Raw genomic sequence first — 115343 nt, forward strand, 5'->3', positions numbered from 1 at the left:
CTTTCTCCCTGTCTTATTGGTATTGAGGCCTGTGGCTCTTCCCATTACTGGGCCCGCGAGCTCACCCGCATGGGCCATACCGTGCGTATTATTCCGCCGAAACTCGTCAAACCTTATCTCAAAGGCAACAAAAACGACGCCAATGATGCAGCAGCCATCTGCGAGGCCATCAGCAGGCCTGGTATGCGTTTTGTCGCTCTCAAATCGGAAGCTCAGCAGACGCTGCAGGCAGAGCACCGGGTCCGGGCCAGGATCATCCGCGAGCGGACGGCACTGTGCAATGAAATCCGGGGGCTGTTGAGTGAATTTGGTCTGGTGCTGCCAGTGGGGATAAATCACGTGCGTAAAGCCCTGCCGGAAATCCTGTCGCAGCAGGAGCAGTGGAATGACCGCTTCATCCGTCTGTTGTGCGAGCTGTCGGAGGAAATGCAGATGCTGGATGAGCGCATATCGCGTCATGACCGGCGCCTTCAGCAGGCGGCACGGGACGATATCCGCATAAAACGGCTGATGGAAATAGAGGGTTTTGGCCCGATAGTGGCGAGTGCTCTGGTGGCTGCCGTGGGCGATGCGAAGCAATTTAAAAGCGGTCGGGAAATGTCAGCCTTTATTGGACTGGTTCCGCGACAGCATTCAAGCGGCGGAAAAGAGCGGCTGGGCCATATCAGCAAACGGGGTGACAGTTACCTGAGAACGCTGATAATCCATGGTGCCCGTGCAGTCCTGAGGTTCAGCGCCGGAAAAACAGACAGACGCAGCCTCTGGCTACAGTCGGTGGCAGAAAGACGTAATAACAATATCGCCGTGGTGGCGCTGGCAAATAAAAACATCCGGATAGCGTGGGCAATATTAAGCCGCAGTGAAGAATATAGAGGGGTGGAGAATGCGGCGTAAGCAGCACTGACGTCCCTGTAAGTAAACGAGCAACAAACCTGCCGTAAGCGTGCAAAGTTATAAAGAACTGATGCGTAACAGGTAAGACCGACATCTGGCAAATCCGACCTTATCCATGGCTCCCTGCAAAGCAAAGCCGGCAGGCCGAAAGGAAACAGATGTGCAGATAACATCATGACCGGGTACGACGGTACCGTAAGAGAGGCCGGATATACGAATGCAACTTACTCCCGTCACACAGATGAAAAATAACTTGCACAACGGGAGGTGTCCATATACGGATAAGGCGTTTACGCCGCATCCGGCATATTTTAAGGCTGTGTTTTCCCCGGCATTCGCGGGTCATCTTTATACTCGGCGGTGGCAATCCACGCCGCGCAAAACAGCGTCAGACGAGCGAAGAAGTAGAAAAATGCCATCAGCCCCAGCACGGAACCAAATGCTGCGCCAGATGGGGATTTCATCAACGACGGCAGGGTATACGTCATCACAATTTTAATCACTTCAAAACCAATCGCTGCGAGGAACGTCCCGCGAATCAGCGCCTTTCTACGCGGACGGTGGCGCGGCAGGCGCCAGAAGATCCAGAAGAAAAGCAGATAGTTGGCAAAGATAGAAATCGCCAGACCAATCAACCGCCACGTCGGTTTCAGCCACTCAATGCTATTAAGGTGCAGCGCGCTAATAATCATTTGTTGCGCAGAACCGGCAACGGAAGTGATTGAGAGCGTCACAATCAGCGCAATCAACAAACCAATCAGCGAAATAAAGTCACGCAGATATTTTACCCAGAACTTCTCCTGATCTTGCGGCGAACGTTCCCAGACATCGCGCGATTGGGCGCGAATTGCTTCACGTAAATTCCCCATCCAGTTGATGCCGGAGTATAGCGCCACGGCTAACCCAACAAGTCCTACGGTAGTACGCTGCTGAACGGCAGTGTTGATGGTGTTTTTCAACGTGGCGGCAAGCGTCGGATCGCTGATGTTTTGCAGAATCTTGTCGAAGATATCCTGCAACAGCATCGGATGCGAAGCCAGCACAAAACCCCCTGCGGCAAATGACACCATTAAAATCGGGATCATCGACAAAAACGAGAAATAGGTGATGGCCGCACCAAACTGATTACCAAGCCGATCGTTAAAGCGTTCTGTCGCGCGAATAAGGTGCGCGATGATCGGTTGGCGTTGGATTTTTTCGGCGGTGGTGGTGACGGTTTCCAATGCCTGACTGACTTTGCCGCCTTTATCGCTATTATCCAGATGCTTAATTGGCTCGTGTTCCAGATCCTGGGTGGGACGTTTAATCTCGTTTTCCTGCGTCATCCGCTCTTTAGTCCTTCTGTCGTTGTCTTTCTTAAAAAGTATAGTCGGTCAGTCCAGGTACTCTTTCATCACGCCAGCCAGCCACTGCATAAACAGGTTTACACGGCGGGAAAGCTCCCGACGCTGTGGGTAAACCAGAGAAATGGAGCGTGGTTCGGCGCGGTAGTTGGGTAACACTTCGATAAGCTGTCTGGCGCGTAGGGCTTCGCGTACGGTGACGCGGGGGATCTGAATAATCCCCAGTCCCGCCAGACCGGCGGCAAGATAGTTTTCTCTACTGTTTACCGTCAACATGCCGCCGGACTTAAACCACTGGACGCCATTAACACTGGCAACCTCAAAACCCAACGGATGCGCGCCCAGATGTGGCGTGTAATGCACTACCGCGTGCGAAGTCAGGTCGTCGGGACTTTGCGGATAACCAAAGCGCGTCAGATAGTGCGGACTGGCGCAGTTGACCATCGTCAGTTTGCCGAGGGGACGGGTGATGAGTCCATCGTCGGGCAACGTTCCCGTGCGTACTACGCAATCAAAGCCATCATGAAGAATATCTACCGGACGGTCATTGCTGCTTAATTCCAGTTCAATTCCCGGATATTGATGGAGAAATTCGGGCAGGCGCGGCAGTAGCAGGGTTTTTGCTATCCCGGACGGGATATCGATGCGTAATTTACCGCTGATGCTGGTGGCCTCCTGCTGAAATAAACCGTCCAGTTCGTTGAGATTACTCAACACATCTTTTGCCCGTTGGTAATAGGTCATGCCATCAGGCGTGAGTTTGACCCGTCGCGTGGTGCGCTGGAGAAGCTGGGTGCCAAGTTGATGTTCCAGTGCCTGTATCTGGCGCGAAACACTTCCCTTTGGCAAAGCAAAGAAATCCGCCGCGCGGGAAAAACTCTCCAGCTCTGCGACTTTGATGAACAACTGCATTGCGTGAATTTTATCCATTTCTTTGACCGATTGTTGTTCACAGCGAAACAGTAACGCGTATATCGCATTGTTTATTGTTTTTTCTAACATCTAATGCATGGTTTCACAACGATGCAACGTTGAAAGTGAGGTGATTTTAGAGAATAAAAGGCGGATTCGCGTCTCTGAATAGAGAAATAACCAACAGAAAGCCAAAATTTTGATTCGTTTTATAAAATGCTCACACACGACATTGTGTATTTGTGCGTAATCCAGTCACTTTCTTAAACTGTGGATGCTATTAAAGCGTGCGCTGAATTGGCCTGGTTAACCGGAACGTGGCGCGAAAATATAAGGAATTCCTTAAGATTTTTTTAAATAGTGCCCTCGACATGTAATTTCAGGCGTTTAGCTGTAACTATTTATATCGGTAACTATTTTCTATCTTTCATCTCTGTAGAATGGCCTCTGCCAAATGGCGAATTCTTATTTTGTCTCTCGGGTAATACCCTTCCACTACTTAAGCCTTTTTAACGTATTCAGGTGGAGATTCAGTAATGCAAATAATCATGTTTGACAGGCAGTCAATATTTATTCATGGAATGAAAGTCAGTTTACAGCAACGTATTCCAGGAGTAGGTATTCAGGGCGTCGGTCAGGCAGACGAGTTATGGCAAAAGCTGGAAAGCTACCCTGAAGCCTTAGTTATGCTCGATGGCGATCAGGATGGTGAGTTTTGCTACTGGTTACTGCAAAAAACCGTGGTGCAATTTCCTGAGGTTAAGGTGTTAATCACGGCTTCGGATTGCAACAAACGATGGTTGCAGGAGGTTATTCATTTCAATGTGATGGCGATTGTACCGCGTGATTCTTCGATCGATACGTTCGTGTTGGCGGTCAATAGTGCGGCGATGGGAATGATGTTTCTGCCCGGTGACTGGCGAACCACGCCGGAAAAGGATACGAAAGATCTCAAATCGTTAAGCGCCCGCCAGCGGGAAATTTTAACCATGCTGGCGGCGGGCGAATCGAATAAAGAGATTGGTCGGGCATTAAATATCAGCACCGGAACGGTAAAAGCGCACCTGGAATCGCTCTATCGCCGTCTGGAAGTGAAAAACCGTACCCAGGCAGCGATGATGTTAAATATCTCCTCCTGAAGAGGATAATTTTACAGCTAGCAGGAAGTTAGCGGTTGGCTGTAAAAATATTATGGTTCGCCGTATAGACCAATTAAACGGCGTACCACACCGTTGGTCCAGCCAAACCCATCCTGCAACGGATATTCGCCCCCGCCGCCCTCGCGGGGGACACCATCGGCAATATGGTATTTCTCGATCAGTTTGTGCTGTTCCAGGTAGAACTGATTCACCGTCTTCAGCCAGCTACGCGCGATCTCATCCCCCAGATAGTCATCACCGTACATTTTAAATCCCTGAATCGCCATCCATTGTAATGGCGCCCAGCCGTTGGGTTTATCCCACTGTTCACCGGTTTCATACTCACTTGCCAGAATCCCGCCCGGCGTCAGTAACCGGCTGCGCACGGCATTTGCCAGACGGTCGGCCTGTTCATGGCTCGCCATGCCCACATATAACGGCACAATGGCAGCAGCGGAAAAGAGAGCCTGTTGTTCACGCCGCCAGTCGTAATCGCGGTAGAGACCATTTTCATCATCCCAGAGATAATGGTTTACCGCATCGCGGCGGGCATTGGCTTTCTGGCGGAACAGAGTTTCCGTTTCCTTGTCGCCTTTCAGCGCCGAGATGTTGGCGATGGCGCTCTCCAGTTTAAACAGGAAAGCATTCAGATCGATGGGGATGAACTGAGTGGTCCGAATACTCGCCAGGCGACCGGCGTCGCGTAGCCAGCGGGAGGAGTAATCCCAGCCAGAAGCTGCGCCCGCGCGTAAATCGCGGTACACCTCGTTCGGCGGACGACCAGAGTGCTTCGCGGTTTCCACATCCTCCAGCCAGGATTCGTCACGCGGCGTGTCGCGGTCGTCCCAGTAGCGGTTAAGCAGCGAACCATCCGGCATCCGCACTACATGGCGATAGGCCTGATTAGGGATCAGCGATTCTGCTCCGTCCATCCAGAAGGCATATTCCATTTTCAGATGGTCGAGATAGCGGCGCGCTCCGCGTACACCATCTTCTTCAAACAACTCCACCATCAGCGCAAAAACCGGTGGCTGCGAGCGGCTCAAATAGTAGGTGCGGTTGCCGTTGGGGATGTGCCCGTAGTTTTCGATCATCCAGGCGAAGTTATCGGCCATGCATTTCAGCAAATCTTCACGCCCGCTTTCCGCCAGACCCAGCATGGTGAAATAGGAATCCCAATAGTAGGTTTCGCTAAAACGACCGCCAGGGACAATATACGACTGCGGCAGCGCCAGCAGAGAAGACCACGGAATGTGATCCTGCGGCTCGCGGGTTAATACCGGCCATAGCTGGTCGATATGCTCTTTCAGGGAGTTTTGCGGGTCTGATACATACTCGCTGGAGTAGACTTCCGGTAACCAGAAGTGATTTTCAACAAACTTGCGCAAATCGAAATCACGATGACGGCGCACTTTACGATAGCGGATTAAGATATCCAGCGGGTCCATTTTGGGGGCGCAGTCAGGAAACGTTTTACTATCGGGGAAAATTTTTGCCGACTGGACATGTTCGAAAAGTTCGAGATAGCGGTCAGCAGGTGTTAGCGCGTCAGAGGCTGGCAGCCCTTCAATCATTTCGGGTTCTGGCTCTGCCTCGAGCATCTCATCCAGTTTTAATTCATACGGATCCAGTTCATAACAGAGATCGACCTCGACCATCAGTTCGTCTGGATTAGGGTTTTGAATTTTCTGATTGAGCATAAGGATCCGACCTCCGAAATTCGTCTCTAATTATCGGGCTTTCCTTTAAGCGTAGTCATTCGCTCCGGTCGATGGGCGACAAAGCGTGCGGTGGATCACGTTTATTAATGGGGCAAAAAATATAACGCACTAATATCAATGGAATTTATAAAAATAAGAATTCCATGTTGTTTTTCATTTTCGGAACATTCAATCATGGTCTCCCCGTAATCATGATATGCCATTCCTGATCTGAGTAATAGGTATAGGCTATTTTATTGATAGTTTATATTCATGTAATTGATTGATTCCTATCAAAAAGCTAATTCCCCTGTTTTTTATGATGGTTTAGTCTCGCAGAGACGTTTGCAGCATTCTGGAAAATTTTCTGGGTCACAATAACTCACTACCGTGAGGGAAGAATAATGAAAATGGTCTCACGTATTACCGCGATCGGCCTGGCCGGCGTCGCGATTTGCTATTTAGGATTATCTGGTTATGTGTGGTACCACGATAATAAACGCAGTAAACAGGCTGATGTTCAGGCATCTGCTGTCAGTGAAAATAATAAGGTTTTAGGTTTTCTCCGCGAAAAAGGATGCGACTATTGCCATACGCCTTCCGCAGAATTACCCGCCTATTATTATATTCCTGGCGCGAAACAGTTGATGGATTACGACATTAGGCTCGGATATAAATCTTTTAACCTCGAGGCAGTGCGTGCGGCTCTGCTGGCAGATAAACCCGTTTCGCAAAGCGATCTGAACAAGATTGAATGGGTGATGCAGTATGAAACTATGCCGCCAACGCGTTATACCGCACTGCACTGGGCGGGTAAGGTGAGTGATGAAGAGCGGGCGGAAATACTCGCCTGGATTGCAAAACAGCGCGCGGAATATTACGCCAGCAATGACACCGCGCCGGAGCACCGTAATGAACCGGTGCAGCCCATCCCGCAAAAACTGCCTACCGATGCGCAAAAAGTGGCGTTGGGGTTTGCCCTGTATCACGATCCCCGTTTATCGGCTGATAGCACCATTTCTTGTGCTCATTGTCATGCGCTGAATGCGGGAGGTGTTGATGGCAGAAAAACGTCGATTGGCGTCGGTGGTGCGGTCGGGCCGATTAATGCGCCGACGGTGTTTAACTCGGTGTTTAATGTTGAGCAATTCTGGGATGGTCGTGCGGCAACATTGCAGGATCAGGCGGGTGGGCCGCCGCTGAATCCGATTGAAATGGCGTCCAAATCCTGGGACGAAATCATTGCGAAGTTGGAAAAGGATCCTGTGCTGAAAGCGCAGTTCCTCAAAGTTTATCCGCAAGGTTTCAGTGGTGAAAATATTACTGACGCAATTGCTGAATTTGAGAAAACATTAATTACGCCGGATTCACCGTTTGATAAATGGTTGCGTGGTGATGAAAATGCGCTGACTGCGCAGCAGAAAAAAGGTTATCAATTATTTAAAGATAATAAATGTGCAACGTGTCATGGCGGTATTATTCTCGGTGGACGTTCTTTCGAACCGCTGGGTCTGAAAAAAGACTTTAACTTTGGTGAAATTACGGCGGCGGATATTGGGCGTATGAATGTTACTAAAGAAGAACGCGATAAACTGCGTCAGAAAGTACCCGGTTTACGTAACGTTGCGCTAACGGCGCCGTACTTCCATCGCGGCGATGTGCCGACGCTGGACGGGGCGGTGAAACTGATGCTGCGCTACCAGGTAGGTAAAGAGCTGCCGCAGGAGGATGTGGATGATATCGTGGCTTTCCTGCACAGCCTGAACGGAGTTTACACACCGTATATGCAGGATAAACAATAATTAATTCGATCGCCCGACCAGCAATGCTCGGGCGATTTTTATTACGATAATAAAGTCTGTTTTTTATATTATCATGTTAAATGTTTATATTATAAAAAGTCGTTTTTCTGTTTAGGATTTTGTTATTTAAATTACACCCGCAACGCCTTGCGTCCATTCCAGATAAATCCTACTTTTTTATTGCCTTCAAATAAATTTAAGGAGTTCGAAATGGACCAGAAGCTGTTAACGGATTTCCGCTCAGAACTACTCGACTCGCGTTTTGGCGCAAAGGCAATTTCAACTATCGCGGAATCTAAACGTTTTCCGCTGCACGAAATGCGCGATGACATCGCATTCCAGATTATCAATGATGAATTATTTCTCGACGGTAACGCCCGTCAGAACCTGGCGACTTTCTGCCAGACCTGGGACGACGAAAATGTTCATAAGCTGATGGATCTGTCGATCAACAAAAACTGGATCGATAAAGAAGAATATCCGCAGTCCGCAGCTATCGACCTGCGTTGTGTAAATATGGTTGCCGATCTGTGGCACGCGCCTGCGCCGAAAAACGGTCAGGCCGTTGGCACCAACACCATTGGTTCTTCCGAGGCCTGTATGCTCGGCGGGATGGCAATGAAATGGCGTTGGCGCAAACGTATGGAAGCCGCAGGTAAACCGACCGATAAACCCAACCTCGTGTGCGGGCCGGTGCAAATCTGCTGGCATAAATTTGCCCGCTACTGGGATGTGGAACTGCGCGAGATCCCTATGCGCCCCGGTCAGTTGTTCATGGACCCGAAACGCATGATTGAAGCCTGCGACGAAAACACCATCGGCGTGGTGCCGACTTTCGGTGTGACCTACACCGGTAACTATGAGTTCCCGCAACCGCTGCACGATGCGCTGGATAAATTCCAGGCCGACACCGGTATCGACATCGACATGCACATCGACGCCGCCAGCGGTGGCTTCCTGGCGCCGTTCGTGGCTCCTGATATTGTCTGGGACTTCCGCCTGCCGCGCGTGAAATCGATCAGTGCTTCAGGTCATAAATTTGGTCTGGCTCCGCTCGGCTGCGGCTGGGTTATCTGGCGTGATGAAGAAGCACTGCCGAAAGAACTGGTGTTCAACGTTGACTATCTCGGCGGTCAAATCGGGACTTTCGCCATCAACTTCTCTCGCCCCGCCGGTCAGGTAATTGCGCAATACTATGAATTCCTGCGCCTTGGTCGCGAGGGCTACACCAAAGTACAGAACGCCTCTTACCAGGTCGCCACTTACCTGGCGGATGAAATCGCTAAACTGGGACCGTATGAATTCATCTGCACCGGTCGCCCGGACGAAGGTATTCCGGCGGTTTGTTTCAAACTGAAAGACGGCGAAGATCCGGGATACACCCTGTATGACCTCTCTGAACGTCTGCGCCTGCGCGGCTGGCAGGTTCCGGCCTTCACCCTCGGCGGTGAAGCCACCGACATTGTGGTGATGCGTATTATGTGCCGCCGTGGCTTCGAAATGGACTTCGCTGAACTGTTGCTGGAAGACTACAAAGCCTCCCTGAAATATCTCAGCGATCACCCGAAATTGCAGGGTATTGCTCATCAAAATAGCTTTAAACATACCTGATAACAGGATGCTATAAGGGACCTCAGCCCCGGCTGGCAAGCCGGGGCTGAGAGTTCGGTCAGAATATAACCCGGAAATATTGGTTTATATTCATATTGTTATTAAGTTGTATAAAGTATGAATGTTTATAAATTATAATGGTATAAGTGAAATATCACCTTAAGGTATTATTCGCCTGGTATTCATTATCTTGCATTTTTATCTATGCATTTTTGTATTATAAATACCATAATACTGCGCAATTTATTCCACTCATTATCCTTTTTCTTACCGCTTCGTTTAAATTTATACGCCAGTAAATTTGACTTAGATATAATGCGTGCTACATTAATAAACAGTAATATGTTTATGTTATATTAAGTCAACTATGCAATCACAACATGGCACTTGTCTCATTGCGTACGCAACACATAAATATATTCTCACCGTGGCTAATGGTGAATATCGCTATTTGAATGGCGGTGATTTGGTCTGCGCGGATGCAAGTCAGGTTTTAGTTTCTAACTCCTTAGAAAATTTAGTATTTGTCACGAAGGAAACGCTTTCATTATTTCTCCAGATGCTCAAGGAGGAGGCATTAATTTTCCATGCTCATAAAAAAGCACCTTCGTTAATTATTCACCACTGCGCCAAAGAAATTCCAGTTTTTCAGGAAGTTGCACAACTCTCGCAGCAACATAATCTCCGCTATGGTGAGGTATTGCGCAAAAGAGCATTAATATTTGCATTATTGTCAGTTTTTCTTGAGGATGAGCAGTTTATACCGCTACTTGTGAACATATTACATCCCAATATGCGCACGCGAGTTTGTACAGTTATCAACAATAATATCGCTCATCAATGGACATTATCACAGATCGCCAACGAGTTACTGATGAGTCAGAGTCTGTTAAAGAAAAAATTGCGTGAAGAAGATACGTCTTATTCACAACTGCTCACCGAATGTAGAATGCAGCGTGCATTACAACTTGTTGTAATGCCTGGTATTCCAATAAAACGTGTAGCAATGTCCTGTGGCTATAACAGCATGTCATATTTTATTTACGTTTTTCGAAATTATTATGGGATGACACCCACAGAGTATCAGGAACAAATAGCACAAGGAAGGTTCAATGGCGACTCAATGACAAGGCTTGTTACAGAGGAAAATTTTATAGTTCGGCTGTAAGAATAAGATTACAAAGTCTGCCCGAACATAAAAAAAACCCGGCATAGGGGACCGGGAAGAGGATAGTCTGCCGTCTCCAGACTAATAAACCGTTATAACACTCCCTGTTGGCACGGGAAACTTTTGTGCTCTCAGTAAGTTAAATATAACGTTTGCTGGAGATAAGATCAGCCAAATTTTTATAAACATAGGCTATACGATTTTTAAAAATATAATTTTATTGTATTTACTTACTTCCAATTAACTGTTATGCAAATTTGCGTAATAGGTAAATTATGATCCTACTAAATATGGCAGTTTTAGCCCTGAGGAACAGTCAGGCATCATTTCATCAGTATACTGAAATTGAAATAATCGCAGTAATGGAATATAAGGGATAGTCATGGCTCATGTTTGCTCGGTGATCCTCGCCTGCCGTTCGTTCGATATTTATCATGAACAGCAAAAAATATCGTTGAACAAAGAGAGTATTCTACTACTCGAGAAAAATTTGGCAGACGATTTTTCGTTTTGTTCACATGATACGCGACGTCTGGATATCGATGAGCTGACGGTTTGTCATTACTTACAAAATATTCGTCAGGCACCACATAATTTGGGGCTACATAACAAAAATCGTTTATTAATTAACCCAGAGCCGCCCATGCCTCTGGTGATAGCGATTTTTGATAGTTTTGCTAAATCCGCTGTAAATTCTCCGATATTGAGCAATATGCTCTATCTTTCCTGCTTATCAATGTTTTCTCATAAGAAAGAGCTTATACCCTTACTTTTTAACAGTATCAGCACTGTCTCGGGGAAAGTTGAACGTATTATTAGCTTTGATATAGCCAGGCGTTGGTATCTGCGTGATATCGCAGAAACAATGTATACCAGTGAGAGCTTAATCAAAAAAAAGTTGCAGGAAGAAAATACTTGCTTCAGTAAAATATTACTCGCCTCGAGGATGTCGATGGCCAGAAGACTACTTGAGTTACGGCAAGTTCCTCTACATACCATTGCTGAAAAATGTGGGTATAGCAGTACGTCGTACTTTATAAATACATTTCGACAATATTATGGCATCACACCACATCAGTTTGCACAGCATTCGCCGGGAACCTTCTCCTGATTTTGGGTATTGGTCAGGATCTCACACTCGCTGCATGTAAAACTCTTTCCTGATTATCTCTGCCGGAACCAACGGCAAGTTCTCTTTGGCAGTTCGCAAACGGGTATTAGTATTTTCAGGAGGAAAAGACACAGCATGTTTGGGATTATTAAGCTAACAATTCATATAATTACGGGAATGCTGGTCTGTATTGTGCTGTTCAAATTGATGACCAATGGCTGGAGTGGTTTCTACTTTCACTGCTGTTTGTTAAGTCTGGTATTCCTCACGATTAGCTGGTTGTTGAGTAGTGAGTGGTTGCGAGGAAAGAGTAAGGCCGAACGCTCATGTTCAACCTTACTCTCATTCATACGTTACGCTTTTTTAAAGCGGGCAAAGAGATGTTCCACAACGACGAAAAAGACGGGAACGAAGTAAATTGCCAGCACAGTTGCTGCAAACATCCCCCCCATAACGCCTGTACCTACCGCGTTTTGTGCGCCGGAACCTGCGCCATGACTGATAACCAGCGGCAGCACGCCAAGAATAAAGGCCAGAGAGGTCATGAGGATTGGGCGTAAACGCATCCGCGCCGCTTCGATAATCGCTTCTACCGGCGTCTTCCCTTCTTTCTGCATCATCTCAACCGCAAATTCGACGATCAGGATGGCGTTCTTGGCGGAAAGCCCGATGGTGGTCAGCAACCCGACCTGGAAGTAGACGTCATTGCTTAATCCGCGCAGGTCAGTTGCCAGTAATGCACCAATGACACCCAACGGTACAACTAACATCACCGAGAACGGAATTGACCAGCTTTCATAAAGCGCGGCGAGGGCGAGGAACACCACGACCAGTGAAATGGCATACAGTGCGGGAGCCTGGTTGGATGATAACGCTTCCTGATATGACAGCCCGGTCCAGGAGTAGCCGACGCCCGCCGGAAGTTTAGCAACCAGATCCGCCATAAATTTCATCGCGTCACCGGTACTTTTCCCGGCAGCGGCTTCCCCTAAAATCTCCATCGACGGAATGCCGTTGTAACGTTCCAGTCGCGGCGAACCGTAGGTCCATTCTGTTGAAGAATATGCAGAAAGCGGAGCCATCGTGCCAGAGGCGTTGCGTACATACCATTGGTTGATGTTGTCTGGCAGCATACGGAAGGGCGTTCCAGCCTGGACATACACTTTTTTCACACGCCCCTGATTGAGGAAGTCGTTGACGTAGCTACTGCCGAAGGCGGTAGAGAGGGTCTGGTTGATATCAGACAGTTCCACGCCCATCGCTTCGGCTTTCGCGGCGTTGACGTTCACTTTGAACATCGGCGTATCTTCCAGGCCGTTCGGGCGAACCGCTGTTACCTGATCGGGTGATTGTGCTGCCAGCGACAACAACTCGTTTCTCGCCTGGGTCAGCTTTTCGTGCCCCAGGTTGCCGTTGTCCAGTAGTTCCATATCAAAACCTGATGCTGTACCCAGCTCCGCTACCGCAGGTAAGTTGAACGGGAAAATCATCGCTTTATTGATACTGCTCAGAGCCACCATTGCCCGCTGAATGATTGCGGTCACCGAGTTTTCTTCGCCGACGCGTTCAGACCACGGCTTGAGGCTGATAAACGCCAGACCGTTGTTTTGCCCCTGACCGCTGAAGCCAAAGCCGCCAACGGTAAACACCGACTGGACATTATTTTTCTCTTTGGTCAGATAGTAATCAGTCACCTGTTGCAGCACTTTCGTGGTGTTAACCATGGTGGAACCTGACGGTAACTGCGCGGTGGTCATAAAGACCCCCTGATCCTCTTCCGGTAAGAAAGAGGTCGGTGTCCGCAGGAACAGTACCGCCATCCCGGCACAAATCAGTAGGTAAACCACCATATAGCGACCAGTGCAACGCAGCAGTGAGCGGGTGCTGTCGGTATAGTGCTGAGTCGATTTTTCAAACAGATGGTTGAAGCGTTCGAACAAGGCGTTCGGTTTGTGACCACCTTCCGGTGCGGCTTTCAGAATGGTGGCGCAAAGTGCCGGGGTCAGGCTCATCGCCACAAACACCGAAAGCAACATGGAGGAAATCAGCGTAATGGAGAACTGGCGATAAATTTCCCCGGTCGCGCCGCTCATAAAGGCCATTGGCATAAACACGGCGGACAGAACAACGGCAATCCCGACCAACGCACGCTGGATTTGCCCCATCGATTTATGCGTCGCTTCCTGCGGCGGCAGTTTATCTTCCGCTATCACGCGCTCGACGTTTTCCACCACCACGATGGCGTCATCCACCAGAAGCCCTATAGCTAACACCATCCCGAACATGGTGAGGGTGTTGATGGTAAAACCGACCGCCGACAAAATCGCGAACGTACCGAGAATAACCACCGGCACGGCGATAGTCGGGATAATCGTAGCGCGAATGTTTTGTAAAAACAGATACATGACCAGGAAGACGAGGATGATCGCCTCAACCAGCGTTTTGAAAACTTCCTGAATTGAAATTTGGATAAACGGCGTAGTGTCGTAAGGATAAACCGTCTTCAGGCTGGCGGGGAAATAGGCTGATAAGCGGTTGAGTTCTGCTTTTACTGCCCGCGAGGTATCGAGCGCGTTTGCCCCGGTAGCCAGTTTGATGGCGATACCGGCGGCAGGTTTGCCGTTATAGCGCGCCACGGTGGAATAATCTTCCGCCCCCAGCTCGACGCGAGCAACGTCGCGCAGCAATACTTGCGAACCATCTTGCTGAACTTTCAGCAGGATTTTGCCAAATTCTTCCGGCGTTTGTAGGCGCGTCTGCACAATGATTGAGGCATTCAGTTGCTGGTCTGCCGCCTGTGGCATTCCCCCCAGTTGACCGCCGGAAATCTGGTTGTTTTGTACTTTGATTTGGGAAATAACATCAGAAGGAACGAGATTGTATTTATTGAGTTTTTGCGGGTCCAGCCAGATACGCATGGCGTACTCTGAACCAAAGAGCTGTACGCTACCGACACCTGCGGTACGGCTGAGTGGATCTTTAATATTAGAAGCCACATAGTCCGCGATGTCGTACTGGTTGAGGCTGCCGTTATCAGAGATAAACGCCGCCACCATCAGGATATTGCTGCTCGATTTATTGACGCTAATTCCTTGTTGCTGTACCGCTTCGGGGAGCGATGGCATGGCGAGTTGCAGTTTATTTTGTACCTGAACCTGCGCGATATCGGGCGATGTTCCCGTCTCAAAGGTCAGGGTAATGGATGCATTACCTGCTGCATCGCTGGTTGATGACATATACATCAGGCCATCAAGCCCATTCATATTTTGCTCAATCACCTGAGTGACTGAGTCTTCTACCGTTTGCGCATCAGCGCCCGGATAGGTGGCGCTGACGGTGATGGTCGGCGGCGCAATCTGCGGATACTGCGCAACCGGTAAGTTCATGATCGCCAGACCGCCTGCGAGCATCAAAATAATGGCAAGTACCCAGGCAAAAACCGGGCGATCAATAAAATAGTTAGCCATGAAAGTCCCCTTAAGCCTGCAACGTTATTGTTTCGATTCGGTGCTGGCGTTTTCCTGGCTGGAGGAAATTGCGCGTGCCTTGATACCCGGATGTATGCGTTGCAAACCGGAAACGATCACCCGATCGCCAGCCTGCAAACCAGAGGTAACAACCCACTGGTTTTCGATAGCTTTGGTCGCGTCAATTTCGCGTAACTGCACGACATCGTCTTTATCCAGAATGAGCGCCGTCGCTTTACCCTGAGCGTTGTGGGTAACACCTTCCTGCGGCACCAGTAACACATTCTGGCGGCTACCTTCATCCACTAATGCTGTGACGTACATGCCTGGCAGTAAGTCACCATTTGGATTGGGGAAAAGCGCACGCAACGTGACGGAACCCGTGGTTTCATCTACCGTCGGGTCGGAAAATTTCAGCGTGCCGGTCTGGCTGTAACGTTTGCCATTTTCCAGATTAAGCTGCACAGGCGTACTGCCCTGAACCTGTTTGATCTGCCCACTGGCGACTTCCTCTTTCATGCGCAAAAAGTCTTGCACTGACTGGGTGAGATCGACATAAATCGGGTCAAGACGCTGCACGGTAACCAGGGAATCAGCTTGATTAGCGGTAACTAATGCGCCGACGGTCACCGACGATTTTCCGCTGACGCCCGTAATCGGCGAGGTGACATTTGCGTATTGCAGATTGATCGTCGCCTGCTCAACAGCCGCTTTGGCGACGGTGACGTTGGCTTCTGCTTCATTCAGTTGGGTGCGCGCGGTGTCGTAATCCTGACGGCTAACGTAGTTGGTCTTCAGCAACGATGCCTGGCGGTTAAAGGTGATACGGGCATTGCTGGCGGTGGAGAGAGCTTTCGCCAGCGAACCTTTGGCGGAGTTCAGCTCTGCCTGTAAAGGTGCAGGATCAATCTGATACAGCGAGTCGCCCTGGTTAACTTTATCGCCTTCGATAAAGTTGCGTTTAATGATAATGCCGCCTACCTGGGGGCGTATCTCAGCAACTTCATAAGGAACAGTTCTGCCGGGCAGTTCGCTCATCACATTGACCGAACCGGGAGAGAGTGTCACCACACCCACTTCAGGTGTCATCGCGGCGGCATTTTCCGTCGATTTGTCATCGCAGGCGGTGAGTATCGCGCCGCAGAATAACAACGGTATTAACAGTATTCTTTTTCTGTTCATTTTAGTCCCTGAAAACTCGTGAGAAATAACGGTTCTTTGAATTGCGTGCGGGGAGAGGTATGAGGGATTTACAGACCAGCGGCATAATGCAAGTCATGAGCTTGTAAGCCTGTGAGAGAGCATGTAGGCAGAGCGACCAATATCGTGATGTTAATGGCAAAAAAAATGTTGCCGTTCTGCCGACAGTCTCTGTCTGCATCCGGGCAACGAAGGTTTCTACTGGTGGATACACAAACCAGGGGAATAAATTCGTTTTCGCTTCTCCTTGGGTTATCACCGGGAGTAATGGAGTCAGCATTTGCATCCCTCGTCATGCCAGCCATTAATTTCAAACAATTATCGCTGGGTCACTTCGGCGCCTTATTAAAAATAAGAAGAAATTCCCAGAGTCACGATGTCGCTCATACGTCTCAGTTTCAGCTTGTACATGATATTGAATTTCTGGATCTTTAACGTTTGCTGCGAAATATTTAGTGTTGATGTGATATTACTTTCATTTTTGTTTTTCAGAATCAGTTGCATAATTTTGAATTGATTGTGCGAGAAACATAATTGAGAATTCTTATGGGGTAAGTGTTTTCCATAAGTAATATCAATCAGGTTTTTAATACTTTCTTTGCGGCTGATAAAATAAATAGGCGACTGACTTTTCAGTTTACTGATGTGATAAGGTGCCAGAACAATGATTCTTTCGGCATCTAATTTCTCAAGAAACTTAATAGCTTCTTCATCAAGGATATGATTATGATAGGTATCAATGATCACCTTGAATGGTTTGTTGCCTATGCTTTTGAGCTCTGACAGGGAATTGATTTTTATCATTTCGTGATTATCTTTCAACTGCAAAAAGCCCTGTAAAAGAAAAGAATCCTTCGTCATGAGAAAAATCATAACTTGCTCCTTAGCCGTTATCGTTTCGAACATGCTGTCCTTTTCATTATTTACATCCATGTCCGAATATGGTGTTCAATATAGTAAACGCCTATAAGAACCTTGCCCTTCGTGAACTAATACGTCTATTAACACTAATCAAAACTTCAGATTTAGCCATCATCTGGTCCATATATTGATCCTAGGTAAGATTCCTGGTTGTTATTGATTTGTAATTAATAAACAAAACATTAACACGCTGCGGACTTCTACCCAAGAATAAGTTATAAATAATCCATTTGTGATCTCTGAAGAATATTACTAAAGTTAAAGCGTAATCCGATTTAAATATTGAGTCTCCTTGTTTCTATTTAAGCTGGCAATTGGATTGCCAGCTTTCTTTTAGTGCATTGATAGTGAAAAAATAAACTCTGTAATATTTGTTTATCTACCTATAGCATCGATGTTTATGGAACCTTCAGTTCACTTTCTCACAGCACTTCTAAAACATTAAACCTGACAACGAAAAATATCAGCCATGATAATGTTTGAAATGGCTAATTCGCCGTGAAATAAATAAAAAATACAAAAATTTCAGATAGTTGATTTAATCGCTGTGCGCGATTTATTTCAACGATAGTTCGTGTTTTATCAAAGTAGCTATGCGGTGGTGTGGGTATTAGCCACCTCATAATCATTGTGCGTGACTATGAGGCAGGCTAAAAAATAGAGCGGAGATACGTCGGCTAGTTATTATTTTTTAACGAACAAACTAGCAAAACTGAACAGGCTGGCGGCGCTAAATATGAGTTCGATCCCTACCAGGGTAGATACCAATGTCACAGAAACCATCGGTGTTGCGCCAAGGAATATCCAGGCAATGACGATATCCAGCACACCAATAACGAGTTGTAGCCAGCTACCTTTCATTGAACGCTGACGATACCAGCTCATCAGGCGAATAACCCCTGCGACGCAGAACAGACCCGCAATAAACGCTGCAATGGCGAAAATCCCTAGCTCCGGTGCGCGGATAAAGAAATAGCCGATCAATAAATAGGCTACTGCCACGAGGAACCCCGATAATACAGGCCAGAAATTATGACTGCGGTTGCTGAATAATCCAACAATAAGTGCAATGCCCGAGCAGATTAATAATACGCCAACTACCGTGCTTAGAATATCACCAGAAACAAACGGGAAACTGATACACAGTAAACCGACGATGAACAGCAGTACTGCAATAAACTGGATCGCTCTGCGATGCTTCTTAAGCATATCCAGATCAAACTTCAAAATTGTTGCCTTATCTATATATAACATAGAACCACCCTATAAATTTAAGAAGGAAAACCCCTGCTATCAATCTATGCCAAAAATGCATCTGAGAATGCAGTTGATTTAATAAAAATTTCCTAATTACCGTGCTTGATGACCGTGTAACTTGTTGTATTAGAATAAAAATATTTGATTTTGATATTTTGTCTCAACATGACATACCCAGAAAACCAGGTTATAACCTCAATGTCGAAATTGATTCGTGACGGCTCTTTCACTTTATAGTTGAGGATATTACGATGAAAAAAGTATTAGGCGTTATTCTTGGTGGGCTGCTTCTTCTACCTGTAGTGAGCAATGCAGCCGATGCGCAAAAAGCAGCTGACAATAAAAAACCTGTCAACTCCTGGACCTGTGAAGACTTCCTGGCTGTAGACGAATCCTTCCAGCCGACAGCTGTCGGTTTTGCTGAAGCTCTGAATAATAAAGACAAACCGGAAGATGCGGTTTTAGATGTTCAGGGTATTGCAACCGTAACCCCTGCGATTGTTCAGGCTTGTACCCAGGATAAAAAAGCCAGCTTTAAAGATAAAGTTAAAGGCGAATGGGACAAAATTAAGAAAGATATGTAATTACGGGAATGCGTTACATCGTATTTCCTTAAATATTGAACAGGCCGGAATATCTTGCTTATAAAGCAGGTAATCCTCCTGTTCATATATCAATTATTTATTGAATGGGTTGTAAAATGAATATTGCATCTCTACGTAAAGCCATTGTTTTCGTTGGCGCTGTAGCGGCACTGTCACTGGTTAATGCGCAATCTGCACTGGCAGCTAATGAATCGGCTAAGGATATGACTTGTCAGGAATTTATTGACCTGAATCCGAAAGCGATGACACCTGTTGCATGGTGGATGCTGCATGAAGAAACAGTTTATAAAGGTGGCGATACAGTAACCTTAAATGAAACTGACCTGACTCAGATCCCTAAAGTGATTGAATATTGTAAGAAAAATCCGCAGAAAAATTTGTATACTTTTAAAGATAAATTGGCAAATGTCCTGCCGAATTAACAGGAATAAAGCAAAAAGGAGTAGCAAGCCGAGCCATCTTGCTGCTCCTTTTTGCGTTTTTATATGACTACCGAATTTATTATTCGTTTGATCCTGGCCGCAATTGTTTGTGGTGCTATTGGCATAGAAAGGCAAATACGCGGCAAGGGTGCTGGTTTACGTACTCATGTCTTGATTGGCATGGGCAGCGCGCTGTTCATGATTGTGTCGAAATATGGTTTTGCTGATGTGCTGGCGTTGGATCATGTCGGGCTTGATCCCAGCCGTATTGCCGCTCAGGTCGTCACTGGCGTCGGATTTATCGGTGCGGGGAACATCCTCGTTCGCAATCAAAATATTGTCGGTTTAACGACCGCTGCGGATATTTGGGTAACGGCAGCCATTGGTATGGTGATTGGTAGCGGCATGTATGAACTGGGGATTTACGGTTCCGTGATGACCTTGCTGGTGCTGGAAGTCTTCCATCAATTAACCTTCCGCCTGATGAACAAAAATTACCATTTACAGCTGACGTTAGTGAACGGTAATACGGTATCAATGCTCGACTGGTTTAAGCAGCAGAAAATAAAAACAGATTTAGTTTCGTTGCAGGAAAATGAAGATCATGACGTGGTTTCCATTGATATCCAGCTTCATGCCACGACGTCGATAGAAGACCTGTTGCGATTATTAAAAGGCATGGCAGGGGTGAAAGGCGTTTCAATTAGCTAATCTGTATCGTTATTTATTCGGCAGGAGTACCAGAGCGGTACTCCTGTTGGTTTTAATGATCGAGGACGATCAGTGGTGAGTGGTTGGCAGGATCTTTTAACACGGTAATATCCGCGCCATAGAGCATTGTCAGCGCCTGTTGTGTCAATACGTCCTGCGGTTTGCCATTTGCGACAACCTTTCCTTTTTGCATCAAAACAACACGGTCAGCATAACGGGCTGCAAGATTAAGATCGTGCAATACGCAGCAGACGTTAAATTGCCGTTCGCGAACTAACTGGCGTAATAAACGAAACAGATGTTGTTGATGGTGAATATCCAGCGCCGACGTCGGTTCATCAAGAAATAACCATTTCGGTGAGGGGACAGGTTCCCAGAGTTGCACCAGCAGGCGAGCCAATTGCACACGCTGTTGTTCACCGCCGGATAATTGCCGGTAGTCGCGGTTAGCGAGTGCCTGACAGTCGCATAACGCCATAATCTGCACCGTTTCACCACTCTGATGGCCGGTACGATGCGGATGCCGCCCCATCTGGATAACTTCCTGTACGCTGAATGGAAATGCCATGTGGCTATTTTGACGCATCACGGCCCGGTGTTTCGCCAGTTCGGTGATTGACCATTCATTTAATGGCTTATTAAACAACCGGCATTCGCCGCTATCAGGTTGAAGGTAGCCGGTTAGCTGGCGAAGCAGCGTGGATTTTCCCGCGCCATTAGGGCCGAGAATGGCAACAATTTCTCCGCCGGGAAAAGTCAGCGAGACATTATCAGTCAGACGCCGTCCATGAAGGCTATAAACCAGGTTTTTGGCGCTGATCATGTGATCCTCCGGTTACGCAGAATCAACCACATAAAATAAGGGCCGCCAAGCAGACTGGTTAATAATCCCACGGGCATTTCTGCTGGCTGTACCAGCGTACGGGCAAGCGTGTCTGCCATCAGCAATAAACAGGCGCCGGCGAGGGCAGAGCAAGGGATTAACCAGCGGTGATTTGCCCCGGTCGTCATGCGAATCAGATGCGGGATCACCAGGCCAATAAAGCCGATAATGCCGCTTACCGATACGGCAGCGCCAACCAGCAGTGAGCTAATCAACAGTAATTGCTGGCGTTTACGCTTTACGTTGACGCCGAGGTAATGGGCTTCTTCATCACCAAGCTGGAGTAAATTTAGCGTTCCGGCGAGACAGGTTGTTGCCATAATGGCTGGCAGAATGAATGAACTGGCGACCAATAACGTCGGCCATTGCGCCTGACCGAGATTACCCATCATCCATAATGTCAGTTGTCGTAGCTGCTGTTCATCGCCGATATAGCTCAGTATGCCGATCGCCGCACCGCACAGGGCATTGATGGCGATCCCGGCCAGTAACAATTGCATCATGCTGCCATCGCGATGGCGCTGTGTGATGAGAAAAATGACGGTACAGACCACTAAACTGCCGGCGATGGCAAACACCATTTGCTCATAGAGCACCAGCACCACTGGGAAGGAGAAGGGCAGCACAATAGCAACGCCAACCATTAATGCAGAACCGCTACTGACGCCAAGTAATCCAGGGTCAGCCATTGGGTTGCGAAAAAGCCCCTGCATAATCACCCCGGCGGTTGCCAACGCTGCGCCTACCAGCACTGCCAGTAAAACGCGAGGCAGGCGAATATTCAGCCAGATATCGCGGTATTCCTCATCAAAAAGGGCATCAAAACTGATCTTTAACGCTCCCTGACTGGCACCGAACAGCACCAGAGCAAGCAATAATAGTGATAGCCCCATAAAGACACTGGCGGAAGAAAATGAATCCTTGAGCACGCAAAACTCCATTACGACATTACGGCGCGGATATTCCGCGCCGGGAGGGGATTACGCTGGTTTCAGATCTGGTTCAATCAGACTGTAGATCTGCTTGTTGAGTGTCGGCTGACTGGCCAGTTCAGCAATATGTGCAGCGACATCGGCACGGCGGACAAAACCATGGCATTCCTGATTTTGTATCCGTAACGCTTTACCCGTTGCTGCGCCATCAAGCAGACCGCCTGGACGGAGAATGGCGTAGTCAAGTTGGCTGGTTTGCAGCCAGCTTTCCGCCAGCGTTTTTTCCCGTACCGCCTGACCAAACGCGGCTTTGGCGCGATCCGATAAAAACGGCCAGCTATCGCCGCATCCCAAAGAGGTCACCAGAATCATGCGCTTGATACCGGCCTTTTCGGCCTCATCAATCACTGTTCTGTGCGCCAGATAATCCTGTGCGCCACCCATTGTTGAGATTACAAGCGCATCCGGGCCAGCCGCGCGGCAGGCCGCTGCGACCACGCTGGCATCACAGGCGTCGCCTGTAAAAACCTGCACACCTTGTTGTGCCAGTTTAGCCGCAGCGTCTGTACGGCGAACGACAGCAACGACCGGACGTTGTTCCGCCAGCGCCAGTGCAAGCGTTCTGGCTCCAACTCCCTTTCCGCCTGCGCCAAAGAGTAGCCACGGTGTCATCAGGCATGTTCCTTCAGAGATGCCGCCAGAGCATGGAAGGCGCTGACTTGTTCGCTCAGGAGTTGACGATGGTCATCCCTGCCGAGGAAGATTTTCAGCATGGCGCTGCCTTCCTTATTGAAAAAGAGAATAGAGGCGGTGTCCATGCCCATGAATTTACGTTCGATTAAGGCAATATGTGTGCAGTTTTCTGCTTTGATATGCCCGGACATGCCGTGCTTTCCGCGTAGGTTGAAATAGCCGTGACGATGGAAACCCGAAGGCAGTTCTCCGCTAAATTCAAGGATCACATCGGCAGTATGCACCAGCGTGGTGACGTTGCCCCATTCGCAGACGGTATCCCAGACAGTATCGAATTTATCGCCTGACACGACCGTCGGAGAGGGCAGATTTTTCACTACCTCCAGCAGTGTGGTGTTGTATTGTTCGGCGATCGCTTCCAGCGTACCGTCTGGCTCCGTTTTCAAAAATTCCTGTAACGAGACATGGCTCATAAATCACTCCTGTTATGGTTTTCCAAGCGCAATCGCTGGCGCATTAAGTACCTGAATCAGTTCATTAAGAGACTGCAAAATATTGCTTGCCCAGAAACGACCTTCATTGGTCAGCCGCAGGCAAGTTGAAGCATCGCGGCTTAAGCCTTTTTGGTGCCACTGAGCCAGTAACGGCGCGAGTTTTTCGGCATGTGGCGTAAGTTCGTCCAGTGGTACACGCGCCGTTTCAATGCCCGACTGCAAGGTATGACGCCACTGCGCGTTACGTTCGGCGTTACGCATGATCATCATCAGCGGTTTTTTGCCTGCCGCGACGGATTCATGCCAGGTCTGAAGATTACGTTCGTTCATCCAGGAGTAACCATTAACCGAACCGCCAGCACCGGAACCAAAGGCCAGACAATCGGCACCCTGTTTAATCAGCAGGTTATAGAGATTACGTTCGCGTGTGGTGCGACCCCAGTGGCTGTTACTGATGCAGCGCCAACCGGCATCGTCCATGAAGTCACACCCTTGCAGATAGAGATCGCGACGTTCTGCCGGAGAGGGCACGGTAGTGCGCCCGTTTTCCACGGCTTTGCCCAGCGGCGTGTTGGGCAGGACATTGAGCGCATAGAGATCGACACCATCGAGACCGATATCGCGGGCAATAGCCAGATCTTCTCCCCAGGTTTGCGCATCCTGACCTGGCAGGCCGAACAGCAGGTCGCACACCACCGCAGCCCGGTCGCGTTTGACCAGGCTTTCCATAAACGCAATGGCGGTCGGACCATCAGAGGTGCGTGCCATTTTCTTGCGGATTTTGCTGTTAAATGACTGAATACCAATCGAGAAACGATTTGCTCCTGCGTCAAGGCAAGCATCGATTCGATCAGCATCAAAATTCAGTACCCGGCCTTCAATGGTGATTTCACAATCGGGTGCCAGCGGTAATTTCTCTCGTAGTGTGGTGATGATTCTGGACAAATCGCGCGCCGAGAGCGCGGAAGGTGTGCCGCCACCGAAATAGACCGCGTGGATGGGTGCGGACTGATGCAATACGCTGTCTGCCTCCAGCTCGATTTCTCGAATCAGGGCATCGGTGTAACGAGCGCACGCATCTTCGTTAAAACGATTCTGATAAAAACCACAAAACGTGCAGTGTGTCGCGCAAAAAGGAATATGCAGATAAACCAGTCGTTTACGAGGTGAAGTCGTTTGACCAATCATCTCTTGCCAGGTTTGTGCCAGTTGTTCTTTGGCGACCGGAATGGCCCCACGAAACGGCATCATGGCGCGCCTGTCTTTAAATGGCTGGTCTCCGTCTAAAGCAAAATGTGGCGTGAGATCCAGGGTGTTTTTCATGTTCATACGTCTGATTTAAATCCGTTTATTGCGGCCAAAGCTGCTGGTGTAAAGATTCAACGACATCAGCAATACGCGGGCCCATTCCCAGAATCAGGTTTTGATCAACGGTGATAATGCGCTGGTTCTTCCAGGCGGCGGTGTGGGTAATTCCGGCAATAGAACGCAGCCGATTAATATCGCCATCGACCATTTGTGAGGTGACGACAATCACTTCAGGGTTAGCCGCAATCAGCGATTCCGCGCTGTAGCTTTTGTACTGCTGGTGGGTAGCGACGTTTTCTGCACCGGCAAGCGACAGAATGGCGTCTGCGACGCTGCCTTTACCGGCAACCTGTGGCGCACTGCCGCCTGCGGAGAGAATAAACATCGCTTTAACCGGAGCTTTTTTGGCCGCCACGCTTTGCTGTACCCGCTCCAGGCGTTGGTTGATCTGTGTCACCAGCGCGTCGCCTTGTTCAGGAACCTGTAACGTTTTCGCCAGTTGGCGAATGTTGGCGTACATCTGCTCAAGGGTGGCGGGCACACGCGGTAGGGTGACGACGTTGACCTTCTGCGCCCGTAGCTGGTCGAGCACAATTTGCGGCCCGGCATCCTGCCAGGTAATTACGCTATCCGGGCGAAGTGACAAAATGCCTTCACTGCTCAGTTGCTTCCAGTAGCCAATATGCGGCAGTTTGGCGGTTTCTGGTGGATAAGATGTCGTTTCATCGACACCAACCACGCGGTTGCCAGCACCCATCGCGTAGATCAGTTCCGTCAGTGACCCTCCAGCAACCACGATACGTTCGGTCGCCGTTGCGCTAAAAGCCCAGCTAAGAGCCAGTACTGCCGTAAACAGTTTTTTCATGGGGATATGATTTACCGTGGTCTTCGCGGCAGAGGCCACGGCTGAAATACATAACGTTAGTGGGGAAAAAAGACACGGCCTGGTGGTGATCCTTGGTATCATATGAGAACTCTTATCAAATTGAGAATGATCATGATTATCATTTGAGTTATATATGAAATACCACCATCGATTCAATACGCAAGGCGTTACAAGCGTATTTATTTTTGATTTTTATCAAGATGATTCGTCAGCTAACGTTCTTTGCAACGGCTGAATTTCGGGGCGAGAAAAAGGTGCAACTCCAGCAATGTCGCGGGTTGTAGGGCAAAAAAATAGAAAAATTATTGCAGTTAACGACAAAGATTCGTTACGGCACGGTGGGGCGAATTGTGACAAGGAGGCTGTGGTTGATGAGACATAAACAGATTTTATAACCCCCTGTTTAGTGTGTTAATAGCGGTTAAAAAAAGCTTGATCATAAAAAATTGATCGATAATAATTCTCATTATCAAGTTGGTATTTAACAACACATGATCATATGGATAATGAAACTATAACTTTTGTAAGGGATAACGCACTGCACTCTTCACTCCAGACGTGGTGTACCACCAGACCTGATAAAGAGGGCGTGTATTTGCGCAATTGTCAGAAATACCAGGTAATTTCACGGGATATAAACGCCAATTAACTCACCTGGCTAATACTATCGCCTTGAATCGTAAATAAATTTATTTTCGCCAGCCACCCCGGTTTTTACCCAGGCAGCCAGCATTTTTTATTTTCCTCATGGAGAATCGCTATGTCACGTCCGCAATTTACCTCGTTGCGCTTGAGTTTGTTGGCTTTGGCTGTTTCCGCCAGCTTGCCGACGATTGCTTTTGCTACTGAAACCATGACTGTTACTGCAACGGGGAATGCCCGCAGTTCCTTCGAAGCGCCAATGATGGTCAGCGTTATCGACACTTCCGCCCCTGAAAACCAAACGGCCACTTCAGCCACCGATCTGCTGCGCCATGTTCCTGGGATTACTCTTGATGGTACGGGACGCACAAATGGTCAGGATGTGAATATGCGTGGCTATGATCATCGCGGCGTGCTGGTTCTTGTCGATGGTGTTCGTCAGGGAACTGATACCGGACACCTGAATGGTACTTTTCTCGATCCGGCGCTGATCAAACGTGTTGAGATTGTCCGTGGGCCTTCGGCATTACTGTATGGCAGTGGCGCGCTGGGAGGGGTTATCTCCTACGATACGGTCGATGCAAAAGATTTATTGCAGGAAGGACAAAGCAGTGGTTTTCGTGTCTTTGGCACTGGCGGCACGGGAGACCATAGCCTGGGGCTGGGCGCCAGTGCTTTTGGGCGAACTGAAAATCTGGATGGTATTGTGGCCTGGTCCAGTCGCGATCGTGGTGATTTACGCCAGAGCAATGGTGAAACCGCGCCGAATGACGAGGCTATCAACAACATGCTGGCGAAAGGAACCTGGCAAATTGATTCTGCCCAGTCTCTGAGCGGGTTAGTGCGTTATTACAATAACGACGCGCGTGAACCCAAAAATCCGCAGACCGTTGAGGCTTCTGATAGCAGCAACCCGATGGTTGATCGCTCAACGATTCAACGTGATGCGCAGCTTGCTTATAAACTCGCTCCGTTGGGCAACGACTGGTTAAATGCCGATGCAAAAGTTTACTGGTCGGAAGTTCGTATTAATGCGCAGAACACGGGGAGTTCCGGCGAGTATCGTGAACAGACAACAAAAGGTGCCAAACTGGAGAACCGTTCCACTCTGTTTGCCGACAGTTTTGCCTCTCATCTGCTGACATATGGCGGTGAGTATTATCGTCAGGAACAACATCCTGGCGGTGCGACGACGGGCTTCCCGCAAGCGAAAATCGATTTCAGCTCTGGCTGGCTGCAAGATGAGATAACCTTACGCGATCTGCCGATTACCTTGCTTGGCGGAACCCGCTATGACAGCTATCGCGGTAGCAGCGACGGCTACAAAGATGTGGATGCCGACAAATGGTCGTCTCGTGCAGGGATGACTATCAACCCGACCAACTGGCTAATGTTATTTGGCTCGTATGCGCAGGCATTCCGCGCCCCGACGATGGGCGAAATGTATAACGATTCTAAGCACTTCTCGATTGGTCGCTTCTATACCAACTATTGGGTGCCGAACCCGAATTTGCGTCCGGAAACCAACGAAACTCAGGAGTACGGCTTTGGGCTGCGTTTTGATGACCTGATGTTGTCCAATGATGCCCTGGAATTTAAAGCCAGCTACTTTGATACCAAAGCGAAGGACTACATCTCCACGACCGTCGATTTCGCAGCGGCGACGACCATGTCGTATAACGTCCCGAACGCCAAAATCTGGGGTTGGGATGTGATGACGAAATATACCACTGATTTGTTTAGCCTTGATGTGGCCTATAACCGTACCCGTGGCAAAGACACCGATACCGGTGAATATATCTCCAGCATTAACCCGGATACTGTTACCAGCACCCTGAATATTCCCATTGCCCACAGCGGCTTCTCTGTCGGTTGGGTCGGTACGTTTGCCGATCGCTCAACACATGTCAGCAGCAGTTACAGTAAACAACCGGGCTACGGCGTGAATGATTTCTACGTTAGTTATCAAGGACAGCAGGCGCTCAAAGGCATGACCACCACTCTGGTACTGGGCAACGCCTTCGATAAAGAGTACTGGTCGCCGCAGGGTATCCCGCAGGATGGTCGTAACGGAAAAATTTTCGTGAGTTATCAATGGTAATCATCTGCCCCGATATTTCGGGGCGTTTATCTGGAAGGAAGAGAGACAATGAACCACTACACACGCTGGCTTGAGTTAAAAGAACAAAATCCCGGAAAGTACGCGCGTGACATCGCAGGTTTAATGAATATTAGCGAAGCAGAGCTGGCATTTGCCCGTGTCACGCACGATGCGTGGCGGATGCGTGGCAATATTCGTGAAATTCTGGCGGCACTGGAAAGCGTTGGCGAAACCAAATGTATTTGCCGGAACGAGTATGCTGTTCATGAGCAGATTGGTGCTTTCACGAACCAGCATTTGAACGGTCATGCCGGATTAATACTCAACCCGCGCGCGCTGGATTTGCGACTGTTTCTCAATCAGTGGGACAGTGTTTTCCATATAAAAGAAACCACGGCTCGCGGCGAACGCCAGAGTATTCAGTTCTTTGATCATCAGGGCGATGCGTTACTGAAAGTTTATGCCACCGACAATACTGACATGGCGGCATGGAACGAGCTTCTGGGGCGTTTTATCGTCGAAGAGAATACGCAGCTTGAGTTAAAAGCCGCTGATGCGACTGCCGCACAAACCGACGTAGATGCCAGTGTGGTCGAGCAAGAGTGGCGGGCGATGACCGACGTTCATCAGTTTTTTACGTTGCTCAAGCGCCACAACCTGACTCGTCAGCAGGCGTTTAATCTGGTGGCAGACGATTTGGCCTGCAAAGTGCCCAACAGTGCGCTGGTGCAGATACTGGAATCCGCCCAGCAAGACGCTAATGAGATCATGGTATTTGTTGGCAACCGTGGTTGCGTACAGATCTTCACCGGTGTGGTTGAAAAAGTTGTGCCGATGAAAGGCTGGCTGAATATTTTCAACCCAACGTTTACTCTTCACCTTTTAGAGGAGTGCATTGCTGAAACCTGGGTTACTCGTAAACCCGCCAGTGACGGTTATGTGACCAGTCTGGAATTGTTTGCCCATGATGGTACGCAGATTGCGCAGCTCTATGGTCAACGTACAGAAGGCGAACAGGAGCAAGCGCAATGGCGTAAACAGATTGCGGCATTGACGCAGGAAGGTGTTACTGCGTAAAGCGTAATTGTGCGGAGGTCTGGCGGTCGCCGGGCCTCTTTATAAATATCAGCTGGCGAGTTCAGACCAGATAATCAATATGTTGATGACGTACCAGTTCGTTGATCCGCTTAAGGTTAAGAATCATCATAATATTGTGTTTATGGCAATAGAATGTTTTCAGCGAAATTTTTAATTTCCCCAGAATATCTTCCGTCGTCATTTGATTAGCAATGCAGGTCAGAACCTGATGTTGTTTGCATGAGAGTGACACATCCGCTTCTGGCACAGAACAGTAACTGCCATTAAGCAGCGCGACAAAGTCAATAATCGTAATATTTCTCTGGACAAAGGTTACCGGGACTTTTCCCAGACAACGTTTAATATTAAACGGTGAGAAAACAATGACATGAACAGGCTTCAGATGTTCAATTTTGTTGAGTATTGAAGAATGAAAGACATTATTCATTAACGTGTCAATAATCACTAAGGCATTCTGATGCAATGTTAAGTCGATCTCTTCTTCGTTCTGTATATGAACGACATTACCCTTACTTAAAATATTTTTCATGGCGGTGAAAAACATTGTATCCCTGGTAATTATAAGAAACATAACCGACTCCTGTTGCGGACATTAACTTTATAATCAGGTGCCAAAGGTAATAAATAGAGAGGATATTATAATTATAGTTATATATAAATATTCATACTAAAGATGCAGATATTTGAAAAATATCTGCATCTTTAAACTAAATCATTTCACCAGTTCTGGTGTTACCTGGCTAACCGCATTAGTGTAGTAAGGTGCGCCCCAGCCTGGTTCAGGCCAGAATGCGCCGTAGCCGTAATCCCACAGGTTGTAGGTGGTGTTGACCACTTCTCTCAAATGCCACACCTGAATACCTTGTACATTCACGTCAACGAAGTTATACGGGACTTTATTGATAAATCCAGGTTGTTCGCCCTGAATTGTGCCGAGAACGGTAACAAAGTGATTGCGGTAGTTCACTGGGTCAAGGAAGCCATTTTGTCTGGCGAGCAGGCGACCCTGATAGTTGGCTTCAATTTCAGGTTTGGCATAGCTATCCAGCGGTAATACGGCGATTTCTAACAACGTATCTGTTTTGCCGTTAATAACGTTGATAACCTTACCGCCAAAGCGTGCCTGTTGACCAACATACAAATTTGGTTGGTTATGAACAGCAACAAAACTTTTTTGAATATCAGGTTGGTTATTGCCTTTGATATTTTGCGGAATCGAACTACATGCGGCAAGAAAAAATGAAAGGCTGAAGATGAGTGCACCTTTTGTCTTGTTCATGTTACTATCCTTATCAACAAATGTTAAAACCATAATAGATATTTCTTTATAGTTTTCATCCGATTCTTAGGCGATATGCCTGATAGTAACGTAAACCTGTCTGATATTTATATCCTTGAACATTAGTCCCGGATAGCATTGACATATGAAGTTATTATCCGCCTCCTTGTAATATTAGTTCTTTATTTAATTATTATAATGAGTTTATTTTTTCTCTCATGTTACATGGAGTACTAATTATTAGCATTATGGTGATAACCATTTATTTAAATGGAAACTATTTATCCGCGAGGGCAGGAAGCGCAATTTACTGAAATTGCGCTTCCTGCATCCGGTAAGAAATGATACGCGTTCGTCAGAGATTGGGGGCACAGCCCCCCTTTGTTTATTTTAATCGTTTACCCGAATCATCAACCACTTTCTCGCCATCTTCCTTGCTGAACGCGCCTTTTTGCGCATCTGGCAGGATCTCCAGCACCACTTCCGAAGGACGGCAAAGACGGGTTCCCAGCCGCGTTACCACGATTGGACGGTTAATCAGAATCGGGTGTTGCAACATAAAGTCGATTAACCGATCGTCAGTAAATTTATCTTCTGCCAGACCCAGTTCCTCATACGGTTCAACGTTTTTACGCAGCAGAGCGCGAACAGAAATCCCCATATCAGCAATGAGTTTTACCAGCTCATCACGAGTCGGCGGGGTTTCCAGATAGTGGATAATGGTCGGTTCTGTACCGCTGTTGCGGATCATCTCCAGCGTGTTACGCGACGTGCCGCAGGCCGGGTTGTGATAAATGGTAATGTTGCTCATATCAGTATCTCATTACAAAGTGAAAGAGAGGCGTAGCGCCAGCGCCACCAGCGTTACAAACAGTACCGGCAGGGTCATGATAATTCCTGTGCGGAAGTAATATCCCCAGGTAATCGTCATATTCTTCTGCGAAAGTACGTGCAGCCAGAGCAGCGTTGCCAGGCTACCAATAGGTGTAATTTTCGGCCCCAGATCGCAGCCAATAACGTTGGCGTAAACCATCGCTTCTTTGATCACACCAGACGCCGTGCTGCTATCAATAGACAACGCACCAACCAGTACCGTAGGCATATTGTTCATGATCGAAGAGAGGAAGGCTGTCAGGAATCCGGTGCCCAGCGTCGCCGCCCACAGACCGTTATCTGCCAGTACGTTGAGTACGCCAGAAAGGTAATCTGTCAGTCCCGCATTGCGCAGGCCATAAACCACCAGATACATACCGAGCGAGAAGATGACAATCTGCCAGGGTGCACCGCGCAGCACTTTACCCGTATTGATAGCATGACCGCGTTTAGCGACGACAAATAATATCAGCGCACCCACCGCCGCAATGGCGCTTACCGGAATGCCGAGTGGTTCCAGGACGAAAAATCCCACCAGCAGAAGCAGTAAAACAACCCAGCCAGTTTTGAATGTAGCAGGATCTTTAATCGCTTCGGCGGGAGATTTCAGCAGCGCCATATCGTAGTTCTGCGGAATATCTTTGCGGAAATAGAGATGCAACATCACCAGCGTGGCCAGTATCGCGGCGATATCCACCGGCACCATTACCGAAGCATATTCGCGAAAGCCAAGACCAAAGAAATCTGCCGAAACGATATTCACCAGGTTCGAGACGATAAGCGGCAGGCTGGCGGTATCGGCAATGAACCCCGCCGCCATAACGAACGCCAGCGTAGTGCCTTTACTGAACCCTAATGCCAGCAGCATGGCGATGACAATCGGTGTCAAAATAAGCGCCGCGCCATCATTGGCAAACAGAGCTGCAACGGCGGCGCCGAGCAGGACAATCCAGGTAAACAGCAGGCGACCACGACCATTGCCCCAGCGTGAAACGTGCAGCGCCGCCCATTCGAAAAAGCCGGATTCATCCAGCAGCAAACTGATGATAATAACGGCAATAAATGCGGCAGTTGCATTCCAGACGATATTCCACACTACAGGAATATCGCCCGGATGGACCACGCCTGTAACTAACGCCAGCATTGCGCCCAGCGTTGCACTCCAGCCGATGCCTAAACCTTTCGGTTGCCAGATAACCAATACGATGGTCAGGACAAAGATAGCGCCTGCCAGTAACATAATGCCTCCAGGATAAAACACATACGAAAATCCATATGTGTTTAGCTGAAATTTTTAACTGCAAATGTTCTTACTGTCTACGGAACAATTTTGTCGAGCCAGGTTGCGGACAATCGCCTGAACCTTTTCCTGTTCACATCGCCAGGCCTCATCAATAATTTTCGCCGCCCATGCTGGAATATGCGGCGATAGGCGGTAATGAACCCACTTACCTTGCTTGCGATCCAGCAATAAACCGCTTTCCCGCAGCAATGCCAGGTGGCGTGAGATCTTGGGCTGCGACTGATTCAGGGCAGTACAGAGATCACACACGCATAACTCCCCCATCTCACTGAGCAGTAATACGATGCCCAGGCGGGTCTCATCGGCAAGAATTTTGAAGAGTTGGATGGGTAACAGAAATGACATATTGCGCTCCTGATTGTTGCAGGTAGTGTCTCTCTTCAAAACGGATAAGTCAAAAACATATATGGTTTAACGGATGCGTAGGTGCAAAGGAAGGTAATGGGTGTGAATTAAGCGTTGGGTATTCATTTGAAAAAAGGCCCGAATCAGGACGTAAAAAAACCGACTTTGCGTCGGTTTTTTACTTTCCAGCCCTGAGTTGGTGGCTCTGGCTGGAGTGAGATAGTCATCATCTAACAGCTCAATACTATTAGCCAGTGGCTAACATTGCAAGAATTAGCGATTTCTTCCGCTGGCAGAGGGGCAGTTTGGTATACATGGCGGTGAAAGAGGATTTATATACTTTCACTTGATCGCCTCCGTATTAAGCCTTGTCCGAATCAGGACGTAAAAAACCGACTTTGCGTCGGTTTTTTACTTTCCAGCCCTGAGTTGGTGGCTCTGGCTGGAGTGAGAATGCCCACATCTAACTTTTCAATGCTATTCCCTTAAAGGATACATTGCAATGTTATGCTGGTTATTTAATCTCATTACACTGTATGATTATCCAGTTAGCTCTGAGGCATTTTCACTCTGGCAATGCGCATAAACGCTTTCAAAGTCCTGATCAGTTGTACGGGTGGTGCCGTTAACTGATGCTCTGGCCGGAGTGAGATAGTCGTCATCTAACAATGGGACATGCGCCGTGACAGGCAATGGATGAGTAAGCGGATGCATTCTCACTCCATCGCATGGAGAAAACGGGTGATTGATAAAGCAATCATCGTTCTTGGGGCGTTAATTGCGCTACTGGAACTGATCCGCTTTCTGCTTCAGCTTCTGAACTGATAGCGGAAACGTAGCTAAGGGCTAAGAGCACACTACTCTTAGCCCTTTAATATTTAACGCATGGTCACGAACTCTTCTGCTGCCGTTGGGTGAATAGCGACAGTGTTGTCAAAGTCTTTCTTGGTTGCGCCCATCTTCAGCGCCACCGCGAAGCCCTGCAACATTTCGTCCATGCCAGAACCAATGCCGTGAATACCGACAATCTTCTCTTCTGGTCCAACGCACACCAGCTTCATGCGGCACGGCTGGCGGTGAGTGGTGACGGCGGTATACATCGCGGTGAAAGACGATTTATACACTTTCACCTGATCATCGCCGTACTGCTCACGCGCCTGCGGTTCCGTTAAACCAACAGTACCAATCGGCGGATGGCTGAAGACCACGGTCGGAATGTTGCTGTAATCCAGATGCTCATCCGGCTTGTTGTTAAACAGCCGTTCAGAGAGACGGCGACCCGCCGCCACCGCGACCGGCGTCAGTTCCACTGCACCTGTGTTATCGCCCACCGCGTAAATACCTTCAACGTTAGTATTTTGATATTTATCGACGACGATATAGCCTTTTTCGTTGGTTTTAACGCCAGCGGCTTCGAGGTTGATGTTGTCATTGGCAGGTTCACGTCCAATCGCCCAAATCAGGCAATCCACCGTTTCACTGCGACCATCTTCCAGCTCCAACGTCAGGCTGCCATCGGCATTTTTCACCACCGCTTTCGGGATTGCATTGGTGTGCAGCTGCGGGCCTTCAGCGTTCATCACTTCGACCAGTGTTTCAGTGATCATCGGGTCAAAGCTGCGCAGCGGCGCGTGTTTACGCACAAACAGATGCGTCTTCGCGCCGAGGCCGTTAATAACGCCAGCCAGTTCAACGGCGATGTAACCCGCACCAACAACTGCCACGCGCTCTGGCAAAGCGGGTAGGGCAAAGAAACCATCGGAATCAATGCCATATTCCACGCCCGGAATATCCGGGTGGCTTGGACGACCACCGGTGGCGATCAGAATATGATCGGCCGTAATGGTTTCACCGTTTACCTCCAGCGTTTTGGCATCAACGAAGCGGGCAAAGCCCTTGATTACATCAACGTTATTTTTACCGAGCACGTTTTCATAGGAAGTATGAATACGGTCGATATAGGCGGTACGGCTGGCGATCAACGTTTCCCAGTTGAACTTATTTATGGTGGTATCAAAGCCATAATCCGGGCCGTACATGTGGATCGCTTCGCGGATTTGCGCCGCGTGCCACATCACTTTTTTCGGCACGCAGCCAACATTCACGCAGGTGCCGCCCAGTTCTTTGGCTTCAATCAGCGCGCATTTCTGACCGTACATAGCCGCGCGGTTGATGGAGGCGATACCGCCGCTGCCGCCGCCGATGGCGATGTAATCATAGTGTTTAGTCATGACATATTGTCCTTATCGTTGATTACCGCGATTGTAGCGCGAGACGTAATAGGTGCCAGCGATGGTTGCAATTACTCCGGCACGATCCAGCTTACGGTGGCGTGCCCGGTGCCTGCCGGAACCAGTTTGCTGTGCAGCCACGGCAGCACGTTGTTCATTTGCTGCTCCAGCTTCCAAGGTGGATTAATCACAATCATGCCGGAAGCGGTCATACCACGGCGGTCGCTGTCTGGCAGCACCGCTAGTTCAATTTGCAGAATTTTGCGAATGCCGGTCGCTTCCAGGTCGTGGATCATGCGCTTGATCTGCTGGCGCAGCACCACCGGATACCATAATGCGTAAGTGCCGGTAGCGAAACGTTTGTAGCCTTCTGCTATTCCGCTGACCACCGCCTGATAGTCGGTTTTCATTTCATACGGTGGGTCGATAAGTATCAAACCACGGCGGGAAACTGGCGGCAGTTTTGCTTTCAGTTGCAGGAAACCGTCGGCTTTTTCTACGCGCGCACGGCTGTCTTTCTGAAATTCAGAACGCAGCAACGGGTAATCGCTCGGGTGTAGCTCGGTCAGTTGCAGGCTGTCTTGTTCACGCAGTAACTGACGGGCAATCAACGGCGAACCGGGGTAGTAACGCAACTGTCCGCTACGGTTGAAGTGTTTTACCACATTGATGTACGGCTCCAGTTCTGCGGGCAAATCGTCCTGCTGCCAGATACGGGCGATGCCTTCGAGATATTCGCCAGTACGCTCGGCATGTTCGCTGCTTAACTGATAACGCCCGGCACCCGCATGGGTATCGAGATAGAGAAACGGTTTATCTTTCTCTTTCAGCGACTCGATGATCAGGCTCTGAACGGTGTGTTTAAGGACGTCGGCGTGGTTGCCAGCGTGAAAGCTGTGGCGATAACTGAGCATGGGTAAAGGTGTTCCGGTAAGTAAAAATCGGCCCGTATTCGGGGCGCACAAAAGCATATCAGGACAGTATACCGAAAAGAGGACGTCGCCGCGAAAGCGTAACGTTTCTCATTGAAATTCACTACACTTAACCCCATGCTATTACCCATTACGCGTCGGATGGCATCGGCCTATTAACGTAGGCCGGATAAGACGTCAGCGTCGCCTCCGGCGAAAGCGCCTGTGAGCGTTTCGTTCCCTCTATTTAACCAGGACTGTACCTATGACGAATCCGTTACTGACACCCTTTGAATTGCCTCCGTTTTCTAAAATTCTCCCGGAACATGTCGTTCCTGCTGTCACTAAGGCGCTGAACGACTGCCGCGAAAATGTGGAGCGCGTGGTAGCGCAGGGGGCACCGTACACCTGGGAAAATCTCTGCCAACCGCTGGCGGAAGTGGACGATGTGCTGGGACGTATTTTCTCCCCGGTCAGCCACCTGAACTCGGTGAAAAATAGCCCGGAGCTGCGCGAAGCCTACGAACAAACGCTGCCGCTGCTGTCGGAATACAGCACCTGGGTCGGGCAACACGAAGGGCTGTACAAAGCGTACCGCGATCTGCGCGATGGCGATTACTACGCCACGCTGAACACGGCGCAGAAAAAAGCGGTTGATAACGCACTGCGCGACTTCGAACTCTCTGGCATCGGTCTGCCGAAAGAGAAACAGCAACGCTACGGTGAGATTGCCACCCGTCTTTCTGAGCTGGGCAACCAGTACAGCAACAACGTTCTTGATGCGACGATGGGCTGGACCAAACTCGTCACCGACGAAGCGGAGCTGGCGGGGATGCCAGAAAGCGCGCTGGCTGCAGCAAAAGCCCAGGCCGAAGCGAAAGAACTGGAAGGCTATCTGCTGACGCTGGATATCCCAAGCTACCTGCCGGTAATGACTTACTGCGACAACCAGCCTCTGCGCGAAGAGATGTATCGCGCTTACAGCACCCGCGCCTCCGATCAAGGCCCGAACGCCGGTAAGTGGGACAACAGCAAGGTGATGGAAGAGATCCTCACCCTGCGTCACGAACTGGCGCAACTGCTGGGCTTTGAAAACTACGCCTTTAAATCCCTTGCCACTAAAATGGCAGAAAACCCGCAGCAGGTGCTTGATTTCTTAACCGATCTGGCAAAACGCGCGCGTCCGCAAGGTGAAAAAGAGCTGGCGCAGCTGCGCGCCTTCGCCAAAGCCGAATTTGGCGTCGATGAGTTGCAGCCGTGGGATATCGCTTACTACAGCGAAAAACAGAAACAGCACCTCTACAGCATCAGCGACGAACAACTGCGTCCGTACTTCCCGGAAAACAAAGCGGTTAACGGGCTGTTTGAAGTTGTGAAACGTATTTACGGCATCACCGCGAAAGAGCGTAAAGATGTTGATGTCTGGCACCCGGATGTACGTTTCTTCGAACTGTATGATGAGAACAACGAACTGCGCGGCAGCTTCTACCTCGACCTGTATGCCCGTGAGAACAAGCGCGGCGGGGCGTGGATGGATGACTGCGTAGGCCAGATGCGCAAAGCCGACGGCTCGCTGCAAAAACCGGTCGCGTATCTGACCTGTAACTTCAACCGCCCGGTGAACGGTAAACCGGCACTGTTTACTCACGACGAAGTGATTACCCTGTTCCACGAGTTCGGTCATGGTCTGCATCATATGCTGACCCGCATCGAAACTGCCGGTGTTTCCGGGATCAGCGGGGTGCCGTGGGATGCGGTCGAACTGCCGAGCCAGTTTATGGAAAACTGGTGCTGGGAGCCGGAGGCGCTGGCGTTTATCTCCGGTCATTATGAAACCGGCGAACCGCTGCCGAAAGAGCTGCTGGATAAAATGCTGGCGGCGAAGAACTACCAGGCGGCGCTGTTTATTCTGCGCCAATTAGAGTTCGGTCTGTTCGATTTCCGCCTCCATGCAGAGTTCCGCCCGGATCAGGGAGCGAAAATCCTCGAAACTCTGGCAGAAATCAAGAAACTGGTTGCCGTGGTGCCGTCTCCGTCATGGGGTCGTTTCCCACATGCATTTAGCCATATCTTTGCCGGTGGTTATGCCGCAGGTTACTACAGCTACCTGTGGGCCGACGTGCTGGCGGCAGATGCCTTCTCGCGCTTTGAGGAAGAGGGCATTTTCAACCGTGATACTGGACAGTCGTTCCTCGACAACATTCTGAGCCGTGGCGGTTCAGAAGAGCCGATGGAGCTGTTCAAACGCTTCCGTGGTCGTGAACCGCAACTGGATGCGATGCTGGAGCACTACGGTATTAAGGACTGATTAGTCAGTGAAAATCTGTTTAATTGATGAATCGGGCGCCGGAGACGGCGCCTTATCTGTTCTGGCGACCCGCTGGGGGCTGGAGCACGATGAAGACAATCTGATGGCGCTGGTGTTAACGCCAGAGCATCTGGAATTGCGCAAGCGTGATGAGCCAAAACTTGGCGGCATCTTTGTTGATTTTGTTGGCGGAGCGATGGCGCACCGTCGCAAATTCGGCGGCGGACGCGGTGAGGCAGTGGCGAAAGCGGTGGGCATTAAAGGCGATTATTTGCCGGATGTGGTGGACGCCACCGCAGGGCTGGGGCGCGATGCCTTTGTGCTGGCTTCAGTCGGCTGCCGAGTGCGGATGCTGGAGCGTAATCCAGTGGTTGCCGCGCTACTCGACGACGGCCTGGCGCGTGGTTATGCGGATGCGGAAATCGGCGGCTGGTTGCAGGAGCGGTTGCAGTTAATTCACGCCTCCAGCCTGACGGCGCTAACCGATATTACTCCGCGCCCGCAGGTGGTCTATCTTGACCCGATGTTCCCACATAAGCAGAAAAGCGCGCTGGTGAAAAAAGAGATGCGTGTGTTTCAGTCGCTGGTGGGGCCGGATCTCGATGCCGATGGGTTGCTGGAGCCTGCGCGGTTGCTGGCGACCAAACGCGTGGTGGTGAAGCGCCCGGACTATGCGCCGCCGCTGGCGAATGTCGCCACACCGAACGCGGTTGTTACCAAAGGGCATCGCTTTGATATTTATGCGGGTACGCCGGAGTAAAAGTAAAACGGGTAGCGTTATAGCTACCCGTTTTTCTGCAAAAAAATTAATGGCTTTCCGGTGTCTCAATCATTCGTTTCAGCCAGGGCACCATCATCAACATCACTACTGCAACGCCCAGCGTGACCAGACCAATCTTACCAAACACGTTGGTGTAGACAGGTAACGTCTCAAGCGGATCGGTAATATTGTCTGGCACTGCGGTAAATGTTGCCACATAGCCGCCGAGCAAGAACGCGGCAGCCTGCGTCAGGAACCACATCCCGAGAATAAAGCCCATCAAATGCTGCGGCACCAGGGCAGCAACCATTGCCAGCCCAAGGGCGCTAATAAACAGTTCACCCAGGCTCTGGAACAAGTAAACCAGCACGATAAACCACGGTGATGTCAGTCCCTGCGCATCAGCAAACCACATCCCCGCAGCGGCGGCAGTCAGAAAACCCAGCGAGCACATAAACATGCCGAGAGTAAATTTCATCGGCATCGAGAGGTCTTTGCCTTTGTTACCCAGATGAGTGTAAATGCCCGCCAGTATTGGGCTGGCGAGTACCACCCAGAACGGGTTAAGCGCCTGGAAGCTGACCGGGTTGATGGAAAAACCGAGAATTTCATGATGCACGTTGTTGATGGCAAAGAAGTTCAGCGACGTTGGCATCTGGGCGTAGAGGATGTAAAACACCACCGCTTCGAGCATCAGCACAAAGGCGACGAACATTTTATTGCGCCCGGTTTTATCCAGCTTGAATGCCTGGCGGAAGAAGATAATGGTGACAACGATGGAGAGGACGATCAGTACCAGATTGGCGACTTCTACGTTGTGCATCAGCCATGCACAGACGAAGATCATCACTACGCTGCCAATCAACACGTACAACAGTTTGCCGAAGTTCAGTGGTCGGAAGTCTGGATCTGAACCAATATTTTGCACCATCCCGCGACAGGCGATGTAGACCAGTAGCGCGACAATCAAACCTACCCCGCACAGGTTATAGGTAACGGAATAACCAAATCTATCGGCAATCACTGGTGCCAGCGACAGCGCCACCAATGAACCAATATTGATCGACATGTAAAACAGAGTGAAAGCACCATCCAGACGCGGGTCTTTCGGTAGATAGCATTTAGAAAGCAGGCTTGCCGGGTTGGCTTTAAACAAGCCGTTGCCGACGGCAATAGTGCCCAGGGCGATGAAAATCAGATCAGGCTTAAGTAGCGACATTCCGGTCATGAAGTAACCAATCGCCAGCACAATAGCCCCAAGAACAATGGTGCGTTTAGTCCCAAGTAGGTGGTCGCCGACATAGCCACCAATGGAGATAAGTCCATAGACTAGCGCAGCAAAAGCGCCAAAGGTGACAAAGGCCTGCTCTTGTGAGAATCCGAGCTGTTTAACGAAGAAAACCGCCAGCACGCCTTGCACGCCGTAGTAGCCGAATCGCTCCCATAATTCGACAAAAAAGATCATGAAAAATGGGCGAGGTTGTTGCAGCATCCCGGTGGGTGTTGTTGTATTCATATTTATTAACCTTCCAATACCATCCTGAAAAGTATGAATGCGTAATTGATTGCGCGCGAAAGATTTTACAGATGTCTAAGATTTTTAATATTGATGTGGTAAATAGTTATATGCACTATTTCTATAGAAAATAACCAGATAATCATGCTGGTTGTTTGAAGTAAGGTGGTTTTAGATTCTGATTTCTGAGGTGCTGAAAATTTGGATAGCTCTATGTATCTATGAGCCTGCAGGCCAGGAGTGCGCAAAAGCAGAACGCCCGCATAAGCGGGCGTCGGGAGCAAGTCGGGAGGGGATGATTATTCTTCTTCGTCGCGCAGCGGAACAATCAGCATATCAACGTGAACGGTGTTGATCAGTTGACGCGCGGAAGACATCAGTTTGCTCCAGAAGTCCTGGTGATGACCACAAACAACCAGATCCATATCGTATTTCTTGATTGCATCCACCAGAACCTGACCCAAATCGCCGCTGCCGCTCAGGGTTTCAGTGATTGGGTAACCTGCGTTGGTGGAGAGCTCGGTCAGCGCGTGATGAGTCTCTTCGGAGATGCGTTTCTGCATATCACCCAGATTCACATCAATAAGCCCGGTGTATAGGTCAGAGTAGTTTACATCTACGTGGATCAGAGAAACCTTCGCATTGTAGGGGCGAGCCATAGAGACTGCTTTCTCTACCAGAACTTTGCTTTCCGGGGAGAGATCGACCGCGATGAGAATGTGTTTATAAGCCATAGTGTTACTCCTTCCATAAAGTTGTCGATGACTGGCCAGCTAGCGTTTTTTGTGCCGTTACGTCACCCGCGTCCTGCGAACTACGTGCGCGGGGCTAACCCAGCCGTAAAGATTCAGTGTTAAGACCATCCTTACCTTATAGCGACCCGGATGATCCGTCAATCCGCCTTGCTTACCAATCAGATAATCAAATTTTCGAGATGAATATATTGATAGTGGTTAACCTTATGGAAAAAAAACAAGCTGATCTCCTACACTATCTATAGAGCCGCTCGGATGTGCGTCACGACAAAAGCGGTTTCTCCAGGACCTGGTGTTAACTGATTGGCAGCGTATCGGGAGCGGTAGCCCCGGAGTGGAACTCCGTGGGCCGGTCGCCGGGGAGGAGGTATGATAAGCACCGTCGCATTATTTTGGGCTTTATGTGTCGTTTGCATTGTTAACATGGCGCGCTATTTCTCATCACTACGCGCGTTGTTAGTGGTACTGCGTAATTGCGATCCATTGCTCTATCAATATGTAGATGGAGGGGGCTTTTTTACCTCACATGGCCAACCTAACAAACAGGTGCGTCTCGTTTGGTATATCTATGCTCAGAGGTATCGCGATCATCACGATGATGAGTTTATTCGTCGCTGCGAGCGTGTGCGTCGGCAGTTTATTCTGACCAGCGCATTGTGTGGTCTGGTCGTGGTAAGCCTGATTGCATTGATGATCTGGCATTAAATACCACAGCAATAACGCATAAAAAAGCGGGTCAGAAAACTGACCCGCTCGTTTTTATGCGTGCGATTACAGGAACTGCAAGGAGATCCAGTACAGCCCGCCGGAGAGCAGTATCGCAGCCGGGAGAGTAAACACCCACGCCATCAGAATGCTGGTTACTGTTTTACGCTGTAAGCCGCCACCATCAACAACCATCGTCCCCGCTACGGAAGAGGAGAGTACGTGAGTGGTGGAAACCGGCATCCCGGTATAACTCGCCAGGCCGATAGACACCGCAGCCGTCATCTGGGCAGACATCCCCTGAGCGTAGGTCATGCCTTTCTTACCGATTTTCTCACCGATAGTCGTTGCCACGCGACGCCAGCCAATCATCGTACCGATACCTAACGCCAGCGCGACCGCCATGATGATCCACACCGGAGCGTACTCGATGGTACTCAGCATATCGGACTTCAGTTTCTTCAATAGACGCTGATCATCTGCTGTGACGCCAGGCATTTTCACCACTTTGTCGATGGTGTCAGAAACGCACAGCATAATGCGGCGCATCTGGCTACGTTGGTCAAGCGACAGCTTGTCGTAGCTTTCCACGTCAGCAGTCAACATGCCTTTCAGGCGATTGAGCGCGTTAATGGTATTCGACGGATGGCAATGGAACTCCGCAGGTTGTGTTGCGCCTGCTTCCGGAGTCGGTACTAACTGATCATCACCGGTCGCCTGTTTCAGCAGTGCAGGGTGTTGCTCAAAATAAGCTTCCACGTTGTTGATTGCATCACGGGTACGAGTGATTTCGTAGCCAGAGGCATTCATATTAACCACGAAGCCCGCTGGTGCGACGCCAATCAGCACCAGCATAACCAGACCAATGCCTTTCTGACCATCGTTCGCACCGTGAGAAAACGCCACGCCGACAGCGGAAAGGATCAGCGCGATACGCGTCCAGAACGGCGGCTTTTTCTTACCGTCTTTCTTTTCACGCTCCGCTGGGGTCAGGTGGATACGGGCGCGTTTCTTAGTGCCACTCCAGTAGCGACGCAGCAAGAAAATCAGACCGCCAGCAAACACCAGGCCGACAATAGGGGAAACGATCAGAGATGCGAAAATACTTAATACTTTCGGGATATTGAGTGCATCCACCACTGACGTACCGGTCATCAACGCATTGGTTAAACCAATACCGATGATTGCGCCGATCAGCGTATGGGAGCTGGATGCTGGCAAACCAAAGTACCAGGTACCCAGGTTCCAGATAATCGCTGCCAGCAACATAGAGAACACCATGGCGAGACCATGGGACGATCCCATATTAAGCAGCAAGTCTGTCGGTAGCATATGCACAATGGCATAGGCAACACTAAGACCACCCAGCAAAACACCCAGGAAGTTGAACACTGCCGCCATAACCACTGCGAGCTGAGAACGCATCGCGCGGGTATAGATGACAGTTGCCACAGCGTTGGCTGTGTCATGGAAACCATTAATGGCTTCGTAGAACAGCACAAAAGCCAGTGCAAGCAATAATAACAGCCCGGTATGCAAATCCAGGCCAGCAAACAAATGTAGCATAGGACGTTACGCCATTTTGAGGACATGAACGCGGCGCATTATCAGTGACTTTCGCGGCGCGGGCAAAGTGAAATATAGATTTTTTTGATTTGCCTCCTGTATGATTTTCACTCAAAAAATAATTATCTTATATAATTCAGGTAAATACTTCCCCTAAGTAATATTGATGCTGGTGCGACCACTGAGGAATCTTTACAATTCACGCCCGTTTTTTCTAAGAGGAGCGCAACGTGGAAAGGTTTGATGCCATTATTATAGGCGCTGGTGCGGCTGGTATGTTCTGTTCTGCGCTGGCAGGTCAGGCGGGACGCAGAGTTTTGCTGATTGATAATGGTAAAAAACCGGGGCGCAAAATCCTCATGTCTGGCGGTGGGCGCTGCAACTTTACCAACCTTTATGTCGAACCTGGCGCCTATCTGAGCCAGAATCCGCATTTTTGTAAGTCAGCTCTCGCCCGCTTTACCCAGTGGGATTTCATTGATCTGGTCAATAAACACGGCATCGCCTGGCACGAGAAAACGTTAGGACAACTCTTCTGTGATGACTCTGCACAGCAGATTGTCGACATGCTGGTGGATGAGTGTGAAAAGGGTAATGTGACCTTCCGATTGCGCAGCGAAGTGCTGAGTGTGGCAAAGGATGAAACGGGGTTTACGCTTGAACTGAACGGTATGTCCGTCGGCTGCGATAAACTGATCATTGCCACCGGAGGTCTCTCGATGCCTGGTCTGGGCGCATCGCCGTTCGGTTATAAGATTGCCGAACAATTTGGCCTCAACGTGTTGCCAACCCGCGCTGGCCTGGTGCCATTCACCCTGCATAAACCGTTGCTGGAAGAGTTACAGGTGCTGGCGGGCGTGGCGGTGCCTTCGGTGATCACCGCTGAAAACGGCACCGTATTTCGCGAGAACTTACTCTTCACTCATCGTGGCTTATCCGGCCCTGCGGTATTACAGATTTCCAGCTACTGGCAGCCGGGCGAATTTGTCAGCATCAATCTGCTACCGGATGTGGATCTCGAAACCTTCCTTAATGAGCAGCGTAACGTACATCCAAACCAGAGCCTGAAGAACACCCTGGCGGTTCATCTGCCGAAACGGTTGGTTGAACGGTTACAACAACTGGGGCAAATCCCGGATGTCTCGCTAAAACAGCTCAACGTGCGTGATCAACAGGCGCTGATTACCACATTAACCGAATGGCGTGTGCAGCCCAACGGCACCGAAGGCTATCGCACCGCCGAAGTGACGCTCGGCGGTGTGGACACCAACGAACTCTCTTCACGGACAATGGAAGCGCGCAAAGTGCCGGGGCTGTACTTCATTGGTGAAGTGATGGACGTCACCGGCTGGCTGGGGGGCTATAACTTCCAGTGGGCGTGGTCGAGCGCATGGGCTTGTGCGCAGGATTTGGCGGCTGTGAATAAATAATAAAAATTCGGCGCCGTTATCAACATCAAGGCCGGGAAGCGGGAACTCATGGTTCCTGCTTAACGTTTTATTCACCGCGCAAAATCTGGCGGAAATGGGAAACCAGCGGACGTTGGTTGGCTTTATGCCATGCTGCCCATAATTGCGTTGAATAATTCATCCACGGCAATTCACGTAATACCACCCCTTCCGGCGCATTATGACGCAGACTATGTTGAATTAAGGCCAGACCTAATCCCGCAGCGACCAGACCTAATGCCGTGAGTGGTTCACCCGCTTCCAGGCGAATATCAGGATTAAACCCGGCGTTAACACAGGCGGCGACAAAATGATCGCGAGAATGCGCATCGTCGTTATGAATCACCGCAATCCACTGCTCATCGCCAAGTTGTGACGCGACAAGGTTTTCCTCCTGCGCCAGAGGATGATTTTGCGGTAAGGCCAACAACATTCGATCATCCAGAACCTGAATATATTCCAGATCCTGCTCGCTGTCGGCGGGCGGCGTATCGACCAGAGAAAAATCGAGACTGCGCTGGCGCAGGCCTTCAATCTGAGTGGCTGGTGGTTGGCTGTAAAGTGCGATATGCACATTCGGACGCGATACACGTAACGTACGTAGCGCCGTAGAAAGCACACCGGAATGCATGGCGTTTTCAATATAGCCAATACACAAGCCACCATCTTCCCCCCGTCCCAGGCGTTTGCCTAACGACTCCAGACGGTTGGCGTGTGTCAGCAACGAACGTGTTTCGGCAAGGAATGTCTGTCCATCAGCGGTCAGGCGAATGCGCTGCTGATTACGCTCAAACAGCATCAGCCCCAGCCGTTCTTCCAGTTGTGCAATCTGGCGGCTCAGCGGTGATTGCGAGATATGTAATCGCTCGGCTGCGCGTCCCACGTGCTCTTCTTCTGCGACCACCACGAAGTACTTCAGTTGGCGTAAATCAATCATGTTAGACCTCAAAGGACTTAAGTCAGACGAATTATGTCCTATCAAGTCACAACCTCGCAAGGTAATGTGATCCACGTCACAGGGCGATAGCAAAAAAACGCCCGAACCCAAACCGAATAATTGAGGACATCTTATGAGCATCAAAAATTTACTTCCCGGCAAAATTGGCTTAGGCGGCGCACCGCTCGGCAACATGTTCCGTGCCATCCCGGAAGAAGAGGCCCACGCCACCGTGAGCGAAGCCTGGAACCTGGGCGTGCGTTACTTCGATACCGCGCCGCTGTACGGCTCTGGCCTTTCTGAAATCCGCATGGGTGAAGCGCTGTCTCAGTATCCACGCGATGAATACGTTCTGAGCAGCAAAGTCGGCCGCATCATGCTGGACGAAATGGAAGATCCGGCAAAACGTGATTTCGGTGAAAAAGGTGGCCTGTTCGAACACGGCCTGAAAAACAAAATTCTGAATGACTACTCTGCTGACGCCACGCTGCGCTCGATTGAAGACAGCCTGAAACGCCTGAAAACAGACCGTCTGGATATTGTCTGGATCCACGACCCGGCGCAGGACTTCTACGGTGACAGCTGGCTGGAGCAGTTCAACATTGCTCGTACCGGTGCGTTTCGTGCGCTGACGCGTTTGCGTGACGAAGGTGTGATTAAAGCCTGGGGACTGGGTGTGAACCGCGTCGAACCTTGCGAACTGACGCTGGCGCTGGACGAACCGAAGCCAGATGCGTTCCTGCTGGCGGGGCGTTATTCCCTGCTGGATCACGAACGTGCGCTGCAACGCCTGATGCCAGAAGCACTGGAACAGAATGTGGATATCGTTGTCGGTGGTCCGTACAGCTCTGGCGTACTGGCAGGCGGCGAGCACTTTGAATATCAGAAAGCCTCTGCGGCCATCCAGCAGAAAGTGGCGCAAATTAACGCCATTGCCACACGTTTCAATGTGAACGTTAAAGCAGCTGCGCTGCAGTTTGCGCTGGCAAACCCGGCCGTTGCGGCGGTTATTCCTGGCTCCAGCCGTCCTGGCCGTATGGCAGAAGATCTGGCTGCACTGAATGCGCCTGTTCCGGCTGAATTCTGGGCAGAAATGCGCCGTCAAAATCTGGTTGCGGAAAACGCTCCGCTGCCGACCCGTTAAGCAACCTGGTGAGAAAACGATGAAACTGGATCTGACAGGTAAAGTCGCGGTGGTCAGCGGCTCAACCTCCGGCATTGGGCAGGGTATCGCCGCCGGACTGGCAAAAGCAGGCGCAACGGTGGTTGTCGTCGGCCGTAAACAGAGCGGCGTTGATGACGCCATGGCTGCGATTGCGGCACAAACTCCCACAGCGTCACTGCGCGGCGTGGTGGCCGATCTCAGCACCGAAGACGGCGTGGCTGCGCTGATCGCTGCAGTCCCAACGGCTGATGTGCTGGTCAATAATCTGGGTATTTTCAACGATAAAGATTTCTTTAGCGTGCCGGATGATGAGTGGATGCACTTCTATAACGTCAACGTCCTCTCCGGCGTTCGTCTGGCGCGTCACTATGCGCCAGGCATGACGGAACAGGGCTGGGGGCGGATTATCTTTGTCTCGTCTGAATCCGGCGTGGCAATCCCTGGCGACATGATCAACTACGGCGTCACCAAAGCCGCGAATCTGGCGGTCTCTCATGGTCTGGCGAAACGACTGGCGGGAACCGGTGTGACCGTCAACGCCATTCTGCCAGGGCCAACCTTTACCGATGGCCTGAAAGAGATGCTGGCGGATGCCGCTGCACAGTCGGGACGCAGTGCGCGTGAACAGGCCGATGAGTTTGTTAAAACCTCGCGTCCAAGCTCCATCATCCAGCGTGCGGCGGATGTGGAAGAAGTGGCGAATCTGGCGGTTTATCTCGCGTCACCACTTTCCTCGGCAACCACAGGGGCAGCCCTGCGCGTCGATGGCGGCGTCGTCGACACCCTGACTATGTAACCCTATAAATTAAGAGAAAATTATCATGGCTAAAACAACTGTATCGATCGAAATCCCGGCTTCTGCCGACGCCGTATGGCAATTGATGGGCGGCTTTGATGCGCTGCCAGACTGGCTGCCATTCATCCCGAAAAGCGTGGTGACAGAAGGTGGTCGCGTTCGTTCGCTGACAACCTCTGACGGCGGCACTGTGGTTGAACGTCTGGAAGCGTTTGATAACCGTCAACGCAGTTATACCTATTCCATTATTCAGGCACCGTTCCCGGTGGTGGATTACCTCTCCACCATTACCGTTCATGAAACCGCCGACAGCCAGGTTTCCCGTGTGGAATGGTTCGGTGAATTCACCCCGGTGAATGTGACGAACGAAGAGGCTGAGGCGCTGTTTACCGGCATCTATCGGGATGGTCTCAAGGCGCTGAAGGACAACTTTGTTGCCTGATGCGATCGACAGGCGTCGGAATGTCCGGCGTCTGATTATTAACAAAAACAGAATAGTCTATTGTCATTTGTATCATTTATGTTATCAGACAGCAGGCGTATTCTCTCCCCATCGCGTTAATAAACGCCAAACAATTAAGACACACTGGAATATAAACATGAAAACGATCATCGCAATTTTTACGGCTTCTCTTTTCTCTGTCGCGGCGTTTAACGCATCGGCGCAAAGCGTGACAGCAACCGGTACAACACTGGATTCTGCGGAAGCGGTTATTGCGCAGAAAGCGAAAGAGATGAACGCCTCCGAATACAAAATTACCAGCGCTCGCATGGGCAATACCGTCACCATGAGTGCCGAACTGTATAAATAATCGCGCGAGGAACCCATTATGTTATTTGCTAAATATGCGCTGAATGCGTTGCCATTAAAAAACCGTATTGTAATGCCACCGATGACGCGTTCCCGCGCCGGTGCGGGTGACGTTGCGACTGACATGATGGCGGACTATTACGCGCAGCGTGCCAGTGCTGGACTTATCATCAGCGAAGGTACGCAAATCAGCCAGCAGGGGCAGGGTTATGCCTGGACGCCGGGTATTTATTCTGAGGCGCAGATTGCTGGCTGGAAAAAAGTGACCGATGCGGTACATCACGCAGGTGGTAAAATTTTTGCTCAGCTGTGGCACGTCGGTCGCGTGTCTCATACCGTGCTGCAACCGAACGGCGCCGCACCGGTGTCCTCTTCGGCGATTCAGGCCGAAGGGGTAAAAGTGTTTGTCGATGTGGAAGGCCGTGGTCCGGAGAACGGCGTTGGCGAGATGGTTCAGCATGACATGCCACGTGCACTGACGCTGGAAGAGATCCCGTCAATCGTTGATGACTATGCTCAGGCGGCGCGTAATGCGATTACCGCTGGCTTTGACGGTATTGAGTTGCACGGCGCGAACGGCTATCTCATTAACCAGTTCATTGACTCGCAGGCCAACCTGCGTAATGACGAATACGGCGGCTCGCTGCAAAATCGTCTGCGCTTTATGAAAGAGGTGGTGGAAGCTGTCTCTTCGGCGATTGGTAAAGAGCGTGTAGGAATTCGTCTCGCGCCGCTGACTACGCTGATGGGCTCCAGAGACGATACGCCGGAAGCGACCTACCTCGCGGCGGCAAGCGTACTGAACGAGCTGGGGATTGCCTATATCCATATTGCCGAAGCCGACTGGGAAGATGCGCCGGTGATGCCTGCGGCCTTTAAAGAAGCGCTGCGCATAATTTTCCACGGCACGCTGATTTACTCCGGTAAATACACCAAAGCGCGCGCCGAAGAGGCGCTGGCTAACGGCTGGGCTGATCTGATTGGTTTTGGTCGTCCGTTTATTGCCAACCCGGATCTTCCGCATCGTCTGGAAAACGATTTACCGCTGAATGCACCCATCAAAGAGAAATTCTTTGGCGGCGGTAAAGATGGATATCTGGATTATCCGGTTCTCTGAATTTGAATGGCTCGATTATACGGGGTACTTACACATCCTTCCTGGCAATGGCTGTCCTGCCCCGTGGTCATTTATGGAACAAACCCGTGAATTCAGAATTGAAACCCGCAGCCGGTCTGTCGGGAAGATTATCTTGCGACCCTGACATTAGTTAAAAACGGCGCAGGTGTGATGCAGGTTTACCGCTTTATCGTCGAGGATGAGTTAAAACGCGGAGAGCTGATTGAGCTATTAACTGTCTTTGCAGGCACCTCCCGACCCTTTATGATTGTTTATCCCTATAAGCGTCAGGTACTTTGACAAAATCGATAAACGCTCACACTGGCGGCTCAATTGACTGCCGTCACGCGGCTGTTCGCGGGGCTCGATATGCCGAATTTCCTCACAGTAAGTTTTAGCCATGACTGAATCGCAACAGATAAACTAGACCCCATCACGCCTTTTCTCTACACCGAACTTCCGCTTCTCGCTTACATCGGACTTTCAGCCCAATGAGTTTGCCTACTCCGTGTTAATAGCGAACCTTGTAAAAATCGATCCCTGCTAGCCAGCAGGGAGCAGGTCAAGGTGGATAGTTATGTGATAAATATCGTTACATATCAATTTGTTGTGTTTTTAGTGACATTATTTTCATGTCAAATATTGAATTAGTAGCAGAACTTTTTTAACGCTACACAGAGTAGTATGAAAATGATGCCCCGCTTTTGCACTGCAAACAGGGCTAGTTGTAACCATTCCGGGATATTCCTCCCGGAATGGTATGATTTTAGATAACCAACTCCAGTCGTTGTCTGGCCTGACTGGTTAGTCGTTTTATTCCCAGAGATTTAGCCATTTCCATGATCTTATTTTCCTCTTCAAGGCTTAACGCTAATGCGCGTAATTCTTCACTAGGTATCGCATCAACCTGACGTATATCCTCGTCAGTCGCTGGCAGGCGGAAGGAATTCCAGTCTGTTCTTTGCGTTTCTGATAGCCAAACAAAATCTTCGCCAGAATGGTCAGTTGCGACGTGATAATTTTGACCGACAATCTCCATGACGCGTTCGCGAATGAGCCTGCCTGCTCGAGTAAATCCATGAATGCGCGCAATACGCTGAACGAGTGTGGTGTCAAGAAGAGGAGATTCGACTTGAACAACATCGGCAATCAACGCTTTTAAAGTGTCATCATATTCAGAGGTATAAAATTTCTCTGAGTCGGTTTTACCTTGCCAGTCAATCAAATTATTCGTGACATAGGTGCCGGTGTTAGTTGTACTGCACATCTCCAGTACCGTGTTATTGGCATATTTTAGTTCAGATAACGGTTCCTCTTCAGGCACCATCGGATGTTCACTCTGAATTAATGAGGATAATTTTTCATCATTAGCGACAATGTGAGCTTCTGTTTCTAAATTCTTATCTGAGTTGCCATTTTCTACTGGGGCGGTTGCTTCCTGTTTTTGCGTTGCAACGTTAGCAGCTTCCTTGGCCCTCGAAGCTTCTAATAAGTTACTTATCGCAGCATCAAGTCGCTCAAGCGCACCTTCTTTGTCGATCCACCATTCAGTTGACCAAAGGCGAAGAAGCGTCCAGCCCAGTCCTTGCAGTATGGCGCTACGAACTTTATCCCGGTCACGTGCTGTGGCGGCGCTATGGTAGGTTGCACCGTCGCATTCAACGCCAACAAGGTAGTCACCCGGTTTATCAGGATGAACGATACCTAAATCAATACGGAAGCGTGAAACGCCGATCTGTGGAACAACTTGCCAGCCTTTTCTGCGTAAGCCGTTTGCTACAGCCTCTTCGAAGGGGGAGTCATACCCACCGACAGAGCCACGAACTGCCTGTGCCAATGCCAGTGGTCCGCGCTGAGCAAACTCGATAAAGTGCTTGAGGTCAGCAACAGCACGCGCGCTTGTGCGGTTAAGGTCGATAAAGGAAGGTTCAAATGAGCTGAACACTATCATTTCCTGGCGGGCGCGAGTCACGGCAACGTTCAGTCGACGCCAGCCGCCTTCGCGGTTTAATGGGCCGAAGTTCATCGACATGGTATTGGCTCCGGGTTCCGTTGGACCATATCCGATGCCAAGCATGATCAAGTCTCGCTCATCCCCTTGTACTGTCTCAAGATTTTTAACAACCACGGGTTCTTCCTGTTCTGACTGGAAGAAAGGCTCAATCTCAGGATGATGTTGGCGGGCGCGATCCAGTAAATCACTGATAAGATTTTGCTGCTCTGTATTCAGGGTAATAATGCCAATTGATTTACCTGATGTGACAAAGTTTTTATCGGTCAGACGTTTTACGGTTTCAGCAACAATCGCTTCTGCTTCGGCCTGATTATGACGTCCTTTCCCTTTGGAGTAGACCCCTGATACTTTGCACCACTGAACCGCGCTTTGTCGTGTGACTGGCGCCGGGAAGGTGATGAGATTACTGTCGTAATAGCGATGGTTGGAAAAGGTGATCAGGCTTTCATGTCGGCTGCGATAATGCCAGCTCAGACTGTGGTTATACAGACCCGCAGCCAGACACTCATCAAGAATGCTTTCCATATCTTCTTCGGTGTCATCATCGGTATCACTAGCAGCCCTGTTAAAGAAACTGGTTGGTGGCATCTGGCGAGGATCTCCCGCAATAACGACCTGCTTACCGCGTGCCATTACCCCAATCGCATCCCAGGGAGAAATCTGTGATGCTTCATCAAAAATAACCAGATCAAACAGTGGTTGATCCGAAGGTAAAAATTGTGCAACAGAAAGAGGACTCATCAACATGCAGGGCGCAAGTTTTGACATGGCGTCACCCATTTCTGCCGCCATTTGGCGGACGGGTTTATGGCGTCGGGATTTTTGTAATTCATGTTTAAGTAAGGCAAAACCGCCTTGCCGGGTAATTTCATTTTTAGCAGGTATGACTCCACACAGTTTGGCGCGAATATAGCGAACCGTGAGTTTAGCCAGGCGATCGGTTTGCGTACGGTAAGTCTCGATATCACTGAAATGTTCAGCAGGGACAAAGTTATGTAATAACGACTCAGAATCAATTACCCACGAAGCGAACCAACGACAATAAGCCGTTTCGAATAACTCCGTCGCGCTGATGTCGTCAGAATCAGCCAGGATAATAGAATTAATCAGAGGTAATAAACCTCGGTCGATGGCCTCTTCACGAACGCGGCACCAGTCACTCCAGGCTTTAAGAGCAGTTTGGTTATTAACGATGCCTGATGCACACTCACGTAACTCGGCGATTCCATGCTCGCTCTCTGTCACATTGAGGAGATGACAGAATCTGGTTTTAGTTTCAGTAAAGTCAGAGAGTGAGGTACGTAAATTTTGGCTTAATGCCATCATCATTCCCTGAGGACCGAGTAACTCATTGGCGTGAACAATTAATGTTTCTACGGAGGTTCGGAATTCTGCAAGTTGTTGTGGCGAGGATGCAAAACTTGCAAGTGCCGTACGAATAGATTCCGCTAGTTCCAACGCGTCGCGTAAGCTATTTTGATTGGTATCAAGACCATACCAGCCTGGCTGCGTCGTCATCAAAGGCGCAAGATCGGACAGACGTTGATGTAATGATTGCAGTTTTTCGATAACAGCGAGATCCACCGAGAGGTCAGGTGTCGCGTTTAGCGAATATTGTTGCATCACCCCAGCAATCACGTTTTTGCGTGCGTTCGTCGCAAAGAACCAGAATTTTTTATCTGCCTCAGCAAGTGAATGTTTAATTTGCGAAATATTCACATGTTGCCAGCTATTATCTGGATAAGTTACAGACAGTTGTGCTTTGTTCGATTCGATCTCACAGAGAAGAGTAATTACCGTTTTTGCCGCTTCTATTCGTGAGGCGACATCGGGAGTAAACATAAAACTGAGATCAAGCCCTGCAGCTTTTGACAATAATTCACAGAGGTTGATTAGCTGATGTAATTTCTCTGGATCAGTGGTATCCAGAGAAATCCCTGTTGCTTCAAGTAATTTTTGTGCGGCTTGTTCATAATCATCAATTTTAACGGGGATCGTCTTAGCTTCGGCAATGAGCGAGGATTGCCATCCGTTCGTCCATTCTGTTTGGGCGATAATCCTGAAATGATGACCATGTTGCTTAAAAGCATCGCGATTGAGTTCCAGGCGTCTGGTTATGTCTCTGAACTCCGTCATTTGTTCAACGGTATGTTGAATACCAGAAGCCCAAACCAAAGATGGCGTGACTGAACTGGCATCTCTGATAACGCGTCCCATCGCCTGATGAAGCGTCAGCCCGTTTGACCAACGACGATGCAACAAACGGACAATCTGATTTAATTTGTCGCGCAGTCGTTGAACCTTGCTGGCTTCTTCTTCCCATTCACGCGTAGTAAGTATGTCGCGAGCATCCCATGCACGTTCCAGTTGCTTTAAAAAATCCATCTTTGATGTTTTGCTGGAGTGCAGCTCAAGGCAAAACTCTCCAAGTCCCTGAGTTTCAAGTCTACGATAGACCACATCAAGCGCCGCTTTTTTCTCTGCAACAAATAATACACGTCTACCCAACGCCAGATTATGCGCAATCATATTGGCGATTGTCTGAGATTTTCCTGTGCCAGGAGGACCATCCAGAACAAAATCACGACCTTTTGCCGATGCAACGACAGCTGCAATTTGCGAAGAATCTGCGGGTAAGGGGAGAAAAAGCTCCTGAGTATTGACTACAGCATCAAGATCATCAATTTCGACAATTTCCCCGTTTTTTTCCAGAACCACATTCTCCTGACCGCGCTCAATGAGATATTTCACTAAGGGGCTTTGCATTAGCTGTGGTGCTCTATCGATGAGATCTTTCCACATCAGATATTTGGCAAAAGAAAAAGTGCCTATCACAACATCTCGGGTGACTTCAAAGCCAGGTATATCCCGAACGGCACGGCGTACAATATTCCAGATACCATCGACATCAATGCCGCTTTCATCAGTAGGTAATTCACCATCAAGCCCTTTGATCGTCAGAGCAAAATCATTGTGAAGTAGCTCCAGTAACGTGAGGTTAAAGCGGGGTTCTTCTTCCAGCAGGCGCATGGTTACACCGGAAAGGGCGCTTTTACGATCGAGTTGGATGGGCAGAAGAATCAATGGTGCTGAATAACTTTTTGGATCATCGGCAGATTTTTTCCACTTCAGGAAACCCACAGCAAGAAACAGGGTGTTAGCACCACCTTCTTCCAGATCGCTTTTAGATTTACGATACAAATCAATAAGTGTTGCTTCAAGGCGGTCTTTTTCAAGCGGCGATACCACTTCCCCCCGATCAAGAGCAAGAAGAGCATATTCTTCGCGAAGGTTTTCATTGGTTTGCTGGCGATATAATTCAGTATCGCGGATTCCCATTTCTAGATCGGGTAAAGGCACAATGCGAATTCTTTTGCCTTCAGCGAGTTTATCTTCAAGATTTCCTGGATGAGGGCAAATTAAGCGAATGCCTTTTGCACTTTCAGGTAAATGCAATAAACGGTTTCGTGTCGTTAAATCGAGTAATTTACGTTGCCATTGCACTAAACGGCTGGCGGTGTCCTTTTCATTGTTGGTTTCAACGTCAAGCTCAAAAGAGGGAAGGACTGGCGCATCTTCAAAACCGTGCTGGATTTCTGACTCATCTTCGGGCTGGCAGGCCAGACGGGAGACTGCCAAAGCCAAAGGGCGAATTTTCTGCATTCGCGCACGCCGGGTATCAATGGCCGCGTGAAAAACATCCTCGGTAAGGTGTTTCAATGCCCCTTCAACTGCCTGACTAAATGAAGGTGGATAGGCTTGCGTGACCAGTGTCGTCTCAAACACAACCATCTCTTGCAAATCAATGCGTTTACGGACTGAAGAGACATCTTCTGTGACGAGTTGTGAAAACTCTTGTGGTTGTAACCAAAATCCCGCAAAAGCATGTCCTTCGCACAGGAATACCAAAGAATTAAGCCCTATTTGTTCCAGTGCAGAAGCAAATAATAAAGTAGTGTCCAGACAAGTCGCTATTTTACCTTCGAGAATAGCGCCGGGCGTGCGGATCTTTTGACCGTTACGCTCAAAACTGGCAGGGGGTAAGGCATAGCTGATATTCAGGTTACAGACTGCGGTCCACAACGCGGAAGCAATCTCCCATACCCGTGTTCTGGACTGAATTTCGTAACCTTCTAAAGTATCGTTTTTTCCAGCGCGGCGTAACACGTCTGATGTCGCCTTTAAAAGACGATCGACTGCGGGGTCATTTGGCATAATGAAAGAAGGCAGCAATTCAAACATTGCTTCTCCGCCCCATTCATTTTTCGCCAGTGCTTCCAGAGGGTAATTAAGAGTGAGAAGCTCTTCGGTTCCCTGTAGCAAACTGAACGAGACTTCACATACGACGCTTTCTGTCAGCTCCGCCAGCCACTCTGCATTGAGTTTTATATCGCGATCGCGAATGTCCACAGAAGAATTGGGAAGCAAGCAATCGATATGCCACTTTTTAGGTTCCAGAACGGTGGGGGAGGTTTGCAGATGTAACGTTAAATCGTGAAAACTTTGGTCTGACTCGTTGTGTAAAACAAACTCACGTAACAGAGGCACGGCATTCTGATGTGAAGTAAATCCCAGCTTACTGGCAATACTTATTTGCGCTTTAATACTCATAAACGCCTCTCCTTTGAGGTAAATTCCTCTGGCATTCAAATGGTTGCTGAATGGATGTCTAGGCAGACATAAAGGAGAGGAGAAGGGTTGCTATTACACGATGTTCAAAATTGCAGGTCTACTGTATAACCCGATCGCAGGGTATAAGTACAAAGGCAACTAATGAGAAGCAACGACATCCAAAACCGTCCGTCTGGATAAATATCCTAAGAATAGTCTCGATTTTTTTAATACCTTAAATGATTAAGCACCGCTAATCTATAGGCGTTTTTCACTTTCAGTCGTTGTTTTGGGAAGACGCTATTATCTGGAGCGCGGTTTGTATTTCTAGTGACTTAAGTTAACTCCGTGTTAATTATAAGAAACAGAAGTAAATACCCCTGCAATGAGAACCACTTTGAGAAGGGAGAGTACATTTCATGAGCCAGGCTAATCATGCCTCGGTCTGAGGTGCGCTTTCCCCATTACGCCCCTTGGCTTGCCTGGTTTTTATTTATCGTAGAAGTAACAGAAGTTACCAGCTGACTGGGAGTTATGACTTTCAGGGGGCGTGGGCTTGTGCGCAGGATTTGGCCTCAGAATAACGTCTGCGTTACATATCCCATGACCACTGCCATTCCTAAAATTACCATCAGAAAGGCAATAATCATCGGCGTGCGAAACATCGATTTCAGCAAAATAACTTCTGTTAAGCTGGCACCCGCGCTACCGATGATGAGTGCCATTACAGCTCCCATCCCCATGCCTTTGGTCATTAATACCGAGGCGAGGGGAATTACGGCCTCTGCACGTATATAGAGCGGGATACCTATAACCGCGCTCAAGGGGATAGCCAGTGGATTATCCGTTCCGGCATGTGCTGCAATCCATTGCGCTGGAATAAAGCCGTAAATAAATGAGCCAATTAGTACCCCAATTAACAGGTAGGGCAGCACTTCTTTAAATTGCAGCCATGCATCCTTTATTGCCTGAGTCAGCAGGCTGGGGGGAGCCGTTTTGGCTGCACTACAGCAATTAACAGCAGGTTTTGCGGTACAGCAAGATGTGGTTTGCGGCGTAAACGTCGAGGAGCGCAAGTTAATAACGGGTTTATCGGACACCGGTTTGCAGCAGCTCGCGTTGCTCCCCTTCGCCGGTATGACATATCGTTCGAAGCCAACAAAATCCAGTAACAAACTGGCGGTCAGTGAAACGCCGCACGCAATAACGGCGTACAGCAACGTTACCTTCCAGCCAAATGTTGCCCACATTAGCCCGACGATAATCGGGTTGAGTAATGGTGAAACAAACAAAAAGGTGAGCGTTGGGCCAAATCCCGCTTTTGCAGAAAGAAGACCGCGAAGCATGGGAATGGTTGAGCAACTGCAAAACGGAGTCACTGCACCTAACATTGCTGCCAGCAAATAACCGCGCCCTTTACGCGCACCCATCATTTTCTGGATCTTATGATCCGGGATTTTCTGACGGATTACGCTGACACCAGCACTGATAAGAAGAAAAAGTAACGATAGCTCTACGGCTAAGAACAGGAACATCCCGGCGGCGTCGCGCAGCCCTGGTAACCATTCAAACATTTTATATCCTCTATAAAACTATATTTCTAAAATTATCGAAATGATGAGCGATGAGCAAGATATTTCTGGTATCATCGAAATATCAATTAACCGGAGAAACTACTTATGGAACTGGAAGATGTCGCTAAGGCACTGAAAGAATTAGGTCATCCGACCCGTTTGTTTATTTTTCGTCATCTGGTCAAAGCGGGAGAGCGCGGGATGCCGGTAGGCGAGTTACAGAAGGAACTTGCGATCCCCGCATCGACCTTAAGCCACCATATCTCGGCGCTGGTATCCGTTGGTCTGGTTAAGCAAAACCGCGAAAGTCGCACGTTGATGTGTGTCTCGCAATATGATGTTCTGGAAGGGATTATTAGTTTTCTGCGTGAAGAGTGCTGCGTGAATAACGGGAAGTATTAATATTCGCCGGGCTGTAGCATAACCACAACCCGGCGAGAGCCATTATTTTTTCGCAGAACCCGCTTCTAATATAGAAACGATTGAAAACAGCGTAAAACATACTGCACCCAAGCCTACCAGAACCCGCGAGGGAATAAAGTAAGCCATATCGATTTGCGCAATTTCAGCAAGGAACGCCGCGAGGAACAGGCAAAACAGACAGGTAAATACCGGTATCATTGGTATTCTGTTGGTTAACGAACAGGTGCGTCTCCAGACCAACGCCAGCAACCACACTTTGGAGAAAATACTGTAGCAGATCATTCCCAGACAAATGAGAATAATGCCGGGTGCCAGACGGGCGCTTGCATCTGAACTGATTAATACGTAGATGCCCTGAATAACGGTAAGTGAGCCGAGCAAAATAACCCAATAACACCAGAGCCAATGTTCTTTCTCTGAGAATGTATTCCGCGTTTGATGAACAATGGTGGCGACCAGACCAATAAGACAAGCGCAAATTGCCGTTAGCCCCAGGAGTACATGGCCTGCAACATAATGCGCTGTAATATCTGCACTACGCAAAAGAGTAACTGACCAGAGGAAACCAAAGAGAGTCAGAAGTAGTGGCACGGCAATTAAGCAATTACCAATAAACGAAGAATAAGCCTGAAGCGGAGTTCCATCGCTTTTACTCCCTGCCGCGTTTTTCGGGATGAGCAGAAAATGCCCGGAAGATGCCGCGACGGTTGATACGCAGGCGGCAATCATCCCAACACCAAAAATAACGTGCCCGGCAACAAATTCATCCGCCATCACATTATCGCTTGCCAGCAGAGACCACCCCCAAATCATCGTTGCAACGGAACCTGCATAACCAATAATAGGAAATAGCGTGTTGTAGAATTTATTCACACCATGATTTAACTGAGAGATGATAATAAATGCAGTAGTGAACAACGCCAGGCATATTGCAGAAAGAGAAATTAAAACATGCCCTGCAACGAAATATTCACTTTGCCCAGAACCTGCTAATACAAAATCACCTAACGCGATGCATATTATACCCATTATCAAAGGGATTAATTTAAACAACCATCCGATATATATGTTCATCTCAATCTCCATATGCGTTTCCGCTAATGTCAGAAAGCGTGTAAGTAGTATTTTTAGTCACTTAAATATAACAATGAGATACTACTAATTGTAAAAAGTAACTTTACTATAACCGGATTTATTGTTCTGAGTATTGAATTTTATAGGCGAGTTAATGCTGGCAAATAAATATTTATCCTACAGCTAATTCTGAATTAATATCTTTTCCTTATTTTTCATCGTCGCTTAAAATGCTGCTTTTTCTCATCCACCCTCTTTTCGCAAAAATACCCTATTACCTTTCGTTAAGATATTTGTACACAAAAGAATAATAACGCTGTGTGATAGTCACCGTTCCTGTTAAGGATATTTTGGGTTAAAAACGTAATCGAAATGTAGAACATCGTGATGTATCACAAGCTGATTGTAATCAAATAGACAACATGAATATAACTGTTAGTATTTAATTGATTTCAATTATGAGTATGCGTGTTTCATTTACGGCCAGGAATGCTGATGATGACAACATTACTACCCGTTTTCACTAAGCCTTCCCCGTTGGCGCTCATCTTGCGGCGCCCTGGTCGTATATGCCGTTTCCTTCTCATCCCGGATGGAAGAATTCGCTGAACATCGTTCGGCGGCTGCTGTAACACGCGTCGTTTAATTACAGGGATTATGGCGGGTCGATTATGGATAAGATTAAGCGCCATCTGGCGTGGTGGGTTGTCGGGTTACTGGCGGTTGCGGCCGTCCTGGCGTGGTGGTTATTGCGTCCGGCAGGTGTACCGGAGGGCTTTGCCGTCAGTAATGGTCGCATTGAAGCGACGGAAGTGGATATCGCCAGTAAAATCGCCGGGCGTATCGACACCATTCTGGTGAAAGAGGGGCAGTTTGTCCGCGAAGGCGAAGTGCTGGCGAAGATGGACACTCGTGTGTTGCAGGAGCAGCGACTGGAAGCCATCGCGCAAATCAAAGAGGCGCAAAGTGCCGTTGCCGCCGCGCAGGCTTTGCTGGAACAGCGGCAAAGTGAAACTCGTGCCGCACAGTCGCTGGTTAATCAACGCCAGGCTGAACTGGACTCCGTAGCCAAACGTCATACGCGTTCCCGCTCGCTCGCCCATAGTGGGGCTATTTCTGCGCAACAACTGGATGATGACCGCGCCGCCGCTGAAAGCGCCCGTGCTGCGCTGGAATCGGCAAAAGCCCAGGTTTCGGCTTCTAAAGCCGCTATTGAAGCGGCACGTACCAATATCATTCAGGCACAAACTCGTGTAGAAGCTGCGCAAGCCACTGAACGGCGTATTGCGGCAGATATCGACGATAGTGAACTAAAAGCCCCGCGTGACGGACGCGTGCAGTATCGGGTTGCTGAGCCAGGCGAAGTGCTGGCGGCAGGCGGTCGGGTGCTGAATATGGTCGATCTGAGCGACGTTTATATGACCTTCTTCCTGCCAACCGAACAGGCGGGCACGCTGAAACTTGGCGGCGAAGCACGGCTGATCCTCGATGCCGCGCCAGATCTGCGTATTCCGGCGACCATCAGTTTTGTCGCCAGTGTCGCCCAGTTCACGCCAAAAACCGTCGAAACCAGCGATGAACGGCTGAAACTGATGTTCCGTGTCAAAGCGCGTATCCCACCGGAATTACTCCAGCAGCATCTGGAATATGTCAAAACTGGTTTGCCGGGCGTAGCGTGGGTGCGGGTGAATGAAGAACTTCCGTGGCCTGACGACCTCGTGGTGAGGTTGCCGCAATGACGCATCTGGAACTGGTTCCCGTCCCGCCTGTCGCGCAACTGGCGGGCGTGAGCCAGCATTATGGAAAAACCGTTGCGCTGAACAATATTACTCTCGATATTCCGGCCCGTTGCATGGTCGGGCTGATTGGCCCGGACGGCGTCGGGAAGTCGAGCTTGTTGTCATTGATTTCCGGTGCCCGCGTCATTGAGCAGGGCAATGTGATCGTGCTGGGCGGCGATATGCGCGACCCGAAGCATCGCCGCGACGTCTGCCCGCGCATCGCCTGGATGCCGCAGGGGCTGGGCAAAAATCTCTACCACACCTTATCGGTGTATGAAAATGTCGATTTTTTCGCTCGCCTGTTCGGTCACGATAAAGCGGAGCGGGAAGTCCGAATTAATGAGTTGCTGACCAGCACCGGGTTAGCACCGTTTCGCGATCGTCCGGCAGGTAAACTCTCCGGCGGGATGAAGCAAAAACTTGGGCTGTGCTGCGCGTTAATCCACGACCCGGAACTGTTGATCCTTGATGAGCCAACAACGGGGGTTGACCCGCTCTCCCGCGCCCAGTTCTGGGATCTGATCGACAGTATTCGCCAGCGGCAGAGCAATATGAGCGTGCTGGTCGCCACCGCCTACATGGAAGAGGCCGAACGCTTCGACTGGCTGGTAGCGATGAATGCCGGAGAAGTGCTGGCGACCGGTAGCGCCGAAGAACTGCGTCAGCAAACACAAAGCGCCACGCTGGAAGAAGCATTTATTAATCTGTTACCGCAAGCGCAACGCCAGGCGCATCAGGCGGTAGTGATCCCACCGTATCAACCTGAAAACGCAGAGATTGCCATCGAAGCGCGCGATCTGACCATGCGTTTTGGTTCCTTCGTTGCCGTTGATCACGTCAATTTCCGCATTCCACGCGGGGAGATTTTTGGTTTCCTCGGTTCGAACGGCTGCGGTAAATCCACCACTATGAAAATGCTTACCGGACTGCTGCCCGCCAGCGAAGGTGAGGCGTGGCTGTTTGGGCAACCGGTTGATCCAAAAGATATCGATACCCGTCGTCGGGTGGGCTATATGTCGCAGGCGTTTTCGCTCTATAACGAACTCACCGTGCGGCAAAACCTTGAGTTACATGCTCGTTTGTTTCACATCCCGGAAGCGGAAATTCCCGCGCGAGTTGCTGAAATGAGCGAGCGTTTTAAGCTCAACGACGTCGAAGATGTGCTGCCTGAGTCATTGCCGCTCGGCATTCGTCAGCGGCTTTCACTGGCGGTAGCGGTGATTCATCGCCCGGAGATGTTAATCCTCGATGAGCCTACTTCTGGCGTCGATCCGGTGGCGAGGGATATGTTCTGGCAGTTGATGGTCGATCTCTCGCGCCAGGACAAAGTGACTATTTTCATCTCCACCCACTTTATGAACGAAGCGGAACGCTGCGACCGTATCTCACTGATGCACGCCGGAAAAGTGCTCGCCAGCGGCACGCCACAGGAGCTGGTTGAGGAACGTGGAGCCGCCAGTCTGGAAGAGGCATTTATCGCCTGTTTGCAGGAGGCGGCAGGGCAGAGCAACGAAGCCGAAGCGCCGCCCGTGATACACGACACCACCCACGCCCCGCGTCAGGGATTTAGCCTGCGCCGTCTGTTTAGCTACAGCCGCCGCGAAGCACTGGAATTGCGCCGCGATCCGGTGCGTTCGACGCTGGCGCTGATGGGAACAGTGATCCTGATGCTGATAATGGGTTACGGCATCAGTATGGATGTGGAAAACCTGCGCTTTGCGGTGCTCGATCGCGACCAGACCGTCAGTAGCCAGGCGTGGACGCTCAATCTCTCCGGTTCCCGTTACTTTATCGAACAACCACCGCTCACCAGTTATGACGAGCTGGATCGCCGGATGCGTGCGGGCGATATCACGGTGGCAATTGAGATCCCACCCAATTTCGGGCGCGATATCGCGCGTGGTACACCCGTGGAACTCGGTGTCTGGATCGATGGTGCGATGCCGAGCCGCGCCGAAACGGTAAAAGGCTACGTGCAGGCTATGCACCAGAGCTGGTTACAGGATGTAGCGAGCCGACAATCCACGCCCGCCAGCCAAAGCGGGCTGATGAATATTGAGACGCGTTATCGCTATAACCCGGACGTAAAAAGCCTGCCAGCGATTGTTCCGGCGGTGATCCCGCTTCTGCTGATGATGATCCCGTCAATGCTAAGCGCCCTTAGCGTGGTGCGGGAAAAAGAGCTAGGGTCGATTATCAACCTTTACGTGACCCCCACCACCCGTAGCGAGTTTTTGCTTGGCAAACAGCTGCCGTACATCGCGCTGGGGATGCTGAACTTTTTCCTGCTCTGCGCCCTGTCAGTGTTTGTGTTTGGCGTGCCGCATAAAGGCAGCTTCATGACGCTCACCCTGGCGGCGCTGCTGTATATCATCATCGCCACCGGAATGGGGCTGCTGATCTCCACCTTTATGAAAAGCCAGATTGCCGCCATTTTCGGTACGGCGATTATCACGTTGATTCCGGCGACGCAGTTTTCCGGGATGATCGATCCGGTGGCATCGCTGGAAGGGCCGGGGCGTTGGATCGGCGAGGTTTACCCCACCAGTCATTTTCTGACTATCGCGCGCGGGACGTTTTCGAAGGCGCTGGATCTGACTGATTTATGGCAACTTTTTATCCCGTTGCTGATAGCCATACCGCTGGTGATGGGCTTAAGCATCCTGCTGCTGAAAAAACAGGAGGGATGATGCGCCATTTACGCAATATTTTTAATCTGGGTATCAAAGAGTTGCGCAGTCTGCTTGGTGATAAAGCGATGCTGACGCTGATTGTTTTCTCGTTTACGGTGTCGGTGTACTCGTCGGCAACCGTTACGCCAGGATCGTTGAATCTCGCACCGATCGCCATTGCCGATATGGATCAATCGCAGTTGTCGAACCGGATCGTTAACAGCTTCTACCGCCCGTGGTTTTTGCCGCCGGAGATGATCACCGCCGATGAGATGGATGCCGGGCTGGACGCCGGGCGCTATACCTTCGCGATAAATATTCCGCCTAATTTTCAGCGTGATGTCCTCGCCGGACGCCAGCCGGATATTCAGGTGAACGTCGATGCTACGCGCATGAGCCAGGCATTTACCGGCAACGGGTATATCCAGAATATTATCAACAGTGAAGTGAACAGCTTTGTCGCGCGCTACCGTGATAACAGCGAACCGTTGGTATCGTTGGAAACCCGGATGCGCTTTAACCCGAATCTCGATCCCGCGTGGTTTGGCGGGGTGATGGCGATCATCAACAACATTACCATGCTGGCGATTGTGCTGACCGGATCGGCGCTGATCCGCGAGCGTGAACACGGCACGGTGGAACACCTGCTGGTGATGCCGATAACGCCGTTTGAGATCATGATGGCGAAGGTCTGGTCGATGGGGCTGGTGGTGCTGGTTGTGTCGGGATTATCGCTGGTGCTGATGGTGAAAGGCGTGCTGGGCGTACCGATTGAAGGCTCGATCCCGCTGTTTATGCTGGGCGTGGCGCTCAGTCTGTTTGCCACCACGTCAATCGGCATTTTTATGGGGACGATCGCGCGTTCAATGCCGCAACTGGGGCTGCTGGTGATTCTGGTGCTGCTGCCGCTACAAATGCTTTCCGGTGGCTCCACGCCGCGCGAAAGTATGCCGCAGATGGTGCAGGACATTATGTTGACCATGCCGACGACACACTTTGTTAGCCTCGCGCAAGCCATTCTCTACCGTGGTGCCGGATTCGAAATCGTCTGGCCGCAGTTCCTTACGCTGATGGCAATTGGCGGCGCGTTTTTCACCATCGCGCTGCTGCGATTCAGGAAGACGATTGGGACAATGGCGTGATTACGGGGTTAATCTTCCTTCGGCAGGCACTGCAAATGTCCGTGCCGCACGCCGCGCTGGGCGATAACGTCATCGGCAAAATGTTGTACGTCGCCCATGTCTCCTTTCAGCACGGCAATTTCCAGACAGTCGTCGTGATTAATGTGCACATGCAGCGTGGCGACCGAGAGATCGTGGTGATGATGCTGGGTGGAGACAATACGGCTGGCTAAGTCGCGTTTTTCGTGTTCATACACATACGACAGCACCGCGAAACCTTGTGTGCCGTGCTGCTGGGTCGCTTCCTGCGCCAGGGCGCTACGCAGAATATCGCGGATAGCTTCGGAACGGTTGTTATAACCACGACGCTGGCTCAGGCTATCCAGCGTCTCCAGTAAATCGTCATCAAGCGTGATGGTGACTCGTTGCATTTGCGTTAAACCTTTTCAGTGGCGCGACGGCGCACGGGGAATGCGGGTAATACCGCGTTTTGTAGCACACGTCCGGCGTCAGAGGAAAAGGTTAATTTATCTCCCACCACCTGGGTTTCGACGATTTGCCCGTTGTCCATCACCATCACCCGCTGGCAAAAGCGTTCCACCAGGCGTAAGTCGTGGGTGATGAACAGGCAGGCGGTGCCAAACTGTTGTTGCAGCTTTTTCAGTAGACGAATGACGCCCGCTTGTAATACGAGGTCAAGATTGGAAACGGCTTCATCCAGAATCAGCAGTTTCGGTTCGACAGCCAGCGCGCGAGCCAGGCAGACGCGCTGGAGCTGGCCGCCGCTTAACTGCGGTGGGCGTTTGTCGAGCACGCTGTCATCGAGATCGACCGCCTTCAGCATTTCGCTGGCGCGCGCCAGTTGTTCGGATTTTTTTAGTGATAGCAGGTGGCGCATCGGTTCACGCAGGATCTCGCGCACGGTTTTGCGTGGGTTAACGGCGCTGATGGAGTCCTGAAACACCATCTGAATATCGCGGCGGAACGCCTTACGCTGGGCGCGATTAAGTTTCGCCAGCGGTTCGCCGCGCCAGCTAATATTCCCTTGTGAGGGCAATTCTAAGCCTACCAGTAGCCGCGCGAGGGTGCTTTTTCCGCAGCCGCTGCGCCCCAGCAGAGCGACGGTTTCACCGCTTTTCAGGGTCAGAGAAACGTTATTCAGCACCGCCTGATGCTGGTGCTTACCGCTGAATCCACCGTGTGAATAGTGATGTGAAAGGTCGGAGACGTTAAGTAAAGTCATGATGTCAGCTCCATACCGTAGAGGGTGAGATGAGCGGAAACCAGGCTGCGCGTCACCGCATGTTTGGGGGCATGAAACAGCGTTTCGACCTGGCCTTGCTCAACAATCTTACCGTGAGACATTACCGCCACATCGTCCGCCAGACGTGCTACTACGCCCATATCATGGGTGACCAGCAGCATCCCCGGCGCTTGTTTTTGCATAATGCTTTCCAGCAGATCGAGGATGCGCGCCTGTGCTACCACGTCGAGGTCGGTGGTTGGTTCATCGGCGATGATAAACGGAGATTCGCACAGCACCGCCATCGCAATCATCATGCGCTGCAACATGCCGCCGCTCATCTCGAACGGGTACAGCTTCAGCACGCGCGCGGCGTTTTCCAGCCCCACCGCTTCTATGGCAGCGGTAAGCGTAGCGTCATCGGCGGGTTTCCCTAACGCCAGGCAGGTTTCCCGCGCGTGGGTCTGCATGGTGTGCAGTGGATTAAAGGCGCTGCGCGGGTTCTGCATGATGGTGGCAATTTTGATGCCGCGCAGGGCGCAAGGCGAAACCGGTTTGCCATCGGCTAAAATTTCCCCCGCCGTCTGGCGAACGCCAGCGGGCAGAATGCCCAGCGTCGCGGCGCAGGTCAGTGATTTCCCGCTGCCGCTACCGCCGACTAACGCCAGCACACGCCCGCGTTTCAGGGTTAACGATACGCCGTGCACCAGCGGCTGCGCGGCCTGTAGCGCGATATTACGTAGTTCAATCTGTTGCGGCATTAGTGTGCGTGCTCCGTCACCAGATGAGGATCCAGATGATCGCGCAGTGCGTCACCCACCAGGTTAAAGGCCATCACGCTGATAAACAGCGCCAGCCCCGGCCAGAACATTTGCAGCGGCTGGGTCCAGATATACTGGCGCGCGTCGTTAATCATCACGCCCCATTCGGCGGTCGGCGCGGTCACGCCGAGGCCGAGGAAGGACATCCCCGCGACGTGCAGCATCATATGGCCGATATCCAGCGTCGCCAGCACCAGCAGCGAGGGGATCACCGCGCCTGCCAGATGATCAACAAACACCCGCACATGGCCCGCGCCAGAAAGTCGTGATGCCAGCACAAACTCGCGCTGGCGCAGCGAAATCACAAGGCTGCGCACCATGCGCGCGTACCACGCCCAGTGTGACAGGGCGATGGCGATAATGACGTTGGTCAACCCGGTGCCAAGCACGCCAACCATAAAGAACGACAGAATCGAGGTCGGGAAGGTCATAAACATATCGGCAACGCGCATGGTGGCCTGATCAACACGCCCGCCAATCAGCCCGGCGCTGCCGCCAATGACCAGCCCTAATGTCAGCACCAGCAGCAGGCAGGCCATTACCGAGCCGAGCGACACGCGGGTCGCCGCCATCAGCCGCGAGAAAATATCACGCCCTAAGTGATCGGTGCCCAGCCAGTGCTGCGCATCCGGCGAGAGCAGGCGCGACGGCAGATCAATCGCCTGTGGGTCATACGGCAGCCACCACTGGCTGGTGAGCGCAATCAGCGCCAGCAGGGCGATAATGATCAGCGCCAGGCGTACCGACCAGCGGGAAGAGAGGAAAAAGTTCACGCGTGCGCTCCTTCATGACGACGAATGCGCGGATCCAGCGCGGCGTTGAGCAAATCGACAATCAAATTACAGACCACAAAAACCACCACCATCATCAGCGTAAAGCATTGAATCACCGGATAGTCGCGGTTGAAAATCGCCGACACCGCATAGCGCCCGACGCCCGGCCAGGCAAAGATGTTTTCGATAATCATCGTCCCGCCGATCAGTTCGCCGATGTGCATCCCCACGGCGGTGATCATCGGCAGCGAGGCATTACGCAGAATATGGCGGCGTTCGGTCTGTTTGTCGTTCAGGCCGCGTAGCCGCGCCCAGGTGACGTGACGCTGACCGGCGACGTCCAGCATACTGGCGCGCAGTAGCCGCGCGTTAATCGCCAGCGACATAAAGGCGATGGAAACCGCCGGCAAAATGATGTGCTGCCAACCGCCGTAACCCATCGCGGGCAGCCATTGCAGATACACTGAAAACGCCATTACCAGCAAAAACGCTAGCCAGAAGTTAGGCATTGAGACGCCGAGAAACGCGATGAAACGTACGGCGAAATCCGGCAGGCGGTCGCGATGGCGCGCCGCCCAGATACCGAGTGGTACGGAAGTGAGCAGAATTAACACCAGCGCCGCGCCCGCCAGTTCCAGCGTGGCGGGCAGGAAGTTCAGCATATCGTCCAGCACCGGGCGTTGGCTGGCGAATGAGATGCCGAAATCGAGATGCAGCGCCTTCCACAACCAGGTGCCGTACTGGACGTACAGCGGCTGATCCAGTCCCAGCATGGTGCGGGTAGAGGCCAGCATCTCCGGCGTCGGCGGCAGGTTAGATAAACGCAAATAGTCGAGCGCCGGGTCACCGGTGCCGAGGCGCAGCATCAGAAAAATGATCACCGAGGCGGTGAGCACCATCGGGATCAGCAGCAAAAAGCGGCGTAATACGTAACGCAACATTAAGGTTTCACCGGTTTAATCTGTTCGAACGGAATTTCGGTGGCGATCGGCGCGTAGGGGATGTTACCCAGCTCCGGTTTTGATACCACCATCATTGAGATGTAACTGATAGGCAGATAAACCGCCTCGTCATGCAGACGGGTCAGAATGTCGCGATACAGCGCCTGACGTTGCGTTTCGTCATGGGTCGCCAGCACTTCGCCGATCTCTTTATCAATCAGCGGTTTGTCGGCTAATCCTTGCTGTGCCTGGAAGTCAGCGTGTGACGGTACGCGCATTGAACTCAGGAAGGCGTGTGGATCGTATGGCGCGCCCCAGGTGCGGTGGAAAATCATGCCAAAACGACCATCGCGCTGACGAGCATAGATACTGCTCTCTTCTTCTCCAATCAGCGAGACATCTGCGCCGATCTGGCGCATATCAGCCTGAATGATTTCCGCCATCGATTTACTTAACGCATCGGTGCCGATGAACGACAGTTCAATGCGCAGCGGCTGACCATTTTTCTCGCGGATGTCTTTTCCCGCAGGCAACGTCCAGCCTGCTTTTTCCAGCAATTCTTTCGCTTTCTGTGGATCGTACTGGCGCGGCTTCAGGCCGAGATTAGCGTAGGGCACGGAAGGGGCAAACAGGGTGTCGGCGACCTGCTGAGTGCCATACAACGCATTATCAATCAGCGATTTTTTGTTTACCGCGTAATTGAGAGCTTCCCGCACTGCCAGCTCGTTGGTGGGGGCTTTGGCAGTATTAAGCGCCAGCATCACGGTTTCGATCGGCTGTGACAGTTGGGTATGGTAAGCCGGATTCTGGCTAAAGCGGGCGAAGGTATCGAGCGGTAATAACCCTTCGTTTCCGTACAGCAGGTCGATATCGCCAGTTTCAAACGCCACCGCGCGGGTAGTCGGGTCCGGGATCACGTTAAAGGTGATCTTTTTAATCGCCGGCTTTTCGCCCCAGTAGTTTTCGTTACGGACGAAGACATCGTGCTGATTCAGTTTCGATTCCTGCAAAACCCACGGTCCGGTGCCAATCGGTGCTTTAATTCCGTTCATGGTTTCATGGTTTTTAAACTGCGAGGGGGCGATAAAGCGGAAAGGACGGGGCAGGGCCAGTTCTTGCAGGAAAGGATAGTAGGCGCTTTTCAGGGTGATTTGCAGCTCCGTTTTACTGAGTGCTTTAACATCAACAATCTGGTTTGCCAGCTCCAGCCAGGCGTGACGTTGACGGTTATCGAGCACTACGCGGAAGTTTTCTGCCGCCGCCTCGGCATCGAACGGTTCACCGTTGGAGAATTTCACGTCATCACGCAGGGTGAAGGTCCAGGTTTTACCATCTTCTGAATGAGTCCAGCTTTTTGCCAGCCACGGGATCACCGAACCGTCTGCCTGATATTTCACCAGCGGTTCATAAACCATGCTCTGGGCGAACATCTGGTTAGGCGTGTAAAGGTGCGGGTTTAGTGGCCCGACATTCACCGGCCAGGCGGTGGTGATTTCATCTGGTGCAGCGGCATGGACGATAAAAGACGCACAAGCCAGCAGCGCAAATAGAGTGCGGCGGAGTGTGGAGAGCATGGTAACCCCAATGGATTAAAATAGATGGCGGAAATAAGTATGACGATTTTAAGTATTCGTCATACTGATAACCTGTTCTGGATCAATAGATGGGCAGTCGGATGGGCGGATCAGTTAAGCGAATCGATCCATTGCACAGCGTCGGTGGTGAGCGTAAAGGGGGTAGGAGTGCAGATTGCCAGACTTAAATTTTCAAGCTGACAATGGCTGACAGACAGCGAGGAGTGATAGGTGCTGTCTACGCTGACGATTTGCCAGGCGCTGCCGCCACGTTGTTTAACGATGGCTTCTTTGCGCGTCCAGATGCGCCAGAACATTTCTAGTTGCTGATCGGGATGCACGGCGTCCATCTCAGCGTGTTCCCCGAGGCTGAACACGGCGTTCGCCAGCCAGCGCCAGTTGGCGCGCGGGCGAATCACTTCGATATCGCAGCCGACTTCGCCTTCATCGCTCAACAGCAGGGCGATATCGTCACCGCTATGGCTTAAGTTGAACCATAGCGGCGTTTCCGGCGCGAATGCCGGTTTGCCTTGTTCGCCATAGATGATCTCCGGTAGCGGGGAAAGCGTGTGCGAAAGCAATGCACGCCCCGCCAGCCAGCGTTCGCGTCGTGGACCTTGCGGTGCTTGCTCGCGTAAAGCCGGTGGCAGTGGAGCTGTGCTTAAGGTCGAAACTTTCCCCAGAACTATCCGATACATATCAGGGCCAACGTTTAATGGAAAAGGAAAGTGCGTATCGTATCACTTGTCGCCTCATCCCGGTAACCGACTTTTCGGTCGTCCCGGTCCCAGTAAAATCGCTAGTTTGCTGCCGCCTTTGGTGGTTTCCATCCAGATTTTACAGACGCTGGTTAATGGCACCGAAAGCAGCATACCAACCGGACCGAGTAACCATCCCCAAACCAACAACGACAGAAACACCACCATGGTGGACATCCCCAGTCGATGCCCCATCATCCGTGGCTCTAAAATATTGCCGATGACCATATGGACAACTAAAAACAGTGCGCCAACCAGAATACATTCGTAAACGCCATTAAACAGCAACACCTGAATCATTGGCGGCACGGCGGAGATCACCGCGCCAATATTGGGAACGTAGTTGAGCAAAAATGCCAGTACCGCCCACATCAGCGCAAACTGTACGCCCATTAGCGCCAGCCCCAGCCAGACGATGACGCCTGTCCATAAACTGAGCAGCGTCTTCAATGCAAGATAGTGCGAAACACCTTTTAAGGCGCGGTGTAGTCCGGCGATGTGAATCTGTGGGTTATTTAGCGCAAAACGCATTTTGTAAGGCACGTGGCGTACTTCAAACAGCATAAAAACTACGGTCATCACCAGCAAAAGCACGCTCGCCATTGCGCCGGAAAGCCCGGTCATCAGCGCAGTGGTGAAGGCGACAACTTTTTCCGAATCCATCCGCTGGAGCATTCGTTCCGGCGACATATGCAGATTAAGAAACGGTAACATCTCTTGTAATTTAAAGAGCTTACGGGTCAGTTCCTTATTAAATTTCGGCAGCATAGAGATAAATTCGTTAAACGATGCCGCCAGTACGCCGACCAGCGCAGTAAGTGCTATCAGCATCACCACCACCACAATGGTAATGGCTATGGGGCGTTGTACTCCCCGACGAATAAACCATGTGACCAGCGGATTGAGGACGATAGCGAAAAAGAGCGCCAGTAATAGTTGCACAATGATATCTGCCGCTGCGTGAATGCCGGCGAGGATCACCACCAGCGAGGCCAACTTGAGCAGAATATGCATTCCTGTTTTATCCGGTTGAAGGGTTTCCATTGGGGCTTCCTTGTGACTTTTTGTATTAAGTGTAGCGGGAGTCACGCCAGCAATATTCTGATTCTTACTGCTGATTTCCACGCCAGCCCGTGGTAAAAATGAAACACTGTTGTAAAAATGTGGTGATCCCCATGCCCGAACCCGCGCTAAATGGATTGCGCCTTAATCTGCGCATTGTCTCCATTGTCATGTTTAACTTCGCCAGCTACCTCACCATCGGGTTGCCGCTCGCCGTATTGCCGGGCTATGTCCATGATGTGATGGGATATAGTGCCTTCTGGGCGGGGCTGGTTATCAGCCTGCAATATTTCGCCACCTTGCTGAGTCGCCCACGTGCCGGGCGTTATGCTGATTTGCTGGGGCCAAAAAAGATAGTCGTCTTCGGTTTGTGCGGCTGTTTTTTGAGCGGGCTGGGCTATCTGACCGCAGGATTAACCGCCAGTCTGCCCGTCATCAGCCTGTTATTACTGTGCCTGGGGCGCGTGATTCTTGGCATTGGGCAAAGTTTTGCTGGAACCGGATCGACACTGTGGGGCGTTGGTGTGGTTGGCTCACTGCATATCGGGCGGGTGATTTCGTGGAACGGCATTGTCACTTACGGGGCGATGGCGATGGGCGCGCCGTTGGGCGTGCTGTTTTATCACTGGGGAGGATTGCAGACGCTGGCATTAATCATTATGGGCGTGGCGCTGGTGGCGATTCTGCTGGCGCTCCCGCGTCCGTCGGTGAAAGCCAGCAAAGGCAAGCCACTGCCGTTTCGCGCGGTGCTTGGGCGCGTCTGGCTGTACGGTATGGTGCTGGCACTGGCTTCCGCCGGGTTTGGCGTCATCGCCACCTTTATCACACTGTTTTATGATGCTAAGGGCTGGGACGGTGCGGCTTTCGCGCTGACGCTGTTTAGCTGTGCGTTTGTCGGTACGCGACTGTTATTCCCTAACGGCATTAATCGTATCGGCGGCTTAAACGTGGCGATGATCTGCTTTAGCGTTGAGATAATCGGCCTGCTATTGGTTGGCGTAGCCACCGTACCGTGGATGGCGAAAATCGGCGTCTTGCTGGCTGGCGCTGGGTTTTCGCTGGTGTTTCCGGCACTGGGCGTGGTGGCCGTAAAAGCAGTTCCGCAGCAGAATCAGGGGGCGGCGCTGGCAACATACACTGTGTTTATGGATTTATCGCTGGGCGTGACCGGACCACTGGCTGGGCTGGTGATGAGCTGGGCTGGAGTGCCGGTGATTTATCTGGCAGCGGCGGGGCTGGTAGCAATCGCGTTATTGCTGACGTGGCGATTAAAAAAACGGCCTCCGGTGGAAGTACCGGAGACCGTCTCATCATCTTAAAACTTACTGAATAACCAGCGTATTAATGATGTTTTCTGCGGTGGTTTGCGCTTTTTGCTGATCGTCAGCAGGCAGCGTGATTTGCATGGTCAGCAGTTGATTACCCACGTTACCCAGAATGACGGAAGAGTACGCCGTCTGGCCTTTCGCGGAGATAATGCTGTCTAACTGCTGCATTTTGTGACCTTTCAGCTCAATAGATTTGTTGGTCACCACTTGCAGTTGCGGATCGCGGCTACGTTGCTGATCTTCCAGACGTTTCGCCAGCACAGCCAGATCTTCTTTCGGGTCGTCGCCCATGATGACGATGACTGCTTTCTGCCCGGTGGCGTCGGACCAGACGTGCATGTTATTGGCCTGCGTTCCCAGCTTACCGCTCTGGTCGGTCATATCCGCTGGCAGCGAGAAACTTAACTTGCCATCAAGCAGGTTGACGGGATTCACGGTAGCGTTACTTTCTGCGACCGAACCCTGCGCCGTAGCGTTAGTGTCTTTATCATCACAGGCCGCAAGCCCCATAACCAGCAGGCCAATTCCGACATATTTAACCAGATTGCGCATTGACTTCTTCCTTTCGATAAACGGCCATAACGGCTCATTCGTCCATCTTATCACAACTCTGATAACGAACCTTTAACTGGCCTGCAAAGCGTTGATTTCGGATTTATCTGCCAGTCTTTTCAATAGCATATTGAGTAATACGCCATACATTGGCAGGAAGAAAACGATGCTGATTAACACTTTGAAACAGTAATCAACCAGCGCGATTTCCATCCAGTGCTCAGCCATAAAGGCATCCGGGCTGCGCCAGAAAGCAATGAAGAAGAAGGCCAGCGTATCGCTGACGTTACCAAACAGTGTGGAAGCCGTCGGTGCCAGCCACCAGTGACGACTCTGACGCAAGCGGTTAAAGACATGCACGTCGAGGATCTGCCCCAGCGCGTAGGCCATAAAGCTGGCGGTAGCGATACGGGCGACAAACAGGTTGAAGTGGGCGAGAGCGCCGAATCCCTGCCATGAACCCATATAAAACAGTGATGAGATGACGTAGGAGATCAGCAACGCGGGGATCATTACCGCAAAGATGATGCGACGAGCCAGCGGCGCGCCAAAAATACGCACGGTCAGGTCGGTAGCAAGAAAAATAAACGGAAAGCTAAACGCGCCCCAGGTGGTATGAAAACCAAAAATGGAGACTGGAAGCTGTACCAGATAGTTACTGGAGGTGATCACCAGAAGATGAAATAACGATAACCAGAACAACGCTTTATAGCGTTGCGTTTGTGAGAAAGCGTTCATATTGTACCTTTTTGATTAGCCATTGGGGTGAGGGAACCCAATACGTACGACACGTTATTTTATAGTGAGATAGTAACGTGCTTACCCTTTTTTCGAGCCGCCGCATGATACTGCTTTATGTTGACAATGCAATGGTTAATTTTCACGCAATCGTTAACCTTGTTTGCTAACGGACGTACAGAGCGTAAACTAGCGCCGTTTTTTTATATGGTGAGAAGAAAATGACCGATCTCTTTTCCAGCCCTGACCACACTCTCGACGCTCTTGGCCTGCGCTGCCCGGAACCGGTGATGATGGTGCGCAAAACCGTGCGCAATATGCAGCCTGGCGAAACGTTGCTGATTATTGCTGATGATCCGGCAACGACCCGCGATATTCCTGGGTTTTGTACCTTTATGGAACACGAACTGGTCGCCAAAGAGACGGATGGACTGCCTTATCGCTATTTGATTCGTAAAGGCGGTTGATAGGGCAGATTGGCTTCGATGCCGCCTTTTCCCCTCACCCTAACCCTCTCCCCTGAGGGGCGAGGGGACCGATCGCGCTCAATTTTGCGGCTTGCAATTGGTTTGTAAAATGGATAAGGCGTTTACGCCGCATCTGGTATACGGCATGTAAGCGTAATGGAATGCAAAAATGGATTATTTAATTCCAGTTTGTCTGGCATTGCTGGGATTACTCGCGATATTCACCCCCAATTGGCTGCTCCCTGTTTTTATCGTTGCGGTGGGATGGCTGGGGGTATTTGGCTGGGGTTGGCTCTGGCTAATGATTTTTTTACCTTTACTTAACGGTGTCGGATTTGCTTATGCACTGTGGATGATGTTCAAAAGACCATCATTAGCATCCCGCCTGGTTGTTACATTCAGTGTTATCTCCATCATTCTGATGTTGGCGCTATATTACGCTTTCCTGACCATGCCACCGTTCCCGGCTCAGCACTAAGCCTGATAGCCAGAGGCTATCAGGCAACACCGTTACTTCCTGCGCAACAGCCTTAACGCATTTGCCGTCACCAGCACCGTCGCACCTGTATCTGCCAGCACCGCCAGCCACAGGCCGGTCATACCTAACAGCGTGGTGACGAGGAAGATCCCTTTCAACCCCAGCGCAATGGTGATGTTCTGGCGGATATTAGCGTGAGTCGCGCGTGCCAGCTCAATCATTTGTACCAGACCGCGCAGGTGGTTATGCGTTAATGCTGCGTCGGCGGTTTCCAGCGCCACGTCTGTGCCACTGCCCATAGCAATCCCGATGGCGGCGGCTTTCATGGCTGGTGCGTCGTTAATGCCGTCGCCGACCATCGCCAGCGGCGCATGTTGATTCAACTCCGTCACCGCTTTGACTTTATCTTCCGGCAGTAATCCTGCTTTAAATTCCAGCCCCAGTTCACCGGCAATGGCTGCCGCTGCACGCGGATTATCGCCGGTGAGGATCATCCCTTTGATGCCCAGGGTGTTCAGTTCACTGATGGCAGTGGCGGCATCGGCGCGCAGGGTATCCTGCAACGCAATGACACCAAGCACTTCATCGTTACGGACTACCAGCACTACCGTTTGCCCGGCGCTTTCCAGTTCATTAATCAAACCAGTAAATGCATCGGCAGGATGTTTCCCGGCAGCGCATATCAGCACCCGCTCTCCGTTGACCTGCGCTTCAATGCCAGAGCCGACCAGCGCCCGCTGTGACTCTGCGGCAGGTATGGCGAGTGCAGCAACCTGCGCTTCACGAACGATGGCTTGCGCCAGTGGATGCGTCGCGCCTTGCTCGACCGCCGCCGCCAGCGCCAGCAGTTCAGATTCGCTAATACCTGTTGCCGGATGAATCGCGGTAACGCGCGGTTTACCGACGGTCAGCGTACCGGTTTTATCAAACGCCACCTGGGTGACACGACCTAGCTGTTCCAGCGCCGCGCCGCCTTTAATTAACGCTCCACGACGCGCCGCCGCTGCCAGCCCGGAGGTAATCGCCGCAGGCGTGGAGATAACTAACGCACACGGGCAACCAATCAGCAGCAGCGTCAGCCCTTTATAAATCCACTCCTGCCAGCTTGCGGCAAATAGCAGCGGTGGCACCAGCGTCACCAGCAGGGCGACGGCCATAATTGCCGGCGTGTAGATACGGCTGAAACGGTCAATAAAACGCTCAATCGGTGCGCGGCGCTCTTCGGCCTCTTCAATCAGTTTCAGAATACGATCAATGGCGCTGGCACCCGGTTCTGACAACACTTCCAGCGTCACCAGACGGTCAACGCTGGTGGCGCCTGCCGGGACTTTATCGCCCGTTGCGCGTTCCACAGGAATGGATTCGCCGGTCAGGGCGCTTTCATCAAAACTGGCAAACGGCGAGAGCAGTTTACCATCAGCAGGCAAACGTCCACCCGCCGCAACTTCAATCACATCGCCTGGCCGCAGGCTGTTAATCGCCACCTCTTCCCGCTCACCGTTACGCAGGCGCGTGGCGGTTTCTGGTTTCAGCGCCATTAACGCGCTGACGCCCTGACGTGCGCGGCTGGCGGCCCATCCTTCCAGTCGTTCGCCAATCAGAAACAGCAATAACACCATCGCAGCTTCAGCCGTTGCGCCAATAAACAGTGCGCCAATAGCGGCCACGCTCATTAACGTTTCAATGGCAAAATAACTGCCGGACTTGATCAGCCGTAATGCCTGACGAGCAATCGGGTACAGCCCAACCAGCGTGGTCGCGATAAACGCCAGTTGCCCGAACGGATGATTAAATTGCTCCAGCCCCCAACTGATTGCCATCATCACAATAAGCGTAATCAGCGGCAGGTTTTCTTTCAGGCGTGATGCTTGTGGTTCTTCAGCGGCCTGCTCATCGCGCAGGGAATAGCCCGCTTTTTGCACCGCCGATTCAATTTGCGCACGGATGTCATTGTCGGCATCCACTACCAGTTTTTCGGTAGCGAACAACACCTGTACCTGATTCACGCCTGCAAGCTGACGCACGGCATTTTCTACCTTGCGCGCACAGGCGGCGCAGTCCATGCCGCTGACTTTCCAGCTATAGCGGGTGCCGGAGACGTTTTCAGAGAGTGTTGGCGTGCTGGAACATGCACCGTCGCAGCAACAGTCGTTGGCGTTCTGTGCCGTGGTTAGCGGTTTGAACGCGGCAAATTGAGGGGCTTTTTTGCCGTGATTGTCGGGAGTCGACATGGCATCCTCCGGTTAAGTTTTTTCTCATTAACCGAAGGATACACTCTGGAGTCGACTCCAGAGTCAAGTTTTATCAGAGATACAGCGAGCGGACGATCAGGAAGTGACCGGCAAAGTAGCAGGCCGCAGCAATCGCGTTATCCGCACGGAAGCGTCGGCGATAGTGGCTCTCCAGCCAGACAAAGTTACTGATAAACAGCAACGAAGCGCCAACAAACGCAGAGAGTGCCGGAGCGGTCGGACGGAAGAACCACAGTTCACCTGCCAGCCACACCATCACCAGCGTCATACCGATAAAAGTACAGACAGGCCAACGGAACTCTTCGAGACGCGTCCAGATAATGGCCAGCAATAGCGCGCCCAGAACCAGCAGTACCAGCGGCAACGGCCAGAAAAAGGAGAGCGTCATCTGGCTGGCGAAATAGATGGTGTACAGCAAGTGTGAGAGGAAAAACGCACCGATGGCGTACATCAGACGCTGGCGTGGTAACAGGGTTAACGCATCGCCCAGCAGTGAGGCACACAGCCCCGCCAGCACCAGATAGCTAATGGCATCGAACATTGGCGCTTGCCAGGCCAGCAACAGCAGTAGCAGAAGGGTTAACGGTTTAAATACCCAGCGTTGCCAGGTTGGCCCACGGTACGATGCATCCACAGATAGCCATGCGGAAAGACAGACAGCGATAAACGACCAAAGCATCTTAGTTCCTTGAATTCGTTATTTTTTCGTAAGCGGAATGCCTACGGTCTTGCTAATCAGTTTAGTGGCGAGGATGGACGGATGACAACACCATAACTGGCAGGGTATGCTTATTTCCGCATTTTCCGATGAGGGATAAAGATGAGCAAACCACCTCTTTTCTTTATTGTTATCATTGGCTTAATTATCGTCGCCGCATCGTTTCGTTTTATGCAACAACGGCGGGAAAAAGCTGATAATGATATGGCGCCGCTCCAGCAAAAGCTGGTAGTGGTGAGTAGCAAGCGGGAAAAACCGATTAACGATCGTCGTTCGCGCCAGCAGGAAGTGACTCCGGCGGGCACCAGTATGCGTTATGAGGCGAGTTTCAAACCGCAAAGCGGTGGACTGGAGCAGACATTCCGCCTCGGCGCTCAACAGTACCATGCCCTGACGGTGGGTGATAAAGGTACGTTGAGCTATAAAGGAACGCGCTTTGTCAGCTTTGTTGGCGAACAATAATGCTACTTTTTGGGGTTAATTTTCTTCTGCCAGACCAACAGTTCAAACACGCCGAAAAGGAAAATACGCACCTTTTCGGCGGTGGTCATCTGCGGGCCATCTTTCGGCAAGGTCGATTTCAACAGCGCCAGCTGCATACCATGCATCAGCACGGTAAAAATCAGCGCCACGTTAACGAAAATATTCAGCGGGCGTGGGAAGGGCTGAAAAAGATTGAGGATCAAAAATCCCCAAACGCAGAGCATTAACAAACGTCCAATATTAATCAGCATCACTTTCTCCTTGTGTTTCACGCTGATACAGCCGATAAGCGACCTGACCAGCCACTTTTTCGCGATATAACGACCAGTTGGCAGGAACGGTGGGCAGGCCATTTTCTACTTCACTTTCAACATATACCCAGGCTTCATCAGCCAGCCAACCGTTGTTTTCCAGTAAATTAATGGTTTCTTCCAGCAAGCCACGGCGGAACGGAGGGTCAACAAACACAATATTATGCGGCGTTCCTTTTTGCATTAGAAAAGACATCGCATTGGTGTTCACGACTCGCGCATTGCCCGCTTTCAGCGTCGCCAGATTTTTGATTAACTGCTGAGATACCGCGCGATCCATCTCAACCAGCGTAGCTTCCGCAGCGTAGCGTGACAAGGCTTCCAGCCCCAGCGCACCGCTACCTGCGAAGCAATCCAGGCATTGCGCATCAACAATGACCGGCGCCAGCCAGTTAAACAGCGTTTCGCGCACGCGATCGGTGGTAGGGCGTAGACCTGGGCTATCAGGAACCGGGAGTTTACGGCCTCGCCACTGCCCGCCAATAATGCGGATTTGACCGCTGCCGGAATGATTCGGTTTTTTCATGGTAAATTGCTCAATCCGCCAGATAACACATACTTGCAGGCGGTGATGTGGATTAAGTTAAGTGGTAGACTATTTCATCATTTTTTTAGCTGCTATGTACATAGCGTTAACGCTGTGCCATGAAGCAACAGCGAGGAGTGTAGTCGCAGATGGCGAAAGAAAAAAAACGTGGCTTTTTTTCCTGGCTGGGCTTTGGTCAAAAAGAGCAGACCCCGGAAAAAGAGACAGAAACCCAAAACGAACAACCGGTTGTAGAAGAAACCGTCCAGGCGCAAGAGCCTGAGAAAGTTGCTGAACAACCCGTTGAAGAGCAGCCGCAGGCGCATACTGAAGCTGAGGCGGAAACTTTTGCTGCCGACGTTGTGGAAGTCACTGAACAGGTTGTTGAAAGTGAAAAAACGCAACCTGAAGCGGTTGTCGAGCCGGAAGTTATTGCAGAACCGGAACCGATAGTTGAAGAAACGCCAGCGTCGGTAGTTGAACCTGAAGTTACGCCGGAGCCAGTGGCTATCGAGCGTGAAGAACTGCCGCTGCCGGAAGACGTTAAAGTCGAAGAAATTTCGCCAGAAGAGTGGCAGGCCGAAGCGGAAACCGTGGAGATTGTCGAAGCGGCGGAAGAACAAGCAGCGAAAGAAGAAATCACCGACGAAGAGCTGGAAGCACAGGCGCTGGCTGCTGAAGCGGCAGAAGAGGCGGTGATGGTCGTTCCTCCGGCAGAAGAAGATCAGCCGGTGGAAGAGGTAGCCCAGGAGCAGGAAAAACCAACCAAAGAAGGTTTCTTCGCGCGCCTGAAACGCAGCCTGCTGAAAACCAAAGAAAACCTCGGTTCCGGATTTATCAGCCTGTTCCGTGGTAAAAAAATCGACGATGATCTGTTTGAAGAGCTGGAAGAGCAATTGCTCATCGCCGATGTGGGCGTGGAAACCACGCGCAAAATCATCACCAATCTGACTGAAGGCGCGACCCGCAAACAGCTTCGCGATGCTGAGGCGCTCTACGGTCTGCTGAAAGAAGAGATGGGTGATATTCTGGCGAAGGTCGATGAACCGCTGAACGTCGAAGGCAAAACACCGTTCGTAATCCTGATGGTAGGCGTCAATGGCGTGGGTAAAACCACGACTATCGGTAAGCTGGCGCGTCAGTTTGAACAGCAAGGTAAATCGGTGATGCTGGCGGCAGGTGATACTTTCCGTGCGGCAGCAGTTGAGCAGCTTCAGGTCTGGGGGCAGCGCAACAATATTCCGGTGATTGCCCAGCATACCGGCGCGGACTCCGCCTCAGTTATCTTCGACGCCATTCAGGCCGCTAAGGCGCGTAATGTTGATGTCCTGATTGCCGATACCGCCGGACGCTTGCAGAACAAATCGCACCTGATGGAAGAGCTGAAGAAAATCGTCCGTGTGATGAAGAAACTCGACGTTGAAGCTCCGCATGAAGTTATGCTGACTATCGATGCCAGCACCGGGCAGAATGCGGTAAGCCAGGCCAAACTGTTCCATGAAGCAGTCGGCTTAACCGGCATCACGTTAACGAAACTGGACGGCACGGCGAAAGGCGGAGTAATTTTCTCGGTGGCTGACCAGTTTGGTATTCCTATTCGCTATATTGGTGTCGGCGAGCGTATTGAGGATTTGCGTCCGTTTAAGGCGGACGACTTTATAGAGGCACTTTTTGCCCGAGAGGATTAACAATGATTCGCTTTGAACATGTCAGCAAGGCTTATCTCGGTGGGAGACAGGCGCTGCAGGGCGTTACGTTCCATATGCAGCCGGGTGAGATGGCGTTTCTGACCGGTCATTCCGGTGCAGGGAAAAGTACCCTCCTGAAGCTGATCTGTGGGATTGAGCGGCCCAGCGCCGGGAAAATCTGGTTTAGCGGCCATGACATCACGCGTCTGAAAAACCGTGAAGTTCCGTTTCTGCGCCGCCAGATTGGCATGATTTTCCAGGATCACCATCTACTGATGGATCGTACTGTCTACGATAATGTGGCGATCCCGTTGATTATCGCCGGTGCCAGCGGTGACGATATTCGTCGTCGTGTATCGGCGGCGCTGGATAAAGTCGGGCTACTGGACAAAGCGAAGAACTTTCCGATTCAGCTTTCTGGCGGTGAACAACAACGCGTTGGCATTGCCCGCGCGGTGGTTAACAAACCTGCGGTACTGCTGGCGGACGAACCGACCGGTAACCTTGACGACGCGCTGTCGGAAGGAATTTTACGTCTGTTTGAAGAGTTTAACCGCGTTGGGGTAACGGTATTGATGGCAACGCACGACATCAACCTGATTTCGCGGCGTTCCTATCGTATGCTCACCCTGAGCGATGGTCACTTGCATGGAGGCGTGGGCCATGAATAAGCGCGATGCAATCAATCATATCCGGCAGTTTGGCGGACGTCTGGATCGCTTCCGTAAATCGGTCGGCGGTTCTGGCGACGGTGGTCGTAATGCGCCGAAACGCGCGAAATCCTCGCCAAAACCGGTAAATCGCAAAACCAACGTTTTCAACGAACAGGTGCGTTATGCGTTCCACGGCGCTTTGCAGGATCTCAAAAGTAAACCGTTCGCCACGTTTTTAACGGTGATGGTCATCGCCATCTCCCTGACGCTGCCAAGCGTCTGCTATATGGTGTACAAAAACGTTAACCAGGCGGCGACGCAGTATTATCCCTCACCGCAAATCACCGTTTATCTGCAAAAAACGCTGGACGATGACGCCGCTGCGGGCGTGGTGGCACAGCTACAGGCCGAACAGGGCGTGGAGAAAGTGAACTATCTTTCTCGTGAAGACGCGTTGGGCGAGTTCCGTAACTGGTCTGGTTTTGGCGGCGCGCTAGACATGCTGGAGGAAAACCCGCTTCCGGCAGTGGCGGTGGTGATCCCAAAACTCGATTTCCAGGGTACGGAGTCGCTGAATACGTTGCGTGATCGCATCACGCAAATTAACGGCATCGATGAAGTACGAATGGACGATAGCTGGTTTGCCCGTCTGACCGCACTGACTGGGCTGGTAGGGCGCGTTTCGGCGATGATTGGCGTGCTGATGGTGGCGGCGGTGTTCCTGGTTATCGGCAACAGCGTGCGTCTGAGCATATTTGCCCGTCGTGACTCCATTAACGTGCAGAAACTGATTGGTGCGACGGATGGTTTCATCCTGCGCCCGTTCCTGTACGGTGGCGCACTGCTGGGATTTTCTGGCGCATTGTTGTCATTAATTTTGTCAGAAATTCTGGTGCTGCGATTGTCATCGGCGGTTGCGGAAGTGGCGCAGGTATTTGGAACGAAGTTTGATATCAATGGGTTATCGTTCGATGAATGCTTGTTGTTGCTGCTGGTGTGTTCGATGATTGGCTGGGTGGCAGCATGGCTTGCCACGGTACAACATTTACGGCACTTTACGCCGGAATAATAAAAGCGTGTTATACTCTTTCCCTGCAATGGGTTCCGTAGCAGGGAAAGAGACCCCGTTGTCTCTTCCCGGTATTTCATCTCTATGTCACATTTTGTGCGTAATTTATTCACAAGCCAGCATTGAACTTGTGGATAAAATCACGGTCTGATAAAACTGTGAATGATAATCTCGTTGCTCTTAAGCTCTGGCACAGTTGTTGCTACCACTGAAGCGCCAGAAGATATCGATTGAGAGGATTTGAATGACTGACAAAATGCAAAGTTTAGCTTTAGCCCCAGTTGGCAACCTGGATTCCTACATCCGGGCAGCTAACGCGTGGCCGATGTTGTCGGCTGACGAGGAGCGGGTGCTGGCTGAAAAGCTGCATTACCATGGCGATCTGGAAGCAGCTAAAACGCTGATCCTGTCTCACCTGCGGTTTGTTGTTCATATTGCTCGTAATTATGCGGGCTATGGCCTGCCACAGGCGGATTTGATTCAGGAAGGTAACATCGGCCTGATGAAAGCAGTGCGCCGTTTCAACCCGGAAGTGGGTGTGCGCCTGGTCTCCTTCGCCGTTCACTGGATCAAAGCAGAGATCCACGAATACGTTTTGCGTAACTGGCGTATCGTCAAAGTTGCGACCACCAAAGCGCAGCGCAAGCTGTTCTTTAACCTGCGTAAAACCAAGCAGCGTCTGGGCTGGTTTAACCAGGATGAAGTCGAAATGGTGGCTCGCGAACTGGGCGTAACCAGCAAAGACGTCCGTGAGATGGAATCGCGTATGGCGGCACAGGACATGACTTTTGACATGTCTTCCGACGACGATTCCGACAGCCAGCCGATGGCTCCGGTGCTTTATTTGCAGGATAAATCATCTAACTTTGCCGACGGCATTGAAGACGATAACTGGGAAGAGCAGGCGGCAAACCGACTGACCGATGCGATGCAGGGGCTGGACGAGCGTAGCCAGGACATCATCCGCGCGCGCTGGCTGGACGAAGACAACAAATCTACGTTGCAGGAACTGGCCGACCGTTACGGTGTTTCCGCTGAACGTGTGCGTCAGCTTGAAAAGAATGCGATGAAAAAACTTCGCGCTGCTATTGAAGCGTAATTTCCGCTGTTAAACAGAGAACCCTGGATGAGAGTCCGGGGTTTTTGTTTTTTGAGCCTCTGCAATAATCAATTTTCCCTTCTGGCAAAAGCCAATCCACGCGCAGTTTGTTAATAAACTGTCAAAATATCTATTCCAATATCATAAAAATGGGGTATGTTTTAGCAGAGTATGCTGCTAAAGCACGGGTAGTCATGCATAAAACGAAATAAAGTGCTGAACAACAACATCACAACACACGTAATAACCAGAAGAATGGGGATTCTCAGGATGAATATAAAGGGTAAAGCGTTACTGGCAGGATGTATCGCGCTGGCATTCAGCAATATGGCTCTGGCAGAAGATATTAAAGTCGCGGTCGTGGGCGCAATGTCTGGCCCGGTGGCTCAGTACGGTGACCAGGAGTTTACTGGCGCAGAGCAGGCGGTTGCGGATATCAACGCCAAAGGCGGCGTTAAAGGCAACAAACTGCAAATCGTAAAATATGACGATGCCTGTGACCCGAAACAGGCCGTAGCCGTGGCGAACAAAGTTGTTAACGACGGCATTAAATATGTCATTGGTCACCTCTGTTCTTCATCAACGCAGCCAGCGTCTGACATTTATGAAGACGAAGGCATTTTAATGATCACCCCAGCGGCAACCGCGCCAGAGCTGACTGCCCGTGGCTATAACTTGATTATGCGCACCACCGGTCTGGACTCCGACCAGGGGCCGACGGCGGCAAAATATATTCTTGAGAAAGTGAAACCGCAGCGTATTGCTATCGTCCACGACAAACAACAGTACGGCGAAGGTCTGGCGCGTGCGGTGCAGGACGGCCTGAAGAAAGGCAATGCTAACGTGGTGTTCTTTGATGGCATCACCGCCGGAGAAAAAGATTTCTCGACGCTGGTGGCACGTCTGAAGAAAGAGAATATCGACTTCGTTTACTACGGCGGTTATCACCCGGAAATGGGGCAGATCCTGCGTCAGGCGCGCGCGGCGGGGCTGAAAACTCAGTTTATGGGGCCGGAAGGTGTGGCTAACGTTTCGCTGTCTAATATCGCGGGCGAGTCAGCGGAAGGACTGCTGGTGACCAAGCCGAAGAACTATGATCAGGTTCCGGCGAACAAACCAATTGTTGATGCGATCAAAGCGAAAAAACAGGATCCAAGCGGCGCGTTCGTCTGGACCACCTACGCGGCGCTGCAATCTTTGCAGGCGGGGCTGAATCAGTCTGACGATCCGGCGGAGATCGCTAAATACCTGAAAGCGAACTCGGTTGATACGGTGATGGGACCGCTGACCTGGGATGAGAAAGGTGACCTGAAAGGCTTTGAGTTCGGCGTATTTGACTGGCACGCCAACGGCACGGCGACCGATGCGAAGTAACAGATAGATAAATGAAAATGCCCGATGAGCTGAACCGCCATCGGGTTTTTTTGTGTTTGTCGAAATGGTTGTAGAAAGATTAAACAATCCAGGATATGCTTAATGTACGGTAGAATTCCGTACATATTTATAAGTAGCAGGAGAGTTTACATGTCTGCTGTTAAAAAGCAGCGTATCGATCTGCGTTTAACTGACGATGACAAAAGTCTAATTGAGGAAGCGGCGGCGATATCTAATCAGTCCGTCAGCCAATTTATGTTGAATAGTGCCTCGCAGCGGGCTGCAGAAGTGATTGAACAGCATCGGCGAGTGATCCTTAATGAGGAGTCCTGGACGCGGGTGATGGATGCGCTGAGTAATCCGCCGTCACCAGGTGAAAAGCTAAAACGTGCGGCAAAACGTCTTCAGGGAATGTAATAATTTATGGATGAGCTGACGATAGAGATTCTGACTGATGATGCAGATTATGATCTACTGCGATTCGACTGCGGCGAGGAAGCCTTAAATCTCTTTCTGACGACACATCTGGTTCGTCAACATCGCAATAAAATTCTGCGAGCGTACATTCTTCGTACCAACACCCCTGAACGTCAAATACTGGGATATTACACATTATCCGGCAGTTGTTTTGAACGAGCCGCATTGCCCTCGAAATCGAAACAGAAAAATATTCCCAGCGTCACTCTTGGGCGTCTGGCAATTGATCGTTCAATACAGGGGCAGGGATGGGGAGCAACACTAGTTGCTCATGCCATGAAAGTCGTCTGGTCAGCCTCTTTAGCGGTAGGTATTCACGGTCTTTTTGTCGAGGCGCTGAATGAAAAAGCCCATACGTTTTATCAGTCGCTGGGCTTTATCCCGTTGGTCGGAGAAAACGAAAATGCGTTATTTTTCCCAACCAAATCCATAGAACTGCTTTTTACACAGAGCGATTAACGCTTCTCCCAGCCGCTCTGCTGTGCCGTAAACCCCTGTGCTTGCATAAACGCTGTCATCACACCGCGATCTTCCACGCCTGCATCCGCCATCCACCAGCATGAAACGCCAGGATTGTTACGCAGCACCTCTTCCAGCAGATATTGCCCTACGCCGCGCCGCCGGGTGACTTCCCGCACTCGCAGGGAATCCATCGCCCCCTCGGTGCCGCTTAAGGTTACTCGCACGGCAGCGAGCAGGCGCTCGTTAAAACGCGCGGCGTAAATACGGTGGGAATCGTCAACCTGTAAAGAGGAAGGAGAATACTCCGGCCAGATCTTTTGCAGGTCAATCCGATCCTGGTCGCTAAAGTTTTCTAATCGAATGATGGTCAGCTTCATGGGGAACCCGTACAAATCACAAAAGTGGAACCAGTGTAGCGAAATAATTTAATCGGAGGCTTTCTCTTTTTTATTTCTTTTGGCAGGTGATTAATTTTTTTTCAGCAATAATTACAAATTAAAAACATTATAGAATGAAAATTGTCCAGCATAATCCCCTGAATGGTAGTGAATTATTCCGCCCTTTGTACCGTTATTTTATGCTGACAACTGCGCTTTTTTCTGTTTATCTATCAATTAATTCAGAATATTATCTGTTCTTAATCGACTGAAAAATAGGGATTTTAATCGATATCATCACAAAAAACTGCGCTAAACCCTTAATCGGACAGGCAAAAACAGCGCAGTATAAAAAAGAACAGTCTGATTTGTTAACACATAAAAAACAAAGCAACACAACATTACGAGTGGGGATTTTTGACTATGAAACGGAATGCGAAAACTATCATCGCAGGGATGATTGCACTGGCATTTTCACACACTGCTTTAGCCGACGATATTAAAGTTGCCGTTGTCGGCGCGATGTCCGGCCCGATTGCCCAGTGGGGCGATATGGAATTTAACGGCGCGCGTCAGGCGATTAAAGACATTAATGCTAAAGGGGGAATTAAGGGCGATAAGTTGGTTGGCGTGGAATATGACGATGCCTGCGACCCAAAACAAGCCGTTGCGGTCGCCAACAAAATCGTTAACGACGGCATTAAATACGTTATTGGGCATCTGTGTTCCTCTTCTACCCAACCTGCGTCGGATATCTACGAAGACGAAGGTATCCTGATGATCTCGCCGGGAGCGACCAACCCGGAGCCGACTCAACGCGGTTATCAACACATCATGCGTACTGCCGGGCTGGACTCTTCCCAGGGGCCAACGGCGGCGAAATACATTCTTGAGACGGTGAAGCCCCAGCGCATCGCCATCATTCATGACAAACAACAATATGGCGAAGGGCTGGCGCGTTCGGTGCAGGACGGGCTGAAAGCGGCTAACGCTAACGTCGTCTTTTTCGACGGCATTACCGCTGGTGAGAAAGATTTTTCCGCGCTGATCGCCCGCCTGAAAAAAGAAAACATCGACTTCGTTTACTACGGCGGTTATTACCCGGAAATGGGGCAGATGCTGCGCCAGGCGCGTTCCGTTGGCCTGAAAACTCAGTTTATGGGGCCGGAAGGTGTCGGTAATGCGTCGCTGTCGAATATTGCTGGCGATGCTGCCGAAGGTATGTTGGTCACTATGCCAAAACGCTATGACCAGGATCCGGCAAACAAAGGCATCGTTGATGCGCTGAAAGCAGACAAGAAAGATCCGTCCGGGCCTTATGTCTGGATCACCTACGCGGCGGTGCAATCTCTGGCGACTGCCCTTGAGCGTACCGGCAGCGATGAGCCGCTGGCGCTGGTGAAAGATTTAAAAGCTAATGGTGCAAACACCGTGATTGGGCCGCTGAACTGGGATGAAAAAGGCGATCTGAAGGGATTTGATTTTGGTGTCTTCCAGTGGCACGCCGACGGTTCATCCACGGCAGCCAAGTGAAAATCCCACCGCCCGTGAAATGCGGGCGGGTTTAGAAAGGTTACCTTATGTCTGAGCAGTTTTTGTATTTCTTGCAGCAGATGTTTAACGGCGTCACGCTGGGCAGTACTTACGCGCTGATTGCCATCGGCTACACCATGGTTTACGGCATTATCGGCATGATCAACTTCGCCCACGGCGAGGTTTACATGATCGGCAGCTACGTCTCATTTATGATCATCGCCGCGCTGATGATGATGGGCATTGATACCGGCTGGCTGCTGGTGGCGGCGGGATTTGTCGGCGCAATCGTCATTGCCAGCGCCTACGGCTGGAGTATCGAACGGGTGGCCTATCGCCCGGTACGTAACTCTAAGCGCCTGATTGCGCTCATCTCGGCAATCGGCATGTCCATCTTCCTGCAAAACTACGTCAGCCTGACCGAAGGTTCGCGCGATGTGGCGCTGCCCAGCCTGTTTAACGGTCAGTGGGTGGTGGGTCATAGCGAAAACTTCTCTGCGTCTATTACCACCATGCAGGCGGTGATCTGGATTGTCACCTTCCTCGCCATGCTGGCGCTGACGATTTTCATCCGTTATTCGCGCATGGGGCGCGCCTGTCGTGCCTGCGCCGAAGACCTGAAAATGGCGAGCCTGCTTGGCATCAACACTGACCGAGTGATTGCGCTGACCTTTGTGATTGGCGCGGCGATGGCGGCGGTGGCGGGCGTTCTGCTCGGTCAGTTCTACGGTGTGATTAACCCCTACATCGGCTTTATGGCCGGGATGAAAGCCTTTACCGCAGCGGTGCTCGGTGGGATTGGCAGTATTCCGGGGGCGATGATTGGCGGGTTGATTCTGGGGATTGCGGAGGCGCTCTCTTCTGCCTATCTGAGTACGGAATATAAAGATGTGGTCTCATTTGCCCTGCTGATTCTGGTTCTGCTGGTGATGCCGACCGGTATTCTGGGGCGTCCGGAGGTAGAGAAAGTATGAAACCGATGCATATTGCAATGGCGCTGCTCTCTGCTGCGATGTTCTTTGTTCTGGCGGGCGTCTTTATGGGCGTGCAACTGGAGCTGGATGGCACCAAACTGGTGGTCGACAGTGCTTCAGATATCCGTTGGCAGTGGGTATTTATCGGTACGGCGGTGGTCTTTTTCTTCCAGCTTGTGCGACCTGCTTTCCAGAAGGGGTTGAAAAGCGTTTCCGGGCCGAAGTTTATTTTGCCTGCGATTGATGGCTCCACGGTGAAGCAGAAACTGTTCCTCGTGGCGCTGCTGGTGCTTGCGGTGGCGTGGCCGTTTATGGTCTCACGCGGGACGGTGGACATCGCCACTCTGACCATGATCTACATAATCCTCGGTCTCGGGCTGAACGTGGTGGTGGGGCTTTCCGGCCTGCTGGTGCTGGGTTACGGCGGCTTTTACGCCATCGGTGCTTACACCTTTGCGCTGCTCAATCACTATTACGGTCTGGGCTTCTGGACCTGCCTGCCAATTGCCGGGTTAATGGCAGCGGCGGCGGGCTTCCTGCTCGGTTTTCCGGTGCTGCGTCTGCGTGGTGATTATCTGGCGATCGTTACCCTCGGTTTCGGCGAAATTGTGCGCATATTGCTGCTCAATAACACCGAAATTACCGGGGGGCCGAACGGTATCAGTCAGATCCCGAAACCCACTTTCTTCGGTCTTGAGTTCAGTCGTACCGCTCGTGAAGGCGGCTGGGATACCTTCAGCAATTTCTTTGGCCTGAAATACGATCCGTCCGATCGCGTCATCTTCCTCTACCTGGTGGCGTTGCTGCTGGTAGTGTTAAGCCTGTTTGTCATTAACCGCTTACTGCGGATGCCGCTGGGGCGTGCGTGGGAAGCGTTGCGTGAAGACGAGATCGCCTGCCGTTCGCTGGGCTTAAGCCCGCGCCGTATTAAGCTGACCGCCTTTACCATCAGCGCCGCGTTTGCGGGTTTTGCCGGAACGCTGTTTGCGGCGCGTCAGGGCTTTGTCAGCCCGGAATCCTTCACCTTTGCCGAATCAGCCTTTGTACTGGCGATAGTGGTGCTCGGTGGCATGGGGTCGCAGTTCGCGGTGATTCTGGCGGCAATTTTGCTGGTGGTATCGCGCGAGTTGATGCGTGATTTCAACGAATACAGCATGTTAATGCTCGGTGGTTTGATGGTGCTGATGATGATCTGGCGTCCGCAGGGCTTGCTGCCCATGACGCGCCCGCAACTCAAGCTGAAGAACGGCGCAGCGAAAGGAGAGCAGGCATGAATCAGCCCTTATTATCTGTTAACGGCCTGATGATGCGCTTCGGCGGCCTGCTGGCGGTGAACAACGTCAATCTCGAACTGTACCCGCAGGAGATCGTCTCGTTAATCGGCCCTAACGGTGCCGGAAAAACCACGGTCTTTAACTGCCTGACCGGATTCTACAAACCCACCGGCGGCACCATTTTACTGCGCGATCAGCATCTGGAAGGTTTGGCGGGTCAGCAAATTGCCCGCATGGGCGTGGTGCGTACCTTCCAGCATGTGCGTCTGTTCCGTGAAATGACGGTAATTGAAAACCTGCTGGTGGCGCAGCATCAGCAACTGAAAACCGGGCTGTTCTCTGGCCTGTTGAAAACGCCTTCTTTCCGTCGCGCCCAGAGTGAGGCGCTCGACCGCGCCGCAACCTGGCTGGAACGCATTGGTTTACTGGAACACGCCAACCGGCAGGCGAGCAACCTGGCTTATGGCGACCAGCGTCGTCTGGAGATCGCCCGCTGCATGGTGACGCAGCCGGAGATTTTAATGCTCGACGAACCGGCGGCGGGTCTTAACCCGAAAGAGACCAAAGAGCTGGATGAGCTGATTGCCGAGCTTCGTAATCATCACAACACCACTATCTTGTTGATTGAACACGATATGAAGCTGGTGATGGGTATTTCAGACAGAATTTACGTGGTCAATCAGGGGACGCCACTGGCAAACGGCACGCCGGAACAGATCCGTAATAACCCGGACGTGATCCGTGCCTATTTAGGTGAGGCATAAGATGGAAAAAGTCATGTTGTCTTTTGACAAAGTCAGCGCCCACTACGGCAAAATCCAGGCGCTGCATGAGGTGAGCCTGCATATCAATCAGGGCGAGATTGTCACCCTCATTGGCGCGAACGGGGCGGGGAAAACCACCTTGCTTGGTACGTTATGCGGCGATCCGCGCGCCACCAGCGGGCGAATTGTGTTTGATGATAAAGACATTACCGACTGGCAGACGGCGAAAATCATGCGTGAAGCGGTAGCGATTGTCCCGGAAGGACGTCGTGTCTTCTCGCGGATGACGGTGGAAGAGAACCTGGCAATGGGTGGCTTTTTTGCCGAACGCGACCAGTTTCAGGAGCGCATAAAGTGGGTGTATGAGCTGTTCCCGCGTTTGCATGAGCGCCGTGTTCAGCGGGCAGGCACCATGTCCGGCGGTGAGCAGCAGATGCTGGCGATTGGTCGTGCGCTAATGAGCAACCCGCGTTTGCTACTGCTTGATGAACCCTCGCTCGGACTGGCACCGATTATCATCCAGCAAATCTTCGACACCATCGAGCAACTGCGCGAGCAGGGGATGACTATTTTCCTCGTCGAGCAGAACGCTAACCAGGCGCTAAAGCTGGCGGATCGCGGCTACGTGCTGGAAAACGGCCATGTGGTGCTCTCCGATACTGGTGATGCACTACTGGCGAATGAAGCGGTGAGAAGTGCGTATTTAGGCGGGTAATAACACGTTGATTGATAGGGAGTCAAAAGACTCCTTTGAGACAGGTGACAAATGTAAAATTGCCTGATGCGCTGCGCTTATCAGGCCTACTGGGTGAGTGGCAATATGTTGAATTTGCACGATCTTGTAGGCCTGATAAGGCGTTTACGCTGCATCTGGCATGAAACGATGAGCAATCTGTAGAGTTTGATTCAGGCCTTCTATATTTTCCCGCTTATCCGTGTCCCATCTCCCATTTTCCCTCACCCGCGCCGTCACTGCCTTGTCATCTTTCTGACACCTTACTATCTTACAAATGTAACAAAAAAGTTATTTTTCTGTAATTCGAGCATGTCATGTTACCCCGCGAGCATAAAACGCGTGAATTCGCACATTCGGTACAACAAGAGAGATAAACGATGAAACCGTTACATTATACAGCTTCAGCACTGGCGCTCGGACTGGCGTTAATGGGGAATGCACAGGCAGTGACGACCATTCCGTTCTGGCATTCTATGGAAGGGGAACTGGGTAAAGAGGTGGATTCTCTGGCTCAACGTTTTAACGCCGAAAACCCGGATTACAAAATTGTACCGACCTATAAAGGCAACTACGAACAGAATTTAAGCGCGGGGATTGCCGCATTTCGTACCGGCAACGCGCCGGCTATTTTGCAGGTTTATGAAGTTGGCACCGCTACCATGATGGCGTCGAAAGCCATTAAACCGGTATATGACGTGTTTAAAGAGGCGGGGATTAACTTCGATGAGTCGCAGTTTGTGCCGACGGTTTCAGGTTACTACTCCGACAGCAAAACCGGCCACTTACTCTCCCAGCCGTTCAACAGCTCGACTCCCGTTCTCTATTACAACAAAGACGCTTTCAAGAAAGCGGGTTTAGACCCGGAACAGCCGCCAAAAACCTGGCAGGATCTGGCGGACTATGCCGCGAAACTGAAAGCCTCCGGCATGAAGTGCGGCTACGCCAGCGGCTGGCAGGGCTGGATCCAACTGGAAAACTTTAGCGCATGGAACGGTCTGCCGTTTGCCAGCAAAAACAACGGCTTTGACGGCACAGATGCGGTGCTGGAGTTCAACAAGCCGGAGCAGGTGAAACACATCGCCATGCTCGAAGAGATGAACAAGAAGGGCGATTTCAGCTATGTCGGGCGTAAGGATGAATCCACCGAGAAGTTCTATAACGGTGATTGTGCGATGACGACCGCTTCTTCCGGTTCTCTTGCCAACATTCGCGAGTACGCCAAATTTAACTACGGCGTAGGCATGATGCCTTACGACGCCGATGCGAAAGATGCGCCACAAAACGCCATTATCGGCGGGGCTAGCCTGTGGGTGATGCAGGGCAAAGATAAAGAAACTTATACAGGTGTGGCGAAGTTCCTCGACTTCCTCGCGAAGCCAGAAAACGCTGCTGAGTGGCATCAGAAAACCGGTTATCTGCCGATCACCAAAGCGGCGTATGACCTGACCCGTGAGCAGGGCTTTTATGAGAAAAACCCAGGGGCGGATACCGCGACGCGTCAGATGCTGAACAAGCCGCCGTTGCCGTTCACCAAAGGGCTGCGTCTGGGCAACATGCCGCAGATCCGCGTGATTGTGGATGAAGAGCTGGAGAGCGTGTGGACCGGCAAGAAGACGCCACAGCAGGCGCTGGATACCGCCGTTGAGCGTGGGAATCAGTTACTGCGCCGCTTTGAGCAGTCTACGAAGTCTTAATTCTCTTACCCTCACCCTAACCCTCTCCCAAAGGGAGAGGGGACCGATCGGCGTGGTGGAAAAGTACCGTGTCGGTTTGCAACTTTGCTCGGTGGAAAAGTATGCACCGCCTTTCTCCCTCGCCCCTCTGGGGAGAGGGCCGGGGTGAGGGGAACACAACACGAAGAGTTTATTTATGTCATCATCCCGTCCGGTGTTCCGCTCGCGCTGGCTGCCCTATTTGCTGGTCGCGCCGCAGCTCATCATCACCGTTATCTTTTTTATCTGGCCTGCGGGCGAAGCGTTGTGGTACTCGCTACAAAGCGTCGATCCGTTTGGTTTCTCCAGCCAGTTTGTCGGCCTGGATAACTTCGTCACGCTGTTCCATGACAGCTACTATCTCGACTCCTTCTGGACGACGATAAAATTCAGCACCTTTGTCACCGTCAGCGGTTTGCTGGTGTCGCTATTCTTCGCGGCGCTGGTGGAGTACATCGTGCGCGGCAGTCGTTTCTATCAAACCTTGATGCTGCTGCCGTATGCCGTGGCTCCCGCCGTTGCCGCCGTATTGTGGATCTTCCTGTTTAACCCCGGTCGTGGGCTGATCACCCATTTTCTCGCTGAGTTCGGCTACGACTGGAACCACGCGCAAAACAGCGGTCAGGCAATGTTCCTGGTGGTGTTTGCCTCGGTGTGGAAGCAAATCAGCTACAACTTTCTGTTCTTCTATGCCGCGCTGCAATCCATTCCCCGTTCGTTGATTGAAGCCGCAGCCATCGACGGTGCAGGGCCGATTCGCCGCTTCTTTAAGATCGCGCTGCCGCTTATCGCCCCGGTGAGTTTCTTCCTGCTGGTGGTGAACCTGGTCTACGCCTTCTTCGATACCTTCCCGGTGATCGACGCCGCCACGTCCGGCGGGCCGGTTCAGGCCACCACGACGCTGATTTATAAGATTTACCGCGAAGGCTTTACCGGACTGGATCTGGCTTCGTCTGCCGCGCAGTCGGTGGTGTTGATGTTCCTCGTCATCGTGCTGACGGTGGTGCAGTTCCGCTATGTTGAAAGCAAGGTGCGTTACCAATGATTGAGAACCGTCCGTGGCTGACGATATTCAGCCATACCATGCTGATCCTCGGGATCGCGGTGATCCTCTTCCCGCTGTACGTGGCGTTTGTCGCGGCGACGCTGGATAAACAGGCCGTCTACGCCGCGCCGATGACGCTCATCCCCGGCACGCATCTGCTGGAAAACATCCACAACATCTGGGTAAACGGGGTAGGCACGAATAGCGCGCCGTTCTGGCGGATGTTGCTTAACAGCTTTGTGATGGCGTTCAGCATTACGCTCGGCAAAATTACCGTCTCGATGCTCTAGGCATTTGCCATTGTCTGGTTTCGTTTTCCGCTGCGTAACCTCTTCTTCTGGATGATTTTTATCACCCTGATGCTGCCGGTTGAAGTGCGTATCTTCCCGACGGTAGAAGTGATCGCCAATCTGAAGATGCTCGACAGCTATGCAGGTTTAACGCTGCCGCTGATGGCCTCGGCGACCGCCACCTTCCTGTTCCGCCAGTTCTTTATGACGCTGCCGGATGAGCTGGTGGAAGCCGCGCGGATCGACGGCGCGTCGCCAATGCGCTTCTTTTGCGACATTGTCTTTCCGTTGTCGAAAACCAATCTGGCGGCGCTGTTTGTGATCACCTTTATTTACGGCTGGAACCAGTATCTGTGGCTGTTGTTGATTATTACCGACGTTGATCTCGGCACCACCGTGGCAGGGATTAAAGGGATGATCGCTACTGGCGAAGGCACAACGGAATGGAACTCGGTGATGGCGGCGATGTTGTTAACCCTGATCCCACCAGTAGTGATTGTTTTAGTGATGCAGCGTGCCTTCGTGCGCGGCCTGGTCGATAGTGAGAAATAAGATGGCAGGACTGAAATTACAGGCAGTAACCAAAAGCTGGGATGGCAAAACCCAGGTCATTAAACCGCTGACCCTTGATGTGGCGGATGGTGAATTTATCGTGATGGTCGGGCCTTCTGGCTGCGGGAAATCGACGCTGCTGCGCATGGTTGCCGGGCTGGAGCGGGTGACGGAAGGCGATATCTGGATCAACAATGAGCGAGTGACCGAAATGGAGCCGAAAGATCGCGGGATTGCGATGGTGTTCCAGAACTACGCGCTTTATCCGCATATGAGCGTCGAAGAAAACATGGCGTGGGGGCTGAAAATTCGCGGCATGGGCAAGCAGCAAATTGCCGAGCGCGTTCAAGAAGCGGCGCGTATTCTGGAGCTGGACGGCCTGCTCAAGCGCCGCCCGCGCGAGCTTTCCGGCGGTCAGCGCCAGCGCGTGGCGATGGGGCGCGCGATTGTGCGCGATCCGGCGGTATTTTTGTTTGATGAACCGCTCTCTAACCTTGATGCCAAGCTGCGCGTGCAGATGCGCCTTGAGCTGCAACAGTTGCACCGTCGCCTGAAAACAACTTCACTCTACGTTACTCACGATCAGGTTGAGGCGATGACACTCGCCCAGCGGGTGATGGTGATGAACGGTGGCGTTGCGGAACAGATTGGCACACCGGTTGAAGTCTACGAAAAGCCCGCCAGCTTGTTTGTGGCGAGTTTTATCGGCAGCCCGGCGATGAACCTGCTGACAGGACGTGTGAATAACGAAGGCTCGCATTTCGAACTGGACGGGGGGATCGCGCTACCGCTAAATGGTGGCTGCCGTCAGTATGCAGGACGTAAAATGACCCTCGGTATTCGCCCGGAACATATTGCGTTAAGCTCACAAACAGAAGGCGGCGTACCGCTGGTGATGGACACGCTGGAGATCCTCGGCGCTGATAACCTGGCGCACGGACGCTGGGGCGAACAGAAGCTGGTGGTAAGACTGGCGCATCAGGAGCGCCCGACGGCAGGTAGCACGCTGTGGCTGCATCTGCCGGAAAATCAGCTACATCTTTTTGATGGTGAAACAGGACAACGAGTATGAGTAACTGGCCTTATCCCCGCATCGTCGCTCATCGTGGCGGCGGTAAGCTGGCCCCGGAAAACACCCTGGCGGCAATCGACGTCGGGGCAAAATACGGTCATAAGATGATCGAATTTGACGCGAAGTTATCGAAAGATGGCGAGATCTTCCTGCTCCATGACGACAATCTCGAACGTACCAGCAACGGCTGGGGCGTCGCGGGTGAACTGAACTGGCAGGATTTACTGCGCGTGGATGCGGGCAGTTGGTACAGCAAAATGTTTAAAGGTGAGCCGCTACCGTTGCTTTCGCAGGTGGCGGAACGCTGTCGTGAACACGGGATGATGGCGAATATCGAAATCAAACCCACCACTGGCACCGGGCCATTAACGGGCAAAATGGTGGCGCTGGCGGCGCGCGAGCTTTGGGCAGGTATGACGCCGCCGCTGCTGTCATCGTTTGAGATTGATGCTTTAGAAGCTGCGCAACAGGCGGCACCGGAACTGCCGCGCGGTTTGTTGCTTGATGAATGGCGCGACGACTGGCGCGAACTGACCACGCGGCTGGGCTGCGTCTCTATTCATCTCAATCATAAGTTGCTCGATAAAGCGCGAGTGAGGCAGTTGAAAGACGCTGGATTACGGATTCTGGTGTATACCGTCAACAGACCCCAGCGCGCGGCAGAGTTGCTGCGCTGGGGCGTGGATTGCATTTGCTCCGATGCGATTGATGTGATTGGTCCGAACTTTACGGCCCAATAGTTTTCAATGGAATATCAGGCTGCGGCGTGCTGGGCGGATTCAGCATGTCGCCGTTTCTCCTCTCTTGCAGCATATGCTGCTGATTCAACGAACTATCCATATTACGGTTGCCGTTTAACATCCCGCCGTTGGTGTTGGGCAGCATTTGCTGCCGGGCGGGATTTAGCTCCCCCGGCTGCGACTGCAATACCCGCTGCGAGTTACTGTTAATCTGATTTTCTAAATGCTGCTGCTGTAATTGCGTCTGAGTTTTCAGTTGCTGATTCAACATCCCTTTTTGCTGGATTTGCTGATTCTGCATCTGGGTTTGCATCCGCTGCTGGCTGGGGATCTGATATCCCGGCTGGTTGGGGTTGTTCAGAGTATTAATGGGCTGTGCAAAGCCGACAAACGGCAGGAGTGCCGTCAAAAGCAGAAGTCGTTTCATCGCGTATCCTCCTCTGAAGATATTCTTTAAGTTTACTCGCTTCCCGGCAAAACGATGATTAATTCAGAGTTATATACCAGGCTTAGCTGGGGTTGCCCCACACATAACTGGAGAATAACGATGATAAAACCGACGTTTTTACGCCGGGCGGCGATTACAGCTTTGCTTTCAGGATGTTGTTTTAGTGCGGCAGCTGCGCCGCCGCCTGTCTCGTATGGCGTGGAGGAAGATGTCTTTCATCCGGTACGCGCGAAGCAGGGGATGGTGGCGTCTGTGGATGCTACTGCCACTCAGGTGGGGGTGGATATCCTTAAAGAAGGTGGTAATGCCGTTGATGCCGCCGTGGCGGTGGGATATGCGCTGGCGGTAACGCATCCGCAGGCGGGGAATCTGGGCGGCGGCGGTTTTATGCTGATCCGCACTAAAGATGGCAATACGACTTCTATTGATTTCCGTGAGATGGCACCCGCCAAAGCAACCCGCGATATGTTCCTCGATGATCAGGGCAACCCGGACAGCAAAAAATCACTCACTTCGCATCTGGCCTCAGGAACGCCTGGCACGGTCGCAGGCTTCTCGCTGGCGCTGGAGAAGTACGGCACCATGCCGCTGAACAAAGTGGTGCAGCCAGCGTTTAAACTGGCACGCGATGGTTTTATCGTTAACGACGCGCTGGCTGACGATCTCAAAACCTACGGGAGCGAAGTGCTGCCGAATCACGAAAATAGCAAAGCTATCTTCTGGAAAGAGGGCGAGCCGCTGAAAAAGGGCGACAAGCTGGTGCAGGCGAACATGGCAAAGAGCCTGGAGATGATTGCCGAAAACGGCCCGGACGAATTCTACAAAGGCACGATAGCTGAGCAGATCGCCCAGGAGATGCAGAAAAACGGCGGCCTGGTAAGCAAAGAAGATTTAGCGGCGTATAAAGCGGTGGAACGCACACCGATTAGCGGCGATTATCGCGGGTATCAGGTTTACTCCATGCCACCGCCATCCTCCGGCGGGATTCATATCGTGCAGATTCTGAATATCCTGGAAAACTTCGATATGAAGAAATATGGCTTTGGCAGCGCCGATGCGATGCAAATCATGGCAGAAGCTGAGAAATACGCCTACGCCGACCGCTCGGAATATCTTGGCGACCCGGATTTTGTCAAAGTGCCGTGGCAGGCGCTGACCAATAAAGCCTATGCCAAATCCATTGCCGATCAAATTGATATCAATAAAGCGAAGCCGTCCAGCGAAATTCGCCCAGGCAAACTTGCGCCTTATGAGAGTAATCAAACAACCCATTACTCAGTGGTGGATAAAGACGGTAACGCGGTGGCGGTGACCTATACGCTGAATACCACTTTCGGTACGGGGATTGTCGCGGGTGAGAGCGGTATTCTGCTTAACAATCAGATGGATGATTTCTCAGCCAAACCAGGTGTACCGAACGTTTACGGGCTGGTAGGCGGCGATGCCAACGCCGTCGGGCCGAACAAACGCCCGCTGTCGTCGATGTCACCAACGATTGTGGTGAAAGACGGTAAAACCTGGCTGGTTACCGGTAGCCCAGGCGGGAGTCGGATTATCACCACCGTGCTGCAAATGGTAGTGAACAGCATCGATTATGGAATGAACGTCGCCGAAGCGACCAATGCGCCGCGTTTCCATCATCAGTGGTTGCCGGACGAGCTGCGCGTCGAAAAAGGGTTTAGCCCGGATACGCTCAAGCTGCTGGAAGCAAAAGGTCAGAAAGTGGCGCTGAAAGAGGCGATGGGCAGTACGCAAAGCATTATGGTTGGGCCGGAGGGTGAGTTATACGGCGCATCCGACCCGCGCTCGGTGGATGATTTAACAGCGGGGTATTAATATCTTAAGCCCTCTCCCGGTAGGTGAGGGCTTAAATGACAAACTTAGATTGCAAATTCTTTATTTCACCCGCGCCATAAAATACGCATCGACATATTCGCCATTTCGCAACGCGTACTTTTTACCAGTTCCTTCAATCTCAAAACCGTATTTTTTATAGACCTTAATTGCTGGGGCGTTATCGACAAATACGGTTAGTTCAATGCGATCTACCCGCAGCCAGTTGTCGCACATCTCAATCATCTCTCGCATCAGGGCGCTGGCGACACCGCGATTGTGCCAGCGGGAGTCGACGCAGATACCAAAATCGGCAACATGACTGCGGCGCGGGCGTTGCTGCACGTCAATGGTGAGATGACCCACGACGGTTCCATCAATACATGCGACTAACTGTTTGATGCCGGGACGATCGGCGAGTCGCTCCTGCCACAGATGATCGGAAGGATGAGGCACCTGTAGTGTGTTGTAATACACCTCCGGCTGGGCGTGAATTTGCCGAATGGCCTCGTAATCGCGCGTTTCAGCGTGGCGTATCACTATCTCACTCATTCCTCTGTCCTCTTTGGGGTAAATGTCCCTTTCAACATCATTGACTTTCAAATGCGAGTCAAATGCATTTTTTTGCAAAAAGTGTTGGACAAGTGCGAATGAGAATGATTATTATTGTCTCGCGATCAGGAAGACCCTCGCGGAGAACCTGAAAGCACGACATTGCTCACATTGCTTCCAGTATTACTTAGCCAGCCGGGTGCTGGCTTTTTTTTGCTTGTCATTTTGTCCACGGGGAATGTTCCTCGTGTTGAGACAAATGCAAAATCGCCTGATGCGCTACGCTTATCAGTCCTACAAATAGTCCTGAACCGTAGGTCGGATAAGGCGTTCACGCCGCATCCGGCATGATCAAAGTGCACTTTGCCAACAATCTGACGTACTGAAGCACAGGCATAGGAACCGCGTCCGCTTTGCGTTAAGGTGTAACTAACCACCTTAAAAAAGGACGAAATCATGGCCATCAACTGCGCCTTTATTGGCTTCGGCAAAAGCACCACCCGTTACCATCTGCCGTATGTACTTAACCGCAAGGATAGCTGGCATGTCGCGCATATTTTCCGCCGCCATGCGAAGCCGGAAGAACAGGCTCCTGTCTACTCGCATATCCATTTCACCAGCGATCTCGACGAAGTATTAAATGATCCCGACGTTAAGCTGATTGTCGTCTGCACTCACGCTGACAGCCACTTCGAGTACGCGAAGCGTGCGCTGGAAGCTGGGAAAAATGTGCTAGTTGAAAAACCGTTCACCCCGACGCTTGCGCAGGCGAAAGAGCTGTTTGCGCTGGCAAAAAGCAAAGGGCTGACCGTCACGCCGTATCAGAATCGCCGCTTTGACTCCTGCTTCCTGACGGCGAAAAAAGCGATTGAAAGCGGCAAGCTGGGAGAGATTGTCGAAGTGGAAAGCCATTTTGACTACTACCGCCCGGTGGCAGAAACCAAACCTGGACTGCCGCAGGATGGCGCATTTTATGGCCTTGGCGTGCATACCCTCGACCAGATTATCTCGCTGTTCGGTCGCCCGGATCATGTGGCTTACGACATTCGCAGTCTGCGTAATAAAGCCAACCCGGATGACACCTTCGAAGCGCAGCTGTTTTATGGTGATTTGAAAGCCATCGTCAAAACCAGCCATCTGGTGAAAATCGATTATCCGAAATTTATCGTTCACGGTAAGAAAGGTACATTTATTAAATACGGTATCGACCAGCAGGAAACCAGCCTGAAGGCTAATATTATGCCGGGCGAACCGGGATTCGCAGCGGATGATTCGGTCGGTGTGCTGGAGTATGTCAATGACGAGGGCGTGACGGTAAGAGAAGAGATGAAGCTGGAGGTGGGCGACTACGGACGCGTCTACGATGCGCTGTATCAAACCATCACCACCGGTGCTCCAAATTACGTCAAGGAATCTGAAGTTCTTACTAATCTGGAAATCCTTGAACGCGGTTTTGAACAAGCTTCTCCCTCTACAGTGACTCTCGCGAAGTAAGTTTGATGGCTCCTCGAATAGTTCAATTTTTTTGAACAGAGGGGTCAATTTTCACCCTCTATCATCCCAGGCGGATCGGGTCCACACTAAGCCCATCGAAAACATTCAGGGGGTGAATACAAATGATCTACTTACGCAAAGCAAATGAACGTGGTCATGCGAATCATGGCTGGCTGGACTCCTGGCACACTTTCTCTTTTGCCAACTATTACGACCCGAACTTTATGGGCTTCTCCGCGCTGCGTGTCATTAACGACGACGTGATTGAAGCAGGGCAGGGTTTCGGCACTCACCCACATAAAGATATGGAAATTTTAACCTACGTGCTGGAAGGTACTGTTGAGCATCAGGACAGCATGGGTAATAAAGAGCAGGTTCCGGCGGGCGAGTTTCAGATTATGAGTGCGGGTACGGGTATTCGTCACTCAGAGTACAACCCCAGCAGCACCGAGCGTCTGCATCTGTATCAGATCTGGATCATGCCAGAAGAAAACGGCATTACGCCGCGTTATGAACAGCGTCGCTTTGATGCCGTGCAGGGCAAACAACTGGTGCTCTCGCCGGATGCGCGTGATGGTTCGTTGAAAGTGCATCAGGATATGGAACTGTATCGCTGGGCGCTGCTGAAAGATGAACAGTCGGTGCATCAGATTGCCGCTGAACGCCGCGTCTGGATCCAGGTAGTGAAAGGCAATGTCACCATTAACGGTGTAAAAGCCTCGACCAGTGATGGTCTGGCAATCTGGGATGAGCAGGCAATCTCCATCCACGCCGATAGCGACAGTGAAATTCTGCTGTTCGATTTGCCGCCAGTCTAAATTTATCTCACAAACCTTCCTGAGGAATCAGGAAGGTTGTGATGCGTCCGTGGTAAACTAAAGGAATCTATCCCTTTTGTACCCTTCAGGACGATGAAAAAGAAAAGACCCGTACTTCAGGATGTGGCTGACCGTGTAGGCGTGACCAAAATGACGGTCAGCCGTTTTTTACGCAACCCGGAGCAGGTCTCCGTCGCCTTACGTGGCAAGATTGCCGCCGCTCTTGATGAACTGGGTTATATTCCCAACCGCGCGCCCGATATCCTCTCAAATGCTACCAGCCGGGCAATTGGCGTCCTGTTACCTTCTCTCACCAACCAGGTTTTCGCGGAAGTATTACGCGGTATCGAAAGCGTTACCGACGCGCACGGTTATCAGACTATGCTGGCGCACTACGGTTATAAACCGGAAATGGAACAAGAGCGCCTCGAATCAATGCTTTCATGGAATATTGACGGGCTGATCCTCACCGAACGAACCCACACGCCGCGCACCTTAAAGATGATTGAAGTGGCAGGTATTCCAGTGGTGGAGCTGATGGACAGTAAATCTCCGTGCCTCGATATCGCCGTCGGCTTTGATAACTTTGAAGCGGCACGTCAGATGACCACCGCCATTATTGCTCGCGGGCATCGGCACATTGCCTATCTCGGCGCACGTCTCGACGAACGTACAATCATCAAACAGAAGGGATACGAACAGGCGATGCTGGATGCCGGCCTGGTGCCATATAGCGTGATGGTTGAACAATCTTCTTCTTACTCTTCAGGTATCGAACTGATTCGCCAGGCGCGGCGGGAATATCCGCAGTTAGATGGCGTATTCTGTACCAACGATGACCTGGCTGTCGGCGCGGCGTTTGAATGTCAGCGTCTGGGGCTGAAAATCCCTGACGATATGGCAATTGCCGGTTTCCACGGTCATGATATTGGCCAGGTGATGGAGCCACGGCTGGCGAGCGTGCTGACGCCGCGTGAGCGGATGGGCAGCATTGGCGCTGAACGCCTGCTGGCGCGTATTCGTGGCGAAGCAGTGACACCGAAAATGTTAGATTTAGGTTTCACCTTGTCACCGGGCGGATCTATTTAAGCTCACAAATTTGAAGTAGCTCACACTTATACACTTAAGGCACGGATGGATATTGCTTCTGATTTTGTCCGGCTGGACAATGTTACCGATAACAGTTACCCGTAACATTTTTAATTCTTGTATTGTGGGGGCACCACTTTGAGCACGACTAACCATGATCACCACATTTACGTCTTGATGGGCGTATCGGGCAGCGGCAAATCTGCGGTCGCCAGTGAAGTGGCGCATCAACTTCATGCCGCGTTTCTTGATGGCGATTTCCTCCATCCGCGTCGCAATATCGAAAAAATGGCGTCCGGTGAACCGCTGAATGATGACGATCGCAAACCGTGGTTACAGGCACTGAACGACGCCGCGTTTGCTATGCAGCGCACCAATAAAGTGTCGCTGATCGTCTGTTCCGCACTGAAAAAGCACTATCGCGACCTGCTGCGCGCGGGTAATCCGAATCTCTCTTTCATCTACCTGAAAGGCGATTTTGATGTAATTGAAAGCCGTCTGAAAGCGCGTAAAGGCCATTTCTTTAAAACCCAAATGCTGGTGACGCAGTTTGAAACGCTGCAAGAACCGGGTGCGGACGAAACCGATGTACTGGTGGTGGATATCGATCAACCGCTGGAAGGTGTTGTGGCAAGCACCATTGAGGTTATTAAAAAAGGCAAATAAGTAGTGAGTACATTAACGCTTGTTTTAACAGCAGTAGGGTCTGTTTTACTGCTGCTGTTTTTAGTCATGAAAGCGCGTATGCACGCTTTCCTGGCTTTGATGGTGGTGTCTATGGGGGCTGGCCTTTTTTCCGGTATGCCGCTCGATAAAATCGCAGCGACGATGGAAAAAGGGATGGGAGGCACCCTCGGCTTCCTGGCGGTGGTTGTCGCTCTGGGAGCCATGTTTGGCAAGATCTTACATGAAACCGGCGCAGTCGATCAGATTGCCGTCAAAATGCTCAAATCCTTCGGTCACAGCCGCGCGCATTATGCCATTGGCCTTGCGGGGCTGGTTTGTGCGCTACCGCTGTTCTTTGAAGTGGCGATTGTTCTGCTGATTAGCGTTGCTTTCTCAATGGCGCGCCATACCGGCACGAACCTGGTGAAACTGGTTATCCCGTTATTCGCCGGCGTGGCGGCAGCGGCGGCGTTCTTATTGCCGGGGCCAGCGCCAATGCTGCTGGCATCGCAGATGAACGCCGACTTTGGCTGGATGATCCTGATCGGTCTGTGTGCGGCAATTCCGGGAATGATTATTGCCGGGCCGCTGTGGGGTAATTTCATCAGCCGCTACGTGGAACTGCATATTCCTGACGACATCAGCGAACCGCATCTCGGTGAAGGCAAAATGCCATCTTTCGGATTCAGCCTGTCGCTAATCTTGTTGCCGCTGGTGCTGGTAGGTCTTAAAACCATTGCCGCGCGTTTTGTGCCGGAAGGCTCTACCGCTTACGAATGGTTCGAGTTTATCGGTCATCCGTTTACCGCGATTCTGGTTGCTTGTCTGGTGGCGATTTATGGTCTGGCGATGCGTCAGGGTATGCCGAAAGACAAAGTGATGGAGATTTGCGGTCACGCGCTGCAACCGGCGGGGATCATTCTGCTGGTAATTGGTGCGGGTGGCGTGTTCAAACAGGTGCTGGTTGACTCTGGCGTAGGTCCGGCACTGGGCGAAGCGTTAACCGGGATGGGGCTGCCGATTGCGATTACCTGTTTCGTGCTGGCAGCAGCGGTGCGTATCATTCAGGGTTCTGCAACGGTTGCCTGCTTAACGGCAGTGGGGCTGGTGATGCCGGTTATTGAACAACTGAACTACTCCGGTGCGCAAATGGCGGCGCTGTCGATTTGTATCGCTGGTGGTTCGATTGTTGTCAGCCACGTTAACGACGCCGGTTTCTGGTTGTTCGGTAAATTTACCGGCGCGACCGAAGCCGAAACGCTGAAAACCTGGACCATGATGGAAACCATCCTCGGCACTGTCGGTGCTATCGTCGGGATGATTGCGTTCCAGCTGTTGAGTTAATTACCGCGACAAATTACTGCGAGCTTGCTCGCAGTAATTCATTTCTCTTTTTTCCTCTCTTCATCTTTTTGATCTCTCTCGCAAAAATACTGGCTCATTATCCGTTCTAATCACTGCGTTAACGGACGCAGGAGAAGATGATGGAGAAACACGGAGCTGAATTGCTGTTACAGCGGATGTTAAGTAACACCACCGCTACCTTCAGGGAAGGGCAATGGGAAGCTATAGATGCGGTGGTTAATCAGCGGCGAAAACTGCTGGTTGTACAGCGCACTGGCTGGGGGAAAAGCGCCGTGTACTTCATCGCCAGTAAAATCTTCCGCGATCGCGGCGTTGGCCCGACAATTATCATCTCTCCTTTGCTTGCCCTGATGCGTAACCAGGTTGCCGCCGCTGAACGGTTAGGTATTACGGCTGAAACGTTGAATTCTACAAACAGGGAAGAATGGCAGCGCATTAGCGATAATTTGCTGCAAGGTGAGGTCGATTGCTTGCTGGTTTCCCCGGAACGTTTGGCAAACCAGGACTTTATCGAAACGGTTTTATATCCTATAGCCGATCGTATTGGCTTGCTTGTGGTCGACGAGGCGCACTGCATCTCTGATTGGGGCCACGATTTTCGCCCGGATTACCGACGTATATTAGATATTTTGCGCCAGTTGCCTGCGAATACCCCTGTTCTGGGTACAACCGCGACAGCGAATAACCGTGTCGTTGAGGATATCCGTCAGCAATTGGGTGACATTGTGATTCAGCGTGGAACGCTGGCTCGCGAAAGTTTGGCGCTTGATGCCTTAGTCTTAGGTGAACAGTCATCCCGTCTGGCATGGTTAGCGACGGTTATCCCTCAGTTTTCCAAATCGGGAATTGTTTATACCCTGACTACGCGCGATGCCGAACTTGTCGCCGAGTGGTTAAGGAAAAATGGTATCAGTGCATTTGCGTACTACAGCGGCGTGACTTGTGAAGGCGCGAAAGATTCTAATACTGCCAGGGAATATCTGGAGCAGGCACTGCTGGCAAATAAAATCAAAGTGCTGGTCGCGACGACGGCGTTAGGTATGGGGTTTGATAAACCTGATTTAGGTTTCGTCATTCATTATCAGATGCCGGGGTCGATTGTTGGTTACTACCAACAGGTGGGGCGTGCCGGGCGTGCTATAGATTCCGCAGTTGGCATATTGCTTTGTGGTGGCGAAGACCGCGCTATTCATCAATTCTTCCGTGAAAGCGCCTTTCCTGCGGAGGCACAAATTCATGAAATACTCAACGTACTTAGCGAGAATGACGGTCTTACTCTACGAGGCATTGAACAACGGACGAATCTCCGTTATGGGCAAATAGAAAAAGCACTGAAATTATTGGTAGCTGAAAATCCATCGCCTGTGGTGTATACCGAGAAATTATGGCGCAGAACTATCGTCAGTTTTTCTCCTGACCATGAACGAATTAACCATTTGATGAATCAGAGAAAAAGTGAACTGGCAGACGTTGAAAGCTATATAACGACTAAGGAGTGCAAAATGCAATTTCTGCGCCGCGCACTCGATGAGCCAAGTGCCGAACGTTGTGGTAAATGTAGCAGTTGTCTTCAGCATCCGTTGTTGTCGCCCGACATTGATAGCGGCTTACTCCATGCAGCAAATTTATTTATTAAACACGCTGACCTGCCATTAAATCTCAATAAACAGGTGGCATCTGGGGCTTTTACGCAATACGGATTTAAAGGGAACTTGCCTGCGGATTTACAAGGATCTACGGGGCGAATCCTTTCTCGTTGGGGGGATTCCGGGTGGGGAAAGCAGGTCGCACAGGAGAAAAAAATGGGGCGCTTCAGTGATGAGCTGGTGGAGGCATGTGCGGAAATGGTTCGCCAACGCTGGAATCCGCATCCTGAACCAACCTGGGTATGCTGCGTTCCTTCATTAAGGCACCTCGACCTGGTTCCTGATTTTGCCCGGCGACTGGCGGCGAAACTTGGCTTACCTTTTATTGATGCCATTGGAAAAGTCGTGGACAATCCACCACAGAAAATGCAGCAAAACCGTTTTCACCAGTGTCAAAATCTCGACGGGGCGTTTGTGATTACCCCTCCTTTGATGCCAGGTCCGGCGTTGCTGGTTGACGATATCGTGGATTCTGCATGGACGCTGACAGTTCTGACAGCACTGTTACGCCAGGCAGGTTGCCCGACGGTTTATCCTCTTGCCCTTGCTTCTACCTCGGTAAAAAATTGATGAATCTTTCAGCCAATGCACAAGCGACTCTCCTGCTAACCAGCGATTTTTCTCGCGCGGCGGCGAGTGAGCATAAACCTCTTAGCAATAGTGAATGGGGGAAGTTTGCATTATGGCTGAAGCACCAACGTATCAGTCCCGCCGATCTTCTGGTGTCGCAACCGCAAGAGAAACTTACAGGCTGGAGCGATCCGCGTATTTCTCAGGAGCGTATTCTTGGCTTGCTGGCGCGCGGTCATAGTCTGGCGTTGGCGGTAGATAAGTGGCAACGCGCTGGTTTATGGATCTTAACCCGAGGCGATGCCGATTATCCCGTTCGCTTGAAAAACCGATTGCGAACGGATGCCCCTCCCGTTTTATTTGGCTGCGGGAATAAAGCATTACTGCAAGCGGAAGGTATGGCGATTGTTGGCTCGCGAGATGCTCCGACTGCCGATTTGCGCTATACCCAACAACTGGCAGCGAAACTGGCTCAACAGAGGATTTGCGTTATCTCTGGTGGTGCGCGAGGTATTGATGAATGTGCAATGACGTCGGCACTAGAGGCAGGGGGAACGGCCGTTGGCGTATTAGCTGATAGCTTGTTAAAAACGAGCACGTTAGTGAAATGGCGTGAAGGGCTTATAGCAGGCAATCTGGTGTTGATTTCGCCGTTTTACCCAGAAGTACGTTTCACCGTCGGCAATGCGATGGCGCGGAATAAATATATTTATTGCCTTGCTGAAAGCGCAATGGTTGTGCGTGCGGGAATGACCGGTGGAACGATAACTGGGGCGATGGAGGCATTAAAACATCAGTGGCTGCCTGTTCTGGTTAAACCAAATCAGGATGAGCAATCAGCCAATTCACGATTAGTAGAAAATGGGGCGTCATGGAGTGCTGAACAGGCTGAAAATGTGACGATCAGACTGCCAGATGTTCCTGGGCTGATGTATGACAGAGTACGCCGTAACGCTCAACCAGAACTGTTTTCACTACATGAAGATGACGCAAATTACGCAGGAATGCCCGCGCATACGCCTGTCGATTTTTATCAACTCTTTGTAGCGGAACTGGCGATCCTTGCAAAGGAATCGATAAGTATTGAAAGGCTGGCGTCTTGTACTGGTTTAACCATCGAACAAGCTAGTGTATGGCTGAATCGCGCAGAAGAAGAGGGAAGAGTTATCCGATTGGGCGAAGGTCATTATCAGTTCAGGTAATAAAACAGGTGCCGCGTCAGGTTGTGTGCAGCACCTGTTTGAACCTTACCCCTTCATCCACATCCGAACGCCGTCGAGGAACATCTGGGTTGCCATCATCACCAGAATCAATCCCATCAGGCGTTCCAGCGCATTCACCCCTTTCTCGCCCAACAGACGTAAAAACAGCGATGACTGTAGCAGGATGACAAATGTGCCACCCCAGGCCAGCAGCAGGGCAATCACCAGATGCCCCATCTGATTCGGGTACTGATGAGACAGCAACATCAGCGTGGCGAGAATCGTCGGCCCGGCGACCAGCGGAATGGCTAATGGCACGATAAACGGCTCTTCACCAGCCGGAAGCCCACTGCTGTTTCCCGAGGCGCTGGGGAAAATCATCTTAATGGCGATCAGAAACAGAATGATGCCGCCAGAAATGGAGACGGTTTCCGCCCGTAGGCTAAGAAATGCCAGAATTTTCTCACCCGCAAACAGGAACACCAGCATCACCAGGAGAGCAATAAGCAACTCTCGCACCATGATTGCCCGACGTCTTTTCGGTTCAGTATGTTTCAGTACGGACATAAAAATAGGTAGGTTTCCGAGCGGATCCATAATCAAGATCAATAAAACTGCTGCAGAAATGATTTCATTCATAACTCAAGTTCCCTGATAATTGCGTTGGACTTTCTGCGTGCTATGAAAGCAGGATAAGTCGCATTACTGATTGCTTCGCTATCATTGATTAATTTCACTTGCGACTTTGGCTGCTTTTTGTATGGTGAAAGATGTGCCACGAGGACACCGGCACATATATACAGCACACATCTTTGCAGGAAAAAAACGCTTATGAAAAATGTTGGTTTTATCGGCTGGCGCGGTATGGTCGGCTCCGTTCTCATGCAACGCATGGTTGAAGAGCGCGACTTCGACGCCATTCGCCCTGTCTTCTTTTCGACTTCCCAGCCTGGTCAGGCTGCACCGTCCTTTGGCGGTACTACCGGCACACTTCAGGATGCCTTTGATCTGGAGGCGCTGCAGGCCCTCGATATCATCGTAACCTGTCAGGGCGGCGATTATACCAACGAAATCTATCCAAAGCTCCGTGAGAACGGGTGGCAAGGTTACTGGATTGACGCAGCATCGTCTCTGCGCATGAAAGACGACGCCATCATCATCCTTGACCCGGTCAATCAGGACGTCATTACTGACGGATTAAATAAAGGCATCAGGACTTTTGTTGGCGGTAACTGTACCGTAAGCCTGATGTTGATGTCGTTAGGCGGTTTATTCGCCAATGATCTTGTTGATTGGGTTTCCGTTGCAACCTACCAGGCGGCTTCCGGCGGTGGTGCGCGACATATGCGGGAGTTGTTAACCCAGATGGGCCAACTGTATGGTCATGTGGCGGCTGAACTCGCAACCCCGTCCTCTGCTATTCTCAATATTGAACGCAAAGTCACGACCTTAACCCGCAGCGGCGAGTTGCCGGTGGATAACTTTGGTGTTCCGCTGGCGGGTAGCCTGATTCCGTGGATCGACAAACAGCTTGATAACGGTCAGAGCCGCGAAGAATGGAAAGGGCAGGCGGAAACCAACAAGATCCTCAACACATCTTCTGTGATTCCGGTAGATGGTTTATGCGTGCGCGTCGGGGCATTGCGCTGCCATAGTCAGGCATTCACCATCAAATTGAAAAAAGATGTATCTATTCCGACCGTGGAAGAACTGCTGGCGGCTCACAATCCGTGGGCGAAAGTCGTACCAAACGATCGGGAAATCACTATGCGTGAGCTAACCCCAGCAGCCGTTACTGGCACGCTGACCACGCCGGTAGGCCGCCTGCGTAAGCTGAATATGGGACCAGAATTTCTGTCAGCCTTTACCGTAGGTGACCAGTTGCTGTGGGGCGCAGCGGAGCCGCTGCGGCGGATGCTTCGTCAACTGGCGTAATCTTTATTCATTAAATCTGGGGCGCAATGCCGCCCCTTTTAGTGCGTAATACAGGAGTAAGCGCAGATGTTTCATGATTTACCGGGAGTTAGATAGAGCATTGGCTATTCTTTAAGGGTGGCAGAATACATGAGTATTCACTGCCTTACCTGAAGGGAGGACGACGCAGAGAGGATGCACAGAGTGCTGCGCCGTTCAGGTCAAAAAAATGTCACAACCAGATGTCAAAAATCAGTTGGATGGGGTGACACAATAAAACAGGAAGACAAGCATGTCCGTTCGTATCGATAGAGACGTGATAAACGCGCTAATTGCAGGCCATTTTGCAGACCCATTTTCCGTACTGGGAATGCATAAAACTACAGCAGGACTGGAAGTCCGCGCCCTTTTACCTGACGCCACCGATGTGTGGGTGATTGAACCAAAAACCGGACGCAAAGTCGCTAAACTGGAGTGTCTCGACTCTCGTGGATTCTTCAGCGGCGTCATTCCACGACGTAAGAATTTTTTCCGCTATCAGTTGGCTGTTGTCTGGCATGGTCAGCAGAATCTGATTGATGACCCTTACCGTTTTGGCCCTTTAATCCAGGAAATGGATGCCTGGCTGTTATCTGAAGGTACTCACCTGCGCCCGTACGAAACCTTAGGCGCACACGCAGATACCATGGATGGCGTTACCGGCACGCGTTTTTCTGTCTGGGCACCCAATGCCCGCCGAGTCTCGGTTGTTGGGCAATTCAACTACTGGGATGGTCGTCGTCATCCGATGCGCCTGCGTAAAGAGAGCGGCATCTGGGAACTGTTTATCCCTGGCGCGCATAACGGTCAGCTCTATAAATACGAAATGATTGATGCCAATGGCAATCTGCGTTTGAAGTCTGATCCTTATGCCTTTGAAGCACAGATGCGTCCGGAAACCGCTTCCCTTATTTGCGGACTGCCTGAAAAGGTCGTGCAGACCGAAGAGCGCAAAAAAGCGAATCAGTTTGATGCGCCAATCTCTATCTATGAAGTTCACCTGGGTTCCTGGCGTCGTCACACCGACAACAACTTCTGGTTAAGCTACCGCGAGCTGGCTGATCAACTGGTGCCTTACGCTAAATGGATGGGCTTTACCCATCTCGAACTGCTGCCAATTAACGAACATCCATTCGATGGTAGCTGGGGCTATCAACCGACGGGTCTGTACGCGCCAACTCGCCGTTTTGGTACTCGCGATGACTTCCGCTATTTCATTGATGCCGCACATGCAGCCGGTTTGAACGTCATTCTTGACTGGGTGCCGGGGCACTTCCCGACTGATGACTTTGCGCTTGCCGAATTTGACGGAACAAATCTGTATGAACACAGCGATCCCCGTGAAGGCTACCATCAGGACTGGAATACCCTGATTTACAACTATGGGCGTCGTGAAGTCAGTAATTTCCTCGTCGGCAACGCGCTGTACTGGATTGAACGTTTTGGTATTGATGCGCTGCGTGTCGATGCGGTGGCTTCGATGATTTATCGCGACTACAGCCGTAAAGAGGGCGAGTGGATCCCCAACGAGTTTGGTGGGCGCGAGAATCTGGAAGCGATTGAATTTTTACGCAATACCAACCGTATTATCGGTGAGCAAGTTCCTGGCGCGGTAACAATGGCGGAGGAGTCTACCGACTTCCCTGGCGTTTCTCGTCCGCAGGATATCGGCGGCCTCGGCTTCTGGTACAAGTGGAACCTCGGCTGGATGCACGACACCCTGGACTACATGAAGCTCGACCCGGTTTATCGTCAATACCATCACGATAAACTCACCTTCGGGATGCTCTACAACTACACTGAAAACTTCGTCCTGCCGTTGTCGCACGACGAAGTGGTGCACGGCAAAAAATCGATTCTCGACAGAATGCCGGGCGATGCATGGCAGAAGTTTGCCAATCTGCGAGCCTACTATGCCTGGATGTGGGCGTTTCCGGGCAAAAAACTGCTGTTCATGGGTAATGAATTTGCTCAAGGGCGCGAGTGGAACCACGACGCCAGCCTTGACTGGCACCTGCTGGAAGGCGGCGACAACTGGCACCACGGTGTCCAGCGTCTGGTGCGCGATCTGAACCACACTTATCGCTATCACAAAGCATTGCACGAGCTGGATTTTGACGCGTATGGCTTTGAATGGCTGGTGGTGGATGACCATGAACGTTCGGTGCTGATTTTTGTTCGCCGTGATAAAGAGGGTAATGAAATTATCGTTGCCAGTAACTTTACGCCGGTGCCGCGCCATGATTATCGCTTTGGCATTAATCAGCCGGGTAAATGGCGTGAAATCCTCAATACTGATTCCATGCACTATCACGGTAGCAATACCGGTAATGGCGGCGCGGTACACAGTGATGAGATCGCCAGCCACGGTCGCCAGCATTCATTAAGCCTTACGCTACCGCCGCTGGCCACTATCTGGCTGGTTCGGGAGGGATAATGACACAACTTGCCATTGGCAATCCCGCTCCTCTTGGCGCGCATTACGACGGTCAGGGCGTTAACTTCACGCTCTTCTCCGCTCATGCCGAACGGGTAGAGCTGTGTGTGTTTGACGCTCAGGGCATCGAACATCGGTATGATTTGCCAGGACGAAGTGGTGACATCTGGCACGGTTATCTGCCGGATGCGCGCCCGGGTTTGCGTTATGGTTACCGCGTTCATGGCCCATGGCAACCCGCCATGGGGCATCGCTTTAACCCGGCGAAGTTGTTGATTGATCCTTGCGCGCGGCAAATTGTCGGGGAATTTAAAGATAACCCGCTGCTGCACGCCGGGCATAGTGATCCTGACTATCGCGACAACGCTGCTATTGCGCCGAAATGCGTAGTGGTCGTGGATCACTATGACTGGGAAGATGATGCCCCGCCGCGTACGTCGTGGGGCAGTACCATCATTTATGAAGCCCATGTCAAAGGCTTAACCTACTTGCACCCGGAGATCCCGGTCGAGATCCGTGGAACCTATAAAGCCCTGGGGCATCCGGTGATGATCAACTATTTAAAACAGTTGGGCATTACCGCACTGGAACTGCTGCCGATCGCGCAATTTGCCAGTGAGCCACGCTTGCAACGTATGGGGTTGAGTAACTACTGGGGTTACAACCCGGTGGCGCTGTTTGCACTGCATCCGGCGTATGCATGCTCGCCCGACACGGCGTTGGATGAGTTCCGCGATGCAGTCAAAGCCCTGCACAAAGCGGGCATTGAGGTCATTCTCGACATCGTTCTCAACCACAGTGCGGAACTGGATCTCGACGGCCCGTTATTCTCCCTACGCGGGATCGATAACCGTAGCTATTATTGGATAAGAGAAGACGGCGATTATCACAACTGGACCGGTTGCGGCAATACGCTCAATTTGAGCCATCCAGCTGTGGTGGAGTACGCCAGCGCCTG

General features: G+C 51.1%; 102 protein-coding genes and 1 pseudogene (2 of these 103 cut by a window edge). 58 read left to right on the plus strand and 45 right to left on the minus strand.

Going from position 1 to position 115343, the window contains the following annotated elements; all coding sequences use genetic code 11:
• On the plus strand, positions 1-894 hold the 3' portion of the coding sequence (locus WC5_RS13910) for an IS110 family RNA-guided transposase (RefSeq protein WP_001022583.1). The gene continues 129 nt to the left of window position 1, outside the view; 894 of the gene's 1023 nt are visible here — the last part of the coding sequence; its start codon lies off the left edge, out of view; its stop codon occupies positions 892-894.
• Positions 895-1205: 311 nt separating this feature from the next.
• On the opposite strand, the gene yhjD is transcribed toward WC5_RS13910, so the two are convergent.
• Together yhjD and WC5_RS13900 are read right to left on the minus strand one after the other, a co-directional pair.
• The gene (gene yhjD, locus WC5_RS13905) at positions 1206-2219 is read right to left on the minus strand and encodes an inner membrane protein YhjD (protein ID WP_000191243.1); all 1014 of its coding nucleotides are present in this window, start codon (positions 2217-2219) and stop codon (positions 1206-1208) included.
• A gap of 48 nt (positions 2220-2267) precedes the next feature.
• Complete coding sequence (locus WC5_RS13900) at positions 2268-3167, minus strand: LysR family transcriptional regulator (RefSeq protein ID WP_032147810.1); 900 nt, start codon at positions 3165-3167, stop codon at positions 2268-2270.
• A 518-nt stretch (positions 3168-3685) separates the two neighbouring features.
• On the opposite strand from WC5_RS13900, the gene WC5_RS13895 reads away from it, so the two are divergent.
• Positions 3686-4288 (plus strand): helix-turn-helix transcriptional regulator, encoded by a 603-nt coding sequence (locus tag WC5_RS13895; protein WP_001165766.1) that lies wholly within the window; start codon positions 3686-3688, stop codon positions 4286-4288.
• A gap of 50 nt (positions 4289-4338) precedes the next feature.
• Here WC5_RS13895 and WC5_RS13890 read toward each other — a convergent pair whose 3' ends face one another.
• Positions 4339-5988 (minus strand): alpha,alpha-trehalase, encoded by a 1650-nt coding sequence (locus WC5_RS13890; RefSeq protein WP_000934235.1) that lies wholly within the window; start codon positions 5986-5988, stop codon positions 4339-4341.
• Between the two features lie 404 nt (positions 5989-6392).
• On the opposite strand from WC5_RS13890, the gene ccp reads away from it, so the two are divergent.
• The 4 genes from ccp (at position 6393) to gadW (ending at position 11680) form a co-directional block, all read left to right on the plus strand.
• Positions 6393-7790 (plus strand): cytochrome c peroxidase, encoded by a 1398-nt coding sequence (gene ccp, locus WC5_RS13885; RefSeq protein WP_000784840.1) that lies wholly within the window; start codon positions 6393-6395, stop codon positions 7788-7790.
• A 210-nt stretch (positions 7791-8000) separates the two neighbouring features.
• Positions 8001-9401: a glutamate decarboxylase gene (gene gad, locus WC5_RS13880; RefSeq protein ID WP_000372165.1), complete on the plus strand. Its 1401-nt coding sequence runs from the start codon at positions 8001-8003 to the stop codon at positions 9399-9401.
• A gap of 367 nt (positions 9402-9768) precedes the next feature.
• Positions 9769-10569 carry a DNA-binding transcriptional regulator GadX gene (gene gadX, locus WC5_RS13875; RefSeq protein WP_001191771.1) on the plus strand — a complete coding sequence of 267 codons (801 nt, stop codon included), beginning with the start codon at positions 9769-9771 and terminating at the stop codon, positions 10567-10569.
• Between the two features lie 382 nt (positions 10570-10951).
• Positions 10952-11680, plus strand: a complete 729-nt coding sequence (gene gadW / locus WC5_RS13870) for an acid resistance transcriptional activator GadW (RefSeq protein ID WP_000951546.1) — start codon at positions 10952-10954, stop codon at positions 11678-11680.
• Between the two features lie 353 nt (positions 11681-12033).
• On the opposite strand, the gene mdtF is transcribed toward gadW, so the two are convergent.
• The 4 genes from mdtF to hdeD form a co-directional block, all read right to left on the minus strand.
• Complete coding sequence (gene mdtF, locus WC5_RS13865) at positions 12034-15147, minus strand: multidrug efflux pump RND permease MdtF (protein ID WP_000024839.1); 3114 nt, start codon at positions 15145-15147, stop codon at positions 12034-12036.
• Positions 15148-15171: 24 nt separating this feature from the next.
• Positions 15172-16281, minus strand: coding sequence for a multidrug transporter subunit MdtE (gene mdtE, locus WC5_RS13860; protein WP_353602588.1), 1110 nt, complete (start codon positions 16279-16281; stop codon positions 15172-15174).
• A gap of 411 nt (positions 16282-16692) precedes the next feature.
• On the minus strand, positions 16693-17220 hold the full coding sequence (gene gadE / locus WC5_RS13855; protein WP_000576683.1) for an acid resistance transcriptional activator GadE: 528 nt from the start codon (positions 17218-17220) through the stop codon (positions 16693-16695).
• 732 nt (positions 17221-17952) lie between these two features.
• The gene (gene hdeD / locus WC5_RS13850) at positions 17953-18522 is read right to left on the minus strand and encodes an acid-resistance protein HdeD (protein ID WP_000965661.1); all 570 of its coding nucleotides are present in this window, start codon (positions 18520-18522) and stop codon (positions 17953-17955) included.
• A gap of 254 nt (positions 18523-18776) precedes the next feature.
• On the opposite strand from hdeD, the gene hdeA reads away from it, so the two are divergent.
• From hdeA to WC5_RS13835, 3 genes are all read left to right on the plus strand, one after another.
• Positions 18777-19109: an acid-activated periplasmic chaperone HdeA gene (gene hdeA / locus WC5_RS13845; RefSeq protein ID WP_000756548.1), complete on the plus strand. Its 333-nt coding sequence runs from the start codon at positions 18777-18779 to the stop codon at positions 19107-19109.
• 116 nt (positions 19110-19225) lie between these two features.
• The gene (hdeB, locus tag WC5_RS13840) at positions 19226-19552 is read left to right on the plus strand and encodes an acid-activated periplasmic chaperone HdeB (RefSeq protein ID WP_016158878.1); all 327 of its coding nucleotides are present in this window, start codon (positions 19226-19228) and stop codon (positions 19550-19552) included.
• A gap of 63 nt (positions 19553-19615) precedes the next feature.
• Positions 19616-20263, plus strand: a complete 648-nt coding sequence (locus tag WC5_RS13835) for an MgtC/SapB family protein (protein WP_016231541.1) — start codon at positions 19616-19618, stop codon at positions 20261-20263.
• A gap of 52 nt (positions 20264-20315) precedes the next feature.
• Here WC5_RS13835 and WC5_RS13830 read toward each other — a convergent pair whose 3' ends face one another.
• From WC5_RS13830 to shuT, 6 genes are read right to left on the minus strand one after another with little or no spacing between them, the layout of a single operon-like run.
• Positions 20316-21086, minus strand: a complete 771-nt coding sequence (locus WC5_RS13830) for a heme ABC transporter ATP-binding protein (RefSeq protein ID WP_000622219.1) — start codon at positions 21084-21086, stop codon at positions 20316-20318.
• On the minus strand, positions 21083-22075 hold the full coding sequence (gene shuU, locus WC5_RS13825; RefSeq protein ID WP_000910395.1) for a heme ABC transporter permease ShuU/ChuU: 993 nt from the start codon (positions 22073-22075) through the stop codon (positions 21083-21085). The genes WC5_RS13830 and shuU overlap by 4 nt, the downstream gene beginning before the upstream one ends.
• A 51-nt stretch (positions 22076-22126) precedes the next feature.
• Positions 22127-22750, minus strand: coding sequence for an anaerobilin reductase (chuY, locus tag WC5_RS13820; RefSeq protein ID WP_000189340.1), 624 nt, complete (start codon positions 22748-22750; stop codon positions 22127-22129).
• Positions 22750-23244, minus strand: coding sequence for a heme utilization cystosolic carrier protein HutX (gene hutX / locus WC5_RS13815; protein WP_000020032.1), 495 nt, complete (start codon positions 23242-23244; stop codon positions 22750-22752). The genes chuY and hutX overlap by 1 nt, the downstream gene beginning before the upstream one ends.
• Before the next feature lie 12 nt (positions 23245-23256).
• A complete protein-coding gene (hutW, locus tag WC5_RS13810; RefSeq protein ID WP_001056418.1) occupies positions 23257-24594 on the minus strand; it encodes a heme anaerobic degradation radical SAM methyltransferase ChuW/HutW in 1338 nt (445 codons plus the stop codon).
• A 19-nt stretch (positions 24595-24613) separates the two neighbouring features.
• On the minus strand, positions 24614-25537 hold the full coding sequence (gene shuT / locus WC5_RS13805; RefSeq protein ID WP_024191052.1) for a heme ABC transporter substrate-binding protein ShuT: 924 nt from the start codon (positions 25535-25537) through the stop codon (positions 24614-24616).
• Positions 25538-26312: 775 nt separating this feature from the next.
• On the opposite strand from shuT, the gene chuA reads away from it, so the two are divergent.
• Together chuA and chuS are read left to right on the plus strand one after the other, a co-directional pair.
• Positions 26313-28202 carry a TonB-dependent heme/hemoglobin receptor ChuA/ShuA gene (gene chuA / locus WC5_RS13800; RefSeq protein ID WP_309245441.1) on the plus strand — a complete coding sequence of 630 codons (1890 nt, stop codon included), beginning with the start codon at positions 26313-26315 and terminating at the stop codon, positions 28200-28202.
• A gap of 48 nt (positions 28203-28250) precedes the next feature.
• Positions 28251-29279, plus strand: a complete 1029-nt coding sequence (gene chuS / locus WC5_RS13795; RefSeq protein WP_001017203.1) for a hematinate-forming heme oxygenase ChuS — start codon at positions 28251-28253, stop codon at positions 29277-29279.
• Positions 29280-29340: 61 nt separating this feature from the next.
• Here the strand turns inward: chuS and WC5_RS13790 are convergent, their stop codons facing one another.
• The 5 genes from WC5_RS13790 to arsR all read right to left on the minus strand — a co-directional run bounded on the left by WC5_RS13790 (position 29341) and on the right by arsR (position 33100).
• A complete protein-coding gene (locus tag WC5_RS13790; RefSeq protein WP_000478613.1) occupies positions 29341-29871 on the minus strand; it encodes a helix-turn-helix domain-containing protein in 531 nt (176 codons plus the stop codon).
• 141 nt (positions 29872-30012) lie between these two features.
• On the minus strand, positions 30013-30579 hold the full coding sequence (gene slp / locus WC5_RS13785; RefSeq protein WP_001044202.1) for an outer membrane lipoprotein Slp: 567 nt from the start codon (positions 30577-30579) through the stop codon (positions 30013-30015).
• A 385-nt stretch (positions 30580-30964) separates the two neighbouring features.
• Positions 30965-31390, minus strand: coding sequence for a glutaredoxin-dependent arsenate reductase (arsC, locus tag WC5_RS13780; protein ID WP_000065770.1), 426 nt, complete (start codon positions 31388-31390; stop codon positions 30965-30967).
• A gap of 12 nt (positions 31391-31402) precedes the next feature.
• Complete coding sequence (arsB, locus tag WC5_RS13775) at positions 31403-32692, minus strand: arsenite/antimonite:H(+) antiporter ArsB (RefSeq protein WP_016231543.1); 1290 nt, start codon at positions 32690-32692, stop codon at positions 31403-31405.
• Between the two features lie 54 nt (positions 32693-32746).
• On the minus strand, positions 32747-33100 hold the full coding sequence (gene arsR, locus WC5_RS13770) for an As(III)-sensing metalloregulatory transcriptional repressor ArsR (RefSeq protein ID WP_000008973.1): 354 nt from the start codon (positions 33098-33100) through the stop codon (positions 32747-32749).
• Positions 33101-33841: 741 nt separating this feature from the next.
• On the opposite strand from arsR, the gene dinQ reads away from it, so the two are divergent.
• Entirely contained in the window at positions 33842-33925 is an 84-nt protein-coding gene (gene dinQ, locus WC5_RS0122100; protein WP_001295215.1) for a damage-inducible type I toxin DinQ, read from the plus strand.
• Positions 33926-33978: 53 nt separating this feature from the next.
• Here the strand turns inward: dinQ and gorA are convergent, their stop codons facing one another.
• Together gorA and rlmJ are read right to left on the minus strand one after the other, a co-directional pair.
• Positions 33979-35331: a glutathione-disulfide reductase gene (gene gorA / locus WC5_RS13760; protein ID WP_000160820.1), complete on the minus strand. Its 1353-nt coding sequence runs from the start codon at positions 35329-35331 to the stop codon at positions 33979-33981.
• Positions 35332-35402: 71 nt separating this feature from the next.
• Positions 35403-36245, minus strand: a complete 843-nt coding sequence (rlmJ, locus tag WC5_RS13755; RefSeq protein WP_010349921.1) for a 23S rRNA (adenine(2030)-N(6))-methyltransferase — start codon at positions 36243-36245, stop codon at positions 35403-35405.
• Positions 36246-36507: 262 nt separating this feature from the next.
• Here rlmJ and prlC point away from each other — a divergent pair, with 262 nt between their 5' ends.
• Positions 36508-38550 carry an oligopeptidase A gene (gene prlC, locus WC5_RS13750; RefSeq protein WP_016231545.1) on the plus strand — a complete coding sequence of 681 codons (2043 nt, stop codon included), beginning with the start codon at positions 36508-36510 and terminating at the stop codon, positions 38548-38550.
• 7 nt (positions 38551-38557) lie between these two features.
• Positions 38558-39310 (plus strand): 16S rRNA (guanine(1516)-N(2))-methyltransferase RsmJ, encoded by a 753-nt coding sequence (gene rsmJ / locus WC5_RS13745; protein WP_000686600.1) that lies wholly within the window; start codon positions 38558-38560, stop codon positions 39308-39310.
• A 46-nt stretch (positions 39311-39356) separates the two neighbouring features.
• Here rsmJ and dtpB read toward each other — a convergent pair whose 3' ends face one another.
• Both dtpB and uspA read right to left on the minus strand, forming a co-directional pair.
• Entirely contained in the window at positions 39357-40826 is a 1470-nt protein-coding gene (gene dtpB / locus WC5_RS13740) for a dipeptide/tripeptide permease DtpB (protein WP_001098670.1), read from the minus strand.
• A 299-nt stretch (positions 40827-41125) separates the two neighbouring features.
• Entirely contained in the window at positions 41126-41560 is a 435-nt protein-coding gene (gene uspA / locus WC5_RS13735; RefSeq protein WP_000323571.1) for a universal stress protein UspA, read from the minus strand.
• Between the two features lie 390 nt (positions 41561-41950).
• Between uspA and uspB the strand changes: the two genes are divergently transcribed.
• Positions 41951-42286, plus strand: coding sequence for a universal stress protein UspB (uspB, locus tag WC5_RS13730; RefSeq protein WP_000626187.1), 336 nt, complete (start codon positions 41951-41953; stop codon positions 42284-42286).
• Between the two features lie 66 nt (positions 42287-42352).
• On the opposite strand, the gene pitA is transcribed toward uspB, so the two are convergent.
• Positions 42353-43852, minus strand: a complete 1500-nt coding sequence (gene pitA / locus WC5_RS13725) for an inorganic phosphate transporter PitA (RefSeq protein ID WP_000902772.1) — start codon at positions 43850-43852, stop codon at positions 42353-42355.
• Between the two features lie 230 nt (positions 43853-44082).
• Between pitA and WC5_RS13720 the strand changes: the two genes are divergently transcribed.
• Positions 44083-45282: a BaiN/RdsA family NAD(P)/FAD-dependent oxidoreductase gene (locus WC5_RS13720; protein ID WP_000439173.1), complete on the plus strand. Its 1200-nt coding sequence runs from the start codon at positions 44083-44085 to the stop codon at positions 45280-45282.
• A gap of 67 nt (positions 45283-45349) precedes the next feature.
• Here the strand turns inward: WC5_RS13720 and WC5_RS13715 are convergent, their stop codons facing one another.
• Complete coding sequence (locus WC5_RS13715; protein ID WP_000566329.1) at positions 45350-46237, minus strand: LysR substrate-binding domain-containing protein; 888 nt, start codon at positions 46235-46237, stop codon at positions 45350-45352.
• Positions 46238-46370: 133 nt separating this feature from the next.
• Here WC5_RS13715 and WC5_RS13710 point away from each other — a divergent pair, with 133 nt between their 5' ends.
• The 5 genes from WC5_RS13710 (at position 46371) to WC5_RS13690 (ending at position 50126) form a co-directional block, all read left to right on the plus strand.
• Positions 46371-47381, plus strand: coding sequence for an aldo/keto reductase (locus WC5_RS13710; protein WP_000023622.1), 1011 nt, complete (start codon positions 46371-46373; stop codon positions 47379-47381).
• Between the two features lie 19 nt (positions 47382-47400).
• On the plus strand, positions 47401-48198 hold the full coding sequence (locus WC5_RS13705) for an SDR family NAD(P)-dependent oxidoreductase (RefSeq protein WP_000762716.1): 798 nt from the start codon (positions 47401-47403) through the stop codon (positions 48196-48198).
• Between the two features lie 25 nt (positions 48199-48223).
• Positions 48224-48640 carry an SRPBCC family protein gene (locus tag WC5_RS13700; protein ID WP_001140838.1) on the plus strand — a complete coding sequence of 139 codons (417 nt, stop codon included), beginning with the start codon at positions 48224-48226 and terminating at the stop codon, positions 48638-48640.
• A 157-nt stretch (positions 48641-48797) separates the two neighbouring features.
• Entirely contained in the window at positions 48798-49010 is a 213-nt protein-coding gene (locus WC5_RS13695; RefSeq protein WP_000848792.1) for a YdgH/BhsA/McbA family protein, read from the plus strand.
• Between the two features lie 18 nt (positions 49011-49028).
• The gene (locus tag WC5_RS13690; protein WP_000895477.1) at positions 49029-50126 is read left to right on the plus strand and encodes an alkene reductase; all 1098 of its coding nucleotides are present in this window, start codon (positions 49029-49031) and stop codon (positions 50124-50126) included.
• A 766-nt stretch (positions 50127-50892) separates the two neighbouring features.
• Here the strand turns inward: WC5_RS13690 and proA are convergent.
• Both proA and WC5_RS13680 read right to left on the minus strand, forming a co-directional pair.
• A complete protein-coding gene (proA, locus tag WC5_RS13685) occupies positions 50893-56751 on the minus strand; it encodes an anti-phage protein ProA (RefSeq protein ID WP_016231546.1) in 5859 nt (1952 codons plus the stop codon).
• A 575-nt stretch (positions 56752-57326) separates the two neighbouring features.
• Positions 57327-58325 (minus strand): permease, encoded by a 999-nt coding sequence (locus WC5_RS13680; protein ID WP_000464436.1) that lies wholly within the window; start codon positions 58323-58325, stop codon positions 57327-57329.
• A 105-nt stretch (positions 58326-58430) separates the two neighbouring features.
• On the opposite strand from WC5_RS13680, the gene WC5_RS13675 reads away from it, so the two are divergent.
• Positions 58431-58727 carry an ArsR/SmtB family transcription factor gene (locus WC5_RS13675; protein ID WP_000418114.1) on the plus strand — a complete coding sequence of 99 codons (297 nt, stop codon included), beginning with the start codon at positions 58431-58433 and terminating at the stop codon, positions 58725-58727.
• A gap of 42 nt (positions 58728-58769) precedes the next feature.
• Here the strand turns inward: WC5_RS13675 and WC5_RS13670 are convergent, their stop codons facing one another.
• Positions 58770-59822 carry a DUF2776 family protein gene (locus tag WC5_RS13670; RefSeq protein WP_016231547.1) on the minus strand — a complete coding sequence of 351 codons (1053 nt, stop codon included), beginning with the start codon at positions 59820-59822 and terminating at the stop codon, positions 58770-58772.
• Positions 59823-60317: 495 nt separating this feature from the next.
• Between WC5_RS13670 and WC5_RS25650 the strand changes: the two genes are divergently transcribed.
• From WC5_RS25650 to WC5_RS13655, 4 genes are all read left to right on the plus strand, one after another.
• Positions 60318-60431 carry a hypothetical protein gene (locus WC5_RS25650; RefSeq protein WP_212976463.1) on the plus strand — a complete coding sequence of 38 codons (114 nt, stop codon included), beginning with the start codon at positions 60318-60320 and terminating at the stop codon, positions 60429-60431.
• Between the two features lie 62 nt (positions 60432-60493).
• Complete coding sequence (locus WC5_RS13665) at positions 60494-61561, plus strand: HlyD family secretion protein (protein ID WP_000357900.1); 1068 nt, start codon at positions 60494-60496, stop codon at positions 61559-61561.
• Positions 61558-64293, plus strand: a complete 2736-nt coding sequence (rbbA, locus tag WC5_RS13660; protein ID WP_000149102.1) for a ribosome-associated ATPase/putative transporter RbbA — start codon at positions 61558-61560, stop codon at positions 64291-64293. Before WC5_RS13665 ends, rbbA begins: the two co-directional genes overlap by 4 nt.
• Positions 64293-65417, plus strand: a complete 1125-nt coding sequence (locus WC5_RS13655; protein WP_010350603.1) for an ABC transporter permease — start codon at positions 64293-64295, stop codon at positions 65415-65417. Before rbbA ends, WC5_RS13655 begins: the two co-directional genes overlap by 1 nt.
• A gap of 8 nt (positions 65418-65425) precedes the next feature.
• On the opposite strand, the gene nikR is transcribed toward WC5_RS13655, so the two are convergent.
• The 8 genes from nikR to WC5_RS13615 form a co-directional block, all read right to left on the minus strand.
• Positions 65426-65827, minus strand: a complete 402-nt coding sequence (gene nikR / locus WC5_RS13650) for a nickel-responsive transcriptional regulator NikR (RefSeq protein WP_001190062.1) — start codon at positions 65825-65827, stop codon at positions 65426-65428.
• 5 nt (positions 65828-65832) lie between these two features.
• Complete coding sequence (nikE, locus tag WC5_RS13645) at positions 65833-66639, minus strand: nickel import ATP-binding protein NikE (RefSeq protein WP_000173698.1); 807 nt, start codon at positions 66637-66639, stop codon at positions 65833-65835.
• Entirely contained in the window at positions 66636-67400 is a 765-nt protein-coding gene (nikD, locus tag WC5_RS13640) for a nickel import ATP-binding protein NikD (RefSeq protein WP_001136213.1), read from the minus strand. Before nikD ends, nikE begins: the two co-directional genes overlap by 4 nt.
• Positions 67400-68233 (minus strand): nickel ABC transporter permease subunit NikC, encoded by an 834-nt coding sequence (nikC, locus tag WC5_RS13635; protein ID WP_001008963.1) that lies wholly within the window; start codon positions 68231-68233, stop codon positions 67400-67402. The genes nikD and nikC overlap by 1 nt, the downstream gene beginning before the upstream one ends.
• Positions 68230-69174, minus strand: a complete 945-nt coding sequence (nikB, locus tag WC5_RS13630) for a nickel ABC transporter permease subunit NikB (protein WP_000947089.1) — start codon at positions 69172-69174, stop codon at positions 68230-68232. Before nikB ends, nikC begins: the two co-directional genes overlap by 4 nt.
• Entirely contained in the window at positions 69174-70748 is a 1575-nt protein-coding gene (gene nikA, locus WC5_RS13625) for a nickel ABC transporter substrate-binding protein (protein WP_000953377.1), read from the minus strand. Before nikA ends, nikB begins: the two co-directional genes overlap by 1 nt.
• Positions 70749-70858: 110 nt before the next feature.
• Positions 70859-71446, minus strand: a complete 588-nt coding sequence (acpT, locus tag WC5_RS13620; RefSeq protein WP_000285799.1) for a 4'-phosphopantetheinyl transferase AcpT — start codon at positions 71444-71446, stop codon at positions 70859-70861.
• Between the two features lie 54 nt (positions 71447-71500).
• Positions 71501-72550, minus strand: a complete 1050-nt coding sequence (locus WC5_RS13615) for an AI-2E family transporter (protein WP_010350607.1) — start codon at positions 72548-72550, stop codon at positions 71501-71503.
• Between the two features lie 98 nt (positions 72551-72648).
• On the opposite strand from WC5_RS13615, the gene WC5_RS13610 reads away from it, so the two are divergent.
• A complete protein-coding gene (locus tag WC5_RS13610) occupies positions 72649-73887 on the plus strand; it encodes an MFS transporter (protein WP_016231548.1) in 1239 nt (412 codons plus the stop codon).
• A gap of 3 nt (positions 73888-73890) precedes the next feature.
• Here the strand turns inward: WC5_RS13610 and dcrB are convergent, their stop codons facing one another.
• Both dcrB and WC5_RS13600 read right to left on the minus strand, forming a co-directional pair.
• The gene (gene dcrB, locus WC5_RS13605; protein ID WP_001245301.1) at positions 73891-74448 is read right to left on the minus strand and encodes a phage sensitivity protein DcrB; all 558 of its coding nucleotides are present in this window, start codon (positions 74446-74448) and stop codon (positions 73891-73893) included.
• 72 nt (positions 74449-74520) lie between these two features.
• The gene (locus WC5_RS13600) at positions 74521-75186 is read right to left on the minus strand and encodes a 7-cyano-7-deazaguanine/7-aminomethyl-7-deazaguanine transporter (protein ID WP_000991080.1); all 666 of its coding nucleotides are present in this window, start codon (positions 75184-75186) and stop codon (positions 74521-74523) included.
• 221 nt (positions 75187-75407) lie between these two features.
• On the opposite strand from WC5_RS13600, the gene tusA reads away from it, so the two are divergent.
• Entirely contained in the window at positions 75408-75653 is a 246-nt protein-coding gene (gene tusA / locus WC5_RS13595) for a sulfurtransferase TusA (RefSeq protein ID WP_000130621.1), read from the plus strand.
• A gap of 169 nt (positions 75654-75822) precedes the next feature.
• A complete protein-coding gene (locus WC5_RS13590; protein ID WP_000385058.1) occupies positions 75823-76131 on the plus strand; it encodes a hypothetical protein in 309 nt (102 codons plus the stop codon).
• Positions 76132-76163: 32 nt separating this feature from the next.
• Here WC5_RS13590 and zntA read toward each other — a convergent pair whose 3' ends face one another.
• Positions 76164-78362 (minus strand): Zn(II)/Cd(II)/Pb(II) translocating P-type ATPase ZntA, encoded by a 2199-nt coding sequence (zntA, locus tag WC5_RS13585; protein ID WP_000106515.1) that lies wholly within the window; start codon positions 78360-78362, stop codon positions 76164-76166.
• A gap of 73 nt (positions 78363-78435) precedes the next feature.
• Positions 78436-79062: a lysoplasmalogenase gene (locus tag WC5_RS13580; RefSeq protein WP_016231549.1), complete on the minus strand. Its 627-nt coding sequence runs from the start codon at positions 79060-79062 to the stop codon at positions 78436-78438.
• 141 nt (positions 79063-79203) lie between these two features.
• On the opposite strand from WC5_RS13580, the gene WC5_RS13575 reads away from it, so the two are divergent.
• A complete protein-coding gene (locus WC5_RS13575; protein WP_000042889.1) occupies positions 79204-79563 on the plus strand; it encodes a DUF2500 domain-containing protein in 360 nt (119 codons plus the stop codon).
• Between the two features lie 2 nt (positions 79564-79565).
• Here WC5_RS13575 and WC5_RS13570 read toward each other — a convergent pair whose 3' ends face one another.
• Positions 79566-79835, minus strand: coding sequence for a DUF1145 family protein (locus tag WC5_RS13570; RefSeq protein WP_010353117.1), 270 nt, complete (start codon positions 79833-79835; stop codon positions 79566-79568).
• The gene (gene rsmD / locus WC5_RS13565) at positions 79825-80421 is read right to left on the minus strand and encodes a 16S rRNA (guanine(966)-N(2))-methyltransferase (protein ID WP_000743184.1); all 597 of its coding nucleotides are present in this window, start codon (positions 80419-80421) and stop codon (positions 79825-79827) included. Before rsmD ends, WC5_RS13570 begins: the two co-directional genes overlap by 11 nt.
• A gap of 149 nt (positions 80422-80570) precedes the next feature.
• Here rsmD and ftsY point away from each other — a divergent pair, with 149 nt between their 5' ends.
• From ftsY to WC5_RS13530, 7 genes are all read left to right on the plus strand, one after another.
• A complete protein-coding gene (ftsY, locus tag WC5_RS13560; protein WP_016231550.1) occupies positions 80571-82109 on the plus strand; it encodes a signal recognition particle-docking protein FtsY in 1539 nt (512 codons plus the stop codon).
• 2 nt (positions 82110-82111) lie between these two features.
• A complete protein-coding gene (gene ftsE / locus WC5_RS13555) occupies positions 82112-82780 on the plus strand; it encodes a cell division ATP-binding protein FtsE (protein WP_000617723.1) in 669 nt (222 codons plus the stop codon).
• The gene (gene ftsX, locus WC5_RS13550; protein ID WP_001042009.1) at positions 82773-83831 is read left to right on the plus strand and encodes a permease-like cell division protein FtsX; all 1059 of its coding nucleotides are present in this window, start codon (positions 82773-82775) and stop codon (positions 83829-83831) included. Before ftsE ends, ftsX begins: the two co-directional genes overlap by 8 nt.
• A 244-nt stretch (positions 83832-84075) precedes the next feature.
• On the plus strand, positions 84076-84930 hold the full coding sequence (gene rpoH / locus WC5_RS13545) for an RNA polymerase sigma factor RpoH (protein ID WP_000130222.1): 855 nt from the start codon (positions 84076-84078) through the stop codon (positions 84928-84930).
• 270 nt (positions 84931-85200) lie between these two features.
• Positions 85201-86304, plus strand: coding sequence for a branched chain amino acid ABC transporter substrate-binding protein LivJ (livJ, locus tag WC5_RS13540; RefSeq protein ID WP_010350765.1), 1104 nt, complete (start codon positions 85201-85203; stop codon positions 86302-86304).
• Positions 86305-86454: 150 nt separating this feature from the next.
• Positions 86455-86721, plus strand: a complete 267-nt coding sequence (gene ataR, locus WC5_RS13535) for a type II toxin-antitoxin system antitoxin AtaR (protein WP_001277103.1) — start codon at positions 86455-86457, stop codon at positions 86719-86721.
• Positions 86722-86727: 6 nt separating this feature from the next.
• Positions 86728-87240 (plus strand): GNAT family N-acetyltransferase, encoded by a 513-nt coding sequence (locus WC5_RS13530; protein WP_000344015.1) that lies wholly within the window; start codon positions 86728-86730, stop codon positions 87238-87240.
• Here WC5_RS13530 and panM read toward each other — a convergent pair.
• Complete coding sequence (gene panM / locus WC5_RS13525) at positions 87237-87620, minus strand: aspartate 1-decarboxylase autocleavage activator PanM (protein WP_000778812.1); 384 nt, start codon at positions 87618-87620, stop codon at positions 87237-87239. The genes WC5_RS13530 and panM overlap by 4 nt on opposite strands.
• 423 nt (positions 87621-88043) lie before the next feature.
• On the opposite strand from panM, the gene livK reads away from it, so the two are divergent.
• From livK to ugpQ, 10 genes and pseudogenes are all read left to right on the plus strand, one after another.
• Complete coding sequence (gene livK, locus WC5_RS13520) at positions 88044-89153, plus strand: high-affinity branched-chain amino acid ABC transporter substrate-binding protein LivK (RefSeq protein WP_000827689.1); 1110 nt, start codon at positions 88044-88046, stop codon at positions 89151-89153.
• 47 nt (positions 89154-89200) lie between these two features.
• The gene (livH, locus tag WC5_RS13515; RefSeq protein ID WP_001295111.1) at positions 89201-90127 is read left to right on the plus strand and encodes a high-affinity branched-chain amino acid ABC transporter permease LivH; all 927 of its coding nucleotides are present in this window, start codon (positions 89201-89203) and stop codon (positions 90125-90127) included.
• On the plus strand, positions 90124-91401 hold the full coding sequence (gene livM / locus WC5_RS13510) for a branched chain amino acid ABC transporter permease LivM (protein WP_000803775.1): 1278 nt from the start codon (positions 90124-90126) through the stop codon (positions 91399-91401). Before livH ends, livM begins: the two co-directional genes overlap by 4 nt.
• On the plus strand, positions 91398-92165 hold the full coding sequence (gene livG, locus WC5_RS13505) for a high-affinity branched-chain amino acid ABC transporter ATP-binding protein LivG (protein ID WP_001075509.1): 768 nt from the start codon (positions 91398-91400) through the stop codon (positions 92163-92165). The genes livM and livG overlap by 4 nt, the downstream gene beginning before the upstream one ends.
• A gap of 1 nt (position 92166) precedes the next feature.
• Positions 92167-92880 (plus strand): high-affinity branched-chain amino acid ABC transporter ATP-binding protein LivF, encoded by a 714-nt coding sequence (livF, locus tag WC5_RS13500; RefSeq protein ID WP_000416895.1) that lies wholly within the window; start codon positions 92167-92169, stop codon positions 92878-92880.
• Positions 92881-93278: 398 nt separating this feature from the next.
• Positions 93279-94595 (plus strand): sn-glycerol-3-phosphate ABC transporter substrate-binding protein UgpB, encoded by a 1317-nt coding sequence (gene ugpB, locus WC5_RS13495; protein WP_000803181.1) that lies wholly within the window; start codon positions 93279-93281, stop codon positions 94593-94595.
• Positions 94596-94770: 175 nt separating this feature from the next.
• Positions 94771-95658 (plus strand): sn-glycerol-3-phosphate ABC transporter permease UgpA, encoded by an 888-nt coding sequence (gene ugpA / locus WC5_RS13490; protein WP_000099289.1) that lies wholly within the window; start codon positions 94771-94773, stop codon positions 95656-95658.
• A pseudogene (gene ugpE / locus WC5_RS0122110) lies at positions 95655-96500 on the plus strand (sn-glycerol-3-phosphate ABC transporter permease UgpE). Before ugpA ends, ugpE begins: the two are co-directional and overlap by 4 nt.
• Position 96501: 1 nt before the next feature.
• The gene (gene ugpC / locus WC5_RS13485) at positions 96502-97572 is read left to right on the plus strand and encodes a sn-glycerol 3-phosphate ABC transporter ATP binding protein UgpC (protein WP_000907811.1); all 1071 of its coding nucleotides are present in this window, start codon (positions 96502-96504) and stop codon (positions 97570-97572) included.
• Positions 97569-98312, plus strand: a complete 744-nt coding sequence (gene ugpQ, locus WC5_RS13480; RefSeq protein WP_000073614.1) for a glycerophosphodiester phosphodiesterase — start codon at positions 97569-97571, stop codon at positions 98310-98312. The genes ugpC and ugpQ overlap by 4 nt, the downstream gene beginning before the upstream one ends.
• Here ugpQ and WC5_RS13475 read toward each other — a convergent pair.
• Positions 98299-98739: a DUF2756 family protein gene (locus tag WC5_RS13475; RefSeq protein ID WP_000826129.1), complete on the minus strand. Its 441-nt coding sequence runs from the start codon at positions 98737-98739 to the stop codon at positions 98299-98301. The two genes, ugpQ and WC5_RS13475, sit on opposite strands and share 14 nt — an antisense overlap.
• Before the next feature lie 120 nt (positions 98740-98859).
• Between WC5_RS13475 and ggt the strand changes: the two genes are divergently transcribed.
• Entirely contained in the window at positions 98860-100596 is a 1737-nt protein-coding gene (ggt, locus tag WC5_RS13470; RefSeq protein WP_000595056.1) for a gamma-glutamyltransferase, read from the plus strand.
• A gap of 60 nt (positions 100597-100656) precedes the next feature.
• On the opposite strand, the gene yhhY is transcribed toward ggt, so the two are convergent.
• The gene (gene yhhY, locus WC5_RS13465; RefSeq protein WP_010349190.1) at positions 100657-101145 is read right to left on the minus strand and encodes an N-acetyltransferase; all 489 of its coding nucleotides are present in this window, start codon (positions 101143-101145) and stop codon (positions 100657-100659) included.
• Between the two features lie 456 nt (positions 101146-101601).
• Here yhhY and WC5_RS13460 point away from each other — a divergent pair, with 456 nt between their 5' ends.
• The 7 genes from WC5_RS13460 to WC5_RS13430 all read left to right on the plus strand — a co-directional run bounded on the left by WC5_RS13460 (position 101602) and on the right by WC5_RS13430 (position 109995).
• Entirely contained in the window at positions 101602-102639 is a 1038-nt protein-coding gene (locus tag WC5_RS13460; protein WP_000996650.1) for an oxidoreductase, read from the plus strand.
• A 122-nt stretch (positions 102640-102761) separates the two neighbouring features.
• Positions 102762-103457 carry a quercetin 2,3-dioxygenase gene (yhhW, locus tag WC5_RS13455; protein WP_000639809.1) on the plus strand — a complete coding sequence of 232 codons (696 nt, stop codon included), beginning with the start codon at positions 102762-102764 and terminating at the stop codon, positions 103455-103457.
• A 93-nt stretch (positions 103458-103550) separates the two neighbouring features.
• Positions 103551-104546, plus strand: coding sequence for a gluconate operon transcriptional repressor GntR (gntR, locus tag WC5_RS13450; protein WP_000730250.1), 996 nt, complete (start codon positions 103551-103553; stop codon positions 104544-104546).
• 138 nt (positions 104547-104684) lie between these two features.
• Positions 104685-105212, plus strand: coding sequence for a gluconokinase (gene gntK / locus WC5_RS13445; protein WP_000108328.1), 528 nt, complete (start codon positions 104685-104687; stop codon positions 105210-105212).
• 3 nt (positions 105213-105215) lie between these two features.
• Positions 105216-106556, plus strand: coding sequence for a gluconate transporter (gene gntU, locus WC5_RS13440; protein ID WP_000105942.1), 1341 nt, complete (start codon positions 105216-105218; stop codon positions 106554-106556).
• Between the two features lie 140 nt (positions 106557-106696).
• The gene (locus WC5_RS13435) at positions 106697-108793 is read left to right on the plus strand and encodes a RecQ family ATP-dependent DNA helicase (protein ID WP_010349194.1); all 2097 of its coding nucleotides are present in this window, start codon (positions 106697-106699) and stop codon (positions 108791-108793) included.
• On the plus strand, positions 108700-109995 hold the full coding sequence (locus tag WC5_RS13430; protein ID WP_010353673.1) for a DNA-processing protein DprA: 1296 nt from the start codon (positions 108700-108702) through the stop codon (positions 109993-109995). Before WC5_RS13435 ends, WC5_RS13430 begins: the two co-directional genes overlap by 94 nt.
• A gap of 45 nt (positions 109996-110040) precedes the next feature.
• On the opposite strand, the gene yhgN is transcribed toward WC5_RS13430, so the two are convergent.
• The gene (gene yhgN / locus WC5_RS13425; RefSeq protein ID WP_001002547.1) at positions 110041-110634 is read right to left on the minus strand and encodes an NAAT family transporter YhgN; all 594 of its coding nucleotides are present in this window, start codon (positions 110632-110634) and stop codon (positions 110041-110043) included.
• A 192-nt stretch (positions 110635-110826) separates the two neighbouring features.
• On the opposite strand from yhgN, the gene asd reads away from it, so the two are divergent.
• From asd to glgX, 3 genes are all read left to right on the plus strand, one after another.
• Positions 110827-111930: an aspartate-semialdehyde dehydrogenase gene (gene asd / locus WC5_RS13420; protein WP_000799966.1), complete on the plus strand. Its 1104-nt coding sequence runs from the start codon at positions 110827-110829 to the stop codon at positions 111928-111930.
• 271 nt (positions 111931-112201) lie between these two features.
• On the plus strand, positions 112202-114385 hold the full coding sequence (gene glgB / locus WC5_RS13415) for a 1,4-alpha-glucan branching enzyme (protein WP_000116223.1): 2184 nt from the start codon (positions 112202-112204) through the stop codon (positions 114383-114385).
• On the plus strand, positions 114385-115343 hold the 5' portion of the coding sequence (gene glgX / locus WC5_RS13410) for a glycogen debranching protein GlgX (protein ID WP_000192584.1). 1015 nt of this gene lie beyond the right edge of the window; the window shows 959 of its 1974 coding nt (coding positions 1-959); it begins with the start codon at positions 114385-114387; the stop codon falls past the right edge of the window. The genes glgB and glgX overlap by 1 nt, the downstream gene beginning before the upstream one ends.

The organism is Escherichia sp. KTE114, from assembly GCF_000407765.1.
GTDB lineage: Bacteria > Pseudomonadota > Gammaproteobacteria > Enterobacterales > Enterobacteriaceae > Escherichia > Escherichia ruysiae.

Coding starts and splice junctions, on each gene's coding strand:
- yhjD (WP_000191243.1), bottom strand. CDS start 2,219: ATGACGCAGGAAAACGAGATTAAACGTCCCACCCAGGATCTGGAACAC.
- WC5_RS13900 (WP_032147810.1), bottom strand. CDS start 3,167: ATGGATAAAATTCACGCAATGCAGTTGTTCATCAAAGTCGCAGAGCTG.
- WC5_RS13895 (WP_001165766.1), top strand. CDS start 3,686: ATGCAAATAATCATGTTTGACAGGCAGTCAATATTTATTCATGGAATG.
- WC5_RS13890 (WP_000934235.1), bottom strand. CDS start 5,988: ATGCTCAATCAGAAAATTCAAAACCCTAATCCAGACGAACTGATGGTC.
- ccp (WP_000784840.1), top strand. CDS start 6,393: ATGAAAATGGTCTCACGTATTACCGCGATCGGCCTGGCCGGCGTCGCG.
- gad (WP_000372165.1), top strand. CDS start 8,001: ATGGACCAGAAGCTGTTAACGGATTTCCGCTCAGAACTACTCGACTCG.
- gadX (WP_001191771.1), top strand. CDS start 9,769: ATGCAATCACAACATGGCACTTGTCTCATTGCGTACGCAACACATAAA.
- gadW (WP_000951546.1), top strand. CDS start 10,952: ATGGCTCATGTTTGCTCGGTGATCCTCGCCTGCCGTTCGTTCGATATT.
- mdtF (WP_000024839.1), bottom strand. CDS start 15,147: ATGGCTAACTATTTTATTGATCGCCCGGTTTTTGCCTGGGTACTTGCC.
- gadE (WP_000576683.1), bottom strand. CDS start 17,220: ATGATTTTTCTCATGACGAAGGATTCTTTTCTTTTACAGGGCTTTTTG.
- hdeD (WP_000965661.1), bottom strand. CDS start 18,522: ATGTTATATATAGATAAGGCAACAATTTTGAAGTTTGATCTGGATATG.
- hdeA (WP_000756548.1), top strand. CDS start 18,777: ATGAAAAAAGTATTAGGCGTTATTCTTGGTGGGCTGCTTCTTCTACCT.
- hdeB (WP_016158878.1), top strand. CDS start 19,226: ATGAATATTGCATCTCTACGTAAAGCCATTGTTTTCGTTGGCGCTGTA.
- WC5_RS13835 (WP_016231541.1), top strand. CDS start 19,616: ATGACTACCGAATTTATTATTCGTTTGATCCTGGCCGCAATTGTTTGT.
- WC5_RS13830 (WP_000622219.1), bottom strand. CDS start 21,086: ATGATCAGCGCCAAAAACCTGGTTTATAGCCTTCATGGACGGCGTCTG.
- chuY (WP_000189340.1), bottom strand. CDS start 22,750: ATGACACCGTGGCTACTCTTTGGCGCAGGCGGAAAGGGAGTTGGAGCC.
- hutX (WP_000020032.1), bottom strand. CDS start 23,244: ATGAGCCATGTCTCGTTACAGGAATTTTTGAAAACGGAGCCAGACGGT.
- hutW (WP_001056418.1), bottom strand. CDS start 24,594: ATGAACATGAAAAACACCCTGGATCTCACGCCACATTTTGCTTTAGAC.
- chuA (WP_309245441.1), top strand. CDS start 26,313: ATGACTGTTACTGCAACGGGGAATGCCCGCAGTTCCTTCGAAGCGCCA.
- chuS (WP_001017203.1), top strand. CDS start 28,251: ATGAACCACTACACACGCTGGCTTGAGTTAAAAGAACAAAATCCCGGA.
- WC5_RS13790 (WP_000478613.1), bottom strand. CDS start 29,871: ATGTTTCTTATAATTACCAGGGATACAATGTTTTTCACCGCCATGAAA.
- slp (WP_001044202.1), bottom strand. CDS start 30,579: ATGAACAAGACAAAAGGTGCACTCATCTTCAGCCTTTCATTTTTTCTT.
- arsC (WP_000065770.1), bottom strand. CDS start 31,390: ATGAGCAACATTACCATTTATCACAACCCGGCCTGCGGCACGTCGCGT.
- arsB (WP_016231543.1), bottom strand. CDS start 32,692: ATGTTACTGGCAGGCGCTATCTTTGTCCTGACCATCGTATTGGTTATC.
- arsR (WP_000008973.1), bottom strand. CDS start 33,100: ATGTCATTTCTGTTACCCATCCAACTCTTCAAAATTCTTGCCGATGAG.
- gorA (WP_000160820.1), bottom strand. CDS start 35,331: ATGACTAAACACTATGATTACATCGCCATCGGCGGCGGCAGCGGCGGT.
- rlmJ (WP_010349921.1), bottom strand. CDS start 36,245: ATGCTCAGTTATCGCCACAGCTTTCACGCTGGCAACCACGCCGACGTC.
- prlC (WP_016231545.1), top strand. CDS start 36,508: ATGACGAATCCGTTACTGACACCCTTTGAATTGCCTCCGTTTTCTAAA.
- dtpB (WP_001098670.1), bottom strand. CDS start 40,826: ATGAATACAACAACACCCACCGGGATGCTGCAACAACCTCGCCCATTT.
- uspA (WP_000323571.1), bottom strand. CDS start 41,560: ATGGCTTATAAACACATTCTCATCGCGGTCGATCTCTCCCCGGAAAGC.
- uspB (WP_000626187.1), top strand. CDS start 41,951: ATGATAAGCACCGTCGCATTATTTTGGGCTTTATGTGTCGTTTGCATT.
- pitA (WP_000902772.1), bottom strand. CDS start 43,852: ATGCTACATTTGTTTGCTGGCCTGGATTTGCATACCGGGCTGTTATTA.
- WC5_RS13715 (WP_000566329.1), bottom strand. CDS start 46,237: ATGATTGATTTACGCCAACTGAAGTACTTCGTGGTGGTCGCAGAAGAA.
- WC5_RS13710 (WP_000023622.1), top strand. CDS start 46,371: ATGAGCATCAAAAATTTACTTCCCGGCAAAATTGGCTTAGGCGGCGCA.
- WC5_RS13705 (WP_000762716.1), top strand. CDS start 47,401: ATGAAACTGGATCTGACAGGTAAAGTCGCGGTGGTCAGCGGCTCAACC.
- WC5_RS13700 (WP_001140838.1), top strand. CDS start 48,224: ATGGCTAAAACAACTGTATCGATCGAAATCCCGGCTTCTGCCGACGCC.
- WC5_RS13695 (WP_000848792.1), top strand. CDS start 48,798: ATGAAAACGATCATCGCAATTTTTACGGCTTCTCTTTTCTCTGTCGCG.
- WC5_RS13690 (WP_000895477.1), top strand. CDS start 49,029: ATGTTATTTGCTAAATATGCGCTGAATGCGTTGCCATTAAAAAACCGT.
- proA (WP_016231546.1), bottom strand. CDS start 56,751: ATGAGTATTAAAGCGCAAATAAGTATTGCCAGTAAGCTGGGATTTACT.
- WC5_RS13680 (WP_000464436.1), bottom strand. CDS start 58,325: ATGTTTGAATGGTTACCAGGGCTGCGCGACGCCGCCGGGATGTTCCTG.
- WC5_RS13675 (WP_000418114.1), top strand. CDS start 58,431: ATGGAACTGGAAGATGTCGCTAAGGCACTGAAAGAATTAGGTCATCCG.
- WC5_RS13670 (WP_016231547.1), bottom strand. CDS start 59,822: ATGAACATATATATCGGATGGTTGTTTAAATTAATCCCTTTGATAATG.
- WC5_RS25650 (WP_212976463.1), top strand. CDS start 60,318: ATGATGACAACATTACTACCCGTTTTCACTAAGCCTTCCCCGTTGGCG.
- WC5_RS13665 (WP_000357900.1), top strand. CDS start 60,494: ATGGATAAGATTAAGCGCCATCTGGCGTGGTGGGTTGTCGGGTTACTG.
- rbbA (WP_000149102.1), top strand. CDS start 61,558: ATGACGCATCTGGAACTGGTTCCCGTCCCGCCTGTCGCGCAACTGGCG.
- WC5_RS13655 (WP_010350603.1), top strand. CDS start 64,293: ATGCGCCATTTACGCAATATTTTTAATCTGGGTATCAAAGAGTTGCGC.
- nikR (WP_001190062.1), bottom strand. CDS start 65,827: ATGCAACGAGTCACCATCACGCTTGATGACGATTTACTGGAGACGCTG.
- nikE (WP_000173698.1), bottom strand. CDS start 66,639: ATGACTTTACTTAACGTCTCCGACCTTTCACATCACTATTCACACGGT.
- nikD (WP_001136213.1), bottom strand. CDS start 67,400: ATGCCGCAACAGATTGAACTACGTAATATCGCGCTACAGGCCGCGCAG.
- nikB (WP_000947089.1), bottom strand. CDS start 69,174: ATGTTGCGTTACGTATTACGCCGCTTTTTGCTGCTGATCCCGATGGTG.
- nikA (WP_000953377.1), bottom strand. CDS start 70,748: ATGCTCTCCACACTCCGCCGCACTCTATTTGCGCTGCTGGCTTGTGCG.
- acpT (WP_000285799.1), bottom strand. CDS start 71,446: ATGTATCGGATAGTTCTGGGGAAAGTTTCGACCTTAAGCACAGCTCCA.
- WC5_RS13615 (WP_010350607.1), bottom strand. CDS start 72,550: ATGGAAACCCTTCAACCGGATAAAACAGGAATGCATATTCTGCTCAAG.
- WC5_RS13610 (WP_016231548.1), top strand. CDS start 72,649: ATGAAACACTGTTGTAAAAATGTGGTGATCCCCATGCCCGAACCCGCG.
- dcrB (WP_001245301.1), bottom strand. CDS start 74,448: ATGCGCAATCTGGTTAAATATGTCGGAATTGGCCTGCTGGTTATGGGG.
- WC5_RS13600 (WP_000991080.1), bottom strand. CDS start 75,186: ATGAACGCTTTCTCACAAACGCAACGCTATAAAGCGTTGTTCTGGTTA.
- tusA (WP_000130621.1), top strand. CDS start 75,408: ATGACCGATCTCTTTTCCAGCCCTGACCACACTCTCGACGCTCTTGGC.
- WC5_RS13590 (WP_000385058.1), top strand. CDS start 75,823: ATGGATTATTTAATTCCAGTTTGTCTGGCATTGCTGGGATTACTCGCG.
- zntA (WP_000106515.1), bottom strand. CDS start 78,362: ATGTCGACTCCCGACAATCACGGCAAAAAAGCCCCTCAATTTGCCGCG.
- WC5_RS13580 (WP_016231549.1), bottom strand. CDS start 79,062: ATGCTTTGGTCGTTTATCGCTGTCTGTCTTTCCGCATGGCTATCTGTG.
- WC5_RS13575 (WP_000042889.1), top strand. CDS start 79,204: ATGAGCAAACCACCTCTTTTCTTTATTGTTATCATTGGCTTAATTATC.
- WC5_RS13570 (WP_010353117.1), bottom strand. CDS start 79,835: ATGCTGATTAATATTGGACGTTTGTTAATGCTCTGCGTTTGGGGATTT.
- rsmD (WP_000743184.1), bottom strand. CDS start 80,421: ATGAAAAAACCGAATCATTCCGGCAGCGGTCAAATCCGCATTATTGGC.
- ftsY (WP_016231550.1), top strand. CDS start 80,571: ATGGCGAAAGAAAAAAAACGTGGCTTTTTTTCCTGGCTGGGCTTTGGT.
- ftsE (WP_000617723.1), top strand. CDS start 82,112: ATGATTCGCTTTGAACATGTCAGCAAGGCTTATCTCGGTGGGAGACAG.
- ftsX (WP_001042009.1), top strand. CDS start 82,773: ATGAATAAGCGCGATGCAATCAATCATATCCGGCAGTTTGGCGGACGT.
- rpoH (WP_000130222.1), top strand. CDS start 84,076: ATGACTGACAAAATGCAAAGTTTAGCTTTAGCCCCAGTTGGCAACCTG.
- livJ (WP_010350765.1), top strand. CDS start 85,201: ATGAATATAAAGGGTAAAGCGTTACTGGCAGGATGTATCGCGCTGGCA.
- ataR (WP_001277103.1), top strand. CDS start 86,455: ATGTCTGCTGTTAAAAAGCAGCGTATCGATCTGCGTTTAACTGACGAT.
- WC5_RS13530 (WP_000344015.1), top strand. CDS start 86,728: ATGGATGAGCTGACGATAGAGATTCTGACTGATGATGCAGATTATGAT.
- panM (WP_000778812.1), bottom strand. CDS start 87,620: ATGAAGCTGACCATCATTCGATTAGAAAACTTTAGCGACCAGGATCGG.
- livK (WP_000827689.1), top strand. CDS start 88,044: ATGAAACGGAATGCGAAAACTATCATCGCAGGGATGATTGCACTGGCA.
- livH (WP_001295111.1), top strand. CDS start 89,201: ATGTCTGAGCAGTTTTTGTATTTCTTGCAGCAGATGTTTAACGGCGTC.
- livM (WP_000803775.1), top strand. CDS start 90,124: ATGAAACCGATGCATATTGCAATGGCGCTGCTCTCTGCTGCGATGTTC.
- livG (WP_001075509.1), top strand. CDS start 91,398: ATGAATCAGCCCTTATTATCTGTTAACGGCCTGATGATGCGCTTCGGC.
- livF (WP_000416895.1), top strand. CDS start 92,167: ATGGAAAAAGTCATGTTGTCTTTTGACAAAGTCAGCGCCCACTACGGC.
- ugpB (WP_000803181.1), top strand. CDS start 93,279: ATGAAACCGTTACATTATACAGCTTCAGCACTGGCGCTCGGACTGGCG.
- ugpA (WP_000099289.1), top strand. CDS start 94,771: ATGTCATCATCCCGTCCGGTGTTCCGCTCGCGCTGGCTGCCCTATTTG.
- ugpC (WP_000907811.1), top strand. CDS start 96,502: ATGGCAGGACTGAAATTACAGGCAGTAACCAAAAGCTGGGATGGCAAA.
- ugpQ (WP_000073614.1), top strand. CDS start 97,569: ATGAGTAACTGGCCTTATCCCCGCATCGTCGCTCATCGTGGCGGCGGT.
- WC5_RS13475 (WP_000826129.1), bottom strand. CDS start 98,739: ATGAAACGACTTCTGCTTTTGACGGCACTCCTGCCGTTTGTCGGCTTT.
- ggt (WP_000595056.1), top strand. CDS start 98,860: ATGATAAAACCGACGTTTTTACGCCGGGCGGCGATTACAGCTTTGCTT.
- yhhY (WP_010349190.1), bottom strand. CDS start 101,145: ATGAGTGAGATAGTGATACGCCACGCTGAAACGCGCGATTACGAGGCC.
- WC5_RS13460 (WP_000996650.1), top strand. CDS start 101,602: ATGGCCATCAACTGCGCCTTTATTGGCTTCGGCAAAAGCACCACCCGT.
- yhhW (WP_000639809.1), top strand. CDS start 102,762: ATGATCTACTTACGCAAAGCAAATGAACGTGGTCATGCGAATCATGGC.
- gntR (WP_000730250.1), top strand. CDS start 103,551: ATGAAAAAGAAAAGACCCGTACTTCAGGATGTGGCTGACCGTGTAGGC.
- WC5_RS13435 (WP_010349194.1), top strand. CDS start 106,697: ATGGAGAAACACGGAGCTGAATTGCTGTTACAGCGGATGTTAAGTAAC.
- WC5_RS13430 (WP_010353673.1), top strand. CDS start 108,700: ATGGACGCTGACAGTTCTGACAGCACTGTTACGCCAGGCAGGTTGCCC.
- yhgN (WP_001002547.1), bottom strand. CDS start 110,634: ATGAATGAAATCATTTCTGCAGCAGTTTTATTGATCTTGATTATGGAT.
- asd (WP_000799966.1), top strand. CDS start 110,827: ATGAAAAATGTTGGTTTTATCGGCTGGCGCGGTATGGTCGGCTCCGTT.
- glgB (WP_000116223.1), top strand. CDS start 112,202: ATGTCCGTTCGTATCGATAGAGACGTGATAAACGCGCTAATTGCAGGC.